We start from the raw sequence: 115,343 nt of genomic DNA on the forward strand, positions 1-115,343 counted from the left end.
TACGCAATGTCGGTAATCGTAGGTCGTGCACTTCCAGATGTACGTGATGGGATGAAACCTGTTCACCGTCGTTGTCTGTATGCAATGCACTCTCTAGGTAACTACCATAATAAACCATTCCTAAAGTCTGCCCGTGTTGTTGGTGACGTTATTGGTAAGTATCACCCACACGGTGACTCTGCGGTTTATAATACAATCGTACGTATGGCCCAAGATTTCTCAATGAGATATCCAATGGTTCAAGGTCAAGGTAACTTCGGTTCAATTGACGGTGATAACGCTGCGGCCATGAGGTATACAGAGATCAGAATGCAAAAGCTTTCTGAAGAGATGTTAAAAGACTTAGATAAAGAAACAGTTGATTGGCAACCTAACTACGACGACTCACTTAAAGAGCCAACAGTTCTTCCAACAAAAATCCCTAACTTATTAGTTAATGGTTCAGCTGGTATTGCTGTAGGTATGGCAACAAATATTCCTCCACATAACTTAACAGAAGTTATGACGGCTCTTACTGAGCTTGTAGATAATCGTGAAATGTCGATTGAAGACATAATGAAGATTATCCCAGGTCCAGACTTTCCAACTGCTGGAACAATTCACGGAACTGAAGGTATTCGCTCTGCTTATAAAACAGGTAAGGGTGTTATCCAGATGCGTGCAAAGATGGATGTGGAAATTCACGGTAAGAAACAAGATCGTGAAAGAATTGTTATTACTGAACTTCCATACCAAGTTAACAAAGCTAAGCTAATTGAAAAGATTGCTGAACTTGTAAACTCTAAATCACTTGTTGGTATTTCAGACCTCCGTGATGAATCATCTCGTGAAGGGATTCGTGTTGTAATCGACCTTAAAAAAGGTGAGATCGCAACTGTAATCATGAATAAGCTTTATAAGCAAACTGCACTACAATCATCATTTGGTATTATTTTCTTATCAATTGTTAACTCATCTCCAAAAGTTCTAAACATCAAAGAACAGCTTGAGTGTTTCATTGATCACAGAAGAGAAATCATTATTCGTCGTACAGTATACGAACTTAAGAAAGCACGTGAGCGCGCGCATATCTTAGAAGGTTTAAAAGTAGCTGTTGAAAATATTGATGAAGTAGTTGAGATGATCAAGAAATCTGATGGGCCAACTGATGCTCGTGAGAAATTAATGAGTACATTCTCATTAAGTGAGATTCAAGCTCAAGCAATTCTAGACATGAGACTACAACGTCTAACAGGTCTAGAAAGAGATAAGATTATTGCTGACTACGAAGCAATCATGAAAGAGATTGATCGCTTAGAAGGAATCCTTGGTTCTGAAGATAAAATCAAAGCAATCATTAAAGAAGAATTCACTGAAGTTATTGAAAAATACGGTGATGAGAGAAGAACAGAAATCGTTGCAAAAGCAGACGAAATTCAAATTGAAGATCTTGTAGCAAGTGAAGAGATGATTGTTACAATCACTCACAAAGGTTACGTTAAGCGTATGCCACTTGACACTTACAAAGCGCAAAAGCGTGGTGGTAAAGGTGTTAAGGGTGCTGCAAACGATGATGACTTCTTTACAAATATCTTTACGGCAAATACTCACGATAAGCTTCTATTCTTTACAAGCCGTGGACAAGTATTCTCAAAGAAAGTTTACGAAATTCCTGAAGGAACTAGAACTTCTAAGGGACGTAATATTGCAAACCTTATCCAAATCCCAAGTGGTGATCGTGTAACAGAAATTATCTGTGTACCACACGATATGGATCTTAATGAGAAGTACTTAATCTTTGCTACTAACAAAGGTCTAGTTAAGAAGACAGCTCTTGAAGAATACTCAAACGTTAAGCAATCGGGACTAATTGCAATTAAACTGCAAGATGGTGACCATATTGTTAACGTAAGAATTAATGATGGATCAAAAGATATCCTTCTATGTTCTTCAGCTGGTAAGATCATCCGTTTCGATACTAATGATGCAAGGCCAATGGGACGTGTATCTCAAGGTGTTAAGGGTATCAACATCAATACAGATGAAGAAAAAATCATCGGTATGGAATTAATTGATGACCAAATGGAAATCCTATCTGTAACTGAACATGGGTACGGTAAACGTACTGAATCTTCACAATACCGTAAGCAAACTCGTGGTGGGAAAGGTATTCTTGCAATGAGACTTACAGATAAGAATGGTGAGATTGTTCAAATTAAACCTGTTACTGACAAAGATGATCTAATGATCATTACTGACCGCGGGCAAGTTGTTCGTACAAAAGTAAGTGGTGTTTCTCTAATGGGACGCGCGACTCAAGGTGTACGCCTAATTAAGCCTAAAGAAGGTGAGAAGGTTGTTTCAATTGCAAAAATTATTGAAGCAGATGATGAAGATGGATCAACTTCTGAAGAATAAATTCATAAGGGCCAGTTTTTTACTGGCCCTCATTTTACTTACGTCTTGTGATTTCACGCCAAGAATTCACAAAGATATCCTAATTGCGCAAAATCATATCTCTAATCAAGAGTACGCTCAGGCAGTGAAGCAGTATCATAAGATTTTAGAGATGGCGCCAAATGATGAAATTAAAATCAAAATCAATTATCAGATTGCTGAACTCTACGCAGTCTCTCTTGGACAATATAATCGTGGAATTGCCTTTTACGAGAAGATTCCAAAACTTACGACAGATCCAGTTTGGCTTGTAAAAACACAAGAACGAATTGGTGAGATCGCTTTTCTTTATATTAATGATTATGCAAAGGCTGCTGAAGTTTATAACAAGCTTTCTGCCTTTAGACCTAAACTTTCAAATCACGATCTATATGAATTTCGTCTTGCTCGTTCATATATCAAACTTAAGGAATATGATAAGGCGACTGAGCACTTAGTTTCTATGCATAATAATGGAAACCATAAGTACTTCGTTGATAGCTTCTTTCAATCTGGAATCATGTATTTTGAATCGCAAGATTGGAACCGCGCTGTTCAATACTTTCGTGAATACATCAAACGTGAAGATCGCCGCGACCTAAAAGTTCGCGCCATCTTTCTTATGGCCAATTGCTATGAGACATTGGAGCGTCTTCAAACAGCCTATGATCTCTACTATTCAATCTTAGGTGAGTACCCAAATAACAAGGTTATCCAAGATCGCTTAAACTCAGTATATGAGCGTCGTGTTGCGAGGAAGCGTTAGATGGCCCTTTATGACCCAAAATGGATAAAGCCAATGGCACTTGCCATGTCACTCCCTTCAACGGCCTTAGTTGTGGCCTGGGGACTTTGGGAGCTCGTTAAAAAAGGTATCATCACTCAAGGCTGGGCCGTAGGAATTTTTCTAGCGGTAATTGGAAATATTTTAATTTCGATGGTTGTCTATGCTCTTCGTAAGAAGTAGATAATTCTCATGATTAAAGATCTATCTAATAAAATTAGTTTCCCTCGCTTTTTTATGTTGTCACTTCCTATGGCTGCAGCGTGTCTTTATTTATTGACTCCAGGCATGGAATGGACAGCGTTCGCTGTTTGTTACGTAGCAACTGTCTTATATTTAGTGATGTTCTGGATGGCCGTAGATGAGCTGATAAAGCCACATCGCATCGATGGTTATAAAGCCAATGGAAAGTATCTAGCGTTTTTATTTATAGGTAAGCTTGTTATTTTAATCGGGGCCCTATTATTTGGTGTACAAATTCTTCAAAGTAAGATAATTATACCGGTAATAAATTATTTCTTAAATATATTTGTGCTGGGCGCCAGCATCAAAAAGGACTAATAATGAAAAAAATAGCCCTTCTTTTAACTACTTTATTAGCGACAAATACATACGCAGCAGGTGGATTTCTGTGGCTTGGTGAACTTTCTCATGTTTTTCACCTAGGTTACGTTGATCACATCTTCACTAAGTCTTTTGTTGCAATCATCATTTTATTAGTAGCTCTTCTTTATAGAATGCGTGTTTCTAAAATGACTCTTGAAGAGACAGTAGTTCCAGATAGAGGAATTTCACTAAGAAACATCGTTGAGATGTACGGATCATTTATCATGACTCAATGTCGTGCCGTAATCGGTGAAGAAGATGCACCAAAATATTTCAAGTTCATTTCGTTCCTATTTATTACAATTTTCCTAGCGAACGTAATTGGTCTTGTTCCAGGTTTCTTACCTCCAACTGAATACATCAACACAACTCTTGCTCTTGGTGTACTTTCATTTGTTTACTACAACATCAAAGGTTGTAAAGAACTTGGTACGATGAACTACCTTGCACACTTTGCAGGTCCACTTTGGTATATGGCAATCTTAATTTTCCCAATTGAGATTCTTTCAAACTTTATTCGTCCTCTATCTCTAGCACTACGTCTTAGAGGTAACATGATGGGTGACCACCACGTATTAACAACTTTCCTTAACCTTGAAATTCTTGGTGTGAACGTTGGTATGTTTGGTGCTGCAATTCCATTCTACTTACTTGGACTTCTAGTTTGTTTTATTCAAGCTTACGTATTTACAATGTTATCAATGGTTTATATTAGTCTTGCAACTGCTCACCACGATCATGATGAGCACCACGCACACTAATAAAAACTTAAACTTAATAATTTAACAGTTACTTGATCAAAGTAACGAACGTTTTAGGAGACTATTATGGAAAACACTCAAGCAATTAAGTACATCGCGTATTTCTTAGCAATGGCTATCGCTGCATACGGTGGTACTGCTGCACAATCAAAAGCTGCTTCTGTAGCTCTAGAAGGTATCGCAAGAAACCCATCTGCTGCTGACAAGATTCAAACTCCAATGATTCTAGGTCTTGCACTTATGGAATCACTTGTAATTTTCGTACTTATCTCAGTATTCCTTGCTGGTTAATTCGAAAATCTAAATTGATTTAATGAAAGGCCTCGCTTTTAGCGAGGCTTTTTTGTTTTGTTGGTAAATATTTAATATGATAGACTTCTGAAATATTTATTTAATTTAAGGATTGCAGGAATTATAGTGGAGAAACACTACGTAAAAATTGAAATATATATAAGCCTTTGTGTACTTTTTCTTTTGCTATGTTTTTTTAATTCATTCAATCTGTGGTCACAGATAATAGGATTTTATCAAATTAATGATGGAGAGATGTGGGTTGATCCGTTTGTAAGGCTTTATCATTATCCGAGAGCTTCGTTGTTTTATCCAATTGTTGCAATTTATAGAATAACAAGTTTATCAATTGATTTCTTATTTAAGATATATACTTCAATTGTTTTGATATTATCTGTTTATGTCCAGTATTTAACATTGATAAATCTCTTTCAGTATAAAAAGATTGTGGATTTCTTATTTATTTTAATTTTATTACCCTTCTACTTTGTGTTGGCTCAGTATATGAATGGTAGGTTGGTGTATGCTTTCTTGGGCTTTGCTATACTTAATTATATTTTAGTGAATCATGAGAAAACTCTTTCATTAAAATTGTTTTGTTTATATTTTCTTTCAGGTTTAATGTGTAGTGTTTCTTCAGGCTCCTTTTTGATTTACACATTGGTGCTACTGTTACATTTAACTTACTTTTATTCTAGATCAAAATCTATTTTCCCAGTACTTGCATGTATTTTTTTTGCTCTTCCATTATTGTTACTCGGTGTATTTAAAAATCTAAAATTTTATAACTATTCTTTTTTTGCTCTTTTTGATCATGGTTTTGGTCTAGATAAAATTGTATTTAGTTTAACTATGTTTTCTCTATTAGTTGCTTTTGTGTATTTAGTACAATATTTGAGATATGGATTAAAACCTGGATTTGTTACAGTGTTTTTTTGTACTATTTTGGTTTCTTTATTTTTTTCAATGATGGGGAAGGGAATTATTGCTTCGCAAATCCCGACATTAATTTTAACTTTTATTATAATAATAAAGTTTAGCCTCAAGCGAATATATTCTAATACTATAAAGAGTCGGTATAATTTATGAAAAAATATAATAGTTTAAAAATTTATTTTATAAAATGGGTATATTTTTTATTTGATCATGTATGTGCTTTAATTACTTTTCCTTTATCTTTTTTTATTAGAACTGATTTTAAAGGCTTTAGTATATCTACTGAAAATTTCATAAAAATTGTTGTAATTACATTTTTCGTAAAGATCATCTTTTTTCGTATTTATAAAATTAATAAAATGATTTGGCGATATGCTTCAATTGCTGAAATTTTAAGAATAGTGAAAGCTTCATTAATTTCTATATTAGTATATAGTATGATTTTCTTCTTAGTTGACGTTAATATTCCAAGGTCTGTCCCTATTATTGATTTACTAATTTTGATCTCTTTTCTAAGTGCAGGTAGAATAGTTTCCAGAGTATTAAGAAGTGTATCTGAAAAAAGTCGTGGTGTTAGAGTGTTAATTGTAGGCGCAGGTCAATCAGGTGAACAATTAATTCGCGAAATCAAAAATCGAGATATTGATTATTTTGTATGTGGAATATTAGATGATGATCCTTCTAAGCAAAATAGAGAGATTCATGGTATTCCTGTTTTAGATAAGTTATCAAATATTGAAGATTATATTGAATTACTAGAGATTAAAAAAGTTATAATTGCCATTCCATCAGCTAGTTCGTCTTTAGTAAGGCAACTTCGAGATAAGTTAAAGTATTTTAAAGATATTGAAATTAAAACATTACCTTCTATATCTGATATTGCAGATGGAAAGGTTAATATAGAGCAACTTAGGCCTGTAGATGTTAATGATTTATTAGGTAGATCTCCTATAGAACTGGACTTAAAGAGTATTGGAAAATTTATTTCAAATAAGACAGTTTTAATTACAGGTGCAGGAGGATCTATAGGAAGTGATTTAGTAAAGCAGGTAGCGCAAAGAGGCCCTAAAAATATTATTCTACTAGATGTATGTGAGTATTTTATTTATGAAATTGATATGTTCTTAACTGAACACATGCCAAATGTTTTACATGAATCAATAATTGCTGATGTAAGAGATAAAAATCGTATTTCTAGAATTTTTGAACAATATGAACCTGATATAGTTTTTCATGCTGCTGCATATAAGCATGTTCCTTTAATGGAAATTAACCCTCAAGAAGCGATAAAAACCAATGTTTTCGGTACTAGAAATGTTGCTGAAGCTGCGGGGAAAAATGGAGTGGAAAAATTTGTACTTATATCGACAGATAAGGCGGTTAGACCTGCTAATGTGATGGGGGCTTCGAAAAGAATGGCTGAAATAGAAATTCAGTCTGTATCTGAAAAGTACCCGAATACAAAATATGGGGCGGTTCGATTTGGAAATGTTTTAGCAAGTAATGGCTCAGTAATTCCTAGATTTATAAATCAAATCAAGGGTGGTGGTCCTGTTACTGTAACACATAGAGATATAACTAGATTTTTTATGTCAATACCTGAAGCAACTCAGCTTATTATCCAAGCTGGTTCAATGCTAAAGGGTGGAGAAGTCTTTGTTTTAGATATGGGGAATCCTATCCGTATATATGATCTTGCCGTTGATTTGATTGAGCTTCAAGGTCTAAAGCCCAATGTTGATATTGAAATTAAAATTACAGGTTTAAGACCAGCTGAAAAGCTCTATGAAGAACTGATTTTTACTGAAGAAGAAACATTAGAAACAAGTCATCCTAGAGTTAGAGTAGTTAAATGCAAGAAGGTTGCATTCAAAGATATTGATTATTTAATGGATATAGATAAAGAAAATATTAATATTAATAAATTTAAAAGAGAAATAGAATCTATCATTGAAGAAGAGACACTTTTATAACTATGTATATATATTTTAAAACATTTATAGATTTTATTTGCGGTCTAATTTTATTTGTTCTTTTCCTACCGCTAATTATTATTGTCGCCATAGGGGTTAAATTTAGTTCACCAGGACCCATTCTATTCAAGCAAGATCGAGTCGGTAAGTATGGTAAACTATTTAAAGTGTTTAAATTCAGATCTATGGTGGTTAATAATTCTAATTCATTTACCACTAAAGATGATCCACGAATTACGAGGTTTGGAAAATTTATCAGAAGAACTTCGCTAGACGAGCTACCGCAAATATTTAATATATTAAAAGGTGATATGAGCTTTATTGGCCCAAGACCTGCTGTTCCATCCCAAATTGATGATTACGGTGAATATTATTTTAATCTGAGACATCAGGTGAAACCGGGAATTACAGGTTTACATCAATCAACGTTACGCTCTCAAGGTACTATGCGCATGAAGGCATTATTGGATGGATTTTATGCGAAGAAGATATCTTTATGTTTGGATATCATAATTGTATTTAGAACATTTAAAATTTTATTAAATTCTAAAGCTTCTAACTAAAGGTTTGTTTATATGTGTGGAATTGCAGGATATATCAGTGATATTGCTTTTAATGAAAATGAAATAGCAAAAACTATTCACCACAGGGGCCCAGATGAATTGGGTTTTTCTAAAGTAAAGAACGCTACTATTTTGAACACACGTTTGAGTATTATTGATGTTGCACATGGACAACAGCCCTTCATATCAGAAGATGAAAATATTCACGTAGTACAAAATGGCGAAATTTATAACTTTGTAGAAATAAAGGAAGAACTTGAAGGCGAGGGGATTGTCTTTAACACAAACTCTGATACTGAAGTAATCTTAAGAGCATACATTAAATGGGGAGAGGAATTTATTCTAAGGCTCAATGGAATGTTTGCTATTGCAATTATAGACAAGGTTAAAAATAAATTATTACTATATAGGGATCGCTTAGGTGTTAAACCACTTTTTTATACTGAAAAACCTAATGGCTTCTTCTTTTCATCTGAGTTAAAGACATTTGCAGCATTAAAAGATCTGAATTTGTCTCTAGATAAAGAGTCTTTATATAAATTCTTAATTTATAATTATATACCTGTTCCAAATACTATATATAAAAATGTATTTCATGTTATGCCCGGTGAATTTGTACAGATTGATTTAGATACCTTAGATATGTCTAAAAAAATATATTGGGATCTAAAAAATCAACAGGAAGAAGAAATTGAAGAAGAAGATTTGATGAATAAAATCGATGATCTTCTTATTGATGCAACAAAGATAAGATTGAGAAGCGATGTTCCTATTGCAACTTTCTTAAGTGGTGGTTTAGATTCAAGTATGATTTGTGCAATTATGCATAAATTAACCAATAAAAGTTTTGATACATTTTCAATAGGTTTTGATGATAAACGATTTGATGAATCACCTTATGCTAAAGAAGTATCAGGCTTATTCTCATTAAATAATATTCTAACAATTATGAAAGATGATGATGTAGAACTTTGGGACAAGGTTACTTTCTATAATGATCAGCCCCATGGAGACATCTCATTTGTACCGACATATGTTGTATCAAGAGAAGCTGCTAAAAAGTATAAAGTAGTTTTAACTGGTGACGGTGGTGATGAAGCCTTTGGGGGTTATGAGAAATATAGAGACTCTTTAAAATATAAAGTAGAAGATGAGAAATATTTTCACTCTATCTCATTATTTCATGAAAGCTCAGAGATTTTTAAGAGGCTCCTAAACAAAGAGTTCCATCATTTGATTGATAATAAAACAGGTTTCAATGATTATTTAAATCGTATGAGTAAATTTTCTAAATTTGACAATATTAATAAGGCAATTGCATTTGATGTGAAAAACTTATTACCAGGTAATAATTTGGTTAAGCCAGATAGAATGGGAATGGCTAATTCATTAGAAGCTAGAAGTCCGATGTTAGATTATCGCTTATATGACTTGATGTTTAAAACAGCTGGTCAATACAAACTCTCAGAAGATGGTGAGACTAAAAGTACACTGAAAAAGTTGGCTTTGAAATACCTACCTAAAGATATCGTATATAGAAAAAAACAAATGTTTACTGTTCCAATAGGTGAATGGTTTAAAGATAGAAAGAGTGATGAATTGAAATTACTTTCAAAAAGTGAACGACTTATTAATTTAGGTATGTTTGATATGAAAGTTCTTCAAGAAATGATTGAAGATCATGTTTCATCTAAAAAGAATTATACTCGCGAACTTAGAGCTATTATGAATATAGATATATGGCTCAAAGCATTTAAGTATGAATAAAGTAATTGCTTTAACAGGCTTATTTGTTTCTTTAGGAGTTGTTCTAGGTAGAGCGGCTGGCTATTTGAGGGAATTATTAATCGCTTATCACTTTGGTGTTAGTACTAGTGCTGATCAAGTTGTGTTAATTCTAACTACCCCAGATTTAATAAATAATATTTTATCTGTATCGGTTCTCTCAAATGCATTTTTCCCAGTCTTAAAATCTACTAATAATATTTCTAAAATTATAGAAGAAACTATTGCTGTTAACATCGTTTCTTATCTTATATTTTTAGTTGTATCACCTCTGTTTTTTAGTGGCTGGTTGTTAGTTTTTATGAATGTTGCAATGGCTAGTGTTTTATTTAATGGAATCACTTTTGCGCAAGCGACTTACCTTGCTTTCATAAAAAAATTCAAGCTACAATCACTAAGTACATTAGTATTTAATCTAGGCTTAATTTTAGTTCTATTCTTTTTTACTGACTTATTTATTATTTCAATTGGTGTGATATTTGCTTCTGCACTTCGCATGCTCTATTTGAACTATATATCAGAAAAAGAAGGCTTGTTTTTTAAAATAAATTTCAAAAACGTATTTAAGAATTTGAAAGTATCTAAGAGATTGTTGCTGGCTATTTTAGCAAATGGCCTAGTATTTATAAATCCTATAATAGATAAAATATTTCTTAGCTCTTTTCCTGCAGGTTCAGTTTCAGCATATAGTTATGCTGAAAAAGTATATCTACTTCCTGTAGCTACTATCATTACAATACTTCCCAATATTATTTATTCTTATATAATCGATAATGTTAAAAAAGGTACAAACTCATATTTATTAATAATGAGCTCATTTTTATTTATCGGCTTCATCAGTCTTACTTGTTCTTTTTTGTTTTACTTCTTTAATTATGAAACCATTTCTTTGATCTATTATTTTTCAAAATTAGATGTTGAATCATTAAATTCGATTGCATTAGTTCTTAAATATTTCTCTCTAGCAATATTAGTTTCTGGACTTAATTCGCTAATAATAAAATTATTATTTGCATCGGGTGAGGATAAATTTGTTTTAAAGTCATCAACCTTTGGTTTTTTATTCAATATTGTTGCTAATACTTATATTTTATATTTCTATAATGAAGCCAAATATATGGCCTTAACAACTTCATATACAGCGGTGGTTTTGTTTTTATTAACTTTATATAAGTTGATTTCAAGGATAGGATTTTTTAATGGAATTCATGATAATAGAGAATGATGTAGATAAATGTAAATTTTACGATGAATGTGGTGTCGATAGAATATTCATCGATACAGAACGTCTTGGAAAAACAGAAAGGCAAGGTCATTTAAATACAGTCATTAGTAATCATGAAATTAGTGATATAAAAAAAATAAAACCACTCCTTAGGCAAGCTAAAATCTTAGTAAGAATCAACCCTTTTCATGACAAGACAAGCAACGAAGTTGAAGAAGCGATCGCAGCAGGGGCAGATATAATTATGTTGCCTATGTTTACAAAACCATCTGAAGTTTCGAATTTTGTTAAATATGTTAATGGTAGAGTTAAGGTTTCATTATTACTGGAAACTCCGGCAGCACTTTTTAGACTTGAAGATATCATTTCTATCAGTGGTATTGATGAGATTCATATTGGATTAAATGATATGCACTTAGCTCTTGGTCTCGACTTCATGTTAGAAATTTATAAATCACCAATTTTAGAATTTGCATGTGCAAAGATTAGAGAAAGGGGAATATCTCTAGGTATTGGTGGTATTGCACCTTTAGAGATGGGTGCAGTAAAAGGGAAGTTCGTTTTAGCTGAAGCTTATAGACTCGGGTGTGAGAGAATGATTTTATCAAGAGCATTTCCAAAAGAAGATCCTGATTCTTTTGAGTTAGAGCTTTGTAAATTAAGAACAGCTAATGTATCTTCTTCAAAAGAAAACTTGATTGCTAGTATAAATATGCTATTAAATCTTTAGATCCTTTTCTATTTCACTTATTATGATATCAGTTGCAGCTTTTTTACTATCATTGTAATTATGCAGCACTTTTGAGTTGCCTTTTATATATTGGTTGATTTCTTTTAACAGTGAATCAGCATCTGTTATTTGCTTACCAATGCCTAGATATTCAAAAGGTTGGGGGAATTCTTTGGCTTCATGTATGTATTGAATTACAGGTATGCCACATATATAAGCCTCTAGCCCTACTGTTGATGAGCAATTGATTACCAAGTCCGAAATGTGTAGATATGAATGCACGCTGATATCGTTTGGTGAATAATGAATCCCTATTTTCAACTCACTAAATTTATTATTTGGATGGGCCCTGTAAATAAGATTAACTTTCGACAAGTCGATTTTAGTTTCAAGAGTGTTCATAATTACTTCGTCACTTTTTTTAGTAAACTCACCATTACCTCCAATGAATAAAATGTTTATCTTATTGTTATTGAAGTGCTCTTTTGTGAGTTCTTTGGCTATAAGAGTTTTTTGTTTGTCGAAAATGTCATCAAAAGCTGGATTACCAGAATATATAACATTATTTTTATTCCATCCAAATTCAATGAACACATCACGAATTTTTGGTAGAGCTACAAAAACTTTTCTTGCGTAATCTGGATTTCCAGTTCTTTGATTAAGCTCATTGATATTATAAAAGTCGTTTATGAAGTAAGAGGGGATTTCTAGTTTTTTAGCAGCAAGAAGCACTGCTGCTTCAGACCTTGGTGAGTTTGTTGTTATTACGAAATCAGGCTGAATTTTAGTTAGTACCTTCATCATAATATTATAAGGAAAAAATGAATAACGACCTTGTTTTTGATAAATATTATAAGCTTCCTCTTTACCATAAGTTTCTTGAAGCTCTAGATAATTTAAACCTAGATAAGCGATTGTTTCATCTCTACTAATATTTGAGTTTTCATCAATATTAGTAGCAAGCTTTGAGCCTATTTCAATCACATCATCTTTATTCTTATAAAGTTCTAAAAAATCAATATAAGACAAAAAAGGAATTTTTTCTCTTGAGAGCTCATATGTCGCCATTGTAAAAGCTAGAATGATTACGTCATATGATTTTTGCCTGTATGCTGCATAAAGTCTTTTTGCAATCGTTACATGTCCACCACCATAGCAGGCGATAATTACTTTTTTCATAAGCAATTCCAAAAGGTATAGTTAACATTAGATTAATATAATAGTATAAATATTAGGTATTTTATATAAAAAGGTAGTTAAATGAAGAATTTTAAATCAATTTTGGTAACTGGAGCCACAGGTTCATTTGGAAAACAATTTATTAAGCGTCTACTTAATGAATATCCAAATTTCGAAAGAATAGTTATATTTTCTCGTGATGAATTAAAGCAGTTCGAAATGGAAAATCTTCCTGAATTTAAAAAACATGCGAAGAAGCTTAGATTTTTCATTGGCAATGTAAGAGATGGCGAAAGACTGAGAAGAGCTTGTGAAGGAATCGATGTAATTGTTCATGCTGCTGCACTTAAGCAAGTACCTGCTGCAGAATATAATCCGATGGAATGTATTAAAACTAATATTCTTGGTGCTGAAAATGTCGTTAATGCTGCATTAGATTGTGGTGTTAAAAAAGTTGTAGCCTTATCAACAGATAAAGCAGCCGCTCCAATCAACTTATATGGTGCTACTAAGTTATGCTCAGATAAATTGATTGTTGCAGCAAATAATATGCGTGGTAATAGAGAAGTAGACTTCTCAGTAGTCCGTTATGGTAACGTAATGGGATCACGAGGTTCTGTAATTCCATTCTTTATGAAAAAAGCAGCAGAAGGTGTCCTTCCTATAACAGATGCAGACATGACTAGATTCAATATTACACTAGATCAAGGTGTCGACATGGTTCTTTATGCTATGGAGAACGCATGGGGAGGAGAAATTTTTGTCCCTAAGATACCATCTTATAGAATTCTTGATGTGGCGAACGCTATTGCTCCAAATGCCGAAAAGCCAGTAATAGGAATTAGGCCTGGAGAAAAGCTACATGAGGAAATGATTACTGAAACAGATTCATTCTCAACAATTGACTGCGGAAAGTATTATGTAATTTTACCATCTGTTCTACCATGGAATGTTGATGATTATATGAAGCATTTCAATGCTAAGTATGTTGAAAAGGGATTTAAATATAATTCTGGAACAAATACAGAATGGGTCACTGTAGAAGAATTAAGAGAACTAATTAAGGATCATGTTGATCCAAATTTTAAGGTTGTTGAATGATACCATATGGTAAGCAAGATATTAGCTCAGCAGATATTGAAGCAGTAGTTGAAGTTTTAAAATCACCTTTTTTAACTCAAGGAAAGTGTGTTCCTGAATTTGAAGATGGTTTAGTAAAATACACGGGTGCAAAATATTGTTCAGTAATGAATTCTGCTACTAGTGCACTTCACTTAGCTTACATAGCTTTAGGTGTTAAGCAAGATGATATAGTTTGGACTACACCGATCACATTTGTTGCAACATCAAATGCTGCATTAATGTGTGGTGCGAAAGTTGATTTTGTTGACATTGAATCAGACACATTAAATATGAGTGTTAAGTCTCTTGAGGAAAAGCTAATCCAAGCGGAAATAGATGGCAAACTTCCTAAAGTTGTTGTGCCTGTTCATATGTGTGGCCAAAGTTGCGATATGTTCGAAGTATTTGAACTATCTAAAAAATATAAATTTAAAATTGTAGAGGATGCTTCTCACGCGGTTGGTGGTGAATATTTAGATACAAAAGTTGGTTCATGTAAGTATAGTGACATCTCTATTTTTAGTTTCCATCCAGTTAAGATTATCACGACTGCTGAAGGTGGAGCACTTCTTACAAATGATTCTGAAATTGATAAAAAGGTAAAGCTTTTACGAACTCATGGTGTAACAAAAGAAAACCTTTATAACCCTAATGAAGGGCCTTGGTATTATGAACAACATGAATTAGGATATAATTACCGAATGACTGAGCTTCAAGCTGCACTTGGGGTAACTCAATTAACTCGCCTAGATTCTTTTATAGAAAGAAGAAATGAAATTGCAAATACGTATATTTCATTTTTGAATGAAGAAAAGATTGATTACGTTAAAGTTAGAGATGATCGTAAAAGCTCTTATCATCTATTTGTTGTTAAAGTTTCATCTGTAAGAAGAAAAGAAATTTTTGAAAAGCTACATTCTTTAAAAATTGGAGCTCAAATACACTATTATCCTGTACATAAACAGCCATATTATAAGGGGATAGCTAAGTATTCTAACTTAGAAACATCCGAAATAACTTATGAGCAGATTATTTCTATTCCGATGTATCCACAACTTAAGCAAGAAGAAATTGATTATATATGTAAAACTCTTAAAAGTATAATTAAGGAATAATTATGTCAGTAGTTGCTATTATTACTGCAAGAGGTGGTAGTAAAAGGATTCCAAAAAAAAATATAAAAAACTTCTGTGGGAAACCTATTATTGCATATTCGATTGAAGTAGCTATTAACAGTGGTATTTTTGATAGAGTAATAGTTTCTACTGATGATATTGATATTAAGGTGATTGCAGAAAGTTATGGTGCGGAAGTGCCTTTTTTTAGATCAACTGAAAACTCAAATGATACGGCGTCTTTAGTAGATGTAACTCGCGAAGTATTAACTAAAGTTAAAGATATAGAATATTTTTGTTGTATTTTACCAACTTCACCATTAATAAAAGAAGAATTTCTTTTGAATACATTTCATGTATTTATAAAAGAAAAATTAGGTTTAGATTTCTGTGTTCCAGTAGTTGAATATGATTACCCAATACAACGTGCCTTAATAATAGAGAATGATTTACTTGAGTTTAGAGATGATGCATATATTTACTCAAGAAGTCAGGACTTAGAAAAAACATATCATGATGTAGGTCAATTTTATTGGGGAAATAGAGATTCAATTTTCAAATATGATAGTATGCTTAAAGGGAAAGTGTACCCATTTATAATTCCTGCTACCTATGTACAAGATATTGATAATATCGAAGATTGGGAAGTTGCTGAGTTTAAATATAAATTTCTAAAGAGTAAAGATCGTTATGAACTTTGAATATGTAAAGTTGAAGAATTTTATAGACTGTTCTGAAACAGAAGTTTTAAACATTTTAGATATAAGAAATAGTGATTTTGTACGTAATATGATGTGGAATAGAGATGTTATAACACTAAGTTCGCATCTATCTTTTTTAAAAAAACTTATAAATAATGATGAACAGTTATATTGGGCTGTTTTTTATAAAGATAGATTAATAGGTTCTGTTTATATTGATATGTCTACAAAGAAATGGGGTATGTATCTAGCTGAATCTTGTTCTGGCTTCGGTTTAGATATTGAACTTTATTTTCTATTATTTTTGAAAGAGTCTCTTTTATTAGATAAAGTTTACGGTGAAGTGAAATTAAATAATATTCAAAATATCGTTCTTCAGAAGATAGTTTCAACCTGTGAAGAGATTAATGAAGATTATATTTTATTTGAGTATAATCTTTGTGATTATTTTTCAAAGAGTAAAAATTTAAAAGAAATTAAAAGAGATATTTTAAAAAGGATTTGATCATGAAATCAGTGATTGTAACGGGTGACTCTAGAGGAGTTGGATTAGAAATAGTTAAAACTATTTTAGAAAATTCAGAATATAGAGTAGTTGGTATCAGTAGAAAAATAAATGATATTACAAAGGCATTATCAGATAAGTATAATGGACGTTTTGTTCATATTGATTTTGATATGAGTAATGTTGATGGAATTAAGGATTTATATAAAAAAAAATTGAAAGAGTTTTCACCTATTGTTGGTTTCGTTAATAATGCGGCTCTTGCTTATGATGACATTATTACTAATCTTAACTCAGTAAAGCTTGAAGATATGTATAAGGTGAATGTATTTGCACCATTTATGTTAACAAAATATGTGTTGAGAGATATGTTGCTTCATAAGCAAGTTGGCTCAATTGTTCATATAAGTTCTATTTCTGCACATACAGGCTATAAAGGCTTGGCTATGTATGCATCTTCAAAGGGGGCCCTAGAGGCTTTCTCTAAAAATACAGCTAGAGAGTGGGGAGCTATTGGTGTTCGCTCGAATGTTGTTTGTCCTGGCTTCATGGAAACAGAGATGAGTTCAACACTTTCCGAAGATCAAAAAAATCGTATATACAAACGTAATTCAATGAAGAAGCCAACAAAGATAAGTTGTGTTGCCTCTACGGTCAACTTTTTACTGAGTTCGGGATCATCTAGTATCACCGGTGAAGTTATACATGTGGATTCTGGAACAATATAGGAATGAAAGTCTTATTTTATACTAATTCATCAATTGAAATTGGCTATGGCCATTTGATGAGATGTGTAAATTTGGCTCAAGAATTTTATAACGTAGGCTTCGAAGTAATTTTTTTAACTGAAGATAGAGTTGGGAGTTTGATAAACAAGATACCATCTAATTTTCTTGTTTTAGAATGCAGTGAGGGAGTAGATTCTGGTTATATTTGTGATTTAATTAAAAAATATGAGCCAACACACTTTGTTTCAGATAGCTACGATTTAGATTTACGATTCGATCAAGCGATTCAAAAGATTGAAGGTCTTACGTATATAGTCATTGATGACCTGGGTCGTGAACATGACTGTGATTTTTTAATTGATCAAAATATTGATGCAAATTTGGAAAAATATTCTAGCTCTCTTTGTAAGAATTATATTTTAGGCTTAGATTATGTAATTTTAAATAGTTCATTCGATGTTTCTAGGAATCAATATAGAGATAAGTACAGCATAGAGAATGTCCTTGTATTTTTCAGCGGAGGAGACACATTTGATTGCGAAAAAATGCTAATAGAGGCAATTTCTCAAATTGATCTTGATTTGAAGTTCACATTAATAACTAAGCATATGCATAATATTTCTAATAATAAGTTAGATATTGTTGGATTTGTTAATGACATAGCTCATTTTATGTTAAATTTTGACTATATGATTGGAGCTTGTGGCTCTATGACTTGGGAGAGATTCTGCTTGGGCTTACCTTCCTCGCTCATATCGTTAGCAGATAATCAAGTAGGCACAGCAAAAATCCTCGATGCAATGGGGTTAATCCGCTATCTAGGTGATATTAAAAATCTTAATGTTCAGAGTTGGAAAAATGAACTAGTTTATTTAAACAGATCAAAAACAGAATTTTTTGATAATTCTAGAGAAATTTTTGACTTAGTTGATGGTAATGGAACAAAACGTATAGTAAAAAAAATATTAGATTATAAATAATTGGAGTTTTTATGGATGAAAAGTTATTAGAAATTATTAATGATATCAGAAGTTCTAAAGGTTTATCTTTAATTGATATACTCAAGCCGACTGATAACTTGAGACATGATTTAGGTTTTGATTCTCTTGCACTAGCTAATCTTACTGTTCAAGTTGAGGAAGAGTATGATGTAGATATATTTGAAGATGGAATCATTAATACAATTGAAGAGCTTATGAGTAGAATTAATGGATAAAAACTTTCTTATAAATGAAAGAGTTTATACTTATCAGGATCTTTTAGAGAGAATTAATAAAAAAGAAAAGCTCTCGAATTTCGTTTATTCTGAAGAGCTTTTTGAAGTGTATGTACAAATAATTAAGCTCTTACTGAGTGGCTATAGTCCTGTTTTATTTGATGGAAACTTTTCAAAAAATGAATTTTTAGAATACTCTAAAACATTAGAGCAAATCGAAATTAATAGTGATTTTGAATTTGAAAATATTGATGAGTATAAAACGGCAATATTAAATACTTTCAAAAAAACTAATCTTGGTATGACTCTTTTTACATCTGGAACAACAGGTGTACCCAAAAAATTGTATCAGAGTCTATTGAATTTAGCGCGAAATGTGAAAATCTATCCTTTTCATCAATGCTGGGGGCTTTGCTACAATCCGACCCATATGGCAGGTGTTCAAGTATTATTACAAGTAATATATAATTTTAGTACGATTGTGGATTTAAGAAATAGTAATAGATATACACTTTTACAGGAATACAATGTTACTAACACTTCAATGACACCAACTTTTTTTAAAATTAATTTTTTTGATTCACAAGAGTTATCGTCTTTTAAAACAGTAACATTTGGTGGAGAAAAAGTTTCACAAAATATCTTAGAGAAAGCAGAGAAAGTATTCCCTGAAGCAAAGATTAGAAATATATATGCTTCGACTGAAGCAGGTTCTTTATTTGTTGCAGAAGGTGAGTATTTCGTTGTTTTAGATTCAATGAAAGAGAAAATATTATTTAAAGATTCTAAACTTTATATACATGAAAGTATTCTTGCAGATGGACTTGGAAATGTTGAATGGTATGATACTGGCGATATTGTAGAGTTTTTAAATGGAGATGAATCAAGATTTAGGTTCGTTTCTAGAGATAGCGATATAATCAATGTCGGAGGTTATAATGTTAATCCAAATGAAGTTGAATCTATAATTTCTTCAAGTGAATTAGTTAAGGATTGTATTGTATATTCTATTGATAATTCAGTGTTAGGAAAGGTCTTAGCTGTTGATATAATCTTAACTGATAACTCAATTGAAAATCCTAAGAAATATATTAAAAAATATATTAGTGATAATTTACAAGAATGGAAAAGACCGATGAAAATTAAATTCGTTGAACAAATTTCGTTAACTAGAACAGGTAAAAAAACAAGAAGATAGTTATTATATTGTGGTGATTGAATGAGTGAAGTAGAAATACGATTGCTGAATAAAGATACTGATATCGATATTTTTAGCAAATTCCTATCGTTGTATAGCAAAGAAAGGGGAAGTCATGACTATATTAAATGGATTTATTCTCTTTGTTCCGAAGAAAGTTTTACATATATTGCCCTTTTAAATAAAGAAATAATCGGGTGCTATACAGTTTGTATTAGAGATATTGTTTTGAATAGTATTACTTACAAGTCAGGGATTATTATTCAAGCTGTAGTAAATAATCAATACAGTGATAAGATAAGTGTCATTGATTTGTCCTTTAAAAGCTTTTCTGAGGCAAGGAGCAGGGGCGTTGATTTTTTGATCACTTACCCTAATCCTATATATGAAATAGTTCAGCTTAAACTTGAAAGAGTAATTAAAATAAGAAAGTTTAAATCTTTTATTTTTCAAGGAAGTTTGCTCGATTTTAATTTGAGCTATCAGGAGCTTGAAGATTTAAACTTTTTGACCAATGATTACATTAAAAATGATAATGGTTTTGTATACACAAAGAGTCTATTAGAAAATAGGTTTTTTAATCATCCATTTAATACATATACCGTTCTTTATCTGGATGAATCTAATTTTGTTATAATTAAAAAATTTAATGAATATGCTCATATAGTATATGCTGATTGTAAGTCAGAAAAAAAATGTATGGATGTATTTTTGTCATATTGCTCAGGCAAAAATTTAAAACCATCAGTATGGCCGTTGAGAAAATTTGATATAGATTTTCTAATTGAGAATAACTTTGCAAGTGTTGGATTTGAGTATTTTATTGGAGTGAAAATTTTAAATAATGAGCTTCGTTCAAAAGGATTAAAATTCGAAAATCTCTATATAGCTATGGCAGATTCAGATGTGTTTTAGGAGTTTTAATGAAAATAAATAATAGTATAATTGATGAAAATTCACCTGCTTATATCATTGCAGAATTATCTTGCAATCACTGTGGAGATTTAAATCTAGCAAAAGAGACTATATATGCAATGGCGGAAGCAAATGCAAATGCTGTTAAGCTTCAAACTTTCGAATTAGAATACTTAACATTAAACTCTAAAAATGAAGATTTCATGATTAGAGGTGGTACATTATGGGATAATCAGTCTCTATATGATTTATACTCGAGAACAATAACTCCTCTTGAGTGGCATGAAGAGCTTTTTTCGTTAGCAACTAAACTTGGATTAGATTGTTTTTCTTCGCCATTTCATGAAAGTGCTGTAGATTTTCTTGAGAGACTGAATTGCCCTGCTTATAAAATTGCTTCGTTTGAAATTAGTGATATTAATCTGATAAGATATGTTGCTAAGAAAGGTAAGCCTATAATTTTATCTACTGGTGTTGCAAGAAAGGAAGACATAGATTTAGCTATTAAAACAATTAGAGAAGTTGGTAATAACCAAATTGCCATTTTGAAATGTACATCTGGATACCCGACACCTTTATCAGATGTAAATCTTGAAAATATGAAAGCCATAGCAACTGATTATCAGGTAATTACAGGAGTATCGGATCATACAAAGGATTCAATTGTTCCTCAGTTGTCAGTCGCAATGGGAGGGAGAATTATAGAGAAGCATTTTATTTTGGATAAAAATCTTGATTCTCCAGATAAAGAGTTTTCTTTAGATCCAGAGGAATTTTCCAATATGGTTAAAGGCGTAAGGCAGACTGAAATGATTTGTGGGAGTCCTAGCTATGAACTTTCTGAAAAGAGAAAAAAATCTAGAGACTATATGAGATCTTTATATTTTGTATCAGATTTAAAAGCAGGACAAATAATTAAATCTTCAGATATTAGATCCGTCAGACCAGGTTTTGGTGCACATCCGTCGGAAATTAATAACATTATTGGCTATAAAGTGAAAGATAATGTGAGTTATGGCTCTCGTGTTGAAATTTCGAATTTAGAATAAGGGTTATATATGAATGTATTAGTTGTAGTAGCTCATTCAGATGATGAAATTTTAGGATGCGGGGGCAGCATCGCTAAGCATATTAGAAATGGTGATACTGTTCATTTGCTTGTAATGACTGATGGTGTCGGTGCAAGAAGTAATTCAAATATCGATGATATAAATTCTCGTAGCTCAAGTTTATATAAATCATGTGAAAATTTAGGAATTAGAGACTTTCATCAAGAAAATTTTCCAGATAATGAAATGGATACAATTAGTTTGTTAAGTATTGTTAGGACTATTGAGTCTTATGCTAAAGCTATCAAGCCTGAAATTATTTACACTCACTCTAATAAAGACTTAAATATAGATCATCAAATAACTCATCGAGCAGTTCTAACAGCTTTTCGTCCTCAACCAGACTCTAGTGTAAGAACAATATATGGCTTTGAAGTATTATCTTCAACAGAATGGAGTACGATTCCATTTGAACCTACTGCGTTTAATATACTATCTGAACAAGATATTAGTATATTAATGAAATCTTTAGAAATTTATAGTGATGAAATTAGAGAATCTCCTCATTCAAGATCAAGTGAAAATTTTGAAAGAATATTAAAAGTTCGTGGATCAACAATTGGAGTTGATTATGCGGAAGCTTTTGAAGTTTATAGGGATATCATAAAATAGAAATGGACATAACAAATTTAATATTCACTTTAGATATTTAATGTATATTTCTAATATAAAAAAACCATGTTAATAGAAAGGTAGCAGATACTTTGGAACTGATTTATTGAAGTTGACTACATGCTTATTATTTTTGGAAATTTAAATTATCTAAGACTTAATTTAAAAGTGTTTATATTTTGTTAAAATGAAAATTTAATTCGTTAAAGCTCTGAGTTTTCAGTATAAAATTAAAATCTTCTATTTTTTTAATTGGATTGAAAAACTTAGTTCTATTTTCTTTATTAACATTTAAAATATGAACTAACTTTTTACCTCGATCACGAGATAGGCGGTCTGAATTAAGAAGGACTGAGCCCATCGCTCCTTCGAGCTGTACAAATTCACCTTTTTGATTCTTTATCAAATCAGGTAGCGCAATTCTGCAATCACCTAGCGCATTGAAATTAATGAGTACTAAATTAGTATTGAAGAAGGCATCATCGTCTTCATCTCTAAGTCCTAATTTTTCAAAATAATCCAATTGGTTAGCTTGCTCAGCTTGAGCTTTTTCTACAATTGTAAGATATGTTTTATCTGATTCAACTTTAAGTGCAATTTGTCCGCCCTTCATATCCCTATTTGTCTTCGTTGTAGTAACCATTACGACAGGAATATTCTCTGTTAGCATCCAATTTACAATTGCACGATCAGGTGTTGAACTCAAGTCTTCACCATTTCCAATACATGCAATAAGATTTTTTCCTAAGGGGCGGGGGCCTTTGAATACTTCATAACCGAAGATACCATGCCCTGCAGGTGCTATGTGCTCTAAAGTCAATTGACCATTCTTAATTGCAGGTAACTTCTGCTGAATCACAGAATTCATACGTGAGAATGATTCGTTTAAAAGGTGTGAATGCTTATCCCACATCTCATCTATAATAGGTTTTACCTCGTTATTGACTAGGTCCTGTAGGACCACTTTCTTAAATGAGCTCGTTTTCTTTGATGCTTGAATAATTTGGGCTTCAGCAAGAGAGATAGCGCCAAATTCTTTAGTTTCAAGATAGAGGTCAGTAGATTTAGAGCCAGGTGATGTGCGGCCATATTTTTTTAAGTAGTCAGAACGATCAAGGCTTGAGCCAAGCCCACCATGCATCTTTCTTAGCCAAAGGGTACAGTCAACGACTTCCTTTGTAGAATAGCGTTGTTTGATATCTTCATATGAATGAAAAGGAAGCTCATCTCGAAGAAGCTTTCTTGGTGCTATCGCAGTAGGGTAGACTCCTGTGTCATTTTCTGGGGTAGCAATTATAAGCTGTTCAGCTTTCTCGTTTAATTGAGAAAGCAAACCTTCGAAATACTCAAGTTCAATTGGATTTTTGATAAATTCTTTTAAATTCATAGGACCAAATAATAACAGAAGCTAGTTAAGAAATGAAATAAATATAGTTAATATGCCTTTACTAAATTTGTGCATAAGATTTAACATCAATATATGAACTATCTTATATTTAGCAGTATTATCTTTACGACATTAGGAATTTTCTTTTCACCATCAGTACTGGGAATTGGGGATATCTTATTATTAATCCCCCTTGTTTTTTCAATTTTTTGGGCAAGAAAGAATAAAGTAAAATTACCATTGCCTAATATTTTCTTATTAGTGACATTTGCTATTGCTGTAATAATCGCTTTCATTGTTATTGATGATAAGACTATAGCACTAAAGTCGATTAAAAAAGCACGCTACTTCTTGATAGGGGGCTTGAGTTACCTTCCATTTATGTACTTTTTTAAGGAAGGTAAAGGCTTACTTGAGAAGGCCAGAAAATATTATTTACCACTTGTATTAGTCTGCTTCACGTTGTCAATTGGATATGGAATATATCAAGCTATAATTCAACACGGCTTTGTGATCTCCAAATTATTAAGTATAAGATTGGCGGCGGCTGTCGATATTACTAAATTTGCATATATAAGTTCATTTTTAACTAGCTTACTTACTTCTCTTTTATTACTAGGAAACTTGGATAAGCGTAATAGATTTTGTGGTATTTTAGTTGCTTGTCTAGGTGTATTTGGCGTGTTGGCAGCAAAAACGCGAGGTGCACTACTATCACTTCTTATAAGTTTAAGCTCAACGATATATTTCAAAAGCAAGAAGCTGGCCCTAGTTCTATTCTGCTCTTTCTTTGTCTTAATCGGAATTATGTTCGCTCTTCAAGGCTCTAAGTATGAAAAGTCATTTCGTATGGTGACTCTAATGAATAAGTCTACACAGCATCGAATTGCACTATATGAAGCAGGACTTGCAGTATTTAAAGAGCGACCACTAACTGGCTTTGGCTATGGACAATCAATTAATGAAATTGGAAGAGTTGCAAAAGAAAATAAGATAGAAAATCTTTTCTATGTATTAAGAACACATCATACCTTTTTAGATGTAGCTGCAGATATTGGAGTATTTGGCTTACTTGCGTTCTCTGGTTGGTTCTTTTCATGGGCATATATAACTTTAACAAGTACATCAGTTTTTACAAAGTCAACACTAGCTCTTGTTGTAAATGCTTTTATTTGTGCTCAGTTCGATGTTTTTAATCAGACGAACTTATTTGCTTTTATACTATTAGTTTTTAACTTAAGTATTGTGACTCATAATTTAGAAAAAGAAAAAGCGAGTAAAAATGCATAACATAATCATCGATTTAGAAAGACTTAAGGATTTTCACTCTGGCCTTGGGCAATTCTCGCATCATTTATATAAGAATATTTCTTCTATGACTAAAGCGAGCTATCTTATTGATCGCTCTAGCGCTGATTTGTTTTCAAAGGATGACACTCTTTTTTATACAAATCCGTTACAAAAACTGGGGTTGTTTCTGCCGAAAGCTAAGGTGTGGCATTCGACTCATCAGGATTCCTCATATTTTCCTTATAGTAAGAAGCAGAAGACGATCTTAACTGTTCATGATTTAAATTATATTCATCAAAGAGCTCACCGAAAAAATAAGGTAGAGTCTTACATGAAGTATATTGAAAAAAAATTGAAGTATACGGACGTTCTGACTTTTATTTCTGAAAGTACTAAGAAAGATTTTGAAAAGTATTTTGATATATCTAATATTGAAAATCATATAATTTACAATGGGCTTACACTTGATTTAAGTTCTGAGCCGAAGAAGCCTGATTTTAATTTTGAAGGTGATTTTTTATTCACCATTTCTAAGCTTCTCCCAAAGAAGAATATTCACGCTATCTATCCACTAATCGAAGCTAATCCAGATTTAAAACTTATTATCGCAGGTGATAATTCAACTGGGTACGCTAGTGAGTTAGTTGAAAGAGCAAAAGAGCTAGGTATCTCTGATCGTGTATTTCTAATCGGAAAGGTTTCAGAAGGTGAAAAATCTTGGTTATATGAGAATTGCAAGGCCTTTTTTATGACAAGCCTTCTGGAGGGATTTGGCCTTCCTGTTCTTGAAGCTCAGTATTTTAATAAACCAGTTTTCATAAGTAATAAGACTTCTCTTCCAGAAATTGGTGGTGATGCAGCTATTGCTTTTGAATCATTCGATGCTGATTCGATGCAGAATTTATACAAGTCTACAATGGAGACGTTTGACGCTAGTACTTGGGAAGCCAAGTGTAGAGAGAACTTGAATAGATTTTCTTGGGAATTAAGCGCACAAAAGTATATCGAATTATATAAGTAAGAAAAAATATTCAGTTTAATGCATAATTTTTATTCCTTGGAGTGCATATACAAACTTCATATTTAAGTTTTATGCACACAAGTGAATATTTTGTGGATAATGCTTAGATATATGCACTTAAGTACATATTAGACTGAAAGCCGTGATTTATATTCACTAGAGTGAATACTTGAGTGCTTCGATATGCATTGTAAGGAATAGTCGCACAAAATTTGATTCATGTTATAATTATAAGAAATCAATATCTGTTTTACGGATGAAACAGGGAGAAACTTAATGAGTTATGACAACTTAGACCTCGAGTTTTTTGAGTATGCCAAGACGGCCATCAAACAAAACGATTACTATGACATTGACCTAAAGGCCTTAAGAAAATCACTCGGTTTGAAACAAACTGATCTTATTGGTATTGATCAGCCGGATGTTTCAAAAATTGAAAGTCGTCTTGATTTAAAATTATCGACTTTAAATAAGTATGCCAAGGCGTGTGGGCTTGAGATGGAGATCGTATTTAAGGCTAAAAACTCTGGAAAATTGGTGCAATAAACGATATCTTGAATCCTCATAAATTATGGAGAAATCAGTGAATCAACTGCCTTGGAACAAGTCGTTAATTATCATTCCTACTTATAATGAAATCATGAATATCGAGCGCATGATCGATACTATCTTTGAAAAATACCCAGAGGTATCTCTACTTATTATTGAAGATGGCTCACCAGATGGAACGGCCGATATCGTGAAGAAGAAAATGGAAACAAATTCAAATCTTCACATCATTGAAAGAAAAGGAAAGCTTGGTCTAGGAACTGCATATATCACAGGGTTTAAGTGGGCCCTTGAAAGAGAGTACGATTTTGTCTTTGAAATGGACTGTGATTTTTCTCATGATCCAGATTCAGTAAAAGATCTTTTAGCTGCTGCTCAAGAAAATGATCTTGTCATCGGTTCACGCTATATTGATGGAATTAGAATTATCAATTGGCCATTTAGAAGACTATTACTATCATACTGTGCTTCAATTTATACGAGATTCATGACAGGTATTCCTGTTCAAGATACGACTGGTGGATTTAAGTGTTTTACACGAAAAGCTCTATCATCTCTCAATCTAGATGGAATAATTTCTAATGGATATATCTTTCAACTAGAGCTTAATTATAAGGTTTGGGCAAAAGGTCTTTCAGTAAAAGAAGTTCCAATCATTTTCTATGAACGTCGTGATGGACAATCAAAGATGGGTGGCGGAATTATTTTTGAAGCTTTCTTTAACGTTATTAATTTAAGACTTAGAAAGATTTTTGGTATTTTATAAATAAATGAAACACTTCTATTATATAAAAAATGCTTTTAAATTTCTGATTCCAAAATGCTGGTATCAAAGCAAAGCACGTAAAATCTTAAGTGCTTATGAGCAAACGCCAGATCAATATATTGAAGATCGAGTCAGCTATTATAATAAGTTAAAAGAACCATTTAAGTTAGAGCTCGAAAATGAAAATACAAATAGAAGACATATTCCTCACGCATTAAAAATTAAAGATTTTAAAAAAGTAGATGGAACAACATACTACTTTGATATTCTTGAGATCATTAGAAACTTCTCTGGCAATTATATGTTTCGATACGAAGCAGGTGATGTCATTGAAGCACCAACAATTCCAACTATCGTAAAGAGTAGGCCTGTTGTCGACAATGAGAACTCTGTTGTTTTAAAACTTAATAAAGTGAGGCACTTTAATTTCATACAAGACAAAATCTCATTTGAAGAGAAGCTTGATAAAGTTGTATGGCGTGGAACTAATACAATGCCACATCGAGATATTGTCATTAAGCAGTTCTACGATCATCCACTATGCGATATCGGACAAACAGCACCTAAAAAAGATGTTGCTTGGCTTAAAGATTTTCTAAGTATTGAAGATCAACTTCATTATAAATTCATACTATGTATGGAAGGTAATGATGTTGCTACAAATTTAAAGTGGGCCATGTCTTCTAACTCTCTTTGCATTATGTCGAAACCTAAATATGAAACTTGGTTCATGGAAGGTAGATTAGTGGCCGGCAAGCACTATGTAGAAGTGAAAGATGACTACTCTGATCTACCAGAGAAAATCGAATATTATTTAGCACATCCAGAAGAAGCAAAGCTAATCACTAAAAATGCAAATGAGTGGGTAGAGCAGTTTAAAGATGAGGATAGAGAATTTCTAATCTCACTTTTAGTTGCAAAAAAATACTTCTCATTACAGTAAATTCAGTAAGATACTCCATTATTAGTAATTATTTTATAGTTGTTCTTTCATGATTACAGCTACTTACAGTATCAGTTATTCCAATTTGAAATAAATCATTCCACTTTCGAAAAAATCGAGAAATTTCACTTATGAAATTTTATTTATGTCCCATCAAATACTTAACAATAAGTTTTATTAATAGTTTTTACAGTGTTCATAAATTCTATTGGATTCTGTTGTATGAAGAACTACTAAACAACATTGGGATTAATAGAGAGAGGAGAGCAGAATGGACAAGGTTTTTTTAGAAAGACCTTCGGTTAACGAAGTTTTGCGGGACAAGATCAGAAAATACAAAAAAGAGCACTCCCGCTTAAGTAGCAATCAAATTGCTAGAAGGCTTGGACTTCCACCTTCAACATTTCATCGACTAGAAATGGGTGATGTTAAAAACCCTGGACTCGATATTTGTGTCACAGTCCTTAACGGCCTGTGCTCAAAGAAAGAGACAGCTGAGTTTGTACGTGAGTACTTCCCGGAAGTGCATGAAAGTTTGTATGGGCATTTTACAGAAATGCAATCAGTAGAAAATTTAAAAGAGCCAGTTGAGAGATACTTTAAGGATCCATTGACATACAAAATGATGCTTAAAGCTAGTTCAAAATATGGGCTAAGCGAAGCGGCTGTACTTCAAGACTACGGACGAGTAGGACATAAAAAATTTATGAGGTTAGCAGCAGATGGTGTTTTAACCAATGATGGTGGAAGATTTTTTGTTTCTAAAAAGAATACTATTTTGAATATTGATACTAGAGCTAAATTGACAAGCATGATCTATCAAGAAATCGCTGATAATTGTGATGAAAATGGGAACGCTGTAGGTGCAATAGAGAATTGTTGGTTTGAATCGTTAAATGCAGAAAAAGTTTTACCTAAAATGAACGAACTAATTAAGGAGTTTAATTATCAAATATCAAAGATAATGATGGATCCTGATAATTATGGAAAAGATATGATTTACTATTCTGCTTTAGCAAAAAGAATGGGAGATAAATAGATGAAAAAAATATTAATAATGGTTTATATGTTTGTAGTTAGTAATGCCTATTCCCTTGATATTATTTCAAGAGGTACAGGTGGTGGAAGTGGTACATTAGCTCCTGAAGTAGTAATGAATAATGATGAACTTCTAGGCTCGGGAGGAGGAAGTGGTACCTTAAGAGAGTCTAATGTTTTTGAAATTAATAAGTTAAAGCCAAACTATGATTTATTAAAAATATCTAGAATTGGAGATTTTGATTTTGATTCTGATTCAAACAGATGGCTTCTTCGTACAAGATCAAGAATTTTAAGTGTAAGCGATATTGATTTGGTAGAGGAATATGAAGTAAAGCAAAAAGAAGTAGATCTTAGAGCTTTTGAGTTGAAATCAAAAAGAAAGGTTGTTCCCTCAAAATTTTTAAAGATGTACTTAAAGAACAATGTTAAATTTAAAGATTATATTGTTGATGATTTTAAATACTAGGAAAAAGGCGGATTTAATACCGCCTTTTTTATTTGCAATTTTTAATATTTACTAACTTATGACCCTTTTCGATTTCAAAAAGATACTTTTCATAAAGAATGGAAGTATTATCAAAAGGGTTTTTGATACTTATTGTTTTAACATTATCTATTGAGGTATCTGTCGTCATGTAATTAAACTTTTTTAATACAATTGATGCAAGTTTAGGGTCTTGGTTTACCTGAGATAGTGGAATATAAGTTTTTATTAATGTAGTTTCCAATTTTGTGTATTCATTCATCTCAAAAATTTTATTATCAAAAATAATTTTATTATGCTCATCATTTGATTGTGGTTGTTGTCCAGGCTTCACGCATCTAAGTGCAGTAGTGAAACTAAAATCTTTATTGTCGAAGTAAACTCTTTCAATACCTAGATCACCTTCTATGAATGGATAAGAAAAAGCGTATAATCCTATAAACATATGATCATTTGATGCGAAGTTGTAACTAAGTTCTTCTATTTTAGTCATTATACTAATCTCTTTCTTTTCACCCTCAAGACTAATCCCTTCATACAACGCAATCTCTTCATGCTTCTTAGTTAAAAAACCAATGATATTTTCATCTTGAGAAATTAGAGAACCATCTTTTACACCATCACAGTTTTTGATATTTAAGAGTTGTGATTCATTATCAAATGAATTGGCATAGGCGAGTGAAGCGTAAGTGATTTCACAGCTTTGTTTTGTGAGAGCTCCATACTTATCAAAAGCTAGAACTTCTACAAAGTTGTTATCTGAGTTTGGAATAGATATAGATGCCGAGTTTTTAATTTCTTTGGCCGTCGTAAGTTTAAGAACCTTGTCATTGAATTCGTTTGAAAGCTCTTCTTCTACTGATTCAACTTTTACTATATCGCCATCAGTTGTTTGTATGTGAAAAGTCTCATTTGTGTCGGCACAGTTTTGAGAGATCAATACTTCTGTTTCTGACTTTATAATTCCTGGGCAAGTTACTGATTTATCAAGTGTTTTAACCGCTACAATGCCTTCTGGACAATCCTGTCCTTCACAGAAATTGTTAAGCTTTGCATTTAAAATGACCTTATCTGAATCATTAACAACTGGCCCAACTGGAGATTGAGTTGGAGTGTTGGACTTGATAATTTTTTGCGTATCTTTCGAACACGAGGCCATAGAGAAGGCAAAAATTAAGATTAGTGGTGCGATTAACTTGTTCATAAAACTAATTTATCTAATATTTGAGAATTAGTGTTTGTTAGTGAAATTTATTTATAGGGTGTAAAGAAGTAGAACACGTAGTAAGTGCCCGATTTTATGAGTATTTATGTGTCGTTCGGGCCTATAGGTCCATTAGTGTCAAAAGTACCAACGTGCTGAATTTATGAGTGCGACTTATGGCCAGATATGTTATGAAAAGGCATGGAAAATCAGGCTTCTAGAGATATTGCTTATATGCAAATGGCGCTTAATCTTGCGAAATTGGGTGAAGGAACAACTTCTCCAAATCCAATGGTAGGTGCTGTCATTGTTAAAGACGGAATTGTACTTGGAAAGGGTTGGCATAAAAAGGCCGGGCTTCCACATGCAGAGCCTGAAGCAATTGCTGATGTAGCCGAAGAACAAAAGGGCGAACTTAAGGGTGCCACAATTTATGTAACTCTTGAGCCTTGTTGCCATACAAATAAAAGAACACCTCCATGCGCACACGAACTTTTAAAGCATGGATTTGCTCGTGTTGTGGTTGCTTGTCTTGATCCAAATCCTCAGGTTGCAGGAAATGGAATCAAGATTTTGGAAGCTGCGGGGATTGAATGTGAAGTAGGCGTTCTTGAACAAGAGTCGATGGAGCTTAATCGCGTTTTCTTTAAATCAATGAAAAGTAATCTTCCTTTTGTTCATCTTAAGCTAGCACAAACTCTAGATGGAAAGCTTTCAACAATGACCGGGGACTCGAAATGGATTACTGATGAGTCTGCACGAAAGATGGTGCATTCTTTTAGAAAAAGATACGACGGGGTTATGGTTGGACGTAAAACTCTTAATAACGATGATCCAAGTTTAAATATTCGTTTTGGTTTAGATGATAGTGGAAAGATTCCTTATCGAATTGTGATGGGGTCAATTTCTAAAATGGATCCTCTTTCAAAAGTATTCAATGATCAATACACAAAGAAGACTATCATTGTAACAACTGGAGCAGATTACCAATCAGCACCAGATGATGTTGTTAAATTCTTTACTGAAAAACAGATTCGAATTGTTTTTGCGAAATGTGAAAGAAATGAAATTGTTATTGAAGATGCACTGGCACAACTAAAAGCAATTGGTGTTCATTCGATTCTTGTTGAAGGTGGTGGGATGCTCGCTTCGACTATTTTGAAGAAGCAACTTGCAGATAAGATGACAATTTTTGTAGCGCCTAAAATTTTAGGAAATGGCATAGGTTATTACGATGAACAACTTGATTCGATGGCCGATGCTTTAAATTTTAAAAACGTTGAAGTTAAAAATATAGGATCTCAAGCAATGTTTGAGATTGATACGAGGTCATAGTGTTTACTGGACTAGTTAAAGAAATTGGAAAAGTTGTAAGTGTACGCTCAAATGCTGAGGGGAAACTTATAGAAGTTAGCTGTAAAGAGCTTCTTCCAGAAATTGAAATTGATGATTCAGTTGCAATTAATGGCGCCTGCCAAACTGCTGTTAAAGTTACTGATTCTACATTTGTTGTGCAAACAGTACATACTAGTTTGGAGAAAACGACACTTGGAAATTTAAGATCTGGAGATGAAGTTAATCTCGAGCTTGCGCTACGTGCAAGTGATCGACTTGGTGGACACATTGTTCAAGGTCACGTTAATGACGTTGGTCAAATTGTTCAAATTCAAAGTCGCGGTAACAACTATCTGGTGACAATTAAAGTTAACTCAAAGCAAATGAAATATATTGTGAAAGAAGGTTCAATAACAATTGATGGAATTTCACTGACTGTAGCGGATGTATTTAAGGCCGACTCGTCATTTCAACTATCAATCATTCCACATACTTGGCAGAACACAGTTCTAAGAAACCGCAGTGTTCAGAGTTTGGTGAATATTGAAGTGGATATCCTGGGAAAATATATAGAAAACTTGCTTTTTAACGGTGCTAGACGTAGTAATGGAGCAAGCACACAAAATTTGGAGTCATTTCTAAATGATTAAATTTGATAAAATTGAAGAGGCCATTGAAGATATTCGTCTTGGGAAGATGGTAATTGTAATTGATGATGAAGACCGTGAAAATGAAGGAGACTTTGTTATGGCGGCTGACCGAATTACTCCTGAGGCCATTAATTTTATGGCGACAGTTGGTCGCGGATTAATTTGTGCTCCAATTACAAAAGAGCGTGCAGATGAATTAGATCTTCCACTAATGGTGAAAGAAAACGACTCTGTTCATCACACAGCATTTACTGTTTCAATTGATGCTGCAAATGGTGGTACTGGTATTTCATGCCAAGATCGTGCATTAACGATTTCACTACTTGCTAATAAAAATTCGACGGCCGATAGTTTTATGAGACCAGGTCACATCTTTCCACTTATTGCAAAATCTGGTGGTGTTTTAGAAAGAGATGGTCACACTGAAGCTGCCGTAGATATGGCCAGAATTGCTGGTTGTTACCCTGCTGGTGTGATTTGTGAAATCATGAGCGCTGATGGGACAATGGCAAAAGCTCCTGAGCTTTCTAAGATTGCTGAGGAACATGGTTTAAAATTTGTAACAATTAAAGACTTAATTAAATATAGAAAAGAAGCACTTGGTGAAAGTGCCGATAATTTGGGAGAAACACATGCCTAGAAATCTAGAAGGTAACTTAAATGCATCTGGAAAGAAATTTGCTGTAGTAGCAGGACGTTTTAACGAACTAATTACAAGCAAACTATTAGGTGGTGCAATTGATTGCATTAAAAGACATGATGGAAATATTGATGAAATGGATATTGCTTGGGTACCAGGTGCCTTTGAAATTCCTTTAATTGCTCAAAAACTTGCTGCTTCGAAAAAATACGATGCTGTAATCACACTTGGTGCAGTTATTCGTGGATCAACTCCACACTTTGATTTTGTTTCTAATGAAGTTGCTAAAGGTATTTCAAAAGTATCTCTTGAAACAGGTGTTCCAGTAACATTTGGTGTTTTAACTGTTGATACAATTGAGCAAGCAATTGAAAGAGCAGGAACTAAAGCTGGAAATAAAGGTTGGGAAGCTGCAATGTCTGCAATTGAGATGGCGACACTTCTTAAATCAATCGACTAATTAAATTTGAAAATATAGTAAAAGAAAAGGCCACTCGACAGTGGCCTTTTTTATTGGAAAAAAACGAAAAAGATACAAACTCTATCGGTGTGTGGTGATGAGCTTATGGGCCTAAGTTATAGACTATCATCACCAATGTCAGGTTAATAAATATAAATAAAAATCTAATTAAAAGATCGAGTGATAAAGAAAAATTGAAGCTGCACTTGCTGCATTTAAGTGTGCAACGTAATTTGTTATCGGAATAAATAGCTTCTTATCACAAGCGTCAATTACTTCACGATCCATACCATTGCCCTCATTTCCAATAATTAAAGCAACTTTTTGTGGATACTTATAGTCAGTAATCGATAAGGCACCTTCTTCGTTGGCCGTAGCACAAACTGCATAGCCAAGTTTTTGAAGTAAAGAAATGTCATCAATTAAGTTAAGTGACTTACATATATTAGCTTCAAATGCATTTCCCATTGAAACTCTGATACAACGTCTTAGATAAGGAGATGCACTTTTTGCATCATAGATAATGTTATCAAAACCAAAGGCCATTGCTGCCCTCGTCATCGTTCCTACATTTTCTGGAGAAGTTACTCCATTGAAGATAAGTATTCGATCACCAAGCTCATTAATTTTTTTAAGTCCATTTGTTTTAACTTTAGCAAGAATTCCATGATGAAGTTTAAAGCCTGTAATTTCTTCTAACTCACTCTTGTCTTTTATTAGAACGTGCTTGCAGTTGTTATCTATCAACACCTTATTTGAATCATAAAATTCTTGAGTTGCTATAATCTTTTCAACTTCGTGATTTGATCGTAGTGCTTTACACACAACTTTTTCTGTTTCAGCGATACAATAATCTTCTTTAATTAGATTCTTATCTTTTAAATTATAGAATTCTTCAAAACCATTTATCACTTCAGAATTTCCTTTAAAAATTTACCCGTATGAGAAGCTTTAATTTTTGCAATCTCTTCTGGTGTTCCTGTTCCAACAATTGTTCCACCTCGATGACCACCTTCAGGTCCTAGATCAATTATTTGATCTGCTACTTTTAGTACATCTAAGTTATGTTCAATGATAAGAACAGAATTATCACTTTCTACAAGTTCATTGATTGCTTTCATTAATACTTTAATATCTTCAAAGTGAAGACCAGTAGTAGGCTCATCAAGAACATAAAGCGTGTGGCCTTTTGTCGATTTTGCTAATTCTCTAGCTAACTTAAGCCTTTGTGCTTCTCCACCTGAAAGTGTGGTTGCTGGTTGACCTAATGTCATATAACCAAGACCTACATCATTCATCGTCTTTAGAATTTTTCCAAGCCTACGATGATTTTTGAAGAATTCATATCCTTCTTCAATCGTCATCTCTAGTATATCGGCGATAGACTTACCTTTATAAAGAACTGAAAGTGTTTCATTATTATAACGACGTCCATTACATTCATTACAAGTTACATAGACATCAGGAAGAAAGTGCATTTCAATTTTCTGTGTTCCATTTCCTTCACATTCTTCACAACGGCCACCTTTAACATTAAAACTAAAACGTCCTTGCTTATAACCGCGGATTTGCGACTCGTTTGTTGCTGCAAATAGCTTTCTTACATCATCAAAGAGACCTGAATATGTAGCCGGATTTGAGTGAGGAGTACGTCCAATAGGTGATTGATCTAATTCAATTACAGATTTAATTTTATCGAGTCCTGTAATTGATTTGTAGTTTGCTTTCTCATAAATTGAGCGATTGATTCGAGTTAGTTTACTCTTAACTGCTGGAATTAAAACTTCGTGCACAAGAGTTGATTTACCTGAACCAGAAACTCCACTGATACAAACAAGTCCACCTAGAGGGAAGTCGACATCAACCTTTTTGAGGTTATTGTGTTCAGCTCCGCGAAGTTTGATAAACTCGTTAAGTTTGCGACGCTCTTTTGGAACTTCAATTTTTACTTTATGATTTAAATAGTCTGCAGTCAGAGATTTCTTCTTTAAGAAGTCTTTAGTTGTTGCATGTGCAACAATTTCTCCACCGTGAACACCTGCACCTGGTCCCATATCAATAATATAATCACTAGCTTTCATTGTATCTTCATCATGTTCTACGACAAGAACAGTATTACCGAGATCACGTAGCTCTTTAAGTGTATGAATAAGCCTTACGTTGTCTCTTTGGTGAAGACCAATACTTGGCTCATCTAGAACATAGAGAACGCCAGAAAGAGCTGAACCAATTTGAGTAGCTAGGCGAATACGTTGTGATTCTCCACCACTTAGTGTTCCTGCCGAGCGATTAAGTGTTAAATAGTCCAGGCCAACATCATTAAGAAATTTTAAGCGTGATGTGATTTCAACGAGAAGCTTAGCACCAATTTTTTCTTTAATGCCTTCTAGTTTTAAATTATCGAAATATTGATAAGTTTCACTTAAAGGTACTTCACATAATTCAATAATATTCTTTTCCCCAACTTTAGTACTTAGAGCAATAGTGTTAAGGCGGCGACCTTTACACTCTGAACATTTTTGAACACGCATGCTTTTTTCGAGCTCTGAGCGTACTCGCTCAGAAGTAGACTCTTGATACTTCTTATCTAGCCAGTTGATAAGACCAGGGAATGGTTTGGAAAATTCAAAAACTGAATTTTCTGACTTAAATTTATATGTATAAACCTTATCAGTACCTTCAGTAAGAATTTTAAAAATCTTCTTTGGCATTTTTGACAGAGGAAGCTTTAAATCAAAACCTTCTTCTTTAAGCATGCACTCTACCATTTTATGAAGAAAATTATTCTTCTTCGTAAGAAGAGGGATCGCCCCCTTTAAAACCGGGAGTGAGTCATCAAAGATAATTTCACTTAGAACAAATTCTTTTGATTCACCTAGGCCATTACATTTTCCACAAGCTCCAACAGGTGAGTTGAAAGAGAATAGCCTTGGTTCTAGATCAGGAAATACTTCTCCGGTTACATGAGACATATTGATTTCAGAGTATGTGTGGTATTCATCATCAATCATGACGTGAATAATTCCATTTCCTAGCTTTAGTCCTAACTCAACTGAATCAGTTAAGCGTTTTTCTATATCTGCTTTAACTAAGATTCGATCAATAACGACAAGAATTTCATCAGATGCTTTTAATGATTTGATTTCACTACTATCAAGTAACATGATTTCATCATTTACAATAAATCGTGAAAATCCCATTGAAAGATACTTGGCCATTTGCTGCTCAAGTGCTTTTTTGGTTTCATCTGTTATTTCAACTGTAATATGTAATTTTGTCTTTTCAGGTAAATCCATTAGGTCTCTAGTAATCTGACCCGGCGTATAGCTAATAACTTTTTCACCATTGTTTGGATCGTAAAGATCACCTACTCTCGCAAAGAGTACTCTCATATAATCGTAAACTTCAGTAATTGTTCCAACAGTTGATCTTGGGTTTTTACTTGTGGTCTTTTGGTCAATGGCAATGGCCGGTGAGAGACCAGTTATTGATTCAACATCCGGAGCTTGTTGTTGACCTAAAAATTGTCTGGCATACGAAGAGAGTGATTCAATATAGCGTCTTTGTCCCTCAGCATAGATTGTATCAAAGGCCAGTGAACTCTTTCCTGAACCAGAAGGACCTGTAATGACAGTTAATTGATTTTTAGGAATATTGATAGTGACGTCTTTCAAATTGTGAACACGTGCTTTTACTACTTTAATTTCATTATTCATTTTTTAATAACCTTTAATGCTAACTTTAAAACATAATAGCAGCCCATATAATTGGCGCTATCCTTTCCAAAGAGATCAAATGCCGTACCGTGATCAACACTTAGGCGAAGGTAGGGCATTCCCAGAGTGATATTTGCTCCCTTAGATTTAAACATCGTTTTAAATGGCGCTAATCCCTGGTCATGGTACATGTAGACGTAAAGCTTATCGCTTGCAAAACTATCATTTAGAAAGAGTCCATCAGCAGGAAGTGGGCCAATAATTCTCTCACTCAGATCAAGATCTTTAATAGCTTTAACAATTTCTTTTTCTTCTGTTCCTAGTATCCCACCTTCACCAGCATGGGGATTAATACCAGAAATAATGACATCGTTTAAATGTCCGAAATATTTTTTGTAATTATCAACACAGATTTTAATTTTACTGTGAATAAGCTCATGATTTATTTTTGTTGCGACTTCTCTAAGCGGTATATGATCCGTAATTAATAAAACATTTGCATCATATGACTTAAAGAACATCACGAGATTTTCGTTTTGATATCTTTTACGAAAGTATTCTGTATGTCCTGAAACAGGTTTGCCATCAAAGAAAAGTTCATTCTTAGTTGTAGGCATTGTTACGAGAATGTCATTTGGTCCACATCGGTCACAAGCCTGTTCTAGTGCGTTGTGAGAATAGGGTTTTTGAACAAGTGTATATTTTAATTCGGATGGTAGATCGTTTTTGAATTCATCACCAACAAAGAGGTGAAATTCTTCCTGCTGACTTGATGAAAGAAGGCTCCAAGCTTTTAAAAAAACTTCAAGTCCTATTCCTCTTTCATGGCCAGCAGTAACATAGATCATTTTCTTTTATAATGTTTTTACGTAGTGATTAGCTTTTTCACGCTCAAACCACATTTGTGTAACTTCTTTCGCTTTTGATTCATATAGAAGCGCTCTAATTCTATTCTTTGCATTTTGAAATAGAGAAGATTCAACAACGTCGCGTGTTTTTACATAGAAAATATGTGTTTCACCCATCATATTGATTGGTTGTGTGAATTGCCCTTCTTGTGTCTTATTAAGAAGCTTTTGTAAGTCTGCAGTTAAACCATCTGCTGTGATATCTCCAAGTGTTGAAGTCTCAATAGATCCATACTTGCTAGGTAGTGGCCCACCTTTTTGAAAAGATTCCATTGTCTTCTTAAAAATTGCATAGTCTTTCTTTGTTACGATTGATTCATCAATAGAGAAGTCAACTAATGTGTATCGGTATGAAACAGTTTTATTGTTTACATTTTCTTTAAAGAATTCATTTTTAATTTCTTGTTCACTTACAGAAATTAATGGAATGATAACAACTGAATTAAAGTGATTGAATTCAATGGCCTCTTTGTTTAGTTCGAAGAACTCTTCAAAATTCGTATTAGACTTTTTTAGAAATGCGATTAGATCGTTACGACTAAGACCTAGTCTTTGCTCTTTTCTTTTAATTTCTTTCTCTACTGTTGCATCTGAAATTACATAACCTTGTTCTGCGAGAGTAGAGCGAATAATAAATTTTCTAATGATAAGATCAGCAACTTCCTTGTCTGTATACTTCATTTCTTTCTTATAAATGAAAGGAGAAATATTCTGACGAATTGGAAGCGATTTCTTAACACGTTCGATCATCGACTTTGTGATGACATGTTCATCAACAACGGCCGTAATTTTATCTAATAATTTTGTATTTTTTGCTTGTAGATTTAATGTTGAAAAAAGTAGGGCCAAAAAAAGAAAAAGCCTCATGAACACCTCTTATTACTGTTCTTATATGTGCGATATATAGAACAATAATTTATCGTGCCCATGAGGCTTGTGCAAATTATTTAATCTTATTTACTTTAGATTTTTGTCTAAAATTTTAATATTGGCTTTTTTACGTAAGCCTGCGAAATAATCTTCGATAATTTTATCGCGCTTCCTGTCATAAACAAACTTTTTGTAAACGCCAAGATTGATATCTTCATACTTTTTCACACCAAGTACCTTGATTACATGATAACCAAGTTGTGTGCGTACTGGACGAGTGATAAATCCGTCTTTCTTACCCTTGATGGCCGCAAAATACTCAGGTGCCATAAAGAAAGCTGGTTGATATCCTACATCTCCACCAGTGTGAGCATTTGGTGATTGTGAGAATTTGTTTGCAAGTTCAGCAAATTTAGATGGCTCTTGAGTAACTTGTTCATGAATTTCGAAAATCTTCTTTTGAGCAGCATTAATCTCATTTTCTGAAGGAGCAACTCTAACTCTTAGTAAGATATGAGCTGTACGGTACTCTGGGAATTCACTATAGAATCTCTTTACATCTGCATCAGTTACCTTAATTTTCTGGAATTCTCCTTCCAGATCTTTTGAAACTTGTGCATTGAATATAACTTCTTCAAGCTTTCTTACAACAATTGGATCTTGATCTAACTTTGCTTTCTTTGCTTTTTCCACACCTAATTTTTTATTAATAAGGTCTGTAAGCACTTTCTTCATTGTTACAGGATCATCAGAAACAACATACTTATTTAATAAGTAAGCTTGATCTAACTCTTCTTTTGTAATTTTCTGACCATTAACTTCTGCTACAACTTTTTTTGGTGCAGCTTCTAGTCCTAGTGCAAGTAGTAAAACTAAAATGATTTTACCGTACATATAGATATCCTTTTCAAATTATCGAAATCAAATTCTTAAACTATATCTAATTGTACCAAAAATTCTTAAAAACTTATAAATTTCACTAAGATGGAACTATTTTTTCCGCAATTTCCTGACAGAACTCGACTAATCCACTCGGAGATATTGTCGTTTTATTCGTAAAAATTAGCTTGAAGTCCGGTGTGAAACGATATTTTCGAGGCATTGCTAAGAAGTTATTTAAAATATTATTTCGAAGCTGTTCATTGGCTTCAACCATATTCTGATCAAATTGAAATACGATAGTATTGTCTATTAATTGCGCTGACTTTACACCACAAGGCATAAGGTGAGAGCGTGCCTCAAGAATAGCAATAAGCTGATTAAATTCCTCAGGGCCTGGCCCATAGATATCAAAGATTGTTTCTTTCAATGCAGTAATTTCATCGATCGATTTTGAGTTAGATAGCTGCTTGTAATATTTTAAGCGCTCACTCGATTCACTAATAAAGTGAGCAGGAATGAATGCTGCAAACGGAGTATTGATTTCGATATCCTTCGTGATAACTTTCTTTTCACCGCGAAGTTCTTGAATTGCTTCTGTAAGAAGTTCCATATAAAGCTCAAGACCAATGGCCTCGATATGTCCTGATTGGTGAGCACCGAGAATATCTCCTGCACCACGAATTTCAAGGTCACAATTTGCAATTTGAAAGCCACTTCCCATGTCAGCATAAGTTTGTAGTGCCTTTAGTCTTTTGGCCGCTACTTCAGTTATATTGCGATTATTTGGAACGACAAAGTAACAGTAAGCCTTCTTGTCTGATCGACCAATTCGTCCACGAAGTTGATGAAGCTGCGCTAGTCCATAGCGATCTGCACGATCAACAATCATTGTGTTTGCATTTGGTATATCAATTCCAGATTCGATAATAGTCGTTGAAATAAGGATTTGGTAAGCACCACTATAGAAAGCAGAGATTCGAGACTCGAGTTCTTTTTCGGCCATCTGTCCGTGAGCAAAAACAATCTTTGCATCAGGAACTAGCTCCCTAATATATGCAGTGTAATTTTCTATATCTTGAACGCGATTGTGTACGATAAAGACCTGGCCACCACGCTTTAATTCACGATTAATGGCCGATTGAATCGTATGATCGTCTTCTTTAATAACATAAGTTTTAATAGACTGCCTTCTTGGAGGAGCCGTCTTAATTAGTGCAAGATCCTTAAGTCCTAAGAAAGATAATTGTAACGTTCTAGGAATTGGCGTTGCTGTCAGTGTTAAGAAATCGACTGATGATTTTAGAAGTTTAAGTTGATTTTTGTGACCAACACCAAAGCGTTGTTCTTCATCGACAATAACAAGACCTAAATCTTTATAACGAATAGTTTTACCAAGAAGTTTATGTGTACCAACGATAATATCAATTTCGCCTTTTTCTAATTTTTCCTTTGTTTCTTTCTCATCCTTTCCAGTTTTAAAACGTGAAAGGTAATCAATTCGAACTGGAAACTTTTCAAAGCGTTTAACAAAAGAATTATAATGTTGAAGGGCAAGAACCGTTGTTGGAACTAATACTGCTACTTGTTTTCCATCAAGTACTGCTTTGAAAGCCGCTCGCATGGCCACTTCTGTTTTACCAAAACCAACGTCTCCACACACAAGAAAATCCATCGCTGTACTTGCTTGCATTTTATCAATTACTGAATCAATGGCATTTTTCTGGTCTGGCGTTTCATTGAATGGGAATGAAAGCTCAAACTCTTTATAGTCATGATCTGGAGGAGAAAATTGAAAAGCCTTAGCAGAAGCTCTTTCTGCTTGAAGCTTTAAAAGATCAAAAGCTAACTTTTTAATCGATTCACGTGCTCTAGAAGTTAGGGCAGAGAACTTATTAGTTCTTAAGCTATCGACATTAACATTAAGTTCGCCGCCAGCATGCTTTTGAATTAGATTCATCTTATAAATTGGTACGAATACTTTATCATTACCTTTATAAAGAAGAACCAAATAGTCTGTTTTAGAACCACCAATGTCCATTGCTTCTAAACCTAGATATTTTCCAATACCGTGCTTAGAGTGGATGACGTAGTCACCTTCTTTTAGTGAAGCAAGTTGTTCTGCAAAGAGATCGTAGTCGTGAATTTTTGAAACCTTGGCCTTATCTCTTCTAATTGAAAATAGATCACTATCTGAAATAGTAAGTAATTTATCACTAGGGTAGAAGAAGCCTTCACTTAATTTAAATGGTACAAACTCAATTCGTTTTTTTATCTCACCATCAACTTCAAATGTTTCAATTAAGTGTTCAATTTCTTTGCGTGAATTTTCATTTTGAATTGTGAAAATGATTTTTCCAGAATATTTAAATTCACTTTTAATATGCTTAAAAAGACCTGTTAAAAATTCCTTTTTAACTAAGTAATTAATATCGTGGTAAGAGATATAAGATTTAAAAGGTCTAAATCCTAGATCGACAATATTACTGTCATTATCAAGGTTAACAGTAATATTTAAATGGTTGAGATTTAGACAAGCAATATCTCTCAGTCGCTCAACTGTTGATAAGTCATAAAAATATTTTGGTTCAGGAAGTAATTCTTCACAGTCTTCAAAATCTTTAGCTAGCTCATCACAATAATTAGAATAAAAGTCTTCTACATTATCGCGATCAAAAATTGAAACTAGCCAATTATCATCTATATAATCGAGTAGTGTGCGAGTTTCTTCTGTATTAAAAAAGAGTGGTGTATAAATCGGATGATTTTCAAAAAGCATTCCGCTTGAAAGCTTACTGAAGATATCATTTCTTTTTTCTAATAACTCTCTTTGATTTGCTCTAGGTCGCGGAATATTATTTCTTAGATTATTTGAATACTGAGATTCACAAAAAATAGTTGGCCCAGGTGCTATAATAATTGAATCAAGTTTTTTATCTTTAATAGTCTTTAATGTTTCTTTATCAATTTCATAAATTTCTTCAATCATTTCATCGAAGTAATGAATTCGAATTGGATGATGACCAACTGGATAAATATCAAAGATTTCACCTTTCTTAGAAAATGTCCCTTGTTCCTCAACAGTGAAAGAAGAACTGTAGCCAAGTTGAACTAATTTTCCTGCTAACTCGTCAGGAGAAATTATATCAGATTCATTAATTTCAATTTTTGTATCGCTAAAGAAATTTGCTGGTGGAACTTTTAGTCCAAGAGATTCTATTGAAGTGATAACTATTAATTCTTTATTTTCTGAACGGATAATTTTTTCTAATGCTGAGTGTCGGGCAAGTTGTGCACTTTCTGACGCAAACATTCCTGAATATGGTGACGCGTCTAGTCCTGGATAGAAAACAAGTTTTGTTTTAGAAAAGCTTGTTTTGACTAGCTCATAGAATTGTTCTGCATCATCATAATCTTCAAAAATAAATAAATTCGATGGATTAATTTTACCATTTTTTTCTTGTAACAAGAACTTAGCAAATGCCCAGTGTTCCCTGTTAATACCGTCAATGGTAAGGTCGTGTTGCCTAGTGTCTAACCAGCTTTCTAGTTTTGTGCGTAGTGGTGCAAATAAATCCATGTCGTTTTTTAACATAAAATATAGTGAGAACAAAGAATTTATGCATTGGCCCATGCGTTACTAAATAGAAGATATTACTCAAAAAAAGAGGGGCCAATTTATTTCCAAAGTGCTAGTAATCGTGTAATATTTGGGAACTTACTTTACTTATACATGGAGATAAATCGATGTCGCAAAACTTTGACGTCTATATGCCGGTGTTAATTTTAGCCGCTGTAGCAGTAGTCGCTTTCTTTGGAACATTACTTGTCGGTCGTCTTGTAAGGCCAAATAATCCAACAGAATTGAAACTTACGCCATATGAATGTGGTGAGGAACCAACTGGTACTGCGTGGTCTAACTTTAACGTACGTTTCTATGTTATCGCTCTAGTATTCTTAATCTTTGATGTTGAAGGAGCTTTAATGTTCCCTGTTGCAACAGTTTATAAAAACTTTGTCGACATCGGACAGGGTGGTGCAGTTCTTGGATCACTTCTTCTATTCATTGTTATTTTAAGTTTAGGTTTAGTTTATTGCTGGAAGAAAGGTGACCTTGATTGGGTAAAATCTTTCCAAGCAAATATTAATGGAAAGGATAAATAATGAATTCAACGATTGTATCGTATTTATCACAAGCACCAGGCTACTCAATGGCCGTGGATGCACTATCAAAACTTTTAGGAACTGATGCAACTGGAATCGTAACGTTTTTACTTTTCTTAGTTTTCTCATTAATCATCGTTGGTGCTCTTGCAACAGTTGGTGGTCTTGGTACTTATGCTGAAAGAAAGATTTCTGCTGACCTTCAAATGAGACAGGGTCCTAACCGTGTTGGTCCTTTTGGTATTCTTCAGTTTTTAGCTGATGGTGTGAAGATGATTCTTAAAGAGGACGTTGTTCCACGTGATGCGGACAAGTTCTTATTTAACATTGCACCTCTACTAGCGTTAGTAGGTGTTTTCATGTCACTTGCTGTTGTACCATTCTCAAGTGGATTTACTCTAACTCACCTTAATGTTGGTGTTTTCTACTTACTAGGTGTTTCATCATTAGTAGGTGTAGGTATTTTCCTTGGTGGTTATGCATCGAACTCTAAGTGGTCAATGCTTGGTGGTATGAGGGGTGCTTCACAAATCATCTCTTACGAAGTTCCAGTAACTCTTTCAATTCTAGCAATTGTAATCATGACTGGTTCACTATCATTTAAAACAATTACAGAAGCTCAGGGTGGATTACCACACCAATGGTTTGTTCTTCATAACCCATTTACTTTTATTGGGTTCTTCGTACTTTTTATTGGTGCACTTGCTGAAACAAACAGAGCTCCTTTTGATCTTCCTGAAGCGGAATCAGAACTTGTATCTGGTTACCACACTGAATTTACAGGTATGAAGTTTGCATTCTTTGCACTTGCAGAATACATCGAAGTTTTCGTTGTTTGTGGTGTTTGTGCTGCTTTATTCCTAGGTGGTTATCAAGTTCCTTTCGGTCTTGGTTCAGGTGAATTCGTAAATAAACTTATTCCTTCAGCTCACCCTATGATCGGTAAGCAAATTGGAAACTTTTTACAACTTGGATCTTTCGTAACTAAGACTCTTGCTCTTTATTACGTTGTAATTTGGATCAGATGGACACTACCAAGAATGAGAGTTGACTCTCTTATGGTACTTTGTTGGAAATATCTAACTCCAATTGCACTATTTAATATGATTGGTTGTGCTGTATGGCTTTACCTATTTAACGGTAAGTCTATGTGGGCAATTCTTGGAAAAGTAATCGCATCTGCATCTGCTGGTGCGGGCGGACACTAATATTTAAGGATATTTGAAATGTTTATTAACTCAATGTTTTTAATTTCAGCAGCGGCTACAGTTATAGGAGCATTCCTTGTCGCCGTTTCAAAAAATTTAATGCATGCATGTATCTACCTACTACTTACTCTTTTTGGAGTAGCTGGTCTTTATGCAACTTTAGGAGCTGACTTCTTAGCTGCTACTCAATTAGTTGTATATGCAGGTGGTGTTGTAATTCTCATGCTATTTGCCATCATGTTAACTGGTGGGATCGAACAAGCTTACAATAAGCTAGGGATCAAGAAAGTAGCAGCAATGGGAACAACTAAAACATACACTATTGCAGCAATCATGATGCTTGTAATCAGTTTTGTATTAATGAAAATCCTAGCACCTGTACTTAAAATTCAAAAACATGTGCAACTGGAAGATATGCAATCAACAGTAGAAGAGATCGGAACTAAGCTAATTACAGATCACGTACTAGCTTTCGAAATTTCTTCAATCCTTCTTTTAGGTGCACTTGTTGGTGCTGCAGTAATTTCTAGACCAAGGAGATTAAAAAAATGATGACTTTATCTTCTTACTTACTAATTTCTTTCTTCTTATTCCTTGCAGGTATTGCAGTAATGGTAGCGAGAAAGAATATTATCGCGATCCTTCTTGGTGTTGAGCTAATTTTAAACGCAGCTGCTCTTAACTTTGCTGCGTACACAAGATACGCAAACCAGAATATTGACGGAAATATCATGTCACTATTCATTATTATTGTTGCTGCTGCTGAAGCGGCCGTTGGTTTAGCAATCGTGATTCGTTTCTTCCAAGTTAAAGATTCGATTCATATTGATGATGCAACTGAACTAAAAAGTTAATTAGAGATATAAGGGAAAAAAATGGATTATACGATTTCAAGTATTGCTCCAATTGTTCTACTACCGTTCTTTGCTTTCGTGATAAATGCGTTTATCGCTTCACGTTTTACTAGAACAGCTGTAGCAATCAGTTGTGCAGCAATCGCAGGTTCGACAATTTATGCGTGGAGAATTTTTAGCGACTTCGTTTTCGGAACGTACTCTGCTAATTATCACATTCACAAAGTATTCACTTGGTTTGACCTAACTGGTGGTGGGCAAGAGTTCGTAGTAAACATGGGTATCTATATTGATAACATGACTGCTGTACTTCTTATGATGGTTACGGCCGTTGCTACACTTATCCACGTTTTCTCAACTTGGTATATGAAAGATGACATGAACTACGGTAGAAACGGTCGTTTCTTCACTTATATGTCACTCTTTACTTCTGCAATGCTTGGTCTTGCACTTTCAGATAACTTATTTTCAGTATTTATCTTTTGGGAGCTTATGGGATTCTGTTCATACTCTCTAATTGGTCACTACTACGAGAAAGAAGTTGCTGGTGCTGCTAACGTTAAGGCCTTCATGACAACAAGAGTAGGGGATGTTTTCTTCCTTCTAGGTATTGTTGCTCTTTGGACTGTTGTTGGTTCAGTAAGTTTTGTAGACCTATATAAAGCAATCGATGCTGGTGGATTAGCTGGTCAGGCGGTACTTGGTATCCCTCTAGCAACATTTGCAGGTTTCTGTATCTTTATGGGAACAATTGGTAAGTCAGCGCAATTCCCTTTAAACGTTTGGCTACCAGATGCGATGAATGGTCCAACTCCATGTTCTGCACTTATCCACGCTGCGACAATGGTTGCTGCTGGTGTTTATCTTTCACTAAGAATTTACCCGCTTCTTGATGCTGGAGGACTATTAACTCTTGTTGCTTATATCGGTGGTATTACTGCTTTCGGTGCTGCAACAATTGCACTAGTTCAAACAGACTTTAAAGCGGTACTAGCTTTCTCAACAATCTCTCAACTAGGTTACATGGTACTTGGTATTGGTGTTGGGTCATATAATGCTGCATTCATGCACCTGATTACACACGCTGTTTTCAAGGCATGTTTATTCCTAGCTGCTGGTTCTGTAATTCACTCACTTCACGATCACCACACGCATGCTCACGTACAAGAGATGCCAAGAATGGGTGGTCTAAGACATAAAATGAAATTTACTTGGATTGCAATGTGGTGTTGTACTCTTGCAATTGCAGGTATTCCTTTCTTCTCAGGTTTCGTATCGAAAGATAGAATTCTAGGAGATGCTTTAATTGAGGCACTTCACTCACCAGTAATGATTGCTCCGGCAGTTCTTGGTTTCATGGGTGCACTTCTTACAGCTTTCTATATGTGTCGTATGATGTTCCTTGCTTTCCACGGTAAGCCAAGAGACAAAGAAGTTTACGATCACTGTCATGAAGAAAAGCTTACTTGGAACAGAAACGTACCTCTACTTATCCTAGCGGTATTTACTCTTGGTGTTTGGTTCTCTGGTTCATTAACAGGACAAGGTTTTGTTAAAGTTGCAGATAAAGCAAACGGAAAATATGAGTGGTTCCAAACTTTAATTCAAAAACCTAAGAAAGGTCAGTTTGAAAATTATAAGCGTGAGCAACTTGGACAAATTGATGTACGTGAAAAAGGTACATTTACAACTTCTAAGTACGACTCAACTTACGGACTTTCTGAGGAAGAAGCTCACCACATTCACCAGGTTCACTATATTGGTGCTGGTATGTCGATTGTGATTGCTTTTTCTGGTGTGTTCATCGCGATGATGATGTACCTATGGGGTAAATGGAATCCAGGATTCTGGGTTAATTCGTTTAACCGTTATTACAGAACTCTACAGAATAAATACTTTATGGATGATCTTTATATTGGTGGTTTCATCAAGAAGGGACTACTTCCATTTAACAACCTATTAGCTAAGTTTGACATGGGATTCTATGACAGATACGCCGTTGATGGTTGGGCTTCAGTTACGAAGTTTATTATGAGAGTTTCTGCGTGGTTCGATAACTTATTTGTCGACACAATGATGGTAGATGGTACTGGTGCAAGTGTACGTTTATTTAACGTTATCTTAAGAACTTTCCAAAACGGGAAAATCCAGTTCTACATCGCAATGATTATTTTAGTACTATTTGGTTATATTTTAGCTTTATAAGAGAATTAAGGAGTTACAGTGAACGCACATTCTAATCTATTAAGTTGGATTCTGTGGATGCCTATGATCGGTGTTCTTGGGGTACTTTTATTACCTAAGACGAAAGAGACGGCAATTAGAGTATGGTCTTTGATTAATACTGTGATCACGCTGGTTTTATCAGGTTGTCTATACATGAAATTCGACAACACTGTGCCAGGTATGCAAGAAATGTTTACAATTAAACATTCTTGGATTTCACAGTTTAACATTTTTTATCACCTAGGAATTGATGGTATTTCATTACCAATGGTTCTTTTAACTTCGCTACTTTTTGCGATCTGTATCCTTTCTTCATGGACAGTTAAAAAGCAAGTTAAGGGATACTTTGCATTACTACTAATGCTTCAATCAACTGTTTACGGTGTATTCTTATCAATGGATTTCTTCCTGTTCTATGTTTACTGGGAAGTAATGCTAATCCCAATGTTCTTCCTTATCGGTATTTGGGGTGGTGAGAACAGAGAATATGCAGCTGTTAAATTCTTCTTATATACATTCTTTGGTTCAATCCTAATGCTTGTTGGTATGGTTGCACTATACTTCGTAACAGGACAAGGTGTTGATTCATTCAATATTCTAGCGCTTTCAGGCGGTAAATTTGTAAACGAAACTGTAAATATCTTTGGTATGGCACTTCCATTTGCAAAAGTATTCTTCGTAGCACTTTTCATCGGTTTTGCAATCAAGGTTCCAGTTTTCCCATTCCATACTTGGCTACCACACGCTCACGTACAGGCACCAACAGCGATCTCAGTTATCCTTGCCGGTGTACTACTTAAGATGGGTACTTATGGTTTCCTAAGAATTGCATTCCCAATCTTCCCATCAGCTTCTGTTTACTTTGCAGATGCTATCGCATGGCTAGGTTTAATTAACGTTATTTACGGTGCGTTCTGTGCAATGGCACAAACAGATGTTAAGAAACTTGTTGCATACTCTTCAGTTTCTCACATGGGATTCGTAATGCTAGGTCTTGCTGCTATGACAGTTCAAGGTATGAACGGTGCTGTTCTTCAGATGTTCAACCACGGTACTTCAACAGCTATGATGTTCCTTCTTATTGGTATTCTTTATGAAAGATCTCACCACAGATGGATCGTTAGACCAGACGGAACTAAAGGTTTTGGTGGTCTTTATACACAATTACCAAAATTCTCGATTGTTTTCATCATTGCGATGTTCGCATCAATGGGTCTTCCAGGACTTTCAGGTTTCATCTCTGAAGCTCTAATCTTCCTAGGGATCTACAATAGATTTACAACAATTACTGTACTTGCAGTTGTTGGTCTTCTTCTTGGTGCTGCTTACCTTCTATGGATGTTCAAGAGAATGTTCTTTGGTGAAGTTATTGAAGAAAACAAATCGTATACAGATATGAATGCTAGAGAAATCTTCTACATGGTTCCACTATGTATCGCAGTAATCCTATTTGGTATTTGGCCATCTCCATTACTAGATATGATGAAGGCTTCTGTAGGTAAACTAGTTTCATTATTAGCGACTTTTTAATAGTCAATAGGTGAAGTAATGGCTTTAAATTATTTAGCGAGTATCTCACATTATATTCCGGAGCTTTTAATATGCTTCACGATGGGGGCTTTAATCCTCATCGAAGCTACTTACGGAAATGATGAAAAAGGTAGCTCAAAGAACATGTTTTACTGGGGTTCAATGCTTGGACTACTTTGTGCGCTTATTTATCAAGTCAAAGGACTTGGTGTTGAGCCGACACAAATTTTTACTAAGTCTTTAGTTATTGATCACTTCTCAGGTTTTGCAAAGATCGTAATGATCCTAAGTACAGCTGGTGTTATTTATCTTTCTAAGATTTCAAAAGATCTTTACGAAGGAACTAAAGCTGAATACACAATCCTTGCAATGGGAGTTTTAGTCGGTGGGATGCTTCTAGCTTCTGCAAACAATATGCTTCTATTCTACTTAGGTATTGAAACACTTTCACTACTTTCATATGCAATGGCCGCTCTTAAGAAGAACGATGAACGTTCAACTGAAGCAGGTCTTAAGTATGTTCTATATGGTGGTGTAACAGCTGGTATGATGTTATTTGGTATGAGTCACATCTTTGGTGTGCTTGGAACGATTAACTTCTCTGAACTTATGCCAATGCTAACAACTCTTTCAACTGAGCAAACAGCAATTCTTATTCCTTCATTTCTACTTTTCTTTGTAGGGATTGGTTATAAGATTTCTTGTGTTCCTTTCCACATGTGGTCTCCAGATGTTTACGAAGGTTCACCTCTGCCAGTTACAGCATTCTTCTCACTAGTTCCTAAGTTTGCAGGTATCGTAGCATTTGCTCGTCTTACTCAAGTATTCTTTGGTGGTGATGTTGGTGTTCTTAAGGACTCTTGGTTAGTTCTTCTAAGTATTGTAGCTGCTCTTACAATGACAGTTGGTAACGTATCAGCAATCGGTCAGCGCTCAATTAAGAGAATGCTAGCTTTCTCTTCAATCTCACACGCTGGTGTAATGATGCTTGGTGCGATCGTACTTGGTAAATCAGGATGGACTGCAATTCTTTTCTATTCTGTAACTTACTTATTTATGACACTTGTAGCTTTCTATGTTGCTTCATTTATTCAAGATCACTACGGTAATGATCACATCGATCGTTTCTCTGGTCTTATTAAAAAGCATCCGGCTATGGCAATTGCTATGGCAATTACAATGTTCTCTTTAGCAGGTCTTCCTCCTTTATCTGGATTCGTTGCTAAGTTCAACATTTTAGCTGCAATTATTGATAAGAAATTCTACGTACTAGCGGTAATCACAGCTCTTAACTCTGTAATCTCTCTTTACTACTACATGAAAGTTGTTCGTGTAATGGTTCTTAAAGATGCTGAGTCTGATGAGCAAATTGGTGGCCTAGGATTCGTAAACCAACTAGTAATCGGGGCTTACACGCTTCCAGTTGTACTTCTTGGTATTTTCTGGCAAAAGCTTATCGCTCTTGCTAACGGAGCATTGCTCCTAATTAAGTAGTATGGAATTAGTACTACTAACATCTTTAATTTTCTTTTTAATTCTTGGGGTAGTCTTAGGCTACCCCTTGTTTTTCAAACCTAAAGTGGCCCAGGCTCCATTTAAGAAACTTAATCGCGAGTCTCATCTGGCCAAATCTAATTTAAAATCACTTAAAGCTACTTTTAAACTTCTTATTGTCTTTCAAGTTGTGGCCATGATTACAGTAGTGATTCTAGGTGCTCAAACCCTAGATTTTTACAAAGAAGCGTATTCAATATTGATTGGTCTTGCTACAATTTTAATACTACTAATTTTGTAATTATCTAAAATTAAAGAGGATAGTTCTTGGAACTAATTATTACTTTGCCACTATGGCTTATCGTTATTCAATTAATGGGTTCTCTTCTTAATTCAAAAGAGATACTACCGATCTTAAGTTTAAAGAGGTACTTAGCTTCAACTCACAATATTGAAAGAGTTGATGCTCTAAGTTTTAATTCTTTTATAGTTATTTTGTTTTTAGCTATTTTTGGACAAACACTTAGTGCATATTTCTTATTAACTAATGAAATACGCTACATCTTGCCTTTTTATGCTCTAATTATTGCAACTACAGTTTTTGTAGGTATTTTCAGATTTAGGCTATCACTTATTCGTTCAGAAATAATTGAAAAAACACAAATTGTACTTACTCAGGCAATTATCCTAAGCATATTATTATTAGTTTATTCCCTGATTCAATCAAATATCTTTCTCTTAAAACTCTGTTTCAGCTTACCGTTATTAATTCTTTTTTATACTACTGAAGTTGAAGTTATTAAGGCCGGCACTATTTATTCAGATAAGAAGTATATAAGCATACAGTGTTCTTACGTTAGACTCTTATATCAATGTTTAGTTACTTTATTCTTTATCAATTTAACTTTTACTAATAGTGATTGGTCACATTTATTTAAAGCTAAGTTTGATTCAGTACCACTATATTATTTTGTCTTAACGTTATTTGTACTCTTTTTTCAGGCAGTGTTAATTATTTTAAGTAATACATATTTAAAATTTCAGCCTTTGAAAGATTACTCGACAATACTTCTTAGTGCGAGAAGTAGAACTGTCTATAGCTTAGTGGTTGTTATGATTCTATGTATAACAAAGGTATTCAATGTATTTTAATATCTTAATTATAATATTTTTCTTATTAGCGGCATTCTCTAGAAAGAGATATACAATGATTATCTATCCAATATCTCTTACGATGTTACTTCTAAATTTTCTAGGAGTATCTTCAACGGTATTATTGTATTTCTTATTTATTTTCTTATCACTTTTTATATTAATCTTAAGTGTTATTGAATATTGCTTTCCAACCTCAGAAGTACGCTTTAAGCGTTTTGAATACTTACCGTACTTTTTATTTACGACAATTATACTAGGTGTGTTTTCTGTTAATATTTATCACCTTAAAAGTTCTGGTGGTTTAATTGGGGCCATTAATAACTTTAATGTCGATACACATGTTGATTGGACAATATTACTGAAATTTAGTGTTTTGCTTGTGTTTATAGCATTTTTATCAATTGTAAATTTAGATGGAGATAAGAATGCATAATATCGATCCATTTTCACTTCTTTCAATTTTATTTGTTATAAATATTGGCGTTTATCTTTTTACGAAGAGATTTACTAAGAAGCTGTTTTCTCTTTTTACTATTATCACAATTTTTCTACTACTGATCGATTTAAGAGTACAAGAGTCGATTAGCTTAGGAGATGGTGTGATGATCTTTATTTATTCTGCACCAATCTTCTTAATCATTAATTCTATTTTTAAAGAGTTTAAAGTAAGGCAGGGGTTAAAATGATTTATATAAATATCTCATTATTTATCCTTTCTCTAATAGGATTACACTTTAGTAATCGTATAAATAATTATGGAAAAGCATTTATTAGTATTTTTCCTATTTTATTGAACTTTATTTATTTCTTCTCCGGTGTCGAGTTTGATTTTTTCAATACAATTATACCTTTCGTTCTCTCATATCTAGTTATTGATCAGGGGCAACGTAAGGTTTATGAAGTACTTCCATTTGCAGTTTTACTTCTGCCAGTTGATATAAATCTAAAGATAATTGGTTTTAGTGCATGTAGTTTATTTAATTTTGCCAAGCCTGATTTAAAATATCGCTCTTTGGATATTTTGAAGATTGCAATTATTTGCTTTTTAACTTTGGTTGATAAATCTACATCTTTTAAGTATTTATTTACAGTATATTTACTTTTAAGTTTTATGCATTCAAGCGATGAAGATTTTGCAATTACTGACGGTGTGATCATGTCAGTGTTATTGCTATCTAATATTCAGCATATATCTCCAACGCTTAATGTTTTTCTGATTTCATTGTCGATTTTACTATTTATAACTGTAATCAGTAAGGCAACTATATTTAAAACAGTTTTCTTACTTTCTTCAATCATAGCGGTACTATTAAATTTAGAAACCTTACTTATGTCGATTATAGTTTTTTATTACGTAAGTAAGTCACTTATTACAACAAAGAATCTATTAGTTTTAGAGTCAGAAGTACTAAAAAAGTACTTTTCTTATGAGCTTTTTGATCAGATCTGGATAGTTGGTTTACTCACATTAGCTTTCTCTATTCAAAATTTAACAATTATTATTTTGAGTTTTGTTATTGCCATCATAATCTTATTACTGAATACGGATTCAACAATACACAATAAGTTCGGATTACAATGGTTTGAGTTTCTTTATAGTTTGATAACAATGAGCCTAATTTCATTCGGTTTAATTTTATTTCAAGGGGCCATCGGTGAGGTTGATAAGACTTCTATTTATTATGCGATTAGCTCTTATCTTATATTGAGTCTTATAGTGTTTGGATTTGTATCGAAATTACCGGTTAGTGTTTCTTTAATCGGAACAAAAATTAATTTAGGTAACTTAAAGCGATTTGCGTTTTTAGATGGAGTATTTGCTCTTAAGGATAGCTCTAAGCAGCAGTTTAATATTCAAAAATCGCATTTGGGCGTATTTGCTCTATCATATCGTAGTGTACGAGCATTAAGCATGATAATTATGGCCACTTATTTTCTAGTATTAATTATTCAGGTGGTAACTAAATGAGAATAAATAGAGATCATCTAACATTTGCGACTTCGATCATCCTTTCTACACTTCTGTGCTTCTTCTTAAGTGGCGTAATGTATTACACTGGTTTTTCAGGATTAAGTTTAGGGATAAACTTTGGTTTTCTTCCTGTGGTTGGGGCGCTTTTTACTCTATATTTAATGAGAAAGTCAGATTCATTAAGTTTAACACTGATGGCACCGTTGTCCTTTGTCACATTTGGTGCAGCAAACTTGGCAACATTTGTACTGGCATCAATGTCGCTACTATCAATTGCTAAGTTACATAACTTTAAGTTCTTAGCTTATTTATTTATAAATTTATTAGGACTGTTAATTTTTAAAGATAAGTTTTATTACCTTTTTTACGCGCTTGTCATATCATCTTTGATTTTCATATTTTTCTCTAAAGACGATAGTGTTTTTTTATCACTTTTCATCTTAAAATATTTAACTTTAATTAATTATTCTGATTATGTTGTAAGTACGTCTTTGTTAGTAATACCACTAATTGTAATTTTATTAGTTTTTCTTCACTTCAGAGAAGGCGTTACTAATTCAATTAATATCCTTGCGATATCTATTTTATTATTAAATGAAGTTCATGGCCTACCGTTATTATTAACGGCTTTAAGTTTACTCGGCCTATCTGAATTTATTAAGGGATATAAGGATCGCTTACAATTTATCATTACATCGAATATAGCGATGCTAACGATTATTTTATCCCTTTCATTTCTTACTGGACTAGCGAAGCTAATACCGTTAGTTGTTCTACTCTCAATTTTTGTCGAGTTCTGTAATAAGAGTGTGGAGTTAAACCATGCAAGCTAGTTTTTATTCATTACTACTTTTTTATCCTGTAACATATTTTTTAAATTCAATTTTAGAAAAGTATTCTGGTATTAATGAGAAGCAGAGAACTTCAATACTATCAGTAATATTTCTGGGTGTTTTCTATTTCTTATTTAAAGACTATGTTTTTTCTTCAACAGAAAGAAGCTACTTCGCTGTAATGGCCGTAACTTTCTCTTTTTTCTTTTTTAATAGTAAGGGAGATCTTCGATCTTTATTCAAAGGTTTTACGCTCCTTTGGTTCTCACTTTTTAATATTTGGAATTTTACAGGTGTTACGGATATTGTTCTTCTCTTAGGGGCTTTATGTTTCTTCGATACAGATAAAAAAAGCGAGCATAGTTTATTTTATATACTTGCTTGGATTGTAATTGCTGTTGTTTATTTCTTTGTGAAAGAATTTCAAGGCGTAGAGTTGGGTAACTTCTTTTACGAAATTTTGATTGTCGTAACAACGGCACTACTAATGCCTAAAGAGAAGATTCGTCCTTATCTATCGATTCTACAGTATATTTTCTGTCTTTCAGTATTAGAGAGATTTATTGGTTTAAATATTGAGCTTAGTCCTTATTTCTATCTTCTATTTCTAAGTCTGCAAGTTATCTTTTCTTTTATTAAAGTAGATACTCGCTTTCAAGCGATTCAATTGATGTCGATTTGTTTAGCAAGTGCAATTATCTATTTGCCGACTTTTGGTCTTGATAGTTTTTATCAGTTATTTCTAGTCGTATATTTGTTAGTTTTTGCAAATAAAGTTGATTATTCACCACTAGTTTCTAAGCTCATGAGTATTATTCATGTAGCTTATCTATTTCTTATTGGGCATATCGTTTATTTGCATATTGATTATTTAACGAATTTACAGTTACTTTCAACGATATTCCTGATTATTTCGCTAGCTTACAGGCAAAATATTTTTGGTATTGTGAAAAATAGTCCACGCAAAGCCTATATTTGATTTAATTTCATATACTTAGGATAATAAAGGCATGATAAAGTTTCGTGTCAAAACCAAAGCAAATAAGGTTTTGGGCCCCTTTGTATTTTCCGAATTAATTGAGCTGGGTCATAAAGATGCAATCGATGATTCGTGTCTATTCCAAAAATTTCCAACAGGGGATTGGGCCCCTGTAAATGCTATTCCAGAACTTAGTGATCTTTTCAGAAAAATAGAAGAGCCTACACAAGTTAAAGATAAGACAGAAAAAGAAGTGAAATATGCTCAAACAGATAGTGAGCAAAAACATCATACGTTAATAGGCGAAGATAAAACCGCATTTAATGAATTCAAGTTTTCGAAAGATAAAGATATTGATATCGACTATCAGGAAATTGAAGAAAAATTTAAAGCGAAAAAAGAGCTTGAAGATGAAGCACGAGATGAAGTCGAATTAGAGGAAGAGCCTCCTGCAATTGATAAAACAGTACTTGTTAATATTTCAAGTCTCAAAAAACAAAAGCAGCAAGCAGATGACGATGAGGATATCGCAAAGACGGTTGTCATCAATAATTTCAAAGATGAATTTGATCTTGATGACGAAGATGATGATAATGGTGAATCAGGTGAATCCAAAGAAAAAGAGCCGGAGCCAGAACCTGAAGAAATCGTAGATGCAGATGCTGCAACACAGATGTTTAATCTTGCAGAACTTAAGAGGGAAGAGCTTCCTACAAAAACTGAAGATTATAGTGATATTGAACTTCAGATTATGCAAGAAGAGCGTAGACTCAAAAAGAAGCCTAAAAAGAAAATTATCGAGAAGAAGGCCGAGAAAAAAATAGTAACAAGTAATAAGAAAAGAAACCTTACTGTTGCACTCTTTTTGGTCGTGGCCATTATATTTTTAATGCCGGAAGAAAAGAAGGAAATTGAGACAGTAGTTGTTCCAAAAATCTCCTTTCCTGTTGCAACTGAAATCGCACAGCCTCAAAAGGCTCAGATTGCTTATACAGAAGGTTTGGCTTTTTTTAAAAAAGATGGATTCGTAAACAGAATCAGTGCTGCAAACAAATTTAATCTTTCGCTTCGATATAAGTTCTCAGGTAATCCGGCGATAAGTAAACTAATTCATTCGTATAGTGATTTACTAATTGATACTCAAAATAAGTTTGAAGCGGGACAAGTATTATCGAAGTTGATTAGAATCGAAGACTCTAAGCTCTTATCTGATATTGACGTTGTAATTGGTGCAGCTCAATTCTATGCTTACTTTCAAAAGTATGAAACTGCCATATTTACAATAGAAAGATATAATTATTTAAAATCAAATAAACCATCGATTAAGCTATTTTCAATTTATCTAAATTATCTACTTAAGGCGGGAGAGCTTGAAAAGGCAAAGATTGTCTATGATAAGCTTTTTAACGCAAAAATTAGAACCGTCGAATCTATCGATGCGATGGTTAATTATTTGCTTTTAAATGAAAATAGTACTCAGGCCTTAAAGCTTATTACAGAGAATCAGTCTAAATTTCAAAGTGATTATCGATTTCTAATCATCTATGGTGATTTACTTTTAGAGTTAGAAAAGATGGGGGAGCTTAATAAAATTGCATCAATTTTGATTGCAAAATACGGTGGTGGATCTCCTTATAATTTTGCTCAGGGTTTAAAATTTATGGGCTTTGTTAAAGCTTATAATAAAGACATCCAGGGTGCGACTAAGCTTTTTCAACAATCATTAAAAATATATGATGATGAATCTCTACGCGACACTCTAGCAACTTTGGATGTTGCAGGTAGTGATCTTACACAGAAGGTTATTTCAACGAGTAAGATTAAAGTCTTAATTAGACAATCTAAGGACGAAGTCGCTCTTCTAAACTGGGATAGAGCATTTGAGTTGGCCCTTAGAGCTGTTTCATTAGATGAAACAAGTATTGATGCAAAACTCTACTTAGCAGAGCTGCAAGTTAAAAGAGGGTATTTTGACTTTGCTATCACGACGCTTACAAAGCTAAGAGCATTACATCCAGTTAACCCACGTATCAACTACGCTCTTATTAAGGCCAATATAATGTCTTATAAGAAGGATGAGGCCAAACGCTTATTATCGGCACTTTCAACAAGTGAGAAGTTTAGAGAGACCTTTGAATTTCATATGTTACTTGGTCTTTACTACAATCTTATTTCAAATGATAAAATGGCATTTGATAAATTTAAAGCAGCCATAAGAGTTAATCCATTAAGTGATGTTGCTCAATTTGAAATGGCCAAAATTGCTTTTAAGAATAAGAGATTCAAACAAACTAAGATTTTCCTTAATGAAGCGATGGGACTGAATCCCTCTAATATTGATTATAAGATTTTAAATAGTAAGGTCCTTTATGAAACAGACGGTGTTACAACCGCTATTGGATATCTACGCCAAGAATTATTAGAGCATAGAGATAATCCAAAGTTATATGGCCAAATTGCTGTCTTCTATTATCGTGATCAAAACTATGAAGCTTATCGTGAAATGAAAGAAGTACTAGATCGTCTTAATAAGAAAGATGGTGCACTTTATTCTTACTTAGTAGAAGTTTCAGAAATTGAAAGAAATTATAAAGAACTTGTAGAAAATGCTATTAAGTTACTTGTCTATGAGCCTGGTAATCTTCTTGTAAGAGAGAAGTTGATTATTACTTATATTCATATGAATAATTTTGGCCTTGCTAATCAACATATCGATATTTTAGAAAAGAGATTACCTACATATCCTAGAATAAATTATTATCGTTCTAAAATTTTATTCAGCCAGAGAAAGTTTAAAGAAGCAGAGAAAGCAGCACTTGTTGAAATTGAAAAGCATCCTAACTCTGAATTTGGTTACTATGTACTAGGAGAAATTTATTTAATAGGCAAAAAAGTTCAGGAGGCCAAAAAGAATTTATCTAAGGCAATCCAGATTAATAAGAACTACTTTGATGCGATCTTTTCAATGGGTAAGCTAACGTTTCAAACACGAGAGTTTGTACCCTCGCTACAGTTCTTTCAGCGCGCTAACAGGCTTAATCCGAACGATGCGGACTTAAATAAGATGATGGGATTTCTCTATAAAGAGCTAGGTCAACCTAACCTTGCGATTGATAAATTTCAGAGATATTTGACGCTTAGCCCAGCTGCAAGAGACAGGGAAAATATTCTTGCATTAATAAATGCATTAAAGCGTTGACAAATGTGTGTAAGAATCTTAATAATATATCTCACGAATGCAAAATATTTGTATTTTGCGGAGGATTGGCTGAGTGGTCGAAAGCGGCGGTTTTGAAAACCGTTGAGCGCGAGCTCCGCAGGTTCGAATCCTGTGTCCTCCGCCACTTTTTTTCTTAATGGAGAAGTGGGAGAGTGGCCGAATCCAGCACCTTGCTAAGGTGTCGTACCTCCGGGTACCGCGAGTTCAAATCTCGCCTTCTCCGCCATTTTAAAATTCCCAATTATTATCAGATCGCAAAAGCGATCTTTTTTTGTGCCTAAATTTAAGGTTAGGCCAAATTTACCCCTTCGATACGTTGCCCCTATAGACATGCGATAATAAGCTCATGAAGACTCAACTATTATTAGCAGTACTGACAATTATTATTTCTCTTTCTACTTTTGCTCAAGGGCGAAGTTTTGGTGGCTTTAAAAGTGGCAATCTAGAAATTGAACCAGTTGTAGGATATGAGCGTGTACAAAAAATTCTTCCTACTCCTCATACGTCTAGTCGCCTGTTTTATGGCCTTAGAGCTAATTATGGACCAAAGTACCTATCACTTGAAGCAGAGGTAACTCAGGCCAAGGAAGATGAGTCATTTGATTCAGGTATTGATATTAGTGATTCATCGACAAATTATATGCTTGGGCTTAGAAGTTCATTTAATCTTGGACGTGCACTTAATTGGTATTTGAGAGCTGGTGCTCATGCTAGAGATAGTAAGTACGAAAGAACAGAAGCCGGTGTAACGACGATTGTAGAGCCTGCTACCTATGTTAATCCATACGCTGGTACAGGTCTTGCGATAAATCTAATGAATGTATTTACACTAAATGCAGGTGTAAATGTTATCTTCACTGATGATAAAGAAGAGCTCCAGTCATCATTAGGATTTGGTATCCGAATCTAATATTCGAGTTAAACATTTGATTTGTTAACTCTTTGTTAGATGGGTTTACATCCTTGTTAGTCATTTTTAAAATTTAGAAAGCTAACAAAGGATGTAAAATGAAAATTATAACTACGCTAATTCTAGCGGTGTTTCTTGTATCTTGTTCCACTAATACAAAAAATGAATTGAGCTTTGACGCTGAATTAACTGAATTTAGCTATCCATTTCCTGTAAAGACTTTTGAACTTTCGTCACAAAGGCAAAAGCTAAAAATGCGTTATATGGATATAGGAAGTTCGAAACATAAAGTAGCAGTACTTCTGCACGGTAAAAATTTTGCAGGATTTTATTGGGAGAGAGTCGCAAATGATCTTGTGAAGAAAGGTTACCGAGTTATCATTCCTGATCAAATTGGCTTTGGGAAAAGCTCTAAACCAAAGAGCTATAGCTACAGCTTTCCTCAGTTGGCAAAGAACACTCATGATCTACTAAAATCGATAGGCGTAAAAAAATATACTCTTGTTGGTCACTCTATGGGAGGGATGCTTGCAGTAAATATGGGTTCAATGTATCGAGATATTAAAAAAATTATTCTAGTAAATCCAATCGGTCTTGAAGCCTATCTGGATTATGCTGAATATAAAGATCCTGACTTCTTTTATAATATTGAAAAAAATAAAACAGTTGATGGTGCGAGAAACTATCAAAAGAAAAACTACTATGATGGCACTTGGGCCGATTCTTATGAAGAGCTTCTGACTCCTTTTAAAGGATGGCTAAATGGTCCTGATTATGATGTTGTTGCCTGGAATGCCGCTTTAACTTACGGGCCAATATTCAATGATAATATTGTTGTTAAATTTCCAAAAATTAAAGCAAAAACAGTTTTAATTTTAGGAACTCGTGACCGAACTGGTCCAGGTCGAGGGTGGAAGAAAAAAGGTGTGAAGAGAAAACTTGGTCAATATCAAAAACTTGGTAAAGACATAAAGAAAAATAACCCTAAGCTAAAATTGATTGAATTAGATGGCTTAGGGCATATGCCTCAATTTGAAAATTATTCTCGATTCGCGAAAGTTTTTTATCCCGAATTCTAATTTTGCTTAGGCAGCGAACTTTGTCGTTCGCTGCTTTTTCGCATGATCTGCATATTTAGTATCAATACCCATAATATGTGTAAATAACCAGTTCTTTAAGAAACTTGCTAGCTTATCTTTTTCTAGCGTTCCATTGTGTAGCTGTTGTTCAAAACGTGCTACGGCAGATAGAAGTTTCTCGTGTACCCTTTTATGTGATTCATAAGAAGGGTAGTTAATGCTTAACATGTATTCTTCTTCTTCATCAAAATGGAACACAGTGTATTCTTTAAGCGTCTGGAAAGCTTCTTTCATACCTCTACCAGTATTCATTGAATTAATAAGGCTATTAATTTTACGTAGTAATTCTTGGTGTTCACCATCTACTTTTGAAATTCCAATGTTGTACTTATCTTCCCAAGGGATTAATTCAATGTTTTCATTAATTGTAATATTTTGTGTTTTCTTAGTGTTATTAATAGATCCCGAAAGTTCACCTAAGTACTGACTAATTGTATTTGCTAGATTTAGTGTTTGCGATACAACAAGTGCACTTCTTTGAGTCGAGTTATTAATTGCGTGAATTGCATCACGAAGTTCGATAACACCATTCTCCTGTTCCTTCGCCGCAATTGTTACTTCTTGAATTTGCTCGTTCATCTTCATTGTTTCATCATTAGTTTGATTAAAGCTGTGTCTAAATTCTTGAAGTGTGTTGTCACAAGAGTCAGCTGTTTGATCAAGCCTTTCATTAAGGCTTTTGCTGTTCTCTTGAATATTTGAAATTAGAGTATTAAGTTTTAATTGTGCTTCATGAAGAGTCGCATTGATCGCCTCAGCACTTTCTCCACTAGTTGATGCAAGCTTACCGATTTCTTCCGCTACAACTGAAAACCCTTTTCCGTGTTCTCCTGCACGTGCGGCTTCAACCGAAGCATTGAATGAAAGTAGTTTTGTTTGGAAAACAATATCATTAATAAGCATTGCTTTTGATTCAACGTCAGTAAATGTTGATAGGAATCCATTTAGATTCACAACGATATCACTAAGAGAATTAGTAATATCACGACTTGTTGTTAAACTTGATTGGATATTCTTTTCAAGTTTAGATAGAGAGTGATCACTTCTACTGATTAGTCCATTGATCTCTTTTATATTTGCTTCAAATGAGTCAATTGATCCTGTCGTTTTAGTAATCATGGCACTGATTTCATCACTCGTTGCACTTGTTTGAATAACGGCACTTGCTTGCTCTTCTGTACTTTCGTCTAGTTGCTCACATGATTCAAAAAACTGTGCATTCGTTCCAACGATATTTCGTTGTAAGTAATCTAGCTTTTGTACAAATGATTGAAGATTAATTCGATGCTTTCTTCTTTCTTTAACTGCAAAGATTGTGAAAGGAATAAGTGCGCTAAAGAAAGCAAGTCCTTGAGTTAGACTAATCTGACTATAGTAAACGCTAAGTCCTGTGATAGTGGTCGATAAAAATAATGGAGTGAATACATAGTTTATATTTTTCATGCACTCATTATCGGATGAATATCATGTTTCTAGAGCGAAATTTTACTGATAATAGTCAGGAAAGAAGAATTTTCCACTATAGAGATTATTGAAATCATTGAGTTTTTCAACTTTTTTAATTTAAACCTTCGGGGATTCTACAGATCTTGTTGAATATAAGTTCCAATGTAATTACTACCACCTTTGATTCTTCCAAACATAGATGATGATTCAAAAATTGCTGAGCGATGATGAATCATAAGTCCTAGCCAAGTATGTTTAAGGCCGGCCTTTTCTAAGCTAAAATCGATTGAAAAATCTAAGTAATTCATGAACTTACTACTACGATATCCCTTTCCTGAAATATCGAATTCTTCGATATAGGTAATTTGATCAGCATATGAAATACCTTCGGCCAAACCAAGACGCCAGTCAATCGGCCAGTGAAATGGAATAAAGATCTTTACTGCTAATGCAAATTCATTACTTCTTTCTTGAACTTCACTTTTAAGGTGACCAACATATTGTGGCAGTAGATAAACGGGAATATCTGATCCAAGAAACTTATCGGCCATTGGAATACCATAGGCAAAAGAAACCATGTCATTATTATATTTATCAGTAGCCGTATGAAAAGAAAGGATATCGCTTAGGTTTGATGGAGTGGCCATTGCATAAGCAGCTCTAACAAAAGTTTTAGATTTTAGCTTAGTGCGCTTTGAAATATCATGACCATTCATATGAATTAAGTGAGGGTCCATGAAGCCAATACCTAAAAAGGTTTCAGTATTTACTTGGTTGCGAATAGTTGGAGCATCTGCTGTTTCATTATCCAAAGTACTTACTTTTACATGAGTAAGAATGTTGAAGTCTTTGTGTACTCTAATGGCGGCTTTTACACCTGTTCCAATTTCATAACCTGTCCCAGGTCTTGATACATCTAATCCATAATACTTATTATTAAATTCAGCACTTCTTATTGTTAAAAAAGCATATGGGCGAAAGAATACATTCTTCCATACATAATCCGCTTCAGTTTTTAACGTTAAATAACTTCTAGTTGAATGATCTGCTAGAAGTTGAGCACTTGTTCTCCACATTTTTGAGTGTTCATATTGTGCTTCGAGACCGTAGTCAAAACCGGCATTTCTAATCGTATTTTGACTATCTTTTGGTATGTCAAAAAAGCGATATTGTGACATTAAATTAATATTGAGATTTTTTAATGGCCTATAGAAAGTGAAGTGCGCAGATAGCCCGTCAAGATGAAAGTCACCACGCTTGTAAAAGAATAGTGGAATAATATCAGATACTTTTTTATCTTTTACTTTAAATGGTATGTCCGCATTTCTGTAACCGAAACCTATACCCCAGTACTGTGGTTTATAGTTGCTCGCAAGAGTAAAAGTAGAGAATAAAATTGTAACTAAGATTTTTTTCATCATAACCAATCTGTAAATGCGACCCCAAGTCCAATGCGAGTCATATTGTAATCATAATCAATTAGTGTCTCACCATAGCCAGTAAAAAATTGTACATAACCTTTAAGACGAGTTTCAGGTAATGGAAAAGACCAATCGATTTCTAAGGCACCTTTATTATCTTTTTTTAAGTTATTTCTAACCATCCAAGAAAGTGTATGCCCATCTATTTTATGAATACCTGTAAGCTCAAAGTAGCCAAGATAATCAGTAATGTCTGGATTGTCATCACCTGTATAATCGGTTGGCCCTGATTTTGGCTCTTCATTTATGCGATACCACACCTTAAGCATAAAAAGAGTTTTTTGCCATTCGAAGAATGTTGTAGCAAAGACTCTGTTCCAGCTTCTAGATAGTGGTAAGTCTTTACCATTTGATTGATGAACAAAACCAAAGTGGTAGTAATTTTTAAAAATACGCCAATCTTCTTTAAATGGTTCAAACGATATAAATAGTTCAGGCTCATAATTAGTATCTCTAAAAGCTGCCGAATTTTTCTTATTATAAAGTTGCCAAAAAGATTTTTGAGTATAGGCAAAATCTAAATCAGTTTTCGAACCAAAAATTTGCGAGAGGACCGTAAATTTAAAACTTAGTTGAAACTTTGTTTCAATGTTTTTTAATTCATCATCTGCAGGATAAGGAGCCTCATTTGGATCGTGCATATAGGTGATTGGTAAAATGTAATTTGGCCTATGTGCTGTAACTAGGGAAGACGTATGATTTGAATGCTCATCTTCCTTTATTCTTTTCTCGAGTGATTGTTGAAGTTCACTACTTTCTTGTGCGAATGAAAAAAGTGGAAGTATTAAAAATATAATTAGAAATTTGTTCATGTAAAATAGCTGTAAATAATTAATAAATTGAGGCTATTGTCCAATGATTTGGCCCTCTCTGACAAATTATTTCCCTGAATGCAAGAACGCATTGACAATATGAGCAGTTAGGGGCTATAAATACTTCTACATGCGCACTCGTAGCTCAGCTGGATAGAGTGTCTGACTACGGATCAGAAGGTCGCAGGTTCGACTCCTGCCGAGTGCGCCATGTTCTTAAGCACCTGTTTTTACAAGCCTATGTCAAATCACGAACAAAGATTTAATGGAATAGCCGCCCTACTGGGAACGGAAGCTTTTTCTGTTATTAAAGATTCACACTTTATGATTATTGGCCTTGGCGGAGTGGGGACTTGGTGTGTGGAATCTATCGCACGTCTTGGTGTTAATAAAATCACTTTAGTTGATCTTGATGATATCTGTGTTTCAAATACAAATCGTCAACTACATGCTCATGATGGAAATTATGGAAAGATGAAAGCTGATGCTCTTAAGGAGAGGATCGCTACTATTAATCCAGACTGTGAAGTCGTCTGCCATTATTGCTTTTTCAATGAAAAGAATATGGAAAAGATTTTTGCAGAATCACCATCAATTATTATTGATACAATTGATGCCCCTCGTGAGAAAGCAATTCTTATTAACGAATGCTATAAGCGTGAAGTCAAAATTGTAAGTTCTGGGGCCATTGGTGGCAAAGTTGATCCTACAATGATTACAGTCGCTGAGTTATCTAAAACAAAACAAGACATGCTTTATCGTAAAGTAAGGCAAGAGCTAAAAAAGAAACATCTTTATCCACTAGGCCGCTCAAAAGCAAAAGTTCAATGTGTATATTCACCAGAGCCTTCTAAGAAGATTAAAAAGTGCGAATTAGATAATACTTCAGCTGCACTAAAGCTTGATTGTGATGGTGGTCTAGGTACTGCCACATACATGACAGGAACAGTAGGCTTCTTACTCAGTCACATCGCCGTTAAGGAATTATTAAAATAATTTTTCATTGATTATATCTCAACGTAAAGTAAAATTAGTTGACTTAGAAAAGTCTACTAAGGCTATTTTTTCGGGAGATACCATGACAAAAATTTTATCATTCTTTTTAATATCAATTACTTTATTTTCTTGTTCCTCTGGTAAGAAGGCAAGAGAGTTTGAAATTGATTATAAAATCTTAAATGCTTCAAACAAAATTGAACCTGATTGGTTAGAAAGTACTGACAATTACAAAGGTGATAAAGACTATCATTACTTCTTATCTCAATCAGAAAATAGAAATAGAAGACTTTGTGTAAAGTCAGCAACAGCAAGATCGACAGCAGTAATTGCTTCTGAAATTTCTCAAGAAATTGCAAACGATTATACTGAAGTAACAAATCTTGATGAAGACTCACAAGAGGTGAAAACATTCTCTGAAACTCTTACTCAATCAATTAGAACTAAAGTATCTGGTGTTAGAGTTAAGGAACAGTATTGGGAAAAGAGACAGAAAATGAAAGATGATAAGTTAATTGGTGATCCATACTATGCTTGTTATTCTTTAGTTGGCATTAAGGAAGAAACGCTACAAAGAGCGATTCGTTATGCTCAAGAAAAAGCTATTGCAGTTGCAAAAGATTCACACAAAGAAGAGCTGAGACAGAAATTTGAAGAATAAAATTTTATTACTATCACTTGTTAGTCTATATTCATTTGGACAAATTAAGTCTTGTCCAAAGGATTTCCTATGTGCGAAGACTTGTGGCCTTAGTGAAAAAGAAGCTACGGAAGATGCACGAGTTGAAATAGCAAAAAATTTTCAAGTTAAAGTAAAAGCTAAGTTTACCTCAATAGAAAGTTCTAATGGCAAATTAGATGAAGGTGAATATTCTGATTTTGTAAGTGAAGAAGTTTCAGAGAATCTTTTTGGCGTTGAAATGATAGAATCCTTTGTCGATGAGGATTCATATTATTGTGTCCTGATGGGGTTGAACACGAAGAAGTTTATCTCTAAATTGAGAAGTGATATTTCAGATCTTAAGAAAGAAAATGAAGAGCTATATAATAGTGGTAATAATTTAGTTTTTTCTAAGATTAGGGCCAATAATAGCGTCATTAAAAAATTAGAATTATATATGATGACTTTAGTGGATAAATATAAATCTAATATTAAAAAATATGACTCTCGATCTAAGAAAGACATTACATTACATATTTATTCACAACCTAAGTTTGAAATAGTTGATAAATTGTTAATAAGTGAATTGAATAAGAATAATGTATTTTCTGGAAAAAGTGAGACACGTTTAAATATTGCGATAGCTCTTATCGACGAGTTTTTAAACGTTGATGGTTTTGTAAAGAAAACATTAGAAATTAATTTCAGAAAAGGAAAATTGAATATTACAAAAAGGTATACACAGACAGGCCGTTCTGAAAATGCAATTATCAAACAGGTTGTTGATGAACTTGCAGATGATATACCTGATATTTTTGTAGATTTAAAAATTTAATGGAGGATATATGAAAAAGATTTTAACGCTAACAATGCTTTTCGCACTAGCTTCTTGTGGGGGATTTCAAGCAGAACGTGTTTCAGGTGATACTTCAGATGAGAAGTCATTAGAAATTACAGATGCATGGGTTACTCGAGACACTGAAAACTCAGTTGAAACAGTAATTCAAAAAATGAAACAACATAAAGGTTTTAAAAATTATTTATTAAAGCTAGGTCGTCGTCCAAAGGTGTTTGTTGCTGAATTTAGTAATCAAACTGCTGAGCCATACTTTCCTTCAGATGACATTTCAGATGAATTCTTAACTCAGTTAAGTGAGTCAGGTGAGTATATTTTAATTGATGCGTCTGCGCGTGAAGCTCTTTTAAAAGAAATTCAATATCAAAATGACGGTATGGTAAGTCCTGCAGAAGCTAAAAAAATTGGTAATGCAGCTGGTGCTGATATTATGATTTTTGGTAATGTAAGAATGCAACCACGCTCTAGAAGCGGAAAAACTCTAAAAGAGTATACGATGAATATTCGAATGACTGATATCTCAAGAGGTGTTGAAGTTATGAGAACAAGAACTCGTGTAAATAAATACTCTGAGAAATCTAAAGTAGGTTGGTAATTAGTTGAAGCAAGCCTATTTTAATAGAATTCTTATTCTTTCATTCCTTATTTTATTTGTCTCATGTGCAGCCAGAAAAGTAAGGGATGAAGGAGATCTAATCTCTTCTTTATATTCTAAGAATGACTACAAGTCAGTTGTTGAAAAAATCAATAAAGGTGAAGTTTATAAAAGAGATGAGGATCGTTTTTTAAAACAGGCCGAGCTTGGAATTGCTTTCTTTAATTTAAAAGATTATGACAATGCTCTTATACATCTGAACAATGCAAAAGAAATTGCAAATGATCTCTATAAAATTAGTATCTCTAATAAAGTAGAATCTCTATTCATTGGTGAAGCTACTGATATTTATTACCCAAATCAATTTGAGCAAGCCAATATTAGATTTTATGAAATCCTTGCTCACTATATGAAAAGCAAAGAAGTTGACTCTGATAATAAAAGAAGATTTCATCAACAGGCGATGGTTTCAACGTTAAGAGATTGGAGTGCCTATATTGAAAATTTCAAGGCACAAAATAGAGGTCGTGCAGTCTATAAAGGATCAACCTTTATCGATCTCATGGGTATTGTTGTTCATGATACTTATGGTAGAGCAAAGGATCGATCAATTGTTAACAATTTCAAAATGATTGGAAAAAAAGATTTAGTACAACAGATGGGTCTTTATCCAAGTTTTAATTCATCTCATAAGAAATATCAGGAAGACTACAAGAAACTTCACTTAGTTTCTCAAGATGAATTATCGAAATATATAACTGAGACGCAAACTTATAAGCGTACACAAGATTTTTTTAATAGTAAGAAATCGTTTAACACTTATCTTATCATTATGAATGGACATGTAATTAAAAAGACTGCCAAGGTATATGATTTTCCTCTTGGTTTACCTGTAGGAGTTTATATTTCTAATAATGAAGGTATGGACGATTTTGTCTCTTTCTCTTTAAAAATGCTTGCTCTTACAAGAGGAGCAGAACCAAAAATTTACTTTGAACTTCCTAAAATAGATTCAAAAGATATATCTACACCTAAAAAGATTAATATTAAAAACTCAAAGGGTGAAGAACTAGATAGTGGTGAATTGATCCTCATGGCAAATACGTCGGAAGTCTTAAGTAGTTCTCTTAAGAATGATGTCGCATTATTAGAGGCCAAGGTTGGTGCAAGGCTTGCCGCCAAACATATTGCGCTTCTTACTTCTGCTTATCAAACATATCGTAGTCTCTATAACAACGGTAGCTTGATTGCTTACTTATCAGCTAGTGCAGCATATGCAGCCGGAAATCGAGCAATACAAGAATCTGAATTGGCAGACCTACGATCTTGGTATGGTATTTATGATCATATTTACATGTATCCTTTGAATTTGGCCCCTGGTGAATATGAACTTCAGATTGATGGCAAAGGCTATAAATTTACTCGTGAAAAAGGAGCTAAGCAAATAGTTCCACTAATTATCAAATAATCCTATTTTGTTAAAATAGAACAATGTTAATAAGTATAAGTAAGCTATCGATCAAAAGTGATTTTAATAAAGTTCAGGCGTTATTTTCGCTACACATGTTTTTATTCTTCTTAGCGAAAGGATATGAATTCTTCAAATTCCAATTTAACTTTATTGCCTTATTTGGAATAATTTTTTCTGTAATTTTATATAGACTCTATTATCGCATGCAAAAAAATGTTCACTATTCTTTTTGGACATTAAGTGTCGTCGTAGGACTATTTATTATTTTTTATATTTTAAGATCCCTATACTACTACAATGATTTTTCACTATTCTTTCTTTATACAATGTCATTGATGCTATTAGGTGTGCTCTGCTTTTCTTTATATACACCTGTTTTCTATCCTGTCATTGGTTGGTGGGAATACGATTTTAGATACCGTAATGACTTAAAGACTAAAGTATATTGCGATGACTTAGATGGGATTGAAGGAAGGTTAGTAGACTTACGACGTAAAGCAGGTGGATTAACTTTATTTGATGATTTGAAAATTGGTCAAAAGCTTGAAATCGAGCCATTCACAACAAGCATTGATGGACGCTTAAGTGTTGAGGTGGTATCTAAGAGACAACATTCAATTGGTAGGCCATATACTTACGGGGTAAGGTTTCACAATACCGATGAAGATTCTCGTCGTCGATACGGCGAATTAGAGAAGTACTGGAACTTTGAGCGAAAAGCTAAGAAAGACAAAAAATTTAAATCATGAATATTAAATCTCACATATGGAATATGAATTTGGCACTTGAAGAAGCGGAAATAGCTTTCAAGGCCGGAGAAGTGCCTGTTGGAGCAATTATTGTTGATGAAAATGATAATGTCATTGCCAGGGCCCATAATCTAAAAGAGCAGCAAAAAGATACAACAGCGCATGCTGAAATAATTGCTATTAAAGAAGCAAGTGAAAAAATGGGGGATTGGAGATTACTTAATTGTACAATCTATATAACTCTTGAACCTTGTCCGATGTGTCTCTATGCGATTTTACAGGCACGTTTCAAAAATGTTGTCTTCGGTGCTTATGATCAAAAAGCTGGTTCTGTATCACTTGGCTATAGCTTTCAAAAAGATAAAAGATTTAATCATAAATTTTCTATCATCGGTGGTGTCGAGCACTTTAAATGCTCGAAAGTATTATCGGATTTCTTTAAATTACGTCGAAAAACTTATCGAAAGCGTCAAAGTTAAATCTCTAGTATTTACATTCTGACGTTATTTATCGAACATATAACATATGTTTAAATTTTTCTTACCTGCAACATTCGCACTTTCGTGCATGGCAAATTCAATGTATTTTGAGGTTGATTCAATCAATCTTAATAGAGCAATTGGAAGTGATTTTCTTGGTGGAAAGGCCCATGCTAGAGATGTTTATATTAAGTATGATGCAGTGGAATTTGATTTAGCTGAAAATGGGGAATTATTTTTAGTTGATACTTTCTTATTTAATAACAGAATCAATTTCAAAAAAGATAATTTGAACCTAACAACACATCTACCTCAGTTTACAGAAATTGATTTTCTTAACATGATCTATGCAAAGGAAGCGAAAATTGAATTTGCACAGTCTGGATTCTTTGCTAATGGACCTCAGTTAAGCATTGGTGCTGATCAATTCCTTTTTGATATCAAAGATGTTGATATTAAATGTCAGAGTGATGAGTTTACATTTAAGCTTGATGAGATTTGTTTGAAAGATATGCATATCAAACCTCTTGAAGGTAAGGAATTTGCAATTGTCGAAATTAAGCAAAATAGTACGAGTCAATCGAATGTAAACATTAGAGGAAAAGAAGTTGCCTTTACTGAAGATAGCATAGTCATTGACGCTCAAAGCGCTACGGGTAATTTATTAAATAGCTCGATCAACTTTAAGAATATAAATATTAACTGTTATAAAGATCCTAATATTAATGCTTTTAATATTGATTTAATTTTTGCTGGCTGCCTAGAAGAGTCACGAATTGCCGGGAAAGAGATTAAGTTATTAAGAGAAGGAATGCCGTTTAATGTTTTTGATGGCCAAGTATATTTTGAGAGAGAACACCTTGGTCTAATTGCTAACCAGCTAGAAGCAAGAACGAAGAAAGGTGAGTTCACTTTCACAAAAATAGAAGCTCGATGTGTGAAGATTGAACCAACAGATAAAGAAGTTGATGCAGTCTCTATTTATGAAGGCTGTCTGAGAAGATCTGATTTCAGTATTCAAAAGATTAGTGAAGATAAGGCCGAGTCAGATAAGAATCGTATCCGTGATTTGAAAATCACTGTTGCAAATGGTCATTTTAGTATGAAGGCCAAGTTGAAATCTGTTTTCACATTTAATTTTAAGGCCGCTGGTAAATTGGATGTCCATCCTGATCAACGAGAAGTACGTATTAAAGTTGATAGGGCCCGTGTTGCTGGTATGACAGCAACAAAATTCGTTTTAAAATTTGTTATGAAGTTCATTAATTCCGACTCAGTGAGTCTGAAAGGTGAGACGATTATCATTAAATACTAGCTTTCATTGACATCGTGCTAAGATAAATATTATATTCAAGGACGGTAGCCGGTCAGACAAATGCAGCGGGGCTAACTCCGCCAGGTCGGGAACGAAGCAACGGTAACCTTTGTTGCATTGTGTTTGTATCGGCTGCCCCTTTCCAATACCTATAATTTTTCCTATAGTTAACAAGTAAAATTTTTAAAATCATATAAAGTGATGGTGCTCAATGTCATATCAGGTCTTGGCCAGAAAATATCGTCCTGCAAAATTTCAAGATTTTGTTGGGCAAGAACATATTGTTAAAACTTTAGTTAATTCTTTAAGAGAAGATCGACTTGGTCATGCGTATATTTTTTCTGGTACTCGTGGAATTGGTAAGACAACAATAGCAAGAATTTTTGCAAAAGCATTAAGATGTGAAGCTCGTGATGAAAACCAAAATCCATGTGGTGAATGTAATGCATGTCATGATTTTGATTCTGCAGCTTCGATGAATGTAATTGAAATCGATGGTGCATCTAATAATAGTGTTGATGATGTAAGAGAGTTAATTAGTAATATTTCTTATCTTCCTTCTAGTGGAAAATATAAAGTTTATATTATTGATGAAGTTCACATGCTTTCTAATAGTGCTTTCAATGCACTTTTAAAAACATTAGAAGAACCACCGGAACATGCCATATTTTTAATGGCAACGACAGAGCCTGAAAAGTTACTTGGAACTGTTCTTTCAAGATGTCAGCGCTTTGATTTTGTTAATGCAACAGTTGAGGAATTAAAGTCTCACATTGTTAATATTGCAAAACTTGAAAATATTACTTTTGCTAATTCAGAGTTAATTGAAACACTTGCAAAATTAGGGAACGGATCTTTTAGAGATACTCTTTCTCTATTTGATCAAGTTTTAAGTTTCTCTTACGGCCAAGATATTAATGAAGATATTTTTGCTCAAGCCTTAGGGATAGCAAAACTTAGCTCTATTAAAACACTAATTGATTCAACTCTTTCTGGTAATGTAGAAGAGTTAACAAATATGTTTAGTGCATTGATCTCACAGAATATCTCACTTCAAAATATTGTGAAATCAATTCTTGAAAACCTTTTTTCAATCGTTATTGCTAAAGATTTCAATGATAGATCACGAGTTTTATCAAAAGTTGATGGTGAAATTTTTGATAAAACGACACGAGCAGAGTTTTACTGGGTTTATGAGACTCTTGCTAAAGATTTTACTTGGACGCTTGAATCAATCATCCCAACAGATGCAACTCTGCTTGCGATGAGAAAAGTAGCATTAAGACATCAAATTATTGCAGATACCCAAGTGGAGGATACTGCGGGAAAGCCTAAGGCCCAAGTTGTGGCCCAAGCTGATGAAGTAAATACTAGTGAAATTCAAACACAGCCACAACCACAACCAGAAAAAATTGAAGTTATAGAATCTGAGGCTGAAATAATAGTTGAGGAGCCTAAAGTTGAAGAAGTTACAAAACCTCATAAGATTATTTTTGATGATCCTATAGAACCAGTAGAACAATCAACTGAAGAAGTCGTTGAAGCCGAAGAAATTAATGAAGTTTCGGCCGTTGAGGAAGTTGTTATTGAAGGACCAAGAACATGGGATGGATTTCTTGCTTACTTGGCAAAGACATCACCAGTAATGGGTGCCAACATGGAACAAGGTAACTTAATTGGCGATCTTGTTGTTCAGCTCGAAAAGGTATCACTTCTTATTGGTTATCCTATTGGCGCAAAAGTTTTTTACGATCATATGAATAATCAGGAAACACTTGAAAAGGTAAGAGAGCATCTTAGAAGTTATTTTCAAGTTCAGGATATCGATCTTTCTATTGAATTAGTTGAAAAGAAAAAAGCAGAAGAGACAGACTTTAAATCAAAGTTTGAAATTAATATAGAAAATGAAAATATTGAAAAGCAAAATCAAAGAAAGGAAATTGAAGGTGATGAAATGCTTCAATTGGCCAGTTCAATATTTAATTCTAAAATTGATAAAATTATCTTAAATGAAGATGAATAAAATCGGAGAATAAAATGGCAAAGGGAATGCAAGGCCTAATGAAACAGGCTCAACAAATGCAGCAAAAAATTAGTACACTTCAAAAAGAACTTGAAAAGCGTGAGCTTGAAGTATCTTCAGGTGGTGGAGCTATTAAAATTACAATTACTGGTAAGCAAGAAATTCAAGCTATCAAAATTGATCCTGAAGCAGTAGATCCGAATGATGTTGAAACTCTTGAAGATCTTGTTTTAACTGCTGTTAACCAGGCTATTAAAGAGTCTCAAGATATGGTTTCGAATGCAATGAGTAAGGTAACTGGCGGTCTAAACATTCCAGGACTTTTCTAAGGCTATAACTTAATGAAACTACCTGAAAGAATTAATAATCTTGTTGATTCATTTTCTAAAGTACCTGGTATCGGTGAGAAGAGTGCTCTAAGACATGTTCTCAGCCTAGCTAAGTGGACTAAAGAAGAGTTAGGCGACTTTGCAATCGCACTAAATGAATTAGCAGAATTAAAAAAATGTAATCAATGTGGCGTTTTTGCGGATGAAGATATCTGTGCAGTTTGTAGTGATATTCATCGTAAAGAATCAACAGAGATTTGTGTTGTTGAGTCTATTACAGATTATATGGCCATTGAAAGAAGTGGCCAATACCGCGGATTGTATCATGTTCTAGGTGGAGTACTTAATCCTCTGCTTGGAGTTGGTCCAGCGGAACTGAATATTGATAAGCTTAAAAAGCGTGTTGATGAGTTAAAAATCAAATCAGTGGTTCTTGCTATTGGTCCTTCTGTTGAAGGGGACGCTACTTGTAGTTACATAAAATCAGTACTTTCAGACGAAGTTAATGTTGATAGAATTGGCTTCGGGATTCCTATGGGAGGGAATCTCGACTACTTAGATACAATGACTATATCTAAGGCATTAGAAAATAAAACCAAAATGTAAGGAAGGTTTATGGATAACATTGAAGTCGTTATTCAAGAGTTTTTTAGAGAATATAGTGGACTAGATTCTCTTGTAAATAGTGGATTGATTGTCTGTCGACAAGATGGAATACCACTTTATTCATTTAAAAGCGTTGAAACTGATTTCGATAGTGATACTGCTGGTGCACTAATTGCTGGTGTATGGCAGGCAAGTTCAGTTCTTTCTCAATTTATCCCTGAAGAAACACAAGATGAATTTAGATTTAATTATGCGACTTCATCAAAAGGGATTTATATAACAAAGCTCTCAGGACTTTTCGATGATATTTATCTAAGCCTTATCTATTTTGATGTCGATAATCCGGCCAAGTTAAAATCAAGAATTAGAAGTATTGAATCGAAGCTTCCAGAATTTATTGAAGCACACTTATCAGGGGATAGTGATCCAAATGAGGTTTTTCTATTTGATGATATTAGTGATAACGAAGTCGATGACCTCTTTGCAGGCGTTTTAGGATAACGGGGGCCAGATGTCTTTTGTAAATTACAATACGAAGGAAATTAATTGTAAGATCGTTTATTACGGGCCAGGTCTTGGCGGTAAGACAACGAATATCCAATACATATATCAGAAAACTGCTGGTGGAAATAAAGGTGAGATGGTTTCTCTCGATTCTGAAAATGAGAGAACAATCTTCTTTGATTTCCTACCACTAGATTTAGGTGAAATAAGAGGATTTAAAACTCGCTTTCACTTATATACAGTTCCTGGTCAAGTTTTCTATGAATCTTCACGTAAGTTAATTCTTCGTGGCGTTGATGGTGTGATCTTTGTAGCAGATTCTCAACTAGAGAGAATGGAAGCTAATATTGAATCATTAAAAAGTCTTGAAGCGAATCTAACTGAACAGGGTTACGATATTGATCAAATTCCAATTGTTTTTCAATGGAATAAGAGAGATCTACCAAACGTAACACCAGTAGAAGATATGAATCAAACACTTAATGCTGATGAGAGGCCAGCATTTGATGCTGTTGCAGTTAAGGGTGTGGGTGTTTTCGAAACCCTAAAAGTAATGTCAAAATTAGTACTAATGAATTTAAAGGGCGGCTTAAAAGAGTAGCCCTTTATATTTTAAAAAGTGAATATGAGCTTCGATTAGTGCCTCTTGGCAGTAGAAAGATGATCTTCTCCCAATGAGGTGGTGGCCATCAAGGATACCTAGCTTAATTCCTCGTTCAAAGTAGTAGGGAAATAAAGAACTTTCCGTATCAACAACTCCGTCATTGTCATTTTTACTTCTAATGAACATTTTCATTAACATCATCCATAGATGACTCTCGTACCACTTTGAAGAAAATCCAATCGATGTATAAAATAAATTTGGATTTAGTTTTTCGTGATTATTTCTCATCCATGGCCTTCGAAAAGTTGAAGAGAGAGATTTTTGCATTTCTTTTGCTAAAATATCTTTTTTACCATCAATGAGTTGATAGAGTTTTGAATCAGAGAAATTATGAATAAGATTCAGCGTTTTAATAAATTTCTTATTAAATGAATTTGATCCCAAGATAGGAGAAGCAATTGTAGAAAGTCCTATAATCGAGTCTTGTTCTTTACTATATTCTGTTAAGTAATGAAGAGAGTCTAGTCCACCTTTAGAAAATGCCACTAACCACAACTTTTCATCTGGATGTTCACTTACATATTGAGAGATTTGATCACGCAGTGACTTAGAGTTTTTTAAGCAATTATCAAAACCGTTAACTTCTGGAGTATAATACTTAATATTATAATTCATTTTCAGGTGCTGACATGCTCTCTCGAATGAAGGAGTAGAGAATAACTCATTGAATACTCCTGGAACTAGAACAATAGTAATATCCGTCTTTGGCTCGTCTAGGTTAGAAATATATGTCGGATGATACTTTGCATATTCTACTTCGTTGTAGATTATTTTAAAGATTTCTTCATCTGTAAGTTCTATTGGTTTACGTGCCTTTAAATCGTTGAAGAAACGATAATTGACCTTATCAAAATCAAATTTATTATCAAAGCTTTTGAAGTTAGTCAGTGAATGAATATAACGAGCAGTTGAAAAGCTAATCCAAGCACTTGAGGTAACAAGATTTCGCATAAGCTTAAGTGCTTCATTAGGTGAGAGATTATTCTTAACTAAATTAAATCTTTCAAGTAGATCTGATTTAGTTAATTCTTTTGCAGAGTTTAAGAAGCTTTTAGAATAATTTTTTCTAGCGTTATATGCGTTAACACGATTCTTAAAATCTAAAACTTTTGATTCAATATATTTATTTAAAATTAAATCAGTATCTCTCATAGTTCTTTTAAATTCCTTGCGCTAGATGTAAAATTTTGGCATTGGTAGTGTATACAAGTCAAATAAATGAAAGATAATAAAAGTTTGTTCACTTTTTTTTCGTGTAAATTGTAACTGCTAACTAGTTGTAAAATAAGGTTATTTAATGGTTGATGAATATAAAGAGCACTATTCGGTCTTAAAAAAAGAATGTCTCGACTATCTTTATTTAGATAGTGAAGAACATGATCAATTACTTTTTGCTGATTGCACATTTGGGGCCGGTGGCCACTCACTAGCAATTGTAAAAAGAGATACTAAGGCCAAGCTAATTTCTTTCGACCAAGATCCTGATGCGTTAAAAAATGGACGTGAATTAATTAAGAAAAACGGTGTTGAGGACAGACTCTTCTTACACGATTCAAATTTTTGTCATTTTGAAAATATTGTCATGGGCAACCATGCTGATCTTGTAAAAGAAAATGGCGGACTCAATGGTGTCCTTCTTGATTTAGGTGTTTCTTCTCACCATTTTGATGAAGGCTCACGTGGTTTTTCTTTTCGTGTTGATGCGCCGCTCGATATGCGAATGGATTACGATAATGACAGTATTCAAACCGCTAAAGATATTATTAATCGATACTCAGCCCAAGACTTAGCAAATCTTTTTAGAGATTATGGTGAGGAAAAATACGCTTGGAGAATCGCTGAGCGAATTGTCCTCGAAAGGGACAAGAATGGCCCGATTAATACAACATTTCAGTTAGCAGAATTGATTAAAGATTGTTATCCGAAGAAATTACAATTTGGTCGTATCCATCCAGCAACAAAATGTTTTCAAGCGTTAAGAATCGAAGTTAATCGCGAGCTTGATGTAATAACCGATGTAATTAATCAGGTGCTACCATTATTAAAGATTGGTGGTAGAATATTAATTATAAGTTTTCATTCATTAGAAGATAGAATAGTGAAGAAACTTTTTAAAGATTATGAAAAAAATGGACTTGGAGAAATGCTTTTTGAAAATGAAGTTAAAAAGCCAATTATCCCAAGTGATGAAGAGATTGCTGAAAACTCTCGATCAAGAAGTGCTAAGCTTAGAATTCTTAAAAGAGTCGTGAGTAAGAAATCGAAGAATAAATACGAAAAGTTTTCAAAGATTGAAAATGAGTAACAATAGGAGATTGTTAAATGGCCTCAAGGATGAGTCGAACAAAATCTAAGAGTGATGGTATTGGATCAAAGCTAAAAGGAATAGTTTTAAGTTCACAAGGTTTACCAATTGTTCTTAGTTTAGTTGTGATTACAGTTTTATTTGTTCTTTTTAGAATGAAAGGGATAGAGCTGAACTATGAAATCGCAACAGTTAAAAAAGAAGTAGAGAGAATTAAAGTTGAGGGCAAAGAGTTGAAAGCTAAAAAAGCTAGACTTCTATCTGTATCGAATTTAAGAAAGATGGCCCGTAACTATAACTTAGCACAGCCGAAGCAGCATCAAATTATTGTTGTTCCAGCTAAGAAGTAAATATAGTGAGTGATAATAATTTAAAGAACAGATTAAAAGTTATATACGTAATTTTCACAATTGCATTTGTTGCTATACTTGTGAAAGCATTTCGTATTCAAGTAGTCGATCGCGGACATTTATTATCACAATCTAAGAAGCAGTTCTTTAGAGAGAGAAAAGTCTTTCCTAGACGTGGCCATATTTATGATCGTAATGGAAATCCTCTTGCTATCAATATTAGAACATATTCTATCTTCACAATTCCTAAGAATATTTCAGATAAGAAAGTTTATGAAAAATTGAAGGCCATTCTACCTGAAATGGAATTAGAGGGCATAGCTGAGAAAGCTCTTGAGAGAAATCGTTTTACTTGGATTACTAGAAAATCTAAGTTAACAGAAGAGCAGGTTGCCGCGATTAAAAAACTTAAGGGTATTTATATTGAAGAGATACCAAAGAGGATTTATCCAAACCATGAGTTAGCTGCTCAAACACTAGGTTTTGTTGGATTAGACAATAATGGGCTTGCTGGTATTGAGCACAGATTTGATAAAGAACTTAGAGGTGAGCCACAAATTATTAAATACTTTAAGGATAATAAAGGTCGTCCAGTAAGATATGTAAGTCAAAATATCCCAACGGAAAGAGCAAACGATGTTTATCTTTCGATCGATAAAGAAGTTCAAGCGGTTGCTGAAAAGGCCATTAAAGAAGCCGTAGAGAATGTTGATGCGAAACGTGGCGGTGTTGGTGTAATGGATGCCGAAACAGGTGAAATCATTGCAATGGCCAATTATCCTACATTTGATCCTAATGATGTTGGTGACTCAAAAAGTAGTGATCGTAAATTGGCGTTTATTAGTGATCCGTTTGAACCTGGTTCAACACTTAAAGTACTAACATTAGCTTCTGCCTTAGAAAATAAGGTTGTTCGTCCCGATACTAATTACTACTGCGAACAAGGCCGTTTAAAAGTTGAAGATCATATTATTAAAGAAGCTGAATCAAGAAAGAAATTTGAATGGCTTTCTGTCGAAGAAATTCTTATGTATTCATCTAATATTGGAACAACTAAAATTGCCTTTGATTTAACATTTCCAAAATTAAAGAAAACTCTAAATGAATTCAAAATAGGTGAGAAGACAGGAATTGAACTTCCTGCTGAGTCACGTGGAATTTTTACAGACGATAAAAATGTATCGCCTCTATCATTAAGTAATATCAGTTTCGGACAAGGCGTTGCTACAACTGGAATTCAAATGCTTGCAGCCTTTGCAGCAATTTCAAATGACGGTGTTTATGTTCAACCTACAATTTTAAAAGTTGATGACCCGAAGAAAGTTAAGTCAAAAAGAGTTCTACCACCAGAGATTGCAAAATCCATAACAGATATGATGGTAAATACTGTTGAGAGAGGAACTGCGAGAAAAGGAAAAATTCCTTATTTTAAAATTGCTGCAAAAACATCAACAGCACAAAGAGCTGATAATAACGGCCGTTATACTGGTTATATTCCTGGATTTCTAGGCTTTCCAGTAGGAGTTAAGAAGAAGTTTGTCGTTTACTCATATGTTGATAAACCAGCGCGTGGTAAATCATATTATGGAAACTCTGTCGCAGGACCGGTCTTTAGAAAAGTAACTGAATACCTACTTTACAAAAATAAAGAATTTGAAGGTCTAGCTGAGAATGAAGCTTATAAGAACGATATTGCATTCGACTCTGTAAAGAGGGTTCAATCAGCTAAGCGCTATACTGGACGTAGCACAGTTCCAAATTTTGTGGGCCTTGATAAAAAGTCTGCAATGGCACTGGCGCAAAAGTTAGAAATCGACTTAAGTCATATCGGAGTTGGTGTTGTTAGGGAACAATCACCTGAAGCCGGAAGTACTCGCGATGGAGAAGTCATTGTAAAGCTTAAGTACGCACCACCAACATATGAATAAATTAATCTCAAAATATAAAATAATATTAAAAGGTCTAAGCGACTTAACTGCCAATCTTGATCAAGCAAAACCTTGTGATATTGCTTTTTATCGTATTCATGACAATGAAAAGGCTATGGCCCTTTTTCGTGAGCGTTATCAAAAAGGAAGTGCAGGACTTGTTATAACAAATAGAGAAGTCTCAGATATTACAACTCTCGTAGTAGATGATAACGATTTTTATAAATTACAAGAAGAGCTAGTAGAAGAGCTATATCCTATAAATCGTGAAGTGAAGTTAATTGGTATTACTGGGACGAATGGAAAATCTTCAGTTGCTCATTTGTGTCAGTTAATTTTGAATGCAAACAATTTAGATGCTTGTTGTATTGGTACTGTAGGTGTCGTTAAAAATGAAAGTGAAATCATGGAGAGCTTATCAGCTACTACACCTTCTTTCATTGACCTACGAAGAATAATTTTCAAGTTAAAAAATATTACTTACTTTTGTTTAGAAGTTAGTTCTCACGCATTAGAGCAAGAGCGTGTTAAGAAAATGAAGTTTAATTCGATAGGTTGGACTAATTTTACTCAAGATCACCTCGACTATCATGGAACAATGGAATCTTACTTTAATGCCAAGGCAAAACTTGCTAAGTATTGTGATACAAGCTTTATCATACCGCGCTCACAAAAAAATGAATTCCAAGATAAGTTAAATTTTGATTTAGCTCCAGAGACTAAGAATTTATATGGAGAAGAATTTAACCTCAGCTATAACATAGATAACTTAGAGCTTGCCTTTGCTCTATGTGAAAGAGCTTGCGGTATTAAGTTAAATAAAAATATAAAGCTATCTTTACCAAAAGGAAGATTTAATCTTTTTAGAAAAGGCGATAGTGTATTTATTGTCGATTACGCACATACTCCAGATGCTATTGTAAATATTTGTCGTGAAACAAAAAAGCATTTTGCCTCTTATGACATTATTACTCTTTTTGGTTGTGGTGGCGATCGCGATCGTACAAAACGTCCAAAGATGCTTGCAGCAGCACTTGAGTTTAGTGACAAGGTTGTCGTTACAAGTGATAACCCAAGAACTGAAGAACCTGCAGATATTATTAATGATATTCTTGAGGGCAATGAAAGCGAAATCGATGTTGTTGTTGATCGAAAAGAAGCAATTCATAAATACGTAAGAGAATATAAACGTCCTACTGCAGTGATTATTGCAGGTAAGGGACATGAAGAGTATCAGGACATTAAAGGTGTAAAACACCACTTTAGTGATATAGAAGAAGTAAAGAGTGCATTAGGTGAATTATGATAATTTCAGATTTTAATAAAATCACTGGTCTAGTGAAGAAGATTGGTAAGGATTTAGATAGTGAAATTCTTCTATCAACTGACTCGCGTATGCCTAATGGAAAAAATACATTTGTAGCTCTAAAAGGTGAGCGCTTTGATGCATATGACTTTATAGAGGATGCCATTAAAAATGGCGCGAAATCGATTGTTCTAACTTATTCGCTTGAGAGAGAAGAACAAATAAAAACTCTTTCGAATCAATACACTGAGACATGTTTCTTTCTTGTTAATGACAGCCTTTCATTTCTCCAAGAAGCTGCAAAATATAGAATTACTGAATGGAAGAGTAATGGAGGTTTTGTTTTTGGACTAACTGGTTCAAATGGAAAGACAACGACAAAGGAATTATTGTTTTCCTTAGCAAAATCTATTCTTCATGATGCAGTTATTTGTACTCAGGGAAATTTAAATAATCATATAGGAGTGCCACTCACAATATTCTCAATTAAAGATGATCACAAATTTGCGATTGTTGAGATGGGAACAAATCATTTTGGTGAGATTGAAGTTCTTTGTGAAATAGCTCAACCTGATTATGGTTATATAACAAATGTTGGCCATGCCCACACAGAATTCCTTATTGATCTTGATGGAGTATTGAAAGAGAAGTCTGCTCTTTATCGTTGGGTAAAAGATCATGGGAAGAAATTCTTCTTAAATATGGAAGATGAGAAACTAGCAACACTTGCAATTACTGATAAGATTATTCCTGTTTCTTCAGATAATGTATGTGAGTTTGAAAGTGAGTTTATTAAGGAATCATACAATCGCTGGAATGTTCAAGCTGCCTGTTTTATTTTAGAAAATATTTTTTCATTAAGTTTATTTCATGAACTTAAAAAACTGAGGCTGCCAGAAAATAAAAGAGCACAGTGGATTAATGTTAATGATTCAAAAATATATTTAGATGCATACAATGCAAATCCAACTTCTATGAAGTTAGCGATCACAGAGTTTGCAAAACAAGTTCCATCTCAAAAAAATGTTATCTTTGTAATTGGTGACATGAATGAGTTGGGGGATAAGACCCAAGAGCATCATGAAGAAATAGCAGAGCTCTTAAATGATTTAAAGATTAAGGATGCTATCTTTATTGGACGATTTTCAGAATTTTATGCAAATAGATATAGCGGCGAGTCTAAAACGTTTAAAAATCTTGATGATTTCATCCCAAATTGGCCATCAGTATTAAATTCGTACGATTATATTTTTTTAAAAGCTTCTCGTTCTTTACAACTAGAGAGGCTAATAGATATAACTATGTAATATAATTTAAAAACCAGGTGATTACATGCTGTATCATTTCCTCTATCCCTTAAGGGATGAATTCTTCGCATTTAATATTTTTAAATACATCACATTTAGAACAGTTGTGGCCTTCTTGCTCGCGACAGTTATCTCAGTTATTTGGGGTAAGTACTTTATCGGATTCATGCAACGAAAGCAGTTTGGACAAGTGATTCGTGATGATGGACCAGAGTCTCACTTAAAAAAGGCCGGAACTCCAACAATGGGTGGTGTTTTTATCTTGGGTACGATTCTATTGACTCTGTTAATAACTGGTAATTTTAATTCTCTTCCAGTTCTTATCACTTGTGGTGTTACAGCATCATATTTCGTTCTTGGCTTTATTGATGATTATGCAAAGATCTCTAAAGGAAATACTAAAGGTGTTTCGGCCAGAGGTAAGCTTATATGGCAATTTGCAACAGCGCTTATTGCAGTATTTGCAATGGTCCATTTTAACGTCATTGATACACAACTATTCGTTCCTTTTGTTAAGGGGCCAGTTTTTAATTTGATGAGTTTCTTTGTCATCTTTGGTGCCATCGTTATTGTCGGCTCGAGTAACGCCGTAAACTTAACAGATGGTCTAGATGGTTTGGCCATCGGTCCAATTATCACATCTGCAGCAACTCTTGGCTTTATTGCTTATGCAACAGGTCACAGAGAGATCGCATCATACCTTTTTGTGCCGTACGTTGAAAATGTTGGTGAATTAGCTGTCATTGGTGCTGCAATCGTCGGTGCAGGCGTTGGATTTTTATGGTATAACACATACCCAGCTCAGATTTTTATGGGTGACGTGGGGTCCCTTGCCTTAGGTGGTACACTAGGGACAATGGCCGTACTGACAAGAAGTGAATTACTTTTTGTTATTATTGGTGGTGTTTTTGTTGCCGAAGCAGTTTCGGTAATTTTACAGGTTGCTTCTTATAAAACTCGCAAGAAGAGAATTTTTAAGATGGCGCCGATACATCATCACTTTGAGCTGCTCGGTTGGGCCGAGCCAAAAGTAATTGTTAGATTTTGGATTATAAGTATATTTTTAGCGATTCTAGCAATCGCAACTTTGAAGATGAGGTAATTAATGGATAGATTTAGAAACAAGAATATTCTAATCGTAGGTATTGGAAAAACTGGTTTCAGACTCATAAACTTCTTTAATCGTCTTGAATGTAATATTCGAGTAACAGATATTAAACCTATCTTCGATCTCAATAAAGCAGTTAAGAAACTTCGTAAGATTAAGCCAGCAGTTGAAATGACTTTTGGTGAACACCTTGACGATGACTTTATTAATGCAGACGTTGTTGTGTACTCTGGATCGGTTGATCCGAATATGCCACAACTTGAGCTTGCAAGACGTGAAGGTAAAGAGGTTTACTCAGAATTCGCTCTTGGTAATAAGCTTTGCCGTAAGCCAATCATCGCTGTTTGTGGATCTCATGGTCGTACAACTGTAGCACACATGATTGGATTTACTCTAAGACAAGATGGAAAGAATGTATTCGTTGGTGGAACAAGTGAAAGTCCATTTATTGAGTATTCAATGCTTCCAAACAAAGATGAAATCGATTACGTAGTTGTTGAAGTTTCAGCAGTACAAATGAGACGTCTAACAGACTTCCACCCTAAGATGGTTGTCTTTACTGATATCGCAGATACTTACCCACAAGGACAATTCACGTCGATGGGTGAGTACATGGAAACAAAACTAAGTATCATTAAGACTTTATCTCCTGATGACACTTTAATTGTTAACTTCGATAAGCTTGCAAATAATAGCTTCTTTAGAAATGCAAATTGCCAAACTTATTGGTACTCGAGAAGGTCATTCGTTAAGCTTGGTGTAATGGAAGAGATTCAAGGAACGCACTTCCACGATCGTCGTATCCATTCAAATATCAATTACCACTCAGAATTTGTTGTTAAGAAAATGAGAATCATTGGTCAAAACAACCGTGAAAACTTACTAGCTGCTATCACTGCATGTAAGGCACTAGACCTTTCTGATGAAGCAATTCAAACATGTGTAACAAAATTCCCAGGAATTCCACACAGAATTGAATTCTTAATGGAAAAGAACGGTGTATCTTTCTATAACGATTCAAAAGCTACTGATATGAGAACACTAGTTGAGACAACTAAGGCGTTTAAAACTCCTGTTATCTTAATTGCTGGTGGGAAAGACATTGAAGAACTTGAGTATGAAGCATTCACTGATGAGCTAATCCAAACGACAAGAATCATTGTTCTAGTTGGTGAGGCAAAAGAAAGAATGAACCGTGCTCTTGGTGAGCACCCACAAACTTTCATTGTTGGATCTTTTGAAGAGTCTGTTCTATTTGCTTATCAAAAGTCGAGAACTGGTGACACGATTATTCTTTCACCAGGTAACCCTGCTACGGATTTCTTTAGAGATTACGAAGAGCGTGGGAACTACTTCAAAAAACTTGTTTATCAATTGTAATTTTTTGAAATAATAATTATAGAAATGCCTGCTTTATGCAGGCATTTTTTTTATGCCTAATACAGAACAAGTTTTAAGTCATATGATCTCGTCATGAAGGTTCTGTTATTTTTTATTTTTGTTTCTATTTTTTCTACTCAAATCAAAGCTAATCCAGATTATGTAAAAGTCTGTGAAAATCTAGTTGATAAGCGCTTAACAAAGTACAATCAATTTCGTTTTAAAAAGCAATGCTCGCAAATTACGACTAAGTATCAGTACCAATGCTTAACAGATATTTTAGATAATCGAAGGGCCTTAAGCCTAGTTGAGTTTAATGCTTGTACATATGTGAAGAGCGCAGAGACTTATGCAAGTATTCGTGAAGTGGCCAAGTATTACCACAGTAGTGTGAATAGTTTTCACGTAACAGTAGCGGCATTAGTTAAAAATAAAAAAGAAAGAGAGTGTGTTTTAAGTATCATTCAAAGAGAAGGTCTGGATCCATTCAACGCCTATACTTGTTTTGATGAGCGTGGATTTGATTCAATAAGACAATTTGCTCAGATGTACATCAAGTAATCTAACGCACGGTTTCTTATATTTATACTGCATCGAATTCAAAATTCATATATTATGAATATATGAACACTCTTGAAAACACGGATCGTTTTGGAAAACTCTTTTTAATTATCACATCAATTATCGTTGGTGTTGGTATTGTCATGGTTTACTCTTCATCTTATATGTTTTCAAAAGAAGTTTACGGTACAAGTCTTCACTTCTTTTCAAGACAAATACTTTTTGCACTAGTAGGCGTAGCAATGGCCTATGTTGTCGCAAAGACGAAGTATCAATTTTGGATTAAGTTTTCATTTCACTTAAATCTTGTGGTCGCTTTTCTATTAGTTCTAACTTTTATTCCTGGATTAGGGGTTGTTGCAAAAGGTGCCAACCGATGGATCAATTTAGGATTTGGATCTCTTCAGCCTGGAGAGCTTGCAAAGTACACAATCCTTATGATGTCTCTTTTCTTTTTTGAAAATTACGAAAAGCTAAATTTAAAGAATCGACTAAAGTACATTGCAAATATAGGCTTAGTCTTATTACTACTTCTTTTACAACCAGATTTTGGTACATTTTTTATTTGTGCTTTAGGAATGGGTTTTTCTTGTTTCATTTCAAACTTCAATAGAAAGTACTTTTATATCATGGGCGTAACAGGCACGATTCTCTCGGCGCTAATTCTCGTTGCTCAGCCTTATCGTGTTAAGCGTCTAATGGCATTTCTTGATCCTTGGGCCAATCCAAGAGGAAGTGGTTTTCAGGTAATTCAATCATGGATTGGGTTTGCTAATGGTGGCTTTTTTGGAAAGGGAATTGGCAATAGTTTGGAAAAATTATTTTTTCTTCCAGAAGCACATAACGACTTTATTTTCTCAGTTATTGGTGAAGAATTTGGTTTCTTAGGGGTTCTAGGTTTTGTCGTACTTTTCATTGCCTTTACTCATATTGGTTTTAAGCTTGCCTTAACTTTAAAAGACGACATCGCTAAGAAAATGGTCATGTCCATTATTTTTATCATTGGTGTTCAAGCATGTTTAAATATGGGTGTGGTTTTAGGACTTCTTCCAACTAAAGGCTTAAACCTTCCTTTTGTTAGTTATGGAGGCTCATCTCTAATGAGTAATCTAATTGCAATCGGTGTAATCTTCTCTTGTGTGTCACGTCAACGATCGATATCAAATGAGAAGCCGTTTTTTTCTCAACAATAGCCATTATATGCGCTAAATTTAGAAGAAGTAATCTTGTGAAAAGGAACAAGTATGAATATTAATATTCAAAATATTAGCGTGCATTTTATTGGAATTGGTGGAATTGGTATGAGCGGTATCGCTGAAATTCTACTAAGCCTTGGCTATAAAGTAACAGGTTCAGATATTAGTGAATCAGCAAATGTTGCAAGACTTAGAAGTCTAGGAGCTGAAGTATTTATCGGACACAAGCGTGAGAATATCACACCGGATACTACTGTGGTGGTTTACTCATCTGCTGTTAACGAAACAAATCCAGAAATGCAGATGGCGCGTGAAAAACAAATTCCTATTATGAGAAGAGCTGAGATGTTAGCTGAACTTATGAGACTTAAAAGAGGAATCGCAATTGCTGGTACTCATGGCAAGACGACGACAACGAGTTTTTTAGCGACGATCTTACAGGCCAGTAACTATGAGCCAACATATATAATTGGTGGTATTGTTTCCAATCTTGCTGGTCATGCAAAAGTTGGTACTGGTGAGTATCTTGTTGCAGAAGCGGACGAATCAGATGGATCATTTCTTATGCTAAATCCAATTATGTCTGTCGTAACAAACATCGATCTTGATCACATGGATCACTATGGAAGTGAAGATGTATTAATGGATAGCTTTGAAGAATTTATTAATAAAGTTCCATTCTATGGCCTTTCTTCTTTAAATGCAGATGACAAGAGACTAATGAGTCTCGTGCCAAAGGTTAAAAAACCTATTGTTACTTTTGGAATTGAAAAAGAAGCAGATTACAGGGCCGTCGATATTAAAATGTCTGATCTTTGCTCTGAGTTTGATCTTATTGTTGACTCGCAAAATCTTGGACGTTTCACAATTAATCTTCCAGGTAAGCACAATGTTCAAAATGCTCTAGGGGCTATCTCTATTGCACATAAAATGGGAGTTCCTGTCGACATGATTAGAAGCTCAATTCGAAGCTTTGAAAATGTAGGGCGTCGTTTCCAGTTACTATATAAAACAGATGAAGTGGAAATCTTAGATGATTATGGTCATCATCCAACAGAAATTGCTAACACTCTAAATACTTTAAAAGAAATTAGATCACATAAGAAGATTGCAATCTTTGAACCGCACCGTTTTTCAAGAACTAAAGACTGTTGGAATGAATTCCTACATTGCTTTAATGATGTTGATGAATTGTATATGTGTCCAATATATCCTGCCAGTGAAAGTCCTATCCCAGGAATTACTTCAGAAAGATTAGTTGAAGATATTAATCGTCTTCACCCTGGACTTGCAAAGAATATTGAGCTTAAAGATTTAGATACAATTATTAAGTCTAATAAGAATTCGACAATTATGACTTTGGGAGCTGGGTCTATTGGCCGTGTGATTAGAGAATGGGTCTTAGATAACGATCGCAATGAATAAGATTGAAGATATCCTAAGTAATATTCAAAATATTGAAGTTGAGATAGATAAAGATTTATCAAAATATTCAACGATGAGACTTCAGTCTAAAGGTGACCTAATTACTGTAAAGGATTTGGTTGCCCTTAAAGAAGTTGTAAAAACACTTACGTCTAAAAATATAACTTATATGCTTTTAGGTCTTGGTGCTAACCAACTTTTAAATGAGAGAATTGAAAATCCAATAATTAATTTAGACTTTGATTATGATCGTGCGATATTTAATCAATATAGAGAAAGTTATATTCTTCCTGCGTCAGTGAGATTATCAAGCTTAACTTCTCATGCCTCAAAATTTGGTAACAAAGGATGGGACGTTATAACAGGGATACCTGCAACTCTTGGTGGGGCCGTATTTATGAATGCTGGCACAGGCCTTGGCTGGATTAGTGAAATCATCGCCTGCGTTTGGTATATTGATAAAGAGGGGAATGAATATCTTCATGAGGTAACGAAAGATAGTTTTTCTTATCGTCAAAACAACTTTCTAAAGCCAGGTGACGTAGTTTATAAAGTCGAGCTAGTTGCTAATGGGCAAGATAAATACCTTGGAGAAAAGATTCGTAACTACTTACTAATGAGAAATAAGTCACAGCCATTAAAGGAAAAAACTTGTGGAAGTGTCTTTAAAAATATCGTTGGAGATAAGCGAACTTGCACTGCAGGACAATTTATTGATATACTTAATTTGAAAGGATTACAGGTTGGTGACGTACGAGTAAGTAATCTCCATGGGAATTTTATGGAGAATTTCGATAAAGCCACGGCCAGCGATGTAAAAGAACTTATTAAAATTGTTCAGGATGAGCTTTACCTCAATTACGGTTTAAAGTTTGAGCCTGAAGTCAGGATAGATATTTAATGAAAAAAGCTATTTCAATTATTTCTTTTCTTCTTTTGAGTGGATCTGCATTAGCAGTCTCTCAACCTACGGAGAAGATTAAATATAAGACAGCTTTTGGTAAATGTCCTTCACGTGCTGCTGGAACACTTACACTGAAACTAGTGAAAGACTTTGAAAAGAATCGTTCTTTAAGAAGTATGAAGAATCTTATTGCAGCAGATAAATTAAAAGAAAAACATTTCTTATCAGATTACGCTATTAAGTATGATCCAATGGAAGGAATGCTAAACTTTATCTACGAATGTCCATCCCCATTAATGAAAGTTCAAATCTATAAAGAGAATGGGATGGAGTCTTATGAAGCAATTCTTGTTGATAATGGTCAACTATTTGATCCTACTTATGAGATACTTCTAAGAACTGAAAAAAAATTAAATTATGCTCTACCATACCTTGCTATCCCAGTAGGGGAAATGGATAAGACTGTTCAGAAAAATATCACTCGTATTATTGCAGATCTTGATCTTGTTTTTAGAAAGTTGATTTCTGAAGTTATCATCAGTGATGATAAAGAGTTAACGATGATTCTTTCAATTAAAGGAAAGCCTTCGAGCGTCTTTATGGGTAAAGATGAATGGCCTCTTAAAGTTGAAAAGTTGACTCAAATCATTGGTTATATGAACAAGAAAAAGAAAATTCCATCTGTGATAAATATTACAAATTCCAAAAAAGTTGTTGTCAAGTTCAACGACTAATTCTAAAATTTCATTATATGCGGTAAAAATTGCCGTTAGATTTCTTTATTAACAGAATGATTCTGTAAGAAAAACTAGAGAAAGGATTCTCAATGAAAGAAAAAAACATCGTTGTCGGTTTAGACGTTGGTACAACTAAAGTCTGCACAATCGTAGGTATCCAAAACATTTCTAATCAAAACACTGGTAAAGCTGAGCTTGAAATCATTGGTATTGGTACACATCCAAGTCATGGTTTAAAGAAAGGCAGTGTTGTAAATATCGATAAAACAGTACGCTCAATTCATAACTCGCTTGAAGAAGCTAGGCTAATGGCAGGAGTTGATATCCATAGCGCAACTATTGGAATCGCTGGAAGTCATATCTACAGCTTCAATAGTTCTGGTGTTGTTGCTGTTAAAGGAAATGAAATTTCTCAAGATGATGTTGATCGCGTACTTGAAGCAGCAAAAGCTGTTGTAATGCCAAGTGATCGCGAAATCATTCACGTAATTGCACAAGAGTATAAAGTTGATAATACAACTGGTATTAAAAATCCAATTGGTATGTGTGGAACTCGTCTAGAGGCACACGTTCATATTGTTACTGGATCAATCTCTTTGATTCAAAATTTAGTGAAGTGTGTTGAGCATACAGGTGTTAAAGTTGAAAACGTTACACTTCAACCAATTGCTTCTTCTGAATCAGTTCTTTCTCCTGAAGAAAAAGAAATGGGGACATTACTAGTTGATATCGGTGGTGGAACAACAGATCTTGCACTATGGAAAGATGGTGCTCTTGTTCATACACAGGTAATTCCAGTTGGTGGAAATCATTTCACAAATGATCTAGCTGTAGCACTTAAGATACCTCATGCAGAAGCTGAAAGAATTAAAATTAATCACGGATCTGTTCTTCCAGAACAAGTTAATCAATCAGCTCATATTACAGTTCAAGGGATTTCTGGAACTAAGCCAAGAGAAGTACAACTGCACACAGTCGCAAATGTACTTGGTGCAAGAGCGGAAGAATTATTTGATCTAATTAAAAATATTATTAAAGAAAAAAATCTTGGTGATGAAATCAGTGGGGGAGTTGTTCTTACTGGTGGTGGTGCCATGATTAAGGGAATGCCTGAGATTGGTGAGTATCTTCTAGAGAGACCACTAAAAATAGGTTTCCCAATAGCTTTTGGTGGCATGACAAATATTATGCAAAATCCAAAATTTTCAACTGTATTAGGTCTTCTACTTGAAGCCTCAAAAGGCAGAGAAGTTGAAGTAGAAGAGGAAGAAGATATTAATCAAATAGATATTGTAAGTAAGTTATCAGGATCTATTAAATCAGTATTCAGAGAAATTTTTTAAATAAGGGGGAACTTATGTTCGAAATTTCTGACAACAACGAATTAAAACTAACTGAAGGCGCGAAGATTCGCGTTGTTGGTGTTGGTGGCGGTGGCTGTAATGCCGTAAACACAATGATTAAGGCCGGTCTAACTGGTGTTGAATATATTGTTGCTAACACTGACTCACAAGCACTTGCTGTAAACTTAGCACCAACAAAAGTACAACTAGGTGTTGAGCTAACTAAAGGTCTTGGCGCTGGGGCCAACCCAGAAGTAGGTCGTAAAGCAGCTCTAGATGAGTATGAAATGCTAAGCCAGGTTCTAGAGGGATCTGACATGGTATTTATCACTGCCGGTATGGGTGGTGGAACAGGGACTGGTGCAGCTCCTGTAATTGCAAAACTTGCACGTGAGCTTGGTGCTCTTACTGTTGGTGTTGTTACAAAACCATTTATCTTCGAAGGTAAGAAGAGAATGAGACAAGCATCAACTGGTATCCAAACTCTAGAGGAAAATGTTGATTCACTAATTACAATTCCTAACCAAAGACTTCTTCAATTAGCAGGTGAAAGCTTATCTTTAGTAGAAACTTTCATGAAAGCTGATGAAGTACTTTTAAATGCAGTTAGAGGTATCTCTGACCTTATCAATACTACTGGTCATATCAATGCTGACTTTGCAGACGTTTCAACTGTTATGTCTAATAAAGGTCTTGCTCTAATGGGTACAGGTCTTTGTGCAGGTCCAGATAGAGCTATTAAGGCAGCTAATGAAGCTATCTCTTCACCACTACTGGAAGATATTTCAATTGATGGTGCAACAGGTATCATCATTAACATCACTGGTGGTTCTTCAATGACTATGCATGAAGTTAATGAAGCAGCTACTTTAATTATGGAAGCAGCTGATGAAGATGCAGAAGTAATCTTTGGTTCTGTAGTTGATGATGAGCTTGAAGATAATATCAAAGTAACAGTAATCGCTACTGGTCTTGGTGGTCGTGAAGCAGCTGTTAATGTAGCTCCTCAACAAGAACTTAGAAGACCAGTTGTTCAAGAGTCTAAGCCAGTATATGTAGCACCTGTAGCTCCAGCTGCTCCAGTTGTTGAAGAAAAGCCAGTTTATGAGCAACCAGTTGCTCAACCTGCTATGCAACAAGCTGCTTACCATGAAGCTCCTGTTCAATCTAACCCACAGGTAGATGCAATGAGAGAGATTCAAATGGAAGCTCAACGTGAACAACTTGTACAAGATACAGTAGTTGAAAGTTCAAGAGCTCACTCATTTGATGGTGATAACTTAGAAACGACTCAAAGACCAAGTCTTACTGATTCAATTAGAGAAGCTGCATCTCAATATGAAGCTTCAAAGTCTGAAGTAGACCCATGGGCCAATGAGAAAGTATTAACTGGGAACAATACTGCTGAGAAATCAGATCGTCCAAAATCAATTGCGGAAAAACTAGGTTTTATCAATTTTGATGAAGATGAATTAGATACTCCTTCATACTTAAGAAAAGAAGAAACACAACAACCTTCTGGAACTGAAACTTTTCGCCAAGTAGAGCGATAGGATTCCCCCCAAAGTATATTTGATGGAAACATCAAAAAAGAGGGCCCGTAAGGGCCCTTTTTTTATAATGAATTTGATTTTAAAATATTTGATTTGAATGATTCTAACAGCTCTGCTGTATCGGCCTTAAAATCTTCTGGAAGCTTAATTAAGAGTTTTGAATTATTATGCGGAATATTTCTTAAGACAAGTCTGTAGTTTCCTTCCCATTCTTGCCAGCTCAATTCATATTGCCAACGACTAAATTGACCACCACCAAATTTCACATCTCTTTTTTCAGGCATTAAAGCATCAATAGTATAAGATACTTTTTGTTTTAAACCAGCTGATGTTAAATCCTTTTCACATTCTCTAATTAAGCGGTCATGTTTAGAATCAAAGACAATATTTGGTTTATTCTCTTTCATGATCTGATTAATTTGGCCTTTTAGTATTTCAAGATCGTTCACTTTTACTTCCTTACTTTTCTATTTTCAATCTCTCCCTCATTTCATCTTCAATTTCTTTTTGAACGTGCAATTGTACATAAGTTTCAATTAAGTCACTTTCAACATCAATTTTGTACTCGCATAAGATGAAAGTTGGGATTTTATGTTTATTCCAAGTATTCTTTTTAAAATTATAAATATAAACACCCTTTTCTGGTGTTTCACTAGTTGTTCTTTCGTTTGTGATAGATACCCACTCGTGTTTTGAGTACAAGTTGAAGTGTTCACGGCATAGGTGAAGAGCATCAACATTGAAGTAATCATTTTCAACAAGTTCTTTTTCACAAATACTACAAAGACCAAGAATTTTTTCTTGAGGCTTGTTTTTTTCTAAGAGATTATTAATTTTATCAGTTAGCTTTCCGTCTTGAGTTTCTTCTTTCTTTATTTCTTTGCGAAAAGCAATGAATGCAAATACCCCAATGAGCATAAATAGCGCAATAGCAATGATTACAAGTAATGCAATGATGATAACTGAATTGTCCATGTTATTAGTTTAATGGACTTAGCAAATATGAACAATGGCCAGAGGCCTATATCCTAGTATATTTTGAAAATATCTTCTTACCGCTACTCTGATGCGTTCTGTTCTCTGATCGATCGTTCCATTTTCGTTAAAGTAATCAAAGCAAATTTCTTGTAGTTGACTAATTTGATCTGAATCCTCAGGGATCCCCATTGTTGTTACGTGAACTCTATGTTTTGAACGTTTTAGACTATTATTTGAAATAGAGACAAAGACTGTACCGAGGGTGGCCATTTTTCTTCTTTCTGAAATCTTTTCGCGCTCAATAACAATTCTATTGCCGTGGATTAAAATTGGAGGAATCTCCTGTGAACGATTAACTTTTAATTTACCATCTTGTGTAAATGAAATGCAGTCGTGATTTTTAATCTCAATAGCTTGTGTATTAGGAAGGATTGATTTTATAAATTCGCAATGCTTTCTTAGAAAATATGTTTCCCCATGAATTGGAATAGCAATCGTTGGTTTATAGTGATCGTATACATCTTTAAGATCTGCTTTACCAGGATGGCCAGATGCGTGAATCATTCCATTGTAATGTGTTATGACTTCACAACCCTTATCTGTAATTTCATTATAAAGAAGAGCTAATTTTTTTTCATTTCCCGGTATAGCTTTTGAACTAAAGATGAAAGTATCGGTTTCATTAAGTTTATAATACTTATCACTTGTACTTGTAATTCTTTTTACTGTTCCTCTGAACTCGCCTTGGCTACCTGAGCAAAGAATAATATGTTTTTTCTTTAAGTCTGCTACTGACTCAACTTCACGCACTAGTCCATGATCATTGAAGATTTCACATTCTCTAGCAATTTGTGTGTATTTAAGTAATGAACGACCATAGGGAACGACTTTCAATTTGAGTTCTTGAGCAATATTGAAAATAGTTTGTAGGCGATGAATGTTAGAAGCAAAGCAAGTTATAAATACTCGTCCCTTAGCGTCTGAAATAAAAGTAGATAAGTCTTTTTTTAGTTCCGACTCTGATGTCGTTCTATCATTGCTGCTTGTAATATTTGTAGAATCTAGCATTGCAATTCTATTACTAAATTTCTTAGACAGAAGATTGATCTTTTCTAATTCAATCGGTTCCTCGTATTCAGAATTAAAATCACACTTGAAATCGGAAATAAAAAGCACTCCAGTATCGATTTCTTTGATACCAAGATGAATCCCTTTAGTATTTGGAATAGAGTGATTAACATGGACGATGTCTATTTCAATTTCATTGAGAATTAATTGACTCTCTAAGCGATTTATTTTTTTTGAAAGATTCAAATACGATAATTTATCTTCGATTAGTTCTTTTGCGAAGGTTGGAGCATATACTTCTGCTTCAGGAAATCTTTCAATATAGTGAGAGATCGCACCAATATGATCTTCGTGGCCGTGAGTAATAATTAAAGCATCAATTTCAACTTCAACATTTTTTAAATCTGGAATCAAGTAGTTGATATCAAAACAGTCTTCGTAAGGAAATAGAATTCCACTATCGATAATCAGATTTGTATTTTTATATGATACTAAAGTCGCGTTAGAACCAATCTGTCCAACTCCGCCGAGAGGTGAAATATTTAAGTTAGACATTAAGATCCTTTTGTCGAATTCAGCAATAATTCGAATTCTTTATTGTGTTCAACTAATTGTAGTAATCTTGCAGCTAATATCTCAGATGCAACATCAGTTTCTTCTCCAACGATGAAGTCTGCATATTGTCTTTGAGGTGCTAAAAACTTTTCATACATTGGACGTACGCTATCGTAGTATTGATTGATAACACTTTCTAAACTTCTACCTCTTTCTGCAACGTCTCGATTAAGTCTTCTTGTGAAGCGAATATCTGCTTCAACATGGAGAAAGCAACGTATATCTAATTTCTCTCTGATTTCTTGATCAAAAAGTGTGAAGATTCCTTCAAAGAGAACAACTGGTGTAGGTTTTAAAGTCGTTGTTGTAGCGGTACGATTACTCGTTTTGAAATCGTAATTTGGAACTTCAATCGACTCGTCATTCTTCAGTGCTGTAATATGTTGTTGAAGAAGAGGCCAGTCAAATGCTTGGGGATGATCGTAATTTGGTCGTCCTGATTTCGTATAATGCTCTTTTGGTTGCTCTGGTAGATAGTAAGAGTCCATTGATAGAACTGACACTTTCTCTTTTGGTAGTTTAGAAATTACCTTTGATGCAAAAGTAGTTTTTCCTGAACCTGAACCACCAGTGATTCCAATTAGCTTCATAGATGACCTTTGTTTGAATGTTTTCAGTAACTTATCACAGATTGAGTTCACATCAAATAAAAGAGGTGATAATCTTATAATAATTACATTTGTGTCATTCGTCAGGGATATTCGATGTCTAGAATTTTATCTATTTTGCTAATTTCTTTCCTAAGTTCAATGGTTTACGGAGCGAGTCTTAATGTCGCAATCTCATCATCACCTAATAGCTTAAGCCCATTTTTTTCAACTGATGCAAATTCGCAAAATATCAATCGTCTTATTAATGCATCACTAATCGACTTTGACAGTAATATGCAACCTATTTGTCAGTTGTGTGAATCGTTCAAGGAATTTCGCACAAAGGATAATTATAAGATTCGCTTTAAACTTAAGCCAGGTCTCAAATTTTCTAACGGTGAAGAATTAACTTCTAAAGATGTTCAAAAGTCTCATTTTTATTTCACAGAAACGGCTAAGATCAAATCAATTTTTAGATTCGCATTTGGAAATATAACAGAAGTTAAGATTATAGATAAATTAACATTCGAATTAATTTATAAGAGTTTTGGCCTTGATCATCTTCCCAACTTAGTTCTATTTAAAATTATTCAAATTCCTAATTACGACGTTATCGATAAGGTTGAAATGGTCGATATTGTAGGTGCAGGTGATTATAAGATTACTAAAATTGCTCCACTACAAATCGACTTGAAGTCACTTAAGAAAGGTCATTATGATTTAAATTTTGTTGTCGTTAAAGATGAAACAACCCTTTCTTTGAAGCTTATTAAAGGTGAGATTGATCTTTCTGTCGCTAATATTTCACCTCGTAAGGTTAACTACTTAGAAAAGAATAGTGATGTGAATGTTCAAAAGGTTTTGGGAACAGATTATAATTTTATAGGACTAAATCAAAAGAAGGGTGTTCTACAAAATGTTAATATTAGAAAGGCGTTAAGCCATCTCGTTCCACGTAACAAAATTATAGAATATAAATTTAAAAATAATGCTGTTGCATCTAATGGACTGTTCGCAAAATCATTTAAGAGTTTCTATATAGACATGCCCGTCGATGAGTTTGATCCTAAACTCGCTTATGATCTTTTTTTAAAAGCGGGCTTTGTAAGGAAGAATGGTGTTTGGTACGACCCAGAAGGTAAGACATTCTCTCTAACTTGGAAGACTAGTAGTAATAAGTTTCAACAAGAACTTGTTACAATTATCAAGAATGAATTCGAAAAATTTGGTCTCGTTGTTAATGTTGTCCCTCAGGAGTGGGGAACATTTCTTAGGGGAGTCAAAAGAGGGGAATATGATCTTTATTTAGGGCGTTGGATCGGCTTTACTGGTCAAGATATGCTTAAGTTCGCTTTTTACTCTGAAAATATGGCCCCAAAAGGTGCAAATCGTGTCTTTTTTGATAATAAAGAATTCGATAATTTAATTGTAAAGGCAGAGCAAACTATTGATAAGAAGAAGGAAGTTGCTCTTTATAAAAAAGCCAATATTGTAGTAAACGAACAATACCCATATATTAGTTTATGGCACCCGCATGTTATTTGGGTGATGAGTAAATGTATAAAACTGAAAGAGATATATCCAAATGGAAACTTTCTAGTTTTAAAGGAAATTGAGAATGTCTGTAAAAACTGAAATCTTTAAAATTGTTACGATCGAGTTTCAAAGTAGCTCACAGTGTGAAGAAGTAAATAAAATCGCCCTTAATGACTTTGAAGTTGATGGGATTGAAGAATTCTCAATGGAAGAAGCTCGTGTTGATGAAATTTTAGGAGAAAGAGCCTATTCTGGTGGAGATGTTCCAGAATCTGTTATTGATGAAGTCGTTGATATATCAGATGACCAAGATGTGAAAAAGTTTAATTACTTTTTCTTCCAAGGTGACATTAATAGGGCCCATGATTTTGTTAAAGCGATTGAAGGTATGGACTTATCTATTGAAGTTAAGGATGAGGAATACTCAGATTGGAATGAAGTTTGGAAAAAGCACTATGCACCTATTGAAGTAACTCCAGAGCTAAGTGTAATTCCTGAATGGTTTAAAGAAGAAGATTACAAATCAAATAATAACAATATCTATATTATTCCTGGAATGGGCTTCGGTACAGGTGAGCATGAAACAACTTATTTATGCTTGAAACATTTTATGGCCGTTAAGGATTCATTTAAGGATAAAGATCTGTGTCTAGACTTTGGATGTGGCTCTGGAATTCTAGGTATCGGTGCAATCAAAAAGAGTAATATGCTCGTAGACTTTGTTGATATTGATCCAGCAGCACTTGATAATTGTCATGAAAACTTAAAACTTAATTTAGATGAAGATCGCTTAAATGGACATCGACTAGTTGCTCGTAAACGCTTTAATCTTGATGATAAGTACAAGTTAGTTTTTGCAAATATACTTATGCATGTTCTTGTTTCAGAAAAGGAAGTACTCCTAGATTCCCTAGATGATAATGGTTATTTAGTTTTATCTGGAATCTTAAATGAACAAGTTAATGATGTAATTGAAGAGTATAAGTCTTTGAAGAAAATTGATGTATTATCTAAAGGTGATTGGTCTGCAATTCTTTTAAGAAAGGAGTAGTTCATGCGTGCTATTTATACTCGAGATGATCTTTCTCCATCGATTGATGGAATATTAAGCTTTTCAGATGATCGAAGCCACCACTTAATTAAAGTCGTAAGAGTTAAAAAAGGCGATGAAGTACTACTACTTGATGGTCAAGGTGGTCGTTATACAAGTGAAGTTATAAATTGCACCAAGAGAGAAGTTTCTCTTAAAATAAAATCCTTTGAGAAAGTAGATAAGTTTTCAAATATCGACTTAGCAATAGGTCTTCCAAAAAGAGAGGCTTTTGAAAACGCACTTAAGAATGCAACTCAAGTCGGTATCTCTGAAGTATTTCCGTTTCAAGCAGATTATTCTAACTGGTCAATAAAGAACTTTGATCGTGTTAGCTCTGTAATTGAAAGCTCGTTAATTCAATCTAATAATCCTTATATGCCGATTGTGCATCATGAAACTGCTAGTTTAGATGCTCTTTTTGAGATCTTCCATCAGTATGATTATATATTCCTAACGACATTATCCCGTGCAAATGGTAATGATATCGAAGACATTAAAAGCATCAAAGATAAACGTATTTTAATTATCATTGGACCGGAGGGTGGTCTCTCTAACCGTGAAGAAGAACTTATGTTTAAAGAGAATAATGTAATTGGCCTTAGGCTAGCGACACCTATTCTCAAAACGGAAAGTGCAGTACTGACAATTGTGGGCTATGTACTTGGAAAATTTGATGTTAAATAAAAAATGTGTCATCCTATTATAAGAGGGCTCAGGGATGAATTTAGATACACAACATAATAAGAAACCAATAAATTTAAATGACTTCGAAGAATTTGAAGACTTTGAAATTGAAGATATACCATTTAAGCCAATTAATGAAGGTCTAGGCTTTCACCATGGAAGAGCAAGTAAAGAAGTATTAAAAAGTGCCAGAGTTGAAGTTACACCAACTCAGTCACATGTTAATAACTTTAATAAAGTTCTTGGCCGTGAAAAAGAAATGAGTGTTCCATCAGAACTTGAAGCTTTCTATCGTAAAGGAACTGAGTCTGAGATTCCTAAAGTAAATCGTGAAATTGAAATTAAGAGTAAAGCTCAAGATGTTTCAATTGCAAGGCGTTTTGCTTCTTACATAATTGATATGAGTGTGTCTTTAGTTGTTTTTGCTGTCACATTAGCTGCAATGTTTTTAGTAAGTGGCCTACCTCAAGAGTCATTTATTGAAATCACACTTCAAAATTCAAATTATAGATTTTTGATTGCTTTATTTGTACTGATTCATATTATCTATCGTATAACATCAGTTTATAGACCTACTTTTGGTCAATACATCTGTGGATTAAAACCAAAGCTTTCTAATGAAGCAGCATTTAATACTATTATTGAAAGAACTTTATTTGAATTCATTTCAATTCCACTTTTAGGTCTTCCATATATTCTAGGACTTGATAAGAAGTTCTTTGGAAATAGTTTAAAAAAGAGTAAGTAATGAAATATCAAGAAGCAAAGGATTATGTTGAAGCTAACTTTAGTGGGCAAAAAATTGTTTTTACTAATGGCTGCTTTGATATTCTCCATCGTGGACATTTAATGTACTTAAATGAAGCGAAGAAGCTCGGTGATGTACTTATCATTGGACTTAATTCAGATAGCAGCGTTAAGCGTTTGAAAGGTGAAGATAGACCTGTTAATCCAGAGAATGATCGCCAATTTATGCTTGAAAATTTAAAAGCCGTTGATAAGGTTTTTATTTTTGATGAAGATACGCCGTATGAATTGATTAATGCTGTTTTACCAAATACTCTAGTTAAAGGTGGTGACTGGGCCATTGAGCAAATTGTTGGACATGATGTTGTAACGGCCAATGGTGGACAAGTGCTAAGTCTAAACTTTGAAGACGGCTATTCTACGACGAATTTAATCGAAAAGATTCAAGGTAGATCGTAAGTGTATATACATTTACATCAAGATTACGCTGTTATTTCTAACGAAGAATCTAGTATTGAAATTCCTTTTTCGCAAATTTTAAAAACAATTAAAGCTACTCTCAAATCTGGATTAGTCGTTGTTGTAAAATTTCAAGATTGTAATTTTAAATTATCAAATTTAAGAAGTAAGCACTATGTTGCTAATAATGATTTTGCATTTATTAATACTTCATTAAAAAATAGATTTCCTATTGATTATAAAATCAAATCACCGAGTGAAATGCTCCAGTATATGCTTGATTTGAACGATTTGTTTCTTAAGTAATTGATTCTCCTGAGCTCCTGTAGTAGTCGGTCGGAGTTGTTCGGTATCATATTGTCATCGTAGCAAATACTGCGTCCAAAAAAGTAAAAAATCTTCCACTTTTCTCTCAAGAATATTTCCGAGTAACCGTTATGGGTATTGCAACCAGATGGGTCTGGTTGTTTGGGATTTAAAATTGTTGAGACAAGGAGTTTCAACGCAAATTACACAAGGAGGTTGCTTATTCGAGGAGAATAGTAATGGGATTAAGAATTAACACGAACACACAGTCAATTTCAGCACAAAGAAGTCTAGGTCAAGTTAAGAGAACACAAGATGAGTCTTTAAACAAGCTTTCATCAGGTTCAAGAATTAACAAGGCAAGTGACGATGCTGCAGGACTTGCGATATCTGAAAAGTTAAGAGCGAATATCAGAGGTACTCAACAAGCGGCAAGAAACGCGGGTGATGGTATCTCAATGATTCAGATCGCTGAAGGTGGGATGAACGAAGTATCAAATATTTTAGTTCGTCTAAGAGAGCTTTCAGTACAATCTGCATCAGATACAATTGGTGATACTGAACGTGAATTTACTGATAAAGAATTCCAACAACTAACTAAAGAAGTTGATAGAATTGCAGAGTCAGTACAGTTTAACGGAACATCACTAATTAATGGTGAAGGTGACGATAAGGAATTCCAAATTGGTTTATATAATGATGAAACTAATGACAGAATTGCTTACAAGCCATCAGCAGTATCAGTTAAGACAGAAGACCTAGGTATTGGTGGGCTTTCTGTTGCAACAAAAGGTGACGCTCAGACTAATCTTGAGGCTATTGATAAGGCGATGACATCAGTGTCTGGTGGACGTGCGGAGCTAGGGGCTTTACAAAATAGACTACAGTCTACAATTAATAACCTAGAAATCTCTAATGAAAATATGAGTGCCGCAAATTCACGAATCAGAGATACAGATGTAGCAGCAGAGTCTGCAAACTTAGCTAAGGCGAATATCCTTACTAACTCTGCAACTTCGGTACTTTCGCAAGCAAACGCTTCGAGCCAATCTGCACTGAGACTGATCGGTTAAGTAAAAATCTAAATCGAAAGCAACATCTAAAAGTAAGGGCCTTCTTCGGAAGGCCCTTATTCATTTATCTTATAGTTTCATTTTGAAAAATTGAGCTTAAATAAATAGACCACGTTTTCACGTGGCCCACTAGAATCTTGAAAGAGCAGAAACTCAGGAGAGAGAATCGCTCATTTCTAATTATATTCATAAATCTTATTTCAAAATATGATCCTAATCATTTATTAGTGGCAAAAAATAATGTCGATTTTCATCCACTTTTTAAGTACTTATTATTGATACCTTAATTCCTAACCTATTGAATTTATATTAATTTGTATACTTTTTTCCAAATATTTGAGGGATTAACTAAAGTATTTAACCGAGTGTAACGAACAGGTATTTGTGAACACTAATTTTGTCTGAAAGCTATTTAAGTAGGACGTGAGGAAAGGAGAAAAAAATGGGTTTACGTATTGCAACTAATACCGCTGCGCAAATGGTGCAGAAAAACATTAAACAAACAGGTAAAGCTTCCGGGGAGGCTTTGGAGAAGTTATCGAGTGGTAAGAGGATTAATAAGTCCGCAGATGATGCTGCCGGTTTAGCGATTGCTAAGAATATGGAAGCACAAGTTAAGGGTTTACGTCAGGCTTCTCGAAACGCAAATGATGGTATTTCAATGGTTCAGACTGCTGAAGGTGCCATGAATGAAACAAGTAATATTTTAGTAAGATTGAGAGAGCTATCAGTTCAGGCCGCATCGGATACGATTGGTGATACTGAACGTGGCTTCCTTGATAAAGAATATCAGCAATTGGTTAAAGAAGTTGATCGTATTGCTGAGTCGACAAAGTATGGATCGATTGAATTATTAAATGGATCAGGTTCCGAGATGGATATTCAGGTTGGTACTTTTGCTGGCGATAGTGGGCAAATCCAATATGACCCTTCTCAAACAAATGCAACTTCATCCGCACTGAATATTTCAGGTTTAAGCGTTTCTTCTAAAGATGATGCAAGATCGTCAATGGAGAACGTGGATGAGGCCATTACGAGTTTATCAGAGCAACGAGCGAATCTCGGTGCGATTCAGTCAAGGCTGCAATCTTCGGTTAATAACCTTGAGATTCAAGCGACTAACTTAGACTCGTCTAGATCTGTAATTGAGGATGCTGACGTGGCCTTCGAGTCATCTCAATTAGCTTCTTCTAATATTGCTAAGCAAGCAGGTATCTCATCGTTAGCACAGGCTAATAATCTGAACTCTGCAGCACTTAGATTAGTAGGTTAATAAATATGGGGGTCCTGCCCCCACTCCTTTCTTAAATAATTAAGCGGCCTTGTGTAGGAGAGACCAAGGCCGCCTTTTTAGGAGAAAGAAGTATGTTAAGGTTGAGAGACAAATGAGCACAAAGAAGTTTGAACAAGATATTATTGAATCAATAAATGAAAACAGTGAAGTTATTGTCTGGGACGTTATTGATCATAATATTGTTAGACTTCCGGCCAAAATAAAAAGTCTTAATGCCTTTGCCAAACAAATCTTTTTAACAATCGAAGATGGTTTAAGAGATAGCTTGGCCCACTTTGTTCGAGGGCCAGGACTGTTAAAGTTCTATATCCCAGATTTACAATTAATATTCATTAGCGAGTTAAATGCATCACATGGTAATAGCTTAGAGATCTCGTATCCAGTAAAGGAGAAGAGACTCGAGAGACGTGAACATGAACGCTTTGAGCCTTTGATTCCACTTTATAGTTGTTTTCAAAATATAAAATATGAAATCTTCGATATAAGTGAAGGAGGGATTTCTTTTGTCTTGGGTGCATCTCAATATGAACAGCTCTTTAGTAATAAGAATGAGGTATTAAATTTTGAGGTAGGATTTGCGAAAGAAAAAATTCATGTGAAAGGCCATGTTGTAAATAAAAAGAAGATTAGACCTTATCAGATTTCAAGATTTCCATACGGTGCTTATCGAATTGCAGTTGCAATTGATAATAACCCAGAATATCGAAAGCATGTGAAAAAGCTTCAAGCGGGTTGTGATAATCTTATTAAAGATCTACTTTGATTATCTGCGCTAATCCTATATGATTACTTTATGAGTTGTTATGTGATTTCTGATGTCCACGTGAAATGGGATCAAAAAAATTCTGAATTTCTTAAAAAATTTCTATCTATTGATTTCAATGAAAATGATCGTATTTATTTACTAGGTGATATTTTTGACTTAATGGTTGGAAGCTACCAAGAGTATGAAAAGCAATACGATTGGTTCTTTAAACGTATCAAGGAAATTAAAGATATAGGTGCGACAATTTTCTATATACAAGGAAATCACGATTTTCATATTGAAGACTTACTAACTGATAATGGAATTATTGTAAAAACTAAACCATTTGTAGAAATTGTGAATGAAAGAAAAGTTTTATTCTGCCATGGTGATGAGATAGAAATTGAAAATTTCAATTACCGAGTATGGCGTGGCTTTATTAGGAGTTACCCTTTAGCGCTTATTTCAAAATATATATTCAATTATAAGATCGTAAAGGCCATTGGGGATTACCTTTCTCATAAAAGTAGACAAAGAAATGAAAAACGATATGGTCAAACACAATTGAATGATGGAATTCGCGATAAGTTTAGAAAGAGTGCTGAAATTGCTTCAAGAGAATACAATGTCGATATAATTATCTGTGGCCATAGTCATTATCAAGATGAATACGTTTCTGAGAATTTTTCATACTATAACTGTGGATACGTACCAGCTTCAAATAAGTTTTTAATTATCAATGATGACTATAGTTTTGAAGAATTAATTTAATCTTATCTTCTTCCGTATTTAAACTTCTCTTTTAACGTTCTAAAGTAATTTCTTTCTTCGTTAATATAGAAGTTTACATGACTACTTCTAGATTTTTTTATTTGAATCTCGTCTTTAGGCTCTAGTTTAAATTCTTTTTGTCCATCAATAGTAAGATAAATGTCTTCTTGCCCACGTGGAATAATAATACTTAATGTTTCATTATCTGGTAGAACCATCGGTCTATGGGTTAGGGCATGTGGACAAATTGGAGTGAGGACAACTCCTTTAACACTAGGGTGTAGAATTGGTCCATTCGCAGCTAGTGAGTATGCTGTTGACCCAATCGGTGTACTCACGATTAATCCATCTCCTGCTAGGTTGTATATACTCTCGCCATTTGCCTCTAGTTCAAGATTAAACATTCTAGAAATACCAGATTTAGTAATAACAGCATCATTCATAAAGTTAAGTTTAATTTTCTTGTGTCCAGGGCGTGTAATCTCAGCTTGGTATATCTGAACTTTGCGAGTTTTTAATTTTCCCTTCAGTGCCATTTCAAGACCTTCATAGAAATCGTGCTTCGCAAACTCAGCGATAAATCCAAGATTACCCATGTTTATTCCAAAGATATTCACCTTTTTAATATCTTTACTTCTTACAGCACCAATTAAGGTCCCATCACCACCAAGCGTAATTAATATTTTGCATTTTTTAGCAATATCATCTCGATTAATGAAATTAAAATTTTCAGGCTGGCTGTTTTTGAATATTTTTAAGATGCGTGATTCTTGAGATTTTTCAAAGTAGACATCGACCTTTCTTCTTATTAGCCAATTTGTTAAGTTTGGTAGAACAGTTGAAAATTCTGTCACTACTTTTGGCTTTAAGATTATTGCTACTTTGTTTGTTATTGCCATTTATTCCTCAATTATAACTTCATTTAAAAAGTTATTTATATCATCAAAAGGTTTCTGTATTACTTTACAACCATAACTTGCAGCCCTTTGAACAATTTGCTCAGAACTGTATGCAGTAATAATATAAAAAATCTTTGATATTTCTGATTCATTATATTTAGTTTTGGATTCTTCTATTATATCAAAACCAGTAATATCTTGAAGCATTAAATCACAAATAATACGCTCATAATTGTGTTCTTTGATAAGTTCTATTGCTTCTTTTCCACTGGCCGTAGACATAACATCTACCCCTTTTCGTTTAAGTAGAGTTACAATAGTTTTCTGTATCAGAAGCTCATCTTCAACAACTAGTATTTTCATGATTTACCTTGGGAATATTTATTTGGAAGTGGGCGCCTTCTTCGGATTCAATGAGATAAATATCTCCATTAATCTTTTTAGTTAAATTTTTACAAATTGCTAAGCCTAGTCCTGTTCCAGTGTCTTTTGTTGTAAAAAACGGATTGAATATATTGTTTTCTATATCTTTAGATATTCCAGGCCCATTATCAATTATATCGATCAAAATCTTATTATTAACTTCACTAACGTTAATATCGATTCTTGAGTTTGCAATATTGTTAACATTAAGTGATTGTGAGCTGTTAATAAGTAGATTAAATATAACCTGACTTAATAATGTTCCGTTAGTCATTATTTCAATATCATTGCTCATGTCAAAATTAACTTTGTGGGATCTCGATTCCGATTTTGTTAAAATGATTGTTTCAGCAATTAAGTTTTTTAATGATGTTGAAGTGAACTCTTCATCATCCTTATATAAATTTGAAAACTCTTGAATAATAGCTTGTGATCTTTTTACGCTGTTTGATATATGCGAAAGTGTATCTTTTACATCGAAGTCTTCAGTTTGTTCTATTAGAAGATTGTGAGAAAGATCAATTCCAAAAAGTGGGTTACTGAGTTCATGCCTTAGCGTGTTTAAGAGTTCTCCCATTAGTAGAATTCTTTCATGATGAAGTGAGCTTGTGTCTTGTTGATGATCTTCAATACCGATTTGATTGATCTTAACTCCGTCATCTTCAATAACAAAAGAATTGATAGGGAAATTAGAGAGAATTTTATCTCTTTCGATTTTTGATTGCCTGCTACTTTCTACAGTTATTATATTAAATAACTTAGGAATAGATTTAATGATCAACTTGTCGAAGTTTGTTCTGTCTATATCTGCAACAGGGAATAGGTCATTACGTGATAGGAGAATAATTAAGTTAAAGTCACGAAACGATAATTCTTTTGCTAAGAAATGTCCGTCTAATTGTATATCCTTATTAAGTAACTCTTTTTGATCAAAAGACTTATTTTTACTTTTTCTAACTTTTGCGAATAAAGTGTTAAAAAAAGTAGGTTCTTGATAAGTCTCATAATATTCATCATTTTTGTAGGTGATAGAGTATATATTAGTAGTACCTTTTTGATGAATGAGCATTTGAGAGGAGCTAAATCCATTTAACTCATCTGCATTTGTAAGTGCCTTTAGGAATGATCGAATACTATCTTTCTTTTTAAATTGAAATTCTTTGTTTGGTAGTAGAGTTAGCTCTTTTGCATCACATATTTTATCAGAAAGAAAATCTGTCGAATTCATTAGAACGAATTTCTTACTATTGATTTTTAATTCAATTTCATCTTTATTATATTTAACGATCTGTAGTTGAGAATTTTTTTTTGAGGTAGTTAAAAATTTGCTGTCTTGAAATAATGAATCCAAGACAGCTTTATCTGCATAAATATTTAAAAATTTATCTTTGACTCTTGAATGAGTGGTATTGCTCTGATTTTCCACTGTTTAAGATTATCTATTAGTTCATATTCTAGCAAGTCAGAAAGCATCACAATATCATTGTTTTCACGTGCTGGGATAAGTGCTTTAATAACTGAAAATAGGTGAATCTCAAGATTCTTAATTACTTCTTTATCTGAGAAGAAATTCTTGTTTGCTTTTCTTGCCGTAGCATGAATTCTCGTAATTAAGTGAACATATAGATCGAGTAACTCAATTAAATCTGCAAAAAATAAGTTCCCTTGATCAATATTTCCTTTATTGAACTCATCTGTAGTAATTAAGATTTTATCAACTAATTCATCAATATATCTTTTACAATCTTCCAATGCTTCAAAAGCCAACTCATAAGAGTTCTTAATTTGTAGACTAGGGTAGCCAAGCTCTTCTAGCGTGTAGTCTAATAATTCTCCAACTTCATCAATTGAAAAAGATTTGCCTTCAATGACAACTGCTGTGATTGATTCATTATCTGATATACCATCTGTTTCAATTGCTGTTATGGCCTGTCTAAGGGAAATCGAATTTCCATCTAAAGAAAAGCTATCGTTTCCTAGTTCTAATGTGATCATATATTTTCCCTTGCCTCTGGTTTGGACTTGTTAATGAGTGAGCATTTTTCGAAAAATTCGTAAAGGACACTACACATAAGAGATATCTCGTTATACGTGTAGAATGCAGCTTCGGATAATTTTACAAGATTATTTCCTTGTAGATTGTTTTTAGCAACTTTCGCAAAGTCTATGACTGGTGCTAATAGTGGATAAGAAGTCGATACAAGATCACTAAGACGATCGATTTCATCTAGTTTTGCTGAAAACTTCTTTATCTCTTCTAAGCTTGGTGTATTCTTACTAATTTCTTCGATTATGTATCGCGAGTACTTTTTACCAAATTCTGACAGCTCATATAATGTTTCAATACCTTTTGACTGTGAACTTAGTTGTGCTTTAGTTTGAATATTAAAAGAAGGGATATCCATGCTAGTGTTAATTTCAGTAAAAATGCTAGTCCACGCAATGTGATAGAAATTTCGCATAACTTCTTTTGCATCTTGATCCTTATGTAGTGATTCTCTAATATATAAGTCTCCATTATCAAGCATGTCAGAATGATAAAGCTTTACTCTACTTAAAGAGAGAGACGAACATGAGCTATTTAATTCCTCGATATTAATTTTGTTATTATTTAATAACTGTCCAATACATTGATGAGTAATGTTGTATGGAACATCGTTGTGACATTTGAACTCAGTGCACTCATCCTTTGGGAAACAAGGAGCACACTCTGTTTTAGGCGCTAGGTTGTAGTTGTCTAGAGCATAAGGAGTTGTTTCATGCGGCCTAACAGTACCTAGGGATATTGTTAAAGTTTTTATGTTTTTGAAACTTAGAAGATTCCCAATCATTGAATCATGGCCCACGAATAAAAAAGAACTATCGACTTTTGAATATAGTTCTTTTAGATCTAAACCAATCCATAGATTAACACGATCCTTAAATGGCCTAATTAGCTCGGAATTTAAAATTTCATCTGCTGATTTTTGATCTTGATTAGAGCCGCAAATATATACTTTTACATTCTCATTCTTTTTTAATGTTTGGTAAATAACTTCAACCCATCGGTTCGCTTTCCACATCTTTTTTTCATTTGATGCAAATGGGTGAATTAATAAATTTGTTTTCTTTTCACTTGAATAATCTTTATTACTTAAATGAGTGAGCTTCTTTGTTGTCCCAATGATTGAAGAGAATAGGTCAACTAGATTAAATGGGTTAAGATCACCTCTCATTACTGTTGAGTAAAGGTATTGTGACCATCTGTCTGTGATCACTCTCTCATGTAAGTCATTGAAGTATGGACCTACTTTATTACTTGATTCAATTAGCGAATGTAGATATGTCGCAGATTTAGAAAAAGCGAGGTTGATTGATACATCGATATTTTGTTCATTAATTTCTTTAAGTTGTTTCTTTAATTTAGAGAGGGCCTCTCTCACATTGTCAGCTCCAAACATTGCTGTTTTGTGCTCAATTGTTACAACTTTATCAAATACCTTTTCTAATAAGAACATGATCGGTGTAGCAAATTTTTTACGCGCTACTAGGACAACTCTATATTCGGGATGATTTTCTTTTAGTAGCTTAACGGCATGAGATGTTTGCAGAAGATCACCAATTCTTGTTGTTTGAATTATTGCAATGGTCTTTTTATTATCTGCTTCGTTTTTTAAGGCGTTCATTGACTTCTCCTATTCTTCTTCTAGGACAGAACATAGATATAAAAAGGCCATGTCGTCTTCGCTCAAGTTTTCTCTTTTGACTTGTTTCTCTTGAATTCTTTCAAGTTCTTTGAAGAATTCAGTCCTTAAATTGTTATGATCTTGATTCATTTAATAATTCCTTTGTAGATTCTTCTCGTAATCTACTACGACTCTTTCTTACTAAATTTGATACTTCTTTAATTTGTTCAAATTGTATTTGTAGATCATTTTTTAAAGCGATTAAAATATGCTCTACTTCTGATAGAGTCGGTGTTTCGATATTATTAATTTTTGCTCTGTAGAATAAAAATGGAAGTGCGCAGTAATCAGATGTATGACCTATATATAAATTAATATCCGCTAACTTTGCTTGTAGTTTTTGCGCGTCTTGTGCAAGTGTTGCCTTAATTGCTGCTAACACATGACGTGAGGATTTAATTAATTCCCCCTGAGCTTGCTCTAGCCAGTTGGACGTAAAGTTTAAGTCACTTTCGACAATACCGTGTCCAGAAAGTGTTTTTCGTTCTATTTTTCGATATAAGAAATCTCTTGATAGATACCTTTCAAGCTCTATTTCTGTATCGATACGTCCTTCTATATTTTTATAGAAACCACCTAATTCGTCGTGTTTGATTTGATAAATCGATATGTCAGTGTTTTGTAGATATTGTTCTTCTTTATTTAGGAAATACTTATTAAGTACATAAATAATATCTTCAGCTTTAATGATTTCATTATTTCTAACTTGTTTTTCCGTGTGTGCACTTGGGCCATAAGCAAAGTCACGATCTTTAATTCGTGGAGTGATAATCATACTTTCTAGATTTGTTGTTCCTTGTTTAAGGAATGGTGAAGGACCCATTGAAAGCTCAATTGTTGGAACATCTAATATATCTGCCATATGCTTTATTGCTGTATCTGGTGTAATTAAAAGATCACAGTTGATTAACACTGATGGAAGAGCACTGAACTGTGCTTCAATTGTTACAGCTTTCTTGTCTAGTTCTGAATTGATTTTATTAGCATAAGATCTTTCGTCTGATGTCGGAGCGATCACTAGCAATGGGATCGTATCTTCTTGTGCATTAAGTTTGTTAATAAGATTGATAAGTTCTTGCCTTTCAATCATTTTATTAATATTTGATGCTGTTAATTGAATAGCTATCAGCTTAGGATCGATTTTTCCTTCGGCCTTTCTCATTTTTAAGAAATTTTGATGGCATACCTTATTGTATTCATTTGAAACGTGTAGGGCATTGAATGAGTTGTTTTCTTCAATTCCAACCATCTTATGATAGCAATCATTGAAATTTAGTGGAGCATATTTTTGTTGTGTAAGTACGTCATTAAATACAACTGCCCATTCATTTGAGTATTTAACATTACAGTTAAGGTCAAATTGAATACCTTTAAATTCTTTGTTTATATATGATGCTAAACTCGTTGAGATTCTATCGTTAGAGTAGTTTATTACTAAATTCCAACTTTTATTAATTTCTTTTATCGTTTTACCAAATTCATCGAGAGCAAAGCCGTTTGAATAGATCTTATTTTTTTTGTAGCTAACAATCTTTTTTCTATCAAGTGTGATGATATTTTTAACACCATTTAGTAACTCAGCAGACTTTTCAAATTCTTTGTTAATTAAAATCGTTATATTTGCTTCAGGGTGTTTGTTCTTTAGTGATGAGACAAGTCGTCCCATTTGAAAAATGTCACCATGTCTTTTGAAGTTGATAATTAGTATATCTTTCATCTATTCCTCTTAACCTTGCTTGATTACGGCATCAAAAGCCAGGAGTAAAAAATCATTTTTATTTTTAAATTGATTTGTTTGATATATTGCTCTGTCGATATGTTGATCAATTGTTAAGTCTTGATCAGCATTATAGAGTAGGGACTTAAGTTCGCTTGATTTAATATGCTCGATACAGTCACCGATTTTGCTACTCGCTTCAAAATCTAAAAAGTCTTTGTAGAACTTATTGTAAAGAGAGAATGAAGGAGCATGAGTAAGTATAGTTGGTTTTTGAGAAAGAAATGATGCGACATTCTTTTCTTTATAGATACTCGCCACATCATCAGTGGCATATACTTCGATGTTTTTATTTGGAAATAAATTGTTCTTTATACATTCTGTGTATGTTTGCTCATTAGGTTCGATGACAATAACTTTATAATCTTGACCATGGTATATCTCAAGAAGCTTACATGCTTCATAGACGTGGTAGGCAAAACCTAAACCTAAAATTAATAAATTCTTATTCTCTTTAAGTTGATGCTCGATATTGGCGATTAGCTTTTTAGCTTCCTTTGCAGGATGGTAATTCGAATGTAGGTGTACGCCGTTAATAACAGGTACCTTTAAATTACTTCGTGATTGTTTAATTTCGTACGAATGTATATCTAAGAAAGAAAGTGATTTTGCAGGAATTGCTTGTACTAATTCTTTTGCTAGTTCCATAATTTCCTCGTCCTAAGGCCCAATGGTCTTTATATAAAGTGAAGCTCTTTCCTAGAGCTCCACCATATTATACTATAATTTCGATTAAGGGGGCAAACTGGTCTAGTATTACCTGTTTTTTACATTGTTCAGGTTGTAGCCCTGAAATTGTTGACGTTTTTTGAAGACAGTTGAGATTTCTTTAGTAGTTGACTCTTTTGCTTGTGATAGTAGGTTTAAGCACTCATCATCAAGCTTTTGATTTTCATGAACAAGTTCCGTGACATCTTGTATCCAAGATTTAAAGATTTCGATATCTTCTTGTGGATAAATCACTTTATTATTCTGAATTTCAGCTTCAATATCATCTTGGAGTAGGCGAATGATATTAATCAGTCGCTCTCTATTTTCAGAGATATTATCAACGAGGTCAAATCTTCCATTGTTACATGAAGTGATCATAGACTTTGTAGAGTTAACGAGAAGTCCCAGTAAATCTAGATGTCTAGTGATCTTATTAAAGATCTCTATTGTGTTCATTATTTAGCCTTTTGCTCAACTCTAAGTTGCTTAACAGCTTCTTGCCAACCTTCATATAGCGTCGTTAAAACTTCAAGGACTCCTTTTAATGGCTCCTTATCAATTTTGATATTTGCCTGTGTACTTGAAAAAAGCATAAAGTCATATAAAGATGAAAGTTCTTTGGCCACATCTCCACCAACTTCAAAGTCTAAACTACTGTTAAGCTCGATGATAATATCTTGTAGCTTTCCAATAAATTGTCCTTTCGCAGATAAGTCCTTCTTTTCAATTGCTTCAATTGCTTTTTTACAATTTTTAATAGCAGCTTGATAAAGCATAAGTAGGATTTGCTCCTTACTTGCTGTTTTTACAGATGTTTGTTTGTAGGCACCTAAACCGTAACTCATTTACTTCTCCTTAATTATCCCATCGGCTGAGGTCCGCCAAGGCCTGCACCTTGTGAACGAATCCTAGACATGGTTCCTTCTAAGCGTGAAAATTTATCTTTTAAGTTCTTTTCTTTTTGTTGAAGCATGTTCTCTCTTTGAGCAATCCTTCTATCAATTGTTTCAATATTATTTTCTAGTGATCTTTTTCTTGAAGAGAGTAGACCATTTGGAAACTGAAGAAGTTGGCCTACAGTTTCTTTGAGGTTATCGATGAATCCATTAGTTTTTGTACCGTCTTCGTAGCGACCAGTTAGAACTTCAGCAATATGATCGTAA

At 33.9% G+C, this 115,343-nt stretch carries 114 protein-coding genes, 3 tRNA genes, 1 other RNA gene and 1 pseudogene (2 of these 119 cut by a window edge); 90 read left to right on the forward strand and 29 right to left on the reverse strand.

Annotated elements, in window-relative coordinates; all coding sequences use genetic code 11:
* From gyrA to ACMAYS_RS14450, 11 genes are all read left to right on the forward strand, one after another.
* Positions 1 to 2,397: the 3' portion of a DNA gyrase subunit A gene (gene gyrA / locus ACMAYS_RS14400; RefSeq protein WP_233189727.1), read on the forward strand. The gene continues 117 nt to the left of window position 1, outside the view; 2,397 of the gene's 2,514 nt are visible here — the last part of the coding sequence; its start codon lies beyond the left edge, outside the window; its stop codon occupies positions 2,395 to 2,397.
* Positions 2,345 to 3,181: a tetratricopeptide repeat protein gene (locus ACMAYS_RS14405; RefSeq protein ID WP_412463500.1), complete on the forward strand. Its 837-nt coding sequence runs from the start codon at positions 2,345 to 2,347 to the stop codon at positions 3,179 to 3,181. Before gyrA ends, ACMAYS_RS14405 begins: the two co-directional genes overlap by 53 nt.
* Positions 3,182 to 3,382 (forward strand): hypothetical protein, encoded by a 201-nt coding sequence (locus ACMAYS_RS14410; RefSeq protein ID WP_412463501.1) that lies wholly within the window; start codon positions 3,182 to 3,184, stop codon positions 3,380 to 3,382. It begins immediately after the preceding gene.
* 9 nt (positions 3,383 to 3,391) lie between these two features.
* A complete protein-coding gene (locus ACMAYS_RS14415; protein ID WP_103218595.1) occupies positions 3,392 to 3,760 on the forward strand; it encodes a hypothetical protein in 369 nt (122 codons plus the stop codon).
* Between the two features lie 2 nt (positions 3,761 to 3,762).
* Positions 3,763 to 4,566, forward strand: a complete 804-nt coding sequence (gene atpB, locus ACMAYS_RS14420) for a F0F1 ATP synthase subunit A (protein WP_103218594.1) — start codon at positions 3,763 to 3,765, stop codon at positions 4,564 to 4,566.
* Between the two features lie 66 nt (positions 4,567 to 4,632).
* Positions 4,633 to 4,857, forward strand: coding sequence for an ATP synthase F0 subunit C (locus ACMAYS_RS14425; protein WP_103218593.1), 225 nt, complete (start codon positions 4,633 to 4,635; stop codon positions 4,855 to 4,857).
* Positions 4,858 to 5,942: 1,085 nt separating this feature from the next.
* A complete protein-coding gene (locus ACMAYS_RS14430; RefSeq protein ID WP_412463502.1) occupies positions 5,943 to 7,766 on the forward strand; it encodes a polysaccharide biosynthesis protein in 1,824 nt (607 codons plus the stop codon).
* A 2-nt stretch (positions 7,767 to 7,768) separates the two neighbouring features.
* A complete protein-coding gene (locus ACMAYS_RS14435; protein WP_412463503.1) occupies positions 7,769 to 8,329 on the forward strand; it encodes a sugar transferase in 561 nt (186 codons plus the stop codon).
* A gap of 12 nt (positions 8,330 to 8,341) precedes the next feature.
* Complete coding sequence (gene asnB / locus ACMAYS_RS14440) at positions 8,342 to 10,096, forward strand: asparagine synthase (glutamine-hydrolyzing) (protein ID WP_412463504.1); 1,755 nt, start codon at positions 8,342 to 8,344, stop codon at positions 10,094 to 10,096.
* The gene (locus tag ACMAYS_RS14445) at positions 10,089 to 11,339 is read left to right on the forward strand and encodes a lipid II flippase MurJ (RefSeq protein ID WP_412463505.1); all 1,251 of its coding nucleotides are present in this window, start codon (positions 10,089 to 10,091) and stop codon (positions 11,337 to 11,339) included. The genes asnB and ACMAYS_RS14445 overlap by 8 nt, the downstream gene beginning before the upstream one ends.
* The gene (locus tag ACMAYS_RS14450; RefSeq protein WP_412463506.1) at positions 11,314 to 12,069 is read left to right on the forward strand and encodes an aldolase/citrate lyase family protein; all 756 of its coding nucleotides are present in this window, start codon (positions 11,314 to 11,316) and stop codon (positions 12,067 to 12,069) included. Before ACMAYS_RS14445 ends, ACMAYS_RS14450 begins: the two co-directional genes overlap by 26 nt.
* On the opposite strand, the gene ACMAYS_RS14455 is transcribed toward ACMAYS_RS14450, so the two are convergent.
* A complete protein-coding gene (locus ACMAYS_RS14455) occupies positions 12,058 to 13,248 on the reverse strand; it encodes a hypothetical protein (RefSeq protein ID WP_412463507.1) in 1,191 nt (396 codons plus the stop codon). The genes ACMAYS_RS14450 and ACMAYS_RS14455 overlap by 12 nt on opposite strands.
* Before the next feature lie 81 nt (positions 13,249 to 13,329).
* Here ACMAYS_RS14455 and pseB point away from each other — a divergent pair, with 81 nt between their 5' ends.
* From pseB to ACMAYS_RS14510, 11 genes are read left to right on the forward strand one after another with little or no spacing between them, the layout of a single operon-like run.
* Positions 13,330 to 14,349, forward strand: a complete 1,020-nt coding sequence (pseB, locus tag ACMAYS_RS14460) for a UDP-N-acetylglucosamine 4,6-dehydratase (inverting) (RefSeq protein ID WP_412463508.1) — start codon at positions 13,330 to 13,332, stop codon at positions 14,347 to 14,349.
* Complete coding sequence (gene pseC, locus ACMAYS_RS14465; protein WP_412463509.1) at positions 14,346 to 15,485, forward strand: UDP-4-amino-4,6-dideoxy-N-acetyl-beta-L-altrosamine transaminase; 1,140 nt, start codon at positions 14,346 to 14,348, stop codon at positions 15,483 to 15,485. The genes pseB and pseC overlap by 4 nt, the downstream gene beginning before the upstream one ends.
* 2 nt (positions 15,486 to 15,487) lie before the next feature.
* Positions 15,488 to 16,186, forward strand: a complete 699-nt coding sequence (gene pseF, locus ACMAYS_RS14470) for a pseudaminic acid cytidylyltransferase (protein ID WP_412463510.1) — start codon at positions 15,488 to 15,490, stop codon at positions 16,184 to 16,186.
* On the forward strand, positions 16,176 to 16,691 hold the full coding sequence (locus ACMAYS_RS14475; RefSeq protein ID WP_412463511.1) for a hypothetical protein: 516 nt from the start codon (positions 16,176 to 16,178) through the stop codon (positions 16,689 to 16,691). Before pseF ends, ACMAYS_RS14475 begins: the two co-directional genes overlap by 11 nt.
* 2 nt (positions 16,692 to 16,693) lie before the next feature.
* The gene (locus ACMAYS_RS14480; protein WP_412463512.1) at positions 16,694 to 17,419 is read left to right on the forward strand and encodes an SDR family oxidoreductase; all 726 of its coding nucleotides are present in this window, start codon (positions 16,694 to 16,696) and stop codon (positions 17,417 to 17,419) included.
* A gap of 2 nt (positions 17,420 to 17,421) precedes the next feature.
* Complete coding sequence (gene pseG, locus ACMAYS_RS14485; protein WP_412463513.1) at positions 17,422 to 18,399, forward strand: UDP-2,4-diacetamido-2,4,6-trideoxy-beta-L-altropyranose hydrolase; 978 nt, start codon at positions 17,422 to 17,424, stop codon at positions 18,397 to 18,399.
* 11 nt (positions 18,400 to 18,410) lie between these two features.
* On the forward strand, positions 18,411 to 18,635 hold the full coding sequence (locus tag ACMAYS_RS14490; RefSeq protein WP_412463514.1) for a phosphopantetheine-binding protein: 225 nt from the start codon (positions 18,411 to 18,413) through the stop codon (positions 18,633 to 18,635).
* Positions 18,628 to 19,833: an AMP-binding protein gene (locus ACMAYS_RS14495; protein ID WP_412463515.1), complete on the forward strand. Its 1,206-nt coding sequence runs from the start codon at positions 18,628 to 18,630 to the stop codon at positions 19,831 to 19,833. Before ACMAYS_RS14490 ends, ACMAYS_RS14495 begins: the two co-directional genes overlap by 8 nt.
* A gap of 21 nt (positions 19,834 to 19,854) precedes the next feature.
* A complete protein-coding gene (locus ACMAYS_RS14500; protein ID WP_412463516.1) occupies positions 19,855 to 20,748 on the forward strand; it encodes a GNAT family N-acetyltransferase in 894 nt (297 codons plus the stop codon).
* Between the two features lie 8 nt (positions 20,749 to 20,756).
* A complete protein-coding gene (gene pseI / locus ACMAYS_RS14505; protein WP_412463517.1) occupies positions 20,757 to 21,797 on the forward strand; it encodes a pseudaminic acid synthase in 1,041 nt (346 codons plus the stop codon).
* Between the two features lie 9 nt (positions 21,798 to 21,806).
* Entirely contained in the window at positions 21,807 to 22,469 is a 663-nt protein-coding gene (locus ACMAYS_RS14510) for a PIG-L deacetylase family protein (protein ID WP_412463518.1), read from the forward strand.
* Between the two features lie 172 nt (positions 22,470 to 22,641).
* On the opposite strand, the gene ACMAYS_RS14515 is transcribed toward ACMAYS_RS14510, so the two are convergent.
* The gene (locus ACMAYS_RS14515) at positions 22,642 to 23,856 is read right to left on the reverse strand and encodes a UTP--glucose-1-phosphate uridylyltransferase (protein WP_412463519.1); all 1,215 of its coding nucleotides are present in this window, start codon (positions 23,854 to 23,856) and stop codon (positions 22,642 to 22,644) included.
* 98 nt (positions 23,857 to 23,954) lie between these two features.
* Positions 23,955 to 24,152 (reverse strand): hypothetical protein, encoded by a 198-nt coding sequence (locus ACMAYS_RS14520; RefSeq protein ID WP_412463576.1) that lies wholly within the window; start codon positions 24,150 to 24,152, stop codon positions 23,955 to 23,957.
* Between the two features lie 85 nt (positions 24,153 to 24,237).
* Here ACMAYS_RS14520 and ACMAYS_RS14525 point away from each other — a divergent pair, with 85 nt between their 5' ends.
* The 7 genes from ACMAYS_RS14525 to ACMAYS_RS14555 all read left to right on the forward strand — a co-directional run bounded on the left by ACMAYS_RS14525 (position 24,238) and on the right by ACMAYS_RS14555 (position 29,932).
* Positions 24,238 to 25,146 (forward strand): O-antigen ligase family protein, encoded by a 909-nt coding sequence (locus ACMAYS_RS14525; protein ID WP_412463575.1) that lies wholly within the window; start codon positions 24,238 to 24,240, stop codon positions 25,144 to 25,146.
* Complete coding sequence (locus ACMAYS_RS14530; protein ID WP_412463520.1) at positions 25,139 to 26,167, forward strand: glycosyltransferase family 4 protein; 1,029 nt, start codon at positions 25,139 to 25,141, stop codon at positions 26,165 to 26,167. Before ACMAYS_RS14525 ends, ACMAYS_RS14530 begins: the two co-directional genes overlap by 8 nt.
* Positions 26,168 to 26,443: 276 nt before the next feature.
* The gene (locus ACMAYS_RS14535) at positions 26,444 to 26,713 is read left to right on the forward strand and encodes a helix-turn-helix domain-containing protein (RefSeq protein ID WP_199177559.1); all 270 of its coding nucleotides are present in this window, start codon (positions 26,444 to 26,446) and stop codon (positions 26,711 to 26,713) included.
* 46 nt (positions 26,714 to 26,759) lie between these two features.
* Entirely contained in the window at positions 26,760 to 27,482 is a 723-nt protein-coding gene (locus ACMAYS_RS14540) for a polyprenol monophosphomannose synthase (RefSeq protein ID WP_392994144.1), read from the forward strand.
* Positions 27,483 to 27,486: 4 nt separating this feature from the next.
* The gene (locus ACMAYS_RS14545; RefSeq protein ID WP_412463521.1) at positions 27,487 to 28,425 is read left to right on the forward strand and encodes a glycosyl transferase family 90; all 939 of its coding nucleotides are present in this window, start codon (positions 27,487 to 27,489) and stop codon (positions 28,423 to 28,425) included.
* A gap of 271 nt (positions 28,426 to 28,696) precedes the next feature.
* Positions 28,697 to 29,464, forward strand: coding sequence for a hypothetical protein (locus tag ACMAYS_RS14550; RefSeq protein ID WP_412463522.1), 768 nt, complete (start codon positions 28,697 to 28,699; stop codon positions 29,462 to 29,464).
* Positions 29,465 to 29,932 carry a hypothetical protein gene (locus ACMAYS_RS14555; RefSeq protein WP_412463523.1) on the forward strand — a complete coding sequence of 156 codons (468 nt, stop codon included), beginning with the start codon at positions 29,465 to 29,467 and terminating at the stop codon, positions 29,930 to 29,932. It begins immediately after the preceding gene.
* Between the two features lie 28 nt (positions 29,933 to 29,960).
* On the opposite strand, the gene ACMAYS_RS14560 is transcribed toward ACMAYS_RS14555, so the two are convergent.
* Positions 29,961 to 31,154, reverse strand: coding sequence for a hypothetical protein (locus tag ACMAYS_RS14560; RefSeq protein ID WP_412463524.1), 1,194 nt, complete (start codon positions 31,152 to 31,154; stop codon positions 29,961 to 29,963).
* A 201-nt stretch (positions 31,155 to 31,355) separates the two neighbouring features.
* Between ACMAYS_RS14560 and ribD the strand changes: the two genes are divergently transcribed.
* The 4 genes and pseudogenes from ribD (at position 31,356) to ribE (ending at position 34,239) form a co-directional block, all read left to right on the forward strand.
* Positions 31,356 to 32,489 (forward strand): bifunctional diaminohydroxyphosphoribosylaminopyrimidine deaminase/5-amino-6-(5-phosphoribosylamino)uracil reductase RibD, encoded by a 1,134-nt coding sequence (gene ribD / locus ACMAYS_RS14565; RefSeq protein WP_392993919.1) that lies wholly within the window; start codon positions 31,356 to 31,358, stop codon positions 32,487 to 32,489.
* On the forward strand, positions 32,489 to 33,139 hold the full coding sequence (locus ACMAYS_RS14570; RefSeq protein ID WP_158246913.1) for a riboflavin synthase: 651 nt from the start codon (positions 32,489 to 32,491) through the stop codon (positions 33,137 to 33,139). The genes ribD and ACMAYS_RS14570 overlap by 1 nt, the downstream gene beginning before the upstream one ends.
* Positions 33,132 to 33,731, forward strand: a pseudogene (gene ribB, locus ACMAYS_RS14575) (3,4-dihydroxy-2-butanone-4-phosphate synthase); the annotation flags it as partial. The gene ACMAYS_RS14570 and the pseudogene ribB, both read left to right, overlap by 8 nt.
* 40 nt (positions 33,732 to 33,771) lie before the next feature.
* A complete protein-coding gene (gene ribE / locus ACMAYS_RS14580; protein ID WP_103218567.1) occupies positions 33,772 to 34,239 on the forward strand; it encodes a 6,7-dimethyl-8-ribityllumazine synthase in 468 nt (155 codons plus the stop codon).
* 168 nt (positions 34,240 to 34,407) lie between these two features.
* Here the strand turns inward: ribE and ACMAYS_RS14585 are convergent, their stop codons facing one another.
* The 6 genes from ACMAYS_RS14585 to mfd form a co-directional block, all read right to left on the reverse strand.
* Positions 34,408 to 35,151, reverse strand: coding sequence for a TrmH family RNA methyltransferase (locus tag ACMAYS_RS14585; protein WP_412463525.1), 744 nt, complete (start codon positions 35,149 to 35,151; stop codon positions 34,408 to 34,410).
* A complete protein-coding gene (gene uvrA / locus ACMAYS_RS14590; protein WP_412463526.1) occupies positions 35,148 to 37,955 on the reverse strand; it encodes an excinuclease ABC subunit UvrA in 2,808 nt (935 codons plus the stop codon). The genes ACMAYS_RS14585 and uvrA overlap by 4 nt, the downstream gene beginning before the upstream one ends.
* A complete protein-coding gene (locus ACMAYS_RS14595; protein WP_392993910.1) occupies positions 37,952 to 38,803 on the reverse strand; it encodes a PdxA family protein in 852 nt (283 codons plus the stop codon). Before ACMAYS_RS14595 ends, uvrA begins: the two co-directional genes overlap by 4 nt.
* Positions 38,804 to 38,809: 6 nt before the next feature.
* A complete protein-coding gene (locus ACMAYS_RS14600; protein WP_392993907.1) occupies positions 38,810 to 39,730 on the reverse strand; it encodes a hypothetical protein in 921 nt (306 codons plus the stop codon).
* A gap of 90 nt (positions 39,731 to 39,820) precedes the next feature.
* Complete coding sequence (locus tag ACMAYS_RS14605) at positions 39,821 to 40,627, reverse strand: peptidylprolyl isomerase (protein ID WP_412463527.1); 807 nt, start codon at positions 40,625 to 40,627, stop codon at positions 39,821 to 39,823.
* 85 nt (positions 40,628 to 40,712) lie between these two features.
* On the reverse strand, positions 40,713 to 44,207 hold the full coding sequence (gene mfd, locus ACMAYS_RS14610) for a transcription-repair coupling factor (protein ID WP_412463528.1): 3,495 nt from the start codon (positions 44,205 to 44,207) through the stop codon (positions 40,713 to 40,715).
* 152 nt (positions 44,208 to 44,359) lie between these two features.
* On the opposite strand from mfd, the gene ACMAYS_RS14615 reads away from it, so the two are divergent.
* The 18 genes from ACMAYS_RS14615 (at position 44,360) to ACMAYS_RS14700 (ending at position 62,236) form a co-directional block, all read left to right on the forward strand.
* Positions 44,360 to 44,776, forward strand: a complete 417-nt coding sequence (locus ACMAYS_RS14615) for an NADH-quinone oxidoreductase subunit A (protein ID WP_103218560.1) — start codon at positions 44,360 to 44,362, stop codon at positions 44,774 to 44,776.
* Complete coding sequence (nuoH, locus tag ACMAYS_RS14620) at positions 44,776 to 45,984, forward strand: NADH-quinone oxidoreductase subunit NuoH (RefSeq protein ID WP_392993901.1); 1,209 nt, start codon at positions 44,776 to 44,778, stop codon at positions 45,982 to 45,984. The genes ACMAYS_RS14615 and nuoH overlap by 1 nt, the downstream gene beginning before the upstream one ends.
* A gap of 18 nt (positions 45,985 to 46,002) precedes the next feature.
* Positions 46,003 to 46,536, forward strand: a complete 534-nt coding sequence (locus ACMAYS_RS14625) for an NADH-quinone oxidoreductase subunit J (protein ID WP_103218559.1) — start codon at positions 46,003 to 46,005, stop codon at positions 46,534 to 46,536.
* Positions 46,533 to 46,838 carry an NADH-quinone oxidoreductase subunit NuoK gene (gene nuoK, locus ACMAYS_RS14630; RefSeq protein WP_103218558.1) on the forward strand — a complete coding sequence of 102 codons (306 nt, stop codon included), beginning with the start codon at positions 46,533 to 46,535 and terminating at the stop codon, positions 46,836 to 46,838. Before ACMAYS_RS14625 ends, nuoK begins: the two co-directional genes overlap by 4 nt.
* Before the next feature lie 21 nt (positions 46,839 to 46,859).
* Positions 46,860 to 49,043, forward strand: a complete 2,184-nt coding sequence (locus tag ACMAYS_RS14635; RefSeq protein ID WP_103218557.1) for an NADH-quinone oxidoreductase subunit L — start codon at positions 46,860 to 46,862, stop codon at positions 49,041 to 49,043.
* 18 nt (positions 49,044 to 49,061) lie between these two features.
* Positions 49,062 to 50,594 (forward strand): complex I subunit 4 family protein, encoded by a 1,533-nt coding sequence (locus ACMAYS_RS14640; RefSeq protein ID WP_392861301.1) that lies wholly within the window; start codon positions 49,062 to 49,064, stop codon positions 50,592 to 50,594.
* Between the two features lie 18 nt (positions 50,595 to 50,612).
* Positions 50,613 to 52,088 carry an NADH-quinone oxidoreductase subunit N gene (locus ACMAYS_RS14645; RefSeq protein ID WP_412463529.1) on the forward strand — a complete coding sequence of 492 codons (1,476 nt, stop codon included), beginning with the start codon at positions 50,613 to 50,615 and terminating at the stop codon, positions 52,086 to 52,088.
* 1 nt (position 52,089) lies between these two features.
* The gene (locus ACMAYS_RS14650) at positions 52,090 to 52,389 is read left to right on the forward strand and encodes a hypothetical protein (protein WP_103218555.1); all 300 of its coding nucleotides are present in this window, start codon (positions 52,090 to 52,092) and stop codon (positions 52,387 to 52,389) included.
* A 26-nt stretch (positions 52,390 to 52,415) separates the two neighbouring features.
* The gene (locus tag ACMAYS_RS14655; protein WP_103218554.1) at positions 52,416 to 53,240 is read left to right on the forward strand and encodes a hypothetical protein; all 825 of its coding nucleotides are present in this window, start codon (positions 52,416 to 52,418) and stop codon (positions 53,238 to 53,240) included.
* 428 nt (positions 53,241 to 53,668) lie between these two features.
* Positions 53,669 to 53,929, forward strand: a complete 261-nt coding sequence (locus ACMAYS_RS14660) for a hypothetical protein (protein WP_103218552.1) — start codon at positions 53,669 to 53,671, stop codon at positions 53,927 to 53,929.
* A complete protein-coding gene (locus ACMAYS_RS14665) occupies positions 53,926 to 55,212 on the forward strand; it encodes a hypothetical protein (protein WP_103218551.1) in 1,287 nt (428 codons plus the stop codon). The genes ACMAYS_RS14660 and ACMAYS_RS14665 overlap by 4 nt, the downstream gene beginning before the upstream one ends.
* Entirely contained in the window at positions 55,209 to 56,048 is an 840-nt protein-coding gene (locus ACMAYS_RS14670; RefSeq protein ID WP_392993893.1) for a hypothetical protein, read from the forward strand. Before ACMAYS_RS14665 ends, ACMAYS_RS14670 begins: the two co-directional genes overlap by 4 nt.
* Positions 56,038 to 57,027, forward strand: a complete 990-nt coding sequence (locus ACMAYS_RS14675) for a hypothetical protein (protein WP_412463530.1) — start codon at positions 56,038 to 56,040, stop codon at positions 57,025 to 57,027. The genes ACMAYS_RS14670 and ACMAYS_RS14675 overlap by 11 nt, the downstream gene beginning before the upstream one ends.
* A 31-nt stretch (positions 57,028 to 57,058) precedes the next feature.
* Positions 57,059 to 60,226: a hypothetical protein gene (locus ACMAYS_RS14680; protein WP_412463531.1), complete on the forward strand. Its 3,168-nt coding sequence runs from the start codon at positions 57,059 to 57,061 to the stop codon at positions 60,224 to 60,226.
* 59 nt (positions 60,227 to 60,285) lie between these two features.
* A tRNA-Ser gene (locus ACMAYS_RS14685) sits at positions 60,286 to 60,371 on the forward strand.
* Between the two features lie 14 nt (positions 60,372 to 60,385).
* Positions 60,386 to 60,473, forward strand: a tRNA-Ser gene (locus ACMAYS_RS14690).
* A 120-nt stretch (positions 60,474 to 60,593) separates the two neighbouring features.
* Positions 60,594 to 61,157, forward strand: coding sequence for an outer membrane beta-barrel protein (locus ACMAYS_RS14695; RefSeq protein ID WP_103218547.1), 564 nt, complete (start codon positions 60,594 to 60,596; stop codon positions 61,155 to 61,157).
* Between the two features lie 98 nt (positions 61,158 to 61,255).
* Positions 61,256 to 62,236, forward strand: coding sequence for an alpha/beta fold hydrolase (locus tag ACMAYS_RS14700; RefSeq protein WP_103218546.1), 981 nt, complete (start codon positions 61,256 to 61,258; stop codon positions 62,234 to 62,236).
* 6 nt (positions 62,237 to 62,242) lie between these two features.
* Here the strand turns inward: ACMAYS_RS14700 and ACMAYS_RS14705 are convergent, their stop codons facing one another.
* The 3 genes from ACMAYS_RS14705 to ACMAYS_RS14715 all read right to left on the reverse strand — a co-directional run bounded on the left by ACMAYS_RS14705 (position 62,243) and on the right by ACMAYS_RS14715 (position 66,035).
* Complete coding sequence (locus tag ACMAYS_RS14705; RefSeq protein ID WP_412463532.1) at positions 62,243 to 63,739, reverse strand: bacteriohemerythrin; 1,497 nt, start codon at positions 63,737 to 63,739, stop codon at positions 62,243 to 62,245.
* Between the two features lie 137 nt (positions 63,740 to 63,876).
* On the reverse strand, positions 63,877 to 65,163 hold the full coding sequence (locus ACMAYS_RS14710) for a MipA/OmpV family protein (RefSeq protein ID WP_412463533.1): 1,287 nt from the start codon (positions 65,161 to 65,163) through the stop codon (positions 63,877 to 63,879).
* Positions 65,160 to 66,035, reverse strand: a complete 876-nt coding sequence (locus ACMAYS_RS14715; protein WP_412463534.1) for a phospholipase A — start codon at positions 66,033 to 66,035, stop codon at positions 65,160 to 65,162. The genes ACMAYS_RS14710 and ACMAYS_RS14715 overlap by 4 nt, the downstream gene beginning before the upstream one ends.
* Positions 66,036 to 66,169: 134 nt before the next feature.
* Here ACMAYS_RS14715 and ACMAYS_RS14720 point away from each other — a divergent pair.
* The 15 genes from ACMAYS_RS14720 to ACMAYS_RS14790 all read left to right on the forward strand — a co-directional run bounded on the left by ACMAYS_RS14720 (position 66,170) and on the right by ACMAYS_RS14790 (position 77,220).
* Positions 66,170 to 66,246, forward strand: a tRNA-Arg gene (locus tag ACMAYS_RS14720).
* A 29-nt stretch (positions 66,247 to 66,275) separates the two neighbouring features.
* The gene (locus ACMAYS_RS14725) at positions 66,276 to 67,031 is read left to right on the forward strand and encodes a ThiF family adenylyltransferase (protein ID WP_158246911.1); all 756 of its coding nucleotides are present in this window, start codon (positions 66,276 to 66,278) and stop codon (positions 67,029 to 67,031) included.
* Positions 67,032 to 67,113: 82 nt separating this feature from the next.
* On the forward strand, positions 67,114 to 67,692 hold the full coding sequence (locus tag ACMAYS_RS14730) for a hypothetical protein (RefSeq protein WP_392993881.1): 579 nt from the start codon (positions 67,114 to 67,116) through the stop codon (positions 67,690 to 67,692).
* Positions 67,682 to 68,527 carry an LPP20 family lipoprotein gene (locus ACMAYS_RS14735; protein WP_103218540.1) on the forward strand — a complete coding sequence of 282 codons (846 nt, stop codon included), beginning with the start codon at positions 67,682 to 67,684 and terminating at the stop codon, positions 68,525 to 68,527. Before ACMAYS_RS14730 ends, ACMAYS_RS14735 begins: the two co-directional genes overlap by 11 nt.
* A 10-nt stretch (positions 68,528 to 68,537) precedes the next feature.
* Positions 68,538 to 69,143: a CsgG/HfaB family protein gene (locus tag ACMAYS_RS14740; protein ID WP_103218539.1), complete on the forward strand. Its 606-nt coding sequence runs from the start codon at positions 68,538 to 68,540 to the stop codon at positions 69,141 to 69,143.
* A gap of 4 nt (positions 69,144 to 69,147) precedes the next feature.
* Positions 69,148 to 70,611, forward strand: coding sequence for a hypothetical protein (locus ACMAYS_RS14745; protein ID WP_103218538.1), 1,464 nt, complete (start codon positions 69,148 to 69,150; stop codon positions 70,609 to 70,611).
* A 206-nt stretch (positions 70,612 to 70,817) separates the two neighbouring features.
* The gene (locus ACMAYS_RS14750) at positions 70,818 to 71,363 is read left to right on the forward strand and encodes a PilZ domain-containing protein (RefSeq protein ID WP_393099625.1); all 546 of its coding nucleotides are present in this window, start codon (positions 70,818 to 70,820) and stop codon (positions 71,361 to 71,363) included.
* Between the two features lie 23 nt (positions 71,364 to 71,386).
* Entirely contained in the window at positions 71,387 to 71,842 is a 456-nt protein-coding gene (locus ACMAYS_RS14755) for a nucleoside deaminase (protein ID WP_199177556.1), read from the forward strand.
* 46 nt (positions 71,843 to 71,888) lie between these two features.
* Positions 71,889 to 73,157, forward strand: coding sequence for a hypothetical protein (locus ACMAYS_RS14760; RefSeq protein WP_146037880.1), 1,269 nt, complete (start codon positions 71,889 to 71,891; stop codon positions 73,155 to 73,157).
* Between the two features lie 43 nt (positions 73,158 to 73,200).
* An RNA gene (ffs, locus tag ACMAYS_RS14765) (signal recognition particle sRNA small type) lies at positions 73,201 to 73,297 on the forward strand.
* Between the two features lie 71 nt (positions 73,298 to 73,368).
* Positions 73,369 to 75,180, forward strand: a complete 1,812-nt coding sequence (gene dnaX, locus ACMAYS_RS14770; RefSeq protein ID WP_412463535.1) for a DNA polymerase III subunit gamma/tau — start codon at positions 73,369 to 73,371, stop codon at positions 75,178 to 75,180.
* Positions 75,181 to 75,194: 14 nt separating this feature from the next.
* Positions 75,195 to 75,509 (forward strand): YbaB/EbfC family nucleoid-associated protein, encoded by a 315-nt coding sequence (locus ACMAYS_RS14775; protein WP_103218533.1) that lies wholly within the window; start codon positions 75,195 to 75,197, stop codon positions 75,507 to 75,509.
* 12 nt (positions 75,510 to 75,521) lie between these two features.
* Positions 75,522 to 76,115 carry a recombination mediator RecR gene (gene recR / locus ACMAYS_RS14780; protein ID WP_392993869.1) on the forward strand — a complete coding sequence of 198 codons (594 nt, stop codon included), beginning with the start codon at positions 75,522 to 75,524 and terminating at the stop codon, positions 76,113 to 76,115.
* 9 nt (positions 76,116 to 76,124) lie between these two features.
* On the forward strand, positions 76,125 to 76,616 hold the full coding sequence (locus tag ACMAYS_RS14785) for a hypothetical protein (RefSeq protein ID WP_103218531.1): 492 nt from the start codon (positions 76,125 to 76,127) through the stop codon (positions 76,614 to 76,616).
* A gap of 10 nt (positions 76,617 to 76,626) precedes the next feature.
* Positions 76,627 to 77,220: a GTP-binding protein gene (locus tag ACMAYS_RS14790; protein WP_103218530.1), complete on the forward strand. Its 594-nt coding sequence runs from the start codon at positions 76,627 to 76,629 to the stop codon at positions 77,218 to 77,220.
* Here ACMAYS_RS14790 and ACMAYS_RS14795 read toward each other — a convergent pair.
* Positions 77,209 to 78,435, reverse strand: a complete 1,227-nt coding sequence (locus tag ACMAYS_RS14795) for an esterase/lipase family protein (RefSeq protein ID WP_103218529.1) — start codon at positions 78,433 to 78,435, stop codon at positions 77,209 to 77,211. The two genes, ACMAYS_RS14790 and ACMAYS_RS14795, sit on opposite strands and share 12 nt — an antisense overlap.
* Before the next feature lie 145 nt (positions 78,436 to 78,580).
* Here ACMAYS_RS14795 and rsmH point away from each other — a divergent pair, with 145 nt between their 5' ends.
* From rsmH to ftsZ, 14 genes are all read left to right on the forward strand, one after another.
* Positions 78,581 to 79,588 (forward strand): 16S rRNA (cytosine(1402)-N(4))-methyltransferase RsmH, encoded by a 1,008-nt coding sequence (gene rsmH, locus ACMAYS_RS14800; RefSeq protein WP_412463536.1) that lies wholly within the window; start codon positions 78,581 to 78,583, stop codon positions 79,586 to 79,588.
* Between the two features lie 17 nt (positions 79,589 to 79,605).
* A complete protein-coding gene (locus ACMAYS_RS14805) occupies positions 79,606 to 79,938 on the forward strand; it encodes a hypothetical protein (RefSeq protein WP_103218527.1) in 333 nt (110 codons plus the stop codon).
* 5 nt (positions 79,939 to 79,943) lie between these two features.
* Positions 79,944 to 81,866 (forward strand): penicillin-binding protein, encoded by a 1,923-nt coding sequence (locus tag ACMAYS_RS14810; RefSeq protein ID WP_412463537.1) that lies wholly within the window; start codon positions 79,944 to 79,946, stop codon positions 81,864 to 81,866.
* On the forward strand, positions 81,859 to 83,172 hold the full coding sequence (locus tag ACMAYS_RS14815; protein ID WP_412463538.1) for a Mur ligase family protein: 1,314 nt from the start codon (positions 81,859 to 81,861) through the stop codon (positions 83,170 to 83,172). The genes ACMAYS_RS14810 and ACMAYS_RS14815 overlap by 8 nt, the downstream gene beginning before the upstream one ends.
* Complete coding sequence (locus ACMAYS_RS14820; RefSeq protein WP_412463539.1) at positions 83,169 to 84,479, forward strand: UDP-N-acetylmuramoyl-tripeptide--D-alanyl-D-alanine ligase; 1,311 nt, start codon at positions 83,169 to 83,171, stop codon at positions 84,477 to 84,479. The genes ACMAYS_RS14815 and ACMAYS_RS14820 overlap by 4 nt, the downstream gene beginning before the upstream one ends.
* Positions 84,480 to 84,504: 25 nt before the next feature.
* Positions 84,505 to 85,581 carry a phospho-N-acetylmuramoyl-pentapeptide-transferase gene (gene mraY / locus ACMAYS_RS14825; RefSeq protein ID WP_103218523.1) on the forward strand — a complete coding sequence of 359 codons (1,077 nt, stop codon included), beginning with the start codon at positions 84,505 to 84,507 and terminating at the stop codon, positions 85,579 to 85,581.
* 3 nt (positions 85,582 to 85,584) lie between these two features.
* Positions 85,585 to 86,967, forward strand: coding sequence for a UDP-N-acetylmuramoyl-L-alanine--D-glutamate ligase (gene murD, locus ACMAYS_RS14830; protein ID WP_103218522.1), 1,383 nt, complete (start codon positions 85,585 to 85,587; stop codon positions 86,965 to 86,967).
* Positions 86,968 to 87,060: 93 nt separating this feature from the next.
* Complete coding sequence (locus ACMAYS_RS14835) at positions 87,061 to 87,528, forward strand: hypothetical protein (protein ID WP_412463540.1); 468 nt, start codon at positions 87,061 to 87,063, stop codon at positions 87,526 to 87,528.
* Positions 87,529 to 87,590: 62 nt separating this feature from the next.
* Positions 87,591 to 88,721 carry a putative lipid II flippase FtsW gene (ftsW, locus tag ACMAYS_RS14840; RefSeq protein ID WP_412463541.1) on the forward strand — a complete coding sequence of 377 codons (1,131 nt, stop codon included), beginning with the start codon at positions 87,591 to 87,593 and terminating at the stop codon, positions 88,719 to 88,721.
* Positions 88,722 to 88,772: 51 nt separating this feature from the next.
* Complete coding sequence (gene murC, locus ACMAYS_RS14845; protein WP_412463542.1) at positions 88,773 to 90,149, forward strand: UDP-N-acetylmuramate--L-alanine ligase; 1,377 nt, start codon at positions 88,773 to 88,775, stop codon at positions 90,147 to 90,149.
* A complete protein-coding gene (murB, locus tag ACMAYS_RS14850; RefSeq protein ID WP_412463543.1) occupies positions 90,142 to 91,050 on the forward strand; it encodes a UDP-N-acetylmuramate dehydrogenase in 909 nt (302 codons plus the stop codon). The genes murC and murB overlap by 8 nt, the downstream gene beginning before the upstream one ends.
* On the forward strand, positions 91,050 to 91,787 hold the full coding sequence (locus ACMAYS_RS14855; protein ID WP_103218517.1) for a hypothetical protein: 738 nt from the start codon (positions 91,050 to 91,052) through the stop codon (positions 91,785 to 91,787). The genes murB and ACMAYS_RS14855 overlap by 1 nt, the downstream gene beginning before the upstream one ends.
* Positions 91,788 to 91,879: 92 nt before the next feature.
* Positions 91,880 to 93,133: a cell division protein FtsA gene (gene ftsA, locus ACMAYS_RS14860; RefSeq protein WP_103218516.1), complete on the forward strand. Its 1,254-nt coding sequence runs from the start codon at positions 91,880 to 91,882 to the stop codon at positions 93,131 to 93,133.
* A 14-nt stretch (positions 93,134 to 93,147) separates the two neighbouring features.
* On the forward strand, positions 93,148 to 94,686 hold the full coding sequence (gene ftsZ, locus ACMAYS_RS14865; protein ID WP_392993849.1) for a cell division protein FtsZ: 1,539 nt from the start codon (positions 93,148 to 93,150) through the stop codon (positions 94,684 to 94,686).
* Between the two features lie 62 nt (positions 94,687 to 94,748).
* On the opposite strand, the gene ACMAYS_RS14870 is transcribed toward ftsZ, so the two are convergent.
* From ACMAYS_RS14870 to udk, 4 genes are read right to left on the reverse strand one after another with little or no spacing between them, the layout of a single operon-like run.
* Positions 94,749 to 95,135: a hypothetical protein gene (locus ACMAYS_RS14870; RefSeq protein ID WP_103218514.1), complete on the reverse strand. Its 387-nt coding sequence runs from the start codon at positions 95,133 to 95,135 to the stop codon at positions 94,749 to 94,751.
* Positions 95,136 to 95,145: 10 nt separating this feature from the next.
* Positions 95,146 to 95,661, reverse strand: coding sequence for a hypothetical protein (locus ACMAYS_RS14875; protein ID WP_103218513.1), 516 nt, complete (start codon positions 95,659 to 95,661; stop codon positions 95,146 to 95,148).
* A gap of 18 nt (positions 95,662 to 95,679) precedes the next feature.
* On the reverse strand, positions 95,680 to 97,287 hold the full coding sequence (locus ACMAYS_RS14880) for a ribonuclease J (RefSeq protein ID WP_412463544.1): 1,608 nt from the start codon (positions 97,285 to 97,287) through the stop codon (positions 95,680 to 95,682).
* Positions 97,287 to 97,937 (reverse strand): uridine kinase, encoded by a 651-nt coding sequence (gene udk, locus ACMAYS_RS14885; RefSeq protein ID WP_103218511.1) that lies wholly within the window; start codon positions 97,935 to 97,937, stop codon positions 97,287 to 97,289. The genes ACMAYS_RS14880 and udk overlap by 1 nt, the downstream gene beginning before the upstream one ends.
* A 114-nt stretch (positions 97,938 to 98,051) precedes the next feature.
* Here udk and ACMAYS_RS14890 point away from each other — a divergent pair, with 114 nt between their 5' ends.
* From ACMAYS_RS14890 to ACMAYS_RS14935, 10 genes are all read left to right on the forward strand, one after another.
* The gene (locus tag ACMAYS_RS14890) at positions 98,052 to 99,572 is read left to right on the forward strand and encodes an ABC transporter substrate-binding protein (protein WP_412463545.1); all 1,521 of its coding nucleotides are present in this window, start codon (positions 98,052 to 98,054) and stop codon (positions 99,570 to 99,572) included.
* The gene (locus tag ACMAYS_RS14895) at positions 99,556 to 100,524 is read left to right on the forward strand and encodes a 50S ribosomal protein L11 methyltransferase (RefSeq protein WP_103218509.1); all 969 of its coding nucleotides are present in this window, start codon (positions 99,556 to 99,558) and stop codon (positions 100,522 to 100,524) included. Before ACMAYS_RS14890 ends, ACMAYS_RS14895 begins: the two co-directional genes overlap by 17 nt.
* A 3-nt stretch (positions 100,525 to 100,527) precedes the next feature.
* Positions 100,528 to 101,250, forward strand: coding sequence for an RsmE family RNA methyltransferase (locus ACMAYS_RS14900; RefSeq protein ID WP_103218508.1), 723 nt, complete (start codon positions 100,528 to 100,530; stop codon positions 101,248 to 101,250).
* Positions 101,251 to 101,284: 34 nt separating this feature from the next.
* Positions 101,285 to 101,998, forward strand: a complete 714-nt coding sequence (locus tag ACMAYS_RS14905) for an RDD family protein (RefSeq protein ID WP_103218507.1) — start codon at positions 101,285 to 101,287, stop codon at positions 101,996 to 101,998.
* On the forward strand, positions 101,998 to 102,456 hold the full coding sequence (rfaE2, locus tag ACMAYS_RS14910) for a D-glycero-beta-D-manno-heptose 1-phosphate adenylyltransferase (RefSeq protein WP_103218506.1): 459 nt from the start codon (positions 101,998 to 102,000) through the stop codon (positions 102,454 to 102,456). The genes ACMAYS_RS14905 and rfaE2 overlap by 1 nt, the downstream gene beginning before the upstream one ends.
* Entirely contained in the window at positions 102,457 to 102,762 is a 306-nt protein-coding gene (locus ACMAYS_RS14915) for a hypothetical protein (protein WP_103218505.1), read from the forward strand.
* Positions 102,763 to 103,001: 239 nt separating this feature from the next.
* The gene (locus ACMAYS_RS14920; RefSeq protein WP_103218504.1) at positions 103,002 to 103,835 is read left to right on the forward strand and encodes a flagellin; all 834 of its coding nucleotides are present in this window, start codon (positions 103,002 to 103,004) and stop codon (positions 103,833 to 103,835) included.
* Between the two features lie 442 nt (positions 103,836 to 104,277).
* Positions 104,278 to 105,108, forward strand: a complete 831-nt coding sequence (locus ACMAYS_RS14925; RefSeq protein WP_103218503.1) for a flagellin — start codon at positions 104,278 to 104,280, stop codon at positions 105,106 to 105,108.
* Between the two features lie 112 nt (positions 105,109 to 105,220).
* Positions 105,221 to 105,892, forward strand: a complete 672-nt coding sequence (locus ACMAYS_RS14930) for a PilZ domain-containing protein (protein ID WP_103218502.1) — start codon at positions 105,221 to 105,223, stop codon at positions 105,890 to 105,892.
* A 30-nt stretch (positions 105,893 to 105,922) separates the two neighbouring features.
* Positions 105,923 to 106,645 carry a UDP-2,3-diacylglucosamine diphosphatase gene (locus ACMAYS_RS14935; protein ID WP_412463546.1) on the forward strand — a complete coding sequence of 241 codons (723 nt, stop codon included), beginning with the start codon at positions 105,923 to 105,925 and terminating at the stop codon, positions 106,643 to 106,645.
* A 2-nt stretch (positions 106,646 to 106,647) separates the two neighbouring features.
* Here ACMAYS_RS14935 and ACMAYS_RS14940 read toward each other — a convergent pair whose 3' ends face one another.
* The 11 genes from ACMAYS_RS14940 to fliD all read right to left on the reverse strand — a co-directional run.
* Positions 106,648 to 107,544: an NAD(+)/NADH kinase gene (locus tag ACMAYS_RS14940; protein ID WP_103218500.1), complete on the reverse strand. Its 897-nt coding sequence runs from the start codon at positions 107,542 to 107,544 to the stop codon at positions 106,648 to 106,650.
* Positions 107,545 to 107,907, reverse strand: a complete 363-nt coding sequence (locus ACMAYS_RS14945) for a response regulator (protein WP_103218499.1) — start codon at positions 107,905 to 107,907, stop codon at positions 107,545 to 107,547.
* The gene (locus ACMAYS_RS14950; RefSeq protein WP_412463547.1) at positions 107,888 to 109,318 is read right to left on the reverse strand and encodes a sensor histidine kinase; all 1,431 of its coding nucleotides are present in this window, start codon (positions 109,316 to 109,318) and stop codon (positions 107,888 to 107,890) included. The genes ACMAYS_RS14945 and ACMAYS_RS14950 overlap by 20 nt, the downstream gene beginning before the upstream one ends.
* 23 nt (positions 109,319 to 109,341) lie before the next feature.
* Positions 109,342 to 109,962, reverse strand: a complete 621-nt coding sequence (locus ACMAYS_RS14955) for a hypothetical protein (RefSeq protein WP_103218497.1) — start codon at positions 109,960 to 109,962, stop codon at positions 109,342 to 109,344.
* Complete coding sequence (locus ACMAYS_RS14960) at positions 109,959 to 111,632, reverse strand: glycosyltransferase family 9 protein (protein ID WP_392993824.1); 1,674 nt, start codon at positions 111,630 to 111,632, stop codon at positions 109,959 to 109,961. Before ACMAYS_RS14960 ends, ACMAYS_RS14955 begins: the two co-directional genes overlap by 4 nt.
* Positions 111,633 to 111,641: 9 nt before the next feature.
* The gene (locus ACMAYS_RS14965; RefSeq protein ID WP_158246910.1) at positions 111,642 to 111,782 is read right to left on the reverse strand and encodes a hypothetical protein; all 141 of its coding nucleotides are present in this window, start codon (positions 111,780 to 111,782) and stop codon (positions 111,642 to 111,644) included.
* A complete protein-coding gene (locus tag ACMAYS_RS14970; RefSeq protein ID WP_412463548.1) occupies positions 111,766 to 113,409 on the reverse strand; it encodes a glycosyltransferase family 9 protein in 1,644 nt (547 codons plus the stop codon). Before ACMAYS_RS14970 ends, ACMAYS_RS14965 begins: the two co-directional genes overlap by 17 nt.
* A 9-nt stretch (positions 113,410 to 113,418) precedes the next feature.
* Positions 113,419 to 114,117, reverse strand: coding sequence for a hypothetical protein (locus ACMAYS_RS14975; RefSeq protein ID WP_103218494.1), 699 nt, complete (start codon positions 114,115 to 114,117; stop codon positions 113,419 to 113,421).
* 108 nt (positions 114,118 to 114,225) lie between these two features.
* The gene (locus tag ACMAYS_RS14980) at positions 114,226 to 114,636 is read right to left on the reverse strand and encodes a hypothetical protein (RefSeq protein WP_103218493.1); all 411 of its coding nucleotides are present in this window, start codon (positions 114,634 to 114,636) and stop codon (positions 114,226 to 114,228) included.
* Positions 114,636 to 115,025: a flagellar export chaperone FliS gene (gene fliS, locus ACMAYS_RS14985; RefSeq protein WP_103218492.1), complete on the reverse strand. Its 390-nt coding sequence runs from the start codon at positions 115,023 to 115,025 to the stop codon at positions 114,636 to 114,638. Before fliS ends, ACMAYS_RS14980 begins: the two co-directional genes overlap by 1 nt.
* Positions 115,026 to 115,039: 14 nt before the next feature.
* Positions 115,040 to 115,343 carry the 3' end of a flagellar filament capping protein FliD gene (gene fliD / locus ACMAYS_RS14990; RefSeq protein WP_392993819.1) on the reverse strand. 1,064 nt of this gene lie beyond the right edge of the window, so 304 of the gene's 1,368 nt are visible here — the last part of the coding sequence; the start codon falls outside the window, past its right edge — the gene reads right to left on this strand; it ends in the stop codon at positions 115,040 to 115,042.

Origin of the sequence: Halobacteriovorax sp. RT-2-6 (assembly GCF_047085025.1) — a bacterium.
Classification (GTDB): domain Bacteria; phylum Bdellovibrionota; class Bacteriovoracia; order Bacteriovoracales; family Bacteriovoracaceae; genus Halobacteriovorax_A.

Bases quoted from the DNA above. Each gene is read 5' to 3' on its own strand.
- ACMAYS_RS14410 (WP_412463501.1), top strand. From the start codon at position 3,182: ATGGCCCTTTATGACCCAAAATGGATAAAGCCAATGGCACTTGCCATG.
- ACMAYS_RS14415 (WP_103218595.1), top strand. From the start codon at position 3,392: ATGATTAAAGATCTATCTAATAAAATTAGTTTCCCTCGCTTTTTTATG.
- atpB (WP_103218594.1), top strand. From the start codon at position 3,763: ATGAAAAAAATAGCCCTTCTTTTAACTACTTTATTAGCGACAAATACA.
- ACMAYS_RS14425 (WP_103218593.1), top strand. From the start codon at position 4,633: ATGGAAAACACTCAAGCAATTAAGTACATCGCGTATTTCTTAGCAATG.
- ACMAYS_RS14430 (WP_412463502.1), top strand. From the start codon at position 5,943: ATGAAAAAATATAATAGTTTAAAAATTTATTTTATAAAATGGGTATAT.
- ACMAYS_RS14435 (WP_412463503.1), top strand. From the start codon at position 7,769: ATGTATATATATTTTAAAACATTTATAGATTTTATTTGCGGTCTAATT.
- asnB (WP_412463504.1), top strand. From the start codon at position 8,342: ATGTGTGGAATTGCAGGATATATCAGTGATATTGCTTTTAATGAAAAT.
- ACMAYS_RS14445 (WP_412463505.1), top strand. From the start codon at position 10,089: ATGAATAAAGTAATTGCTTTAACAGGCTTATTTGTTTCTTTAGGAGTT.
- ACMAYS_RS14450 (WP_412463506.1), top strand. From the start codon at position 11,314: ATGGAATTCATGATAATAGAGAATGATGTAGATAAATGTAAATTTTAC.
- ACMAYS_RS14455 (WP_412463507.1), bottom strand. From the start codon at position 13,248: ATGAAAAAAGTAATTATCGCCTGCTATGGTGGTGGACATGTAACGATT.
- pseB (WP_412463508.1), top strand. From the start codon at position 13,330: ATGAAGAATTTTAAATCAATTTTGGTAACTGGAGCCACAGGTTCATTT.
- pseC (WP_412463509.1), top strand. From the start codon at position 14,346: ATGATACCATATGGTAAGCAAGATATTAGCTCAGCAGATATTGAAGCA.
- pseF (WP_412463510.1), top strand. From the start codon at position 15,488: ATGTCAGTAGTTGCTATTATTACTGCAAGAGGTGGTAGTAAAAGGATT.
- ACMAYS_RS14475 (WP_412463511.1), top strand. From the start codon at position 16,176: ATGAACTTTGAATATGTAAAGTTGAAGAATTTTATAGACTGTTCTGAA.
- ACMAYS_RS14480 (WP_412463512.1), top strand. From the start codon at position 16,694: ATGAAATCAGTGATTGTAACGGGTGACTCTAGAGGAGTTGGATTAGAA.
- pseG (WP_412463513.1), top strand. From the start codon at position 17,422: ATGAAAGTCTTATTTTATACTAATTCATCAATTGAAATTGGCTATGGC.
- ACMAYS_RS14490 (WP_412463514.1), top strand. From the start codon at position 18,411: ATGGATGAAAAGTTATTAGAAATTATTAATGATATCAGAAGTTCTAAA.
- ACMAYS_RS14495 (WP_412463515.1), top strand. From the start codon at position 18,628: ATGGATAAAAACTTTCTTATAAATGAAAGAGTTTATACTTATCAGGAT.
- ACMAYS_RS14500 (WP_412463516.1), top strand. From the start codon at position 19,855: ATGAGTGAAGTAGAAATACGATTGCTGAATAAAGATACTGATATCGAT.
- pseI (WP_412463517.1), top strand. From the start codon at position 20,757: ATGAAAATAAATAATAGTATAATTGATGAAAATTCACCTGCTTATATC.
- ACMAYS_RS14510 (WP_412463518.1), top strand. From the start codon at position 21,807: ATGAATGTATTAGTTGTAGTAGCTCATTCAGATGATGAAATTTTAGGA.
- ACMAYS_RS14515 (WP_412463519.1), bottom strand. From the start codon at position 23,856: ATGAATTTAAAAGAATTTATCAAAAATCCAATTGAACTTGAGTATTTC.
- ACMAYS_RS14520 (WP_412463576.1), bottom strand. From the start codon at position 24,152: ATGAAAGCGATTATTACAGCAATAGCAAATGTCACTAATAAGAAAATA.
- ACMAYS_RS14525 (WP_412463575.1), top strand. From the start codon at position 24,238: ATGTACTTTTTTAAGGAAGGTAAAGGCTTACTTGAGAAGGCCAGAAAA.
- ACMAYS_RS14530 (WP_412463520.1), top strand. From the start codon at position 25,139: ATGCATAACATAATCATCGATTTAGAAAGACTTAAGGATTTTCACTCT.
- ACMAYS_RS14535 (WP_199177559.1), top strand. From the start codon at position 26,444: ATGAGTTATGACAACTTAGACCTCGAGTTTTTTGAGTATGCCAAGACG.
- ACMAYS_RS14545 (WP_412463521.1), top strand. From the start codon at position 27,487: ATGAAACACTTCTATTATATAAAAAATGCTTTTAAATTTCTGATTCCA.
- ACMAYS_RS14550 (WP_412463522.1), top strand. From the start codon at position 28,697: ATGGACAAGGTTTTTTTAGAAAGACCTTCGGTTAACGAAGTTTTGCGG.
- ACMAYS_RS14555 (WP_412463523.1), top strand. From the start codon at position 29,465: ATGAAAAAAATATTAATAATGGTTTATATGTTTGTAGTTAGTAATGCC.
- ACMAYS_RS14560 (WP_412463524.1), bottom strand. From the start codon at position 31,154: ATGAACAAGTTAATCGCACCACTAATCTTAATTTTTGCCTTCTCTATG.
- ribD (WP_392993919.1), top strand. From the start codon at position 31,356: ATGGAAAATCAGGCTTCTAGAGATATTGCTTATATGCAAATGGCGCTT.
- ribE (WP_103218567.1), top strand. From the start codon at position 33,772: ATGCCTAGAAATCTAGAAGGTAACTTAAATGCATCTGGAAAGAAATTT.
- uvrA (WP_412463526.1), bottom strand. From the start codon at position 37,955: ATGAATAATGAAATTAAAGTAGTAAAAGCACGTGTTCACAATTTGAAA.
- ACMAYS_RS14595 (WP_392993910.1), bottom strand. From the start codon at position 38,803: ATGATCTATGTTACTGCTGGCCATGAAAGAGGAATAGGACTTGAAGTT.
- ACMAYS_RS14600 (WP_392993907.1), bottom strand. From the start codon at position 39,730: ATGAGGCTTTTTCTTTTTTTGGCCCTACTTTTTTCAACATTAAATCTA.
- ACMAYS_RS14605 (WP_412463527.1), bottom strand. From the start codon at position 40,627: ATGTACGGTAAAATCATTTTAGTTTTACTACTTGCACTAGGACTAGAA.
- mfd (WP_412463528.1), bottom strand. From the start codon at position 44,207: ATGTTAAAAAACGACATGGATTTATTTGCACCACTACGCACAAAACTA.
- ACMAYS_RS14615 (WP_103218560.1), top strand. From the start codon at position 44,360: ATGTCGCAAAACTTTGACGTCTATATGCCGGTGTTAATTTTAGCCGCT.
- nuoH (WP_392993901.1), top strand. From the start codon at position 44,776: ATGAATTCAACGATTGTATCGTATTTATCACAAGCACCAGGCTACTCA.
- ACMAYS_RS14625 (WP_103218559.1), top strand. From the start codon at position 46,003: ATGTTTATTAACTCAATGTTTTTAATTTCAGCAGCGGCTACAGTTATA.
- nuoK (WP_103218558.1), top strand. From the start codon at position 46,533: ATGATGACTTTATCTTCTTACTTACTAATTTCTTTCTTCTTATTCCTT.
- ACMAYS_RS14635 (WP_103218557.1), top strand. From the start codon at position 46,860: ATGGATTATACGATTTCAAGTATTGCTCCAATTGTTCTACTACCGTTC.
- ACMAYS_RS14645 (WP_412463529.1), top strand. From the start codon at position 50,613: ATGGCTTTAAATTATTTAGCGAGTATCTCACATTATATTCCGGAGCTT.
- ACMAYS_RS14650 (WP_103218555.1), top strand. From the start codon at position 52,090: ATGGAATTAGTACTACTAACATCTTTAATTTTCTTTTTAATTCTTGGG.
- ACMAYS_RS14660 (WP_103218552.1), top strand. From the start codon at position 53,669: ATGCATAATATCGATCCATTTTCACTTCTTTCAATTTTATTTGTTATA.
- ACMAYS_RS14665 (WP_103218551.1), top strand. From the start codon at position 53,926: ATGATTTATATAAATATCTCATTATTTATCCTTTCTCTAATAGGATTA.
- ACMAYS_RS14670 (WP_392993893.1), top strand. From the start codon at position 55,209: ATGAGAATAAATAGAGATCATCTAACATTTGCGACTTCGATCATCCTT.
- ACMAYS_RS14675 (WP_412463530.1), top strand. From the start codon at position 56,038: ATGCAAGCTAGTTTTTATTCATTACTACTTTTTTATCCTGTAACATAT.
- ACMAYS_RS14680 (WP_412463531.1), top strand. From the start codon at position 57,059: ATGATAAAGTTTCGTGTCAAAACCAAAGCAAATAAGGTTTTGGGCCCC.
- ACMAYS_RS14695 (WP_103218547.1), top strand. From the start codon at position 60,594: ATGAAGACTCAACTATTATTAGCAGTACTGACAATTATTATTTCTCTT.
- ACMAYS_RS14700 (WP_103218546.1), top strand. From the start codon at position 61,256: ATGAAAATTATAACTACGCTAATTCTAGCGGTGTTTCTTGTATCTTGT.
- ACMAYS_RS14705 (WP_412463532.1), bottom strand. From the start codon at position 63,739: ATGAAAAATATAAACTATGTATTCACTCCATTATTTTTATCGACCACT.
- ACMAYS_RS14710 (WP_412463533.1), bottom strand. From the start codon at position 65,163: ATGATGAAAAAAATCTTAGTTACAATTTTATTCTCTACTTTTACTCTT.
- ACMAYS_RS14715 (WP_412463534.1), bottom strand. From the start codon at position 66,035: ATGAACAAATTTCTAATTATATTTTTAATACTTCCACTTTTTTCATTC.
- ACMAYS_RS14725 (WP_158246911.1), top strand. From the start codon at position 66,276: ATGTCAAATCACGAACAAAGATTTAATGGAATAGCCGCCCTACTGGGA.
- ACMAYS_RS14730 (WP_392993881.1), top strand. From the start codon at position 67,114: ATGACAAAAATTTTATCATTCTTTTTAATATCAATTACTTTATTTTCT.
- ACMAYS_RS14740 (WP_103218539.1), top strand. From the start codon at position 68,538: ATGAAAAAGATTTTAACGCTAACAATGCTTTTCGCACTAGCTTCTTGT.
- ACMAYS_RS14750 (WP_393099625.1), top strand. From the start codon at position 70,818: ATGCAAAAAAATGTTCACTATTCTTTTTGGACATTAAGTGTCGTCGTA.
- ACMAYS_RS14755 (WP_199177556.1), top strand. From the start codon at position 71,387: ATGAATTTGGCACTTGAAGAAGCGGAAATAGCTTTCAAGGCCGGAGAA.
- ACMAYS_RS14760 (WP_146037880.1), top strand. From the start codon at position 71,889: ATGTTTAAATTTTTCTTACCTGCAACATTCGCACTTTCGTGCATGGCA.
- dnaX (WP_412463535.1), top strand. From the start codon at position 73,369: ATGTCATATCAGGTCTTGGCCAGAAAATATCGTCCTGCAAAATTTCAA.
- ACMAYS_RS14775 (WP_103218533.1), top strand. From the start codon at position 75,195: ATGGCAAAGGGAATGCAAGGCCTAATGAAACAGGCTCAACAAATGCAG.
- recR (WP_392993869.1), top strand. From the start codon at position 75,522: ATGAAACTACCTGAAAGAATTAATAATCTTGTTGATTCATTTTCTAAA.
- ACMAYS_RS14785 (WP_103218531.1), top strand. From the start codon at position 76,125: ATGGATAACATTGAAGTCGTTATTCAAGAGTTTTTTAGAGAATATAGT.
- ACMAYS_RS14790 (WP_103218530.1), top strand. From the start codon at position 76,627: ATGTCTTTTGTAAATTACAATACGAAGGAAATTAATTGTAAGATCGTT.
- ACMAYS_RS14795 (WP_103218529.1), bottom strand. From the start codon at position 78,435: ATGAGAGATACTGATTTAATTTTAAATAAATATATTGAATCAAAAGTT.
- rsmH (WP_412463536.1), top strand. From the start codon at position 78,581: ATGGTTGATGAATATAAAGAGCACTATTCGGTCTTAAAAAAAGAATGT.
- ACMAYS_RS14805 (WP_103218527.1), top strand. From the start codon at position 79,606: ATGGCCTCAAGGATGAGTCGAACAAAATCTAAGAGTGATGGTATTGGA.
- ACMAYS_RS14815 (WP_412463538.1), top strand. From the start codon at position 81,859: ATGAATAAATTAATCTCAAAATATAAAATAATATTAAAAGGTCTAAGC.
- ACMAYS_RS14820 (WP_412463539.1), top strand. From the start codon at position 83,169: ATGATAATTTCAGATTTTAATAAAATCACTGGTCTAGTGAAGAAGATT.
- mraY (WP_103218523.1), top strand. From the start codon at position 84,505: ATGCTGTATCATTTCCTCTATCCCTTAAGGGATGAATTCTTCGCATTT.
- murD (WP_103218522.1), top strand. From the start codon at position 85,585: ATGGATAGATTTAGAAACAAGAATATTCTAATCGTAGGTATTGGAAAA.
- ACMAYS_RS14835 (WP_412463540.1), top strand. From the start codon at position 87,061: ATGAAGGTTCTGTTATTTTTTATTTTTGTTTCTATTTTTTCTACTCAA.
- ftsW (WP_412463541.1), top strand. From the start codon at position 87,591: ATGAACACTCTTGAAAACACGGATCGTTTTGGAAAACTCTTTTTAATT.
- murC (WP_412463542.1), top strand. From the start codon at position 88,773: ATGAATATTAATATTCAAAATATTAGCGTGCATTTTATTGGAATTGGT.
- murB (WP_412463543.1), top strand. From the start codon at position 90,142: ATGAATAAGATTGAAGATATCCTAAGTAATATTCAAAATATTGAAGTT.
- ACMAYS_RS14855 (WP_103218517.1), top strand. From the start codon at position 91,050: ATGAAAAAAGCTATTTCAATTATTTCTTTTCTTCTTTTGAGTGGATCT.
- ftsA (WP_103218516.1), top strand. From the start codon at position 91,880: ATGAAAGAAAAAAACATCGTTGTCGGTTTAGACGTTGGTACAACTAAA.
- ftsZ (WP_392993849.1), top strand. From the start codon at position 93,148: ATGTTCGAAATTTCTGACAACAACGAATTAAAACTAACTGAAGGCGCG.
- ACMAYS_RS14875 (WP_103218513.1), bottom strand. From the start codon at position 95,661: ATGGACAATTCAGTTATCATCATTGCATTACTTGTAATCATTGCTATT.
- ACMAYS_RS14880 (WP_412463544.1), bottom strand. From the start codon at position 97,287: ATGTCTAACTTAAATATTTCACCTCTCGGCGGAGTTGGACAGATTGGT.
- udk (WP_103218511.1), bottom strand. From the start codon at position 97,937: ATGAAGCTAATTGGAATCACTGGTGGTTCAGGTTCAGGAAAAACTACT.
- ACMAYS_RS14890 (WP_412463545.1), top strand. From the start codon at position 98,052: ATGTCTAGAATTTTATCTATTTTGCTAATTTCTTTCCTAAGTTCAATG.
- ACMAYS_RS14895 (WP_103218509.1), top strand. From the start codon at position 99,556: ATGTCTGTAAAAACTGAAATCTTTAAAATTGTTACGATCGAGTTTCAA.
- ACMAYS_RS14900 (WP_103218508.1), top strand. From the start codon at position 100,528: ATGCGTGCTATTTATACTCGAGATGATCTTTCTCCATCGATTGATGGA.
- ACMAYS_RS14905 (WP_103218507.1), top strand. From the start codon at position 101,285: ATGAATTTAGATACACAACATAATAAGAAACCAATAAATTTAAATGAC.
- rfaE2 (WP_103218506.1), top strand. From the start codon at position 101,998: ATGAAATATCAAGAAGCAAAGGATTATGTTGAAGCTAACTTTAGTGGG.
- ACMAYS_RS14920 (WP_103218504.1), top strand. From the start codon at position 103,002: ATGGGATTAAGAATTAACACGAACACACAGTCAATTTCAGCACAAAGA.
- ACMAYS_RS14925 (WP_103218503.1), top strand. From the start codon at position 104,278: ATGGGTTTACGTATTGCAACTAATACCGCTGCGCAAATGGTGCAGAAA.
- ACMAYS_RS14930 (WP_103218502.1), top strand. From the start codon at position 105,221: ATGAGCACAAAGAAGTTTGAACAAGATATTATTGAATCAATAAATGAA.
- ACMAYS_RS14935 (WP_412463546.1), top strand. From the start codon at position 105,923: ATGAGTTGTTATGTGATTTCTGATGTCCACGTGAAATGGGATCAAAAA.
- ACMAYS_RS14940 (WP_103218500.1), bottom strand. From the start codon at position 107,544: ATGGCAATAACAAACAAAGTAGCAATAATCTTAAAGCCAAAAGTAGTG.
- ACMAYS_RS14945 (WP_103218499.1), bottom strand. From the start codon at position 107,907: ATGAAAATACTAGTTGTTGAAGATGAGCTTCTGATACAGAAAACTATT.
- ACMAYS_RS14955 (WP_103218497.1), bottom strand. From the start codon at position 109,962: ATGATCACATTAGAACTAGGAAACGATAGCTTTTCTTTAGATGGAAAT.
- ACMAYS_RS14960 (WP_392993824.1), bottom strand. From the start codon at position 111,632: ATGAACGCCTTAAAAAACGAAGCAGATAATAAAAAGACCATTGCAATA.
- ACMAYS_RS14965 (WP_158246910.1), bottom strand. From the start codon at position 111,782: ATGAATCAAGATCATAACAATTTAAGGACTGAATTCTTCAAAGAACTT.
- ACMAYS_RS14970 (WP_412463548.1), bottom strand. From the start codon at position 113,409: ATGAAAGATATACTAATTATCAACTTCAAAAGACATGGTGACATTTTT.
- ACMAYS_RS14975 (WP_103218494.1), bottom strand. From the start codon at position 114,117: ATGGAACTAGCAAAAGAATTAGTACAAGCAATTCCTGCAAAATCACTT.
- ACMAYS_RS14980 (WP_103218493.1), bottom strand. From the start codon at position 114,636: ATGAACACAATAGAGATCTTTAATAAGATCACTAGACATCTAGATTTA.
- fliS (WP_103218492.1), bottom strand. From the start codon at position 115,025: ATGAGTTACGGTTTAGGTGCCTACAAACAAACATCTGTAAAAACAGCA.